This is a genomic window from Leptospira stimsonii, assembly GCF_003545885.1.
GTDB lineage: Bacteria > Spirochaetota > Leptospiria > Leptospirales > Leptospiraceae > Leptospira > Leptospira stimsonii.
The window spans coordinates 114826-230168 of the sequence record NZ_QHCT01000002.1 but is presented as its reverse complement, the minus strand read 5'-3'; the positions used below and the strand labels follow the sequence as shown (position 1 = coordinate 230168).

96 protein-coding genes (2 of these 96 only partly in view) are annotated in these 115343 nt (G+C 43.8%); 55 read left to right on the top strand and 41 right to left on the bottom strand.

Annotated features, from left to right (window positions below; all coding sequences use genetic code 11):
* Together DLM75_RS09150 and sppA are read right to left on the bottom strand one after the other, a co-directional pair.
* Window positions 1-128, bottom strand: the beginning of a protein-coding gene (locus DLM75_RS09150) for an MBOAT family O-acyltransferase (RefSeq protein ID WP_118968220.1). 1294 nt of this gene lie to the left of the window's left edge; 128 of the gene's 1422 nt are visible here — the first part of the coding sequence; the start codon lies at window positions 126-128; its stop codon lies beyond the left edge, outside the window.
* A gap of 38 nt (window positions 129-166) precedes the next feature.
* Window positions 167-1156 (bottom strand): signal peptide peptidase SppA, encoded by a 990-nt coding sequence (sppA, locus tag DLM75_RS09145; protein ID WP_118968219.1) that lies wholly within the window; start codon window positions 1154-1156, stop codon window positions 167-169.
* Window positions 1157-1289: 133 nt separating this feature from the next.
* On the opposite strand from sppA, the gene DLM75_RS09140 reads away from it, so the two are divergent.
* The 5 genes from DLM75_RS09140 (at window position 1290) to DLM75_RS09120 (ending at window position 7057) form a co-directional block, all read left to right on the top strand.
* On the top strand, window positions 1290-2195 hold the full coding sequence (locus DLM75_RS09140; RefSeq protein ID WP_118968571.1) for an aldose epimerase family protein: 906 nt from the start codon (window positions 1290-1292) through the stop codon (window positions 2193-2195).
* A 109-nt stretch (window positions 2196-2304) separates the two neighbouring features.
* Window positions 2305-4014, top strand: a complete 1710-nt coding sequence (locus tag DLM75_RS09135; RefSeq protein WP_118968218.1) for a DNA repair helicase XPB — start codon at window positions 2305-2307, stop codon at window positions 4012-4014.
* Between the two features lie 65 nt (window positions 4015-4079).
* On the top strand, window positions 4080-5297 hold the full coding sequence (locus tag DLM75_RS09130) for a pyridoxal phosphate-dependent aminotransferase (protein ID WP_118968217.1): 1218 nt from the start codon (window positions 4080-4082) through the stop codon (window positions 5295-5297).
* 3 nt (window positions 5298-5300) lie between these two features.
* Window positions 5301-6239 (top strand): hypothetical protein, encoded by a 939-nt coding sequence (locus DLM75_RS09125; RefSeq protein ID WP_118968216.1) that lies wholly within the window; start codon window positions 5301-5303, stop codon window positions 6237-6239.
* On the top strand, window positions 6227-7057 hold the full coding sequence (locus DLM75_RS09120; RefSeq protein WP_118968215.1) for an alpha/beta fold hydrolase: 831 nt from the start codon (window positions 6227-6229) through the stop codon (window positions 7055-7057). Before DLM75_RS09125 ends, DLM75_RS09120 begins: the two co-directional genes overlap by 13 nt.
* Here the strand turns inward: DLM75_RS09120 and DLM75_RS09115 are convergent.
* Window positions 7014-8489, bottom strand: a complete 1476-nt coding sequence (locus DLM75_RS09115) for a sodium:solute symporter family transporter (protein WP_118968214.1) — start codon at window positions 8487-8489, stop codon at window positions 7014-7016. The genes DLM75_RS09120 and DLM75_RS09115 overlap by 44 nt on opposite strands.
* A gap of 323 nt (window positions 8490-8812) precedes the next feature.
* On the opposite strand from DLM75_RS09115, the gene thrB reads away from it, so the two are divergent.
* Window positions 8813-9778 (top strand): homoserine kinase, encoded by a 966-nt coding sequence (gene thrB, locus DLM75_RS09110; RefSeq protein WP_118968570.1) that lies wholly within the window; start codon window positions 8813-8815, stop codon window positions 9776-9778.
* Between the two features lies 1 nt (window position 9779).
* Here the strand turns inward: thrB and DLM75_RS09105 are convergent, their stop codons facing one another.
* A complete protein-coding gene (locus DLM75_RS09105; RefSeq protein ID WP_118968213.1) occupies window positions 9780-10433 on the bottom strand; it encodes a hypothetical protein in 654 nt (217 codons plus the stop codon).
* Window positions 10434-10440: 7 nt separating this feature from the next.
* Window positions 10441-10752: a hypothetical protein gene (locus DLM75_RS09100; RefSeq protein WP_118968212.1), complete on the bottom strand. Its 312-nt coding sequence runs from the start codon at window positions 10750-10752 to the stop codon at window positions 10441-10443.
* 284 nt (window positions 10753-11036) lie between these two features.
* On the opposite strand from DLM75_RS09100, the gene DLM75_RS09095 reads away from it, so the two are divergent.
* The 9 genes from DLM75_RS09095 to serB all read left to right on the top strand — a co-directional run bounded on the left by DLM75_RS09095 (window position 11037) and on the right by serB (window position 19514).
* On the top strand, window positions 11037-12083 hold the full coding sequence (locus DLM75_RS09095; RefSeq protein WP_118968211.1) for a DsbA family protein: 1047 nt from the start codon (window positions 11037-11039) through the stop codon (window positions 12081-12083).
* Between the two features lie 27 nt (window positions 12084-12110).
* Window positions 12111-13091 carry a malate dehydrogenase gene (locus tag DLM75_RS09090; protein ID WP_118968210.1) on the top strand — a complete coding sequence of 327 codons (981 nt, stop codon included), beginning with the start codon at window positions 12111-12113 and terminating at the stop codon, window positions 13089-13091.
* 24 nt (window positions 13092-13115) lie between these two features.
* Window positions 13116-14240 carry an aminotransferase class I/II-fold pyridoxal phosphate-dependent enzyme gene (locus tag DLM75_RS09085; protein ID WP_241547890.1) on the top strand — a complete coding sequence of 375 codons (1125 nt, stop codon included), beginning with the start codon at window positions 13116-13118 and terminating at the stop codon, window positions 14238-14240.
* Window positions 14240-14905: a dethiobiotin synthase gene (gene bioD, locus DLM75_RS09080; protein WP_118968208.1), complete on the top strand. Its 666-nt coding sequence runs from the start codon at window positions 14240-14242 to the stop codon at window positions 14903-14905. Before DLM75_RS09085 ends, bioD begins: the two co-directional genes overlap by 1 nt.
* On the top strand, window positions 14902-16203 hold the full coding sequence (gene bioA, locus DLM75_RS09075; RefSeq protein WP_118968207.1) for an adenosylmethionine--8-amino-7-oxononanoate transaminase: 1302 nt from the start codon (window positions 14902-14904) through the stop codon (window positions 16201-16203). The genes bioD and bioA overlap by 4 nt, the downstream gene beginning before the upstream one ends.
* Window positions 16204-16243: 40 nt before the next feature.
* A complete protein-coding gene (gene bioB, locus DLM75_RS09070; protein ID WP_118968206.1) occupies window positions 16244-17317 on the top strand; it encodes a biotin synthase BioB in 1074 nt (357 codons plus the stop codon).
* Window positions 17318-17691: 374 nt separating this feature from the next.
* A complete protein-coding gene (locus DLM75_RS24415; RefSeq protein ID WP_000875511.1) occupies window positions 17692-17868 on the top strand; it encodes a hypothetical protein in 177 nt (58 codons plus the stop codon).
* Between the two features lie 7 nt (window positions 17869-17875).
* Window positions 17876-18622, top strand: a complete 747-nt coding sequence (locus tag DLM75_RS09065) for a GDSL-type esterase/lipase family protein (RefSeq protein ID WP_118968205.1) — start codon at window positions 17876-17878, stop codon at window positions 18620-18622.
* 10 nt (window positions 18623-18632) lie between these two features.
* Window positions 18633-19514: a phosphoserine phosphatase SerB gene (serB, locus tag DLM75_RS09060; RefSeq protein ID WP_118968204.1), complete on the top strand. Its 882-nt coding sequence runs from the start codon at window positions 18633-18635 to the stop codon at window positions 19512-19514.
* Here the strand turns inward: serB and mutS are convergent.
* Window positions 19497-22043: a DNA mismatch repair protein MutS gene (gene mutS / locus DLM75_RS09055; RefSeq protein WP_118968203.1), complete on the bottom strand. Its 2547-nt coding sequence runs from the start codon at window positions 22041-22043 to the stop codon at window positions 19497-19499. The two genes, serB and mutS, sit on opposite strands and share 18 nt — an antisense overlap.
* Window positions 22040-22690, bottom strand: coding sequence for a phosphoribosylanthranilate isomerase (locus DLM75_RS09050; RefSeq protein ID WP_118968202.1), 651 nt, complete (start codon window positions 22688-22690; stop codon window positions 22040-22042). Before DLM75_RS09050 ends, mutS begins: the two co-directional genes overlap by 4 nt.
* 92 nt (window positions 22691-22782) lie before the next feature.
* Between DLM75_RS09050 and DLM75_RS09045 the strand changes: the two genes are divergently transcribed.
* Window positions 22783-23484 carry a purine nucleoside phosphorylase YfiH/LACC1 family protein gene (locus tag DLM75_RS09045; RefSeq protein WP_118968201.1) on the top strand — a complete coding sequence of 234 codons (702 nt, stop codon included), beginning with the start codon at window positions 22783-22785 and terminating at the stop codon, window positions 23482-23484.
* On the opposite strand, the gene DLM75_RS09040 is transcribed toward DLM75_RS09045, so the two are convergent.
* The 4 genes from DLM75_RS09040 to DLM75_RS09025 are packed head-to-tail and all read right to left on the bottom strand — an operon-like array spanning window position 23481 to window position 27980.
* The gene (locus tag DLM75_RS09040) at window positions 23481-23888 is read right to left on the bottom strand and encodes a response regulator (protein ID WP_118968200.1); all 408 of its coding nucleotides are present in this window, start codon (window positions 23886-23888) and stop codon (window positions 23481-23483) included. The genes DLM75_RS09045 and DLM75_RS09040 overlap by 4 nt on opposite strands.
* 14 nt (window positions 23889-23902) lie before the next feature.
* The gene (leuB, locus tag DLM75_RS09035) at window positions 23903-24979 is read right to left on the bottom strand and encodes a 3-isopropylmalate dehydrogenase (RefSeq protein WP_118968199.1); all 1077 of its coding nucleotides are present in this window, start codon (window positions 24977-24979) and stop codon (window positions 23903-23905) included.
* A 17-nt stretch (window positions 24980-24996) separates the two neighbouring features.
* A complete protein-coding gene (locus DLM75_RS09030) occupies window positions 24997-26217 on the bottom strand; it encodes an aspartate aminotransferase family protein (protein ID WP_118968198.1) in 1221 nt (406 codons plus the stop codon).
* The gene (locus DLM75_RS09025) at window positions 26214-27980 is read right to left on the bottom strand and encodes a phospho-sugar mutase (RefSeq protein WP_118968197.1); all 1767 of its coding nucleotides are present in this window, start codon (window positions 27978-27980) and stop codon (window positions 26214-26216) included. The genes DLM75_RS09030 and DLM75_RS09025 overlap by 4 nt, the downstream gene beginning before the upstream one ends.
* Window positions 27981-28080: 100 nt before the next feature.
* Here DLM75_RS09025 and DLM75_RS09020 point away from each other — a divergent pair, with 100 nt between their 5' ends.
* Window positions 28081-28446 (top strand): hypothetical protein, encoded by a 366-nt coding sequence (locus tag DLM75_RS09020; protein ID WP_069607247.1) that lies wholly within the window; start codon window positions 28081-28083, stop codon window positions 28444-28446.
* Entirely contained in the window at window positions 28446-29561 is a 1116-nt protein-coding gene (locus DLM75_RS09015) for a pyridoxal phosphate-dependent aminotransferase (protein ID WP_118968196.1), read from the top strand. Before DLM75_RS09020 ends, DLM75_RS09015 begins: the two co-directional genes overlap by 1 nt.
* 113 nt (window positions 29562-29674) lie before the next feature.
* Here the strand turns inward: DLM75_RS09015 and DLM75_RS09010 are convergent, their stop codons facing one another.
* The 4 genes from DLM75_RS09010 to DLM75_RS08995 form a co-directional block, all read right to left on the bottom strand.
* The gene (locus DLM75_RS09010) at window positions 29675-30115 is read right to left on the bottom strand and encodes a hypothetical protein (protein WP_147456620.1); all 441 of its coding nucleotides are present in this window, start codon (window positions 30113-30115) and stop codon (window positions 29675-29677) included.
* 92 nt (window positions 30116-30207) lie between these two features.
* Entirely contained in the window at window positions 30208-30738 is a 531-nt protein-coding gene (locus DLM75_RS09005) for a hypothetical protein (protein ID WP_118968194.1), read from the bottom strand.
* A gap of 39 nt (window positions 30739-30777) precedes the next feature.
* The gene (locus DLM75_RS09000; RefSeq protein WP_118968193.1) at window positions 30778-31308 is read right to left on the bottom strand and encodes a hypothetical protein; all 531 of its coding nucleotides are present in this window, start codon (window positions 31306-31308) and stop codon (window positions 30778-30780) included.
* A 39-nt stretch (window positions 31309-31347) separates the two neighbouring features.
* On the bottom strand, window positions 31348-32391 hold the full coding sequence (locus DLM75_RS08995; RefSeq protein WP_118968569.1) for a hypothetical protein: 1044 nt from the start codon (window positions 32389-32391) through the stop codon (window positions 31348-31350).
* A 146-nt stretch (window positions 32392-32537) separates the two neighbouring features.
* Here DLM75_RS08995 and rpmB point away from each other — a divergent pair, with 146 nt between their 5' ends.
* The 8 genes from rpmB to DLM75_RS08955 all read left to right on the top strand — a co-directional run bounded on the left by rpmB (window position 32538) and on the right by DLM75_RS08955 (window position 42459).
* The gene (gene rpmB, locus DLM75_RS08990) at window positions 32538-32822 is read left to right on the top strand and encodes a 50S ribosomal protein L28 (protein WP_118968192.1); all 285 of its coding nucleotides are present in this window, start codon (window positions 32538-32540) and stop codon (window positions 32820-32822) included.
* Window positions 32770-33468 carry an endonuclease III domain-containing protein gene (locus DLM75_RS08985; RefSeq protein ID WP_118968191.1) on the top strand — a complete coding sequence of 233 codons (699 nt, stop codon included), beginning with the start codon at window positions 32770-32772 and terminating at the stop codon, window positions 33466-33468. Before rpmB ends, DLM75_RS08985 begins: the two co-directional genes overlap by 53 nt.
* A gap of 5 nt (window positions 33469-33473) precedes the next feature.
* Window positions 33474-33896 (top strand): acyl-CoA thioesterase, encoded by a 423-nt coding sequence (locus DLM75_RS08980; protein WP_118968190.1) that lies wholly within the window; start codon window positions 33474-33476, stop codon window positions 33894-33896.
* Between the two features lie 8 nt (window positions 33897-33904).
* Window positions 33905-34345: a peptide chain release factor family protein gene (locus DLM75_RS08975; RefSeq protein WP_118968189.1), complete on the top strand. Its 441-nt coding sequence runs from the start codon at window positions 33905-33907 to the stop codon at window positions 34343-34345.
* Window positions 34346-34372: 27 nt separating this feature from the next.
* Entirely contained in the window at window positions 34373-36202 is a 1830-nt protein-coding gene (gene uvrC, locus DLM75_RS08970; RefSeq protein ID WP_118968188.1) for an excinuclease ABC subunit UvrC, read from the top strand.
* Window positions 36203-36263: 61 nt separating this feature from the next.
* Window positions 36264-39275 carry an LIC11755 family lipoprotein gene (locus tag DLM75_RS08965; RefSeq protein ID WP_118968187.1) on the top strand — a complete coding sequence of 1004 codons (3012 nt, stop codon included), beginning with the start codon at window positions 36264-36266 and terminating at the stop codon, window positions 39273-39275.
* Window positions 39272-40684 carry an LA_2168 family protein gene (locus DLM75_RS08960; protein ID WP_118968186.1) on the top strand — a complete coding sequence of 471 codons (1413 nt, stop codon included), beginning with the start codon at window positions 39272-39274 and terminating at the stop codon, window positions 40682-40684. The genes DLM75_RS08965 and DLM75_RS08960 overlap by 4 nt, the downstream gene beginning before the upstream one ends.
* Window positions 40681-42459, top strand: coding sequence for a phospholipase D-like domain-containing protein (locus DLM75_RS08955; RefSeq protein ID WP_118968185.1), 1779 nt, complete (start codon window positions 40681-40683; stop codon window positions 42457-42459). The genes DLM75_RS08960 and DLM75_RS08955 overlap by 4 nt, the downstream gene beginning before the upstream one ends.
* Here the strand turns inward: DLM75_RS08955 and DLM75_RS08950 are convergent.
* Complete coding sequence (locus DLM75_RS08950; RefSeq protein WP_118968184.1) at window positions 42447-43775, bottom strand: O-antigen ligase family protein; 1329 nt, start codon at window positions 43773-43775, stop codon at window positions 42447-42449. The genes DLM75_RS08955 and DLM75_RS08950 overlap by 13 nt on opposite strands.
* A gap of 118 nt (window positions 43776-43893) precedes the next feature.
* Here DLM75_RS08950 and DLM75_RS08945 point away from each other — a divergent pair, with 118 nt between their 5' ends.
* On the top strand, window positions 43894-45204 hold the full coding sequence (locus tag DLM75_RS08945) for a glycosyltransferase (RefSeq protein ID WP_118968183.1): 1311 nt from the start codon (window positions 43894-43896) through the stop codon (window positions 45202-45204).
* Here the strand turns inward: DLM75_RS08945 and DLM75_RS08940 are convergent.
* On the bottom strand, window positions 45196-46257 hold the full coding sequence (locus DLM75_RS08940; RefSeq protein ID WP_118968182.1) for a glycosyltransferase family 9 protein: 1062 nt from the start codon (window positions 46255-46257) through the stop codon (window positions 45196-45198). The two genes, DLM75_RS08945 and DLM75_RS08940, sit on opposite strands and share 9 nt — an antisense overlap.
* The gene (locus DLM75_RS08935; protein WP_118968181.1) at window positions 46254-46856 is read right to left on the bottom strand and encodes a DUF4254 domain-containing protein; all 603 of its coding nucleotides are present in this window, start codon (window positions 46854-46856) and stop codon (window positions 46254-46256) included. Before DLM75_RS08935 ends, DLM75_RS08940 begins: the two co-directional genes overlap by 4 nt.
* 127 nt (window positions 46857-46983) lie before the next feature.
* On the opposite strand from DLM75_RS08935, the gene DLM75_RS08930 reads away from it, so the two are divergent.
* Entirely contained in the window at window positions 46984-48756 is a 1773-nt protein-coding gene (locus tag DLM75_RS08930; protein ID WP_118968180.1) for a patatin-like phospholipase family protein, read from the top strand.
* Here DLM75_RS08930 and DLM75_RS08925 read toward each other — a convergent pair.
* The 5 genes from DLM75_RS08925 to DLM75_RS08905 all read right to left on the bottom strand — a co-directional run bounded on the left by DLM75_RS08925 (window position 48739) and on the right by DLM75_RS08905 (window position 54659).
* Entirely contained in the window at window positions 48739-49377 is a 639-nt protein-coding gene (locus DLM75_RS08925; RefSeq protein ID WP_118968179.1) for a phosphorylase family protein, read from the bottom strand. The two genes, DLM75_RS08930 and DLM75_RS08925, sit on opposite strands and share 18 nt — an antisense overlap.
* On the bottom strand, window positions 49367-51304 hold the full coding sequence (locus tag DLM75_RS08920) for an AMP-binding protein (protein WP_118968178.1): 1938 nt from the start codon (window positions 51302-51304) through the stop codon (window positions 49367-49369). The genes DLM75_RS08925 and DLM75_RS08920 overlap by 11 nt, the downstream gene beginning before the upstream one ends.
* Window positions 51305-51310: 6 nt before the next feature.
* Window positions 51311-52327: an N-acetyl-gamma-glutamyl-phosphate reductase gene (gene argC / locus DLM75_RS08915; protein WP_118968177.1), complete on the bottom strand. Its 1017-nt coding sequence runs from the start codon at window positions 52325-52327 to the stop codon at window positions 51311-51313.
* A 186-nt stretch (window positions 52328-52513) separates the two neighbouring features.
* The gene (recA, locus tag DLM75_RS08910; RefSeq protein ID WP_118968176.1) at window positions 52514-53614 is read right to left on the bottom strand and encodes a recombinase RecA; all 1101 of its coding nucleotides are present in this window, start codon (window positions 53612-53614) and stop codon (window positions 52514-52516) included.
* A gap of 220 nt (window positions 53615-53834) precedes the next feature.
* Window positions 53835-54659: a hypothetical protein gene (locus tag DLM75_RS08905; RefSeq protein ID WP_118968175.1), complete on the bottom strand. Its 825-nt coding sequence runs from the start codon at window positions 54657-54659 to the stop codon at window positions 53835-53837.
* A 191-nt stretch (window positions 54660-54850) separates the two neighbouring features.
* On the opposite strand from DLM75_RS08905, the gene DLM75_RS08895 reads away from it, so the two are divergent.
* The 8 genes from DLM75_RS08895 (at window position 54851) to DLM75_RS08860 (ending at window position 68310) form a co-directional block, all read left to right on the top strand.
* Window positions 54851-55240 carry an HIT family protein gene (locus DLM75_RS08895; protein ID WP_118968173.1) on the top strand — a complete coding sequence of 130 codons (390 nt, stop codon included), beginning with the start codon at window positions 54851-54853 and terminating at the stop codon, window positions 55238-55240.
* 37 nt (window positions 55241-55277) lie between these two features.
* Window positions 55278-55655, top strand: coding sequence for an LIC11742 family lipoprotein (locus tag DLM75_RS08890; protein WP_118968172.1), 378 nt, complete (start codon window positions 55278-55280; stop codon window positions 55653-55655).
* 48 nt (window positions 55656-55703) lie between these two features.
* Entirely contained in the window at window positions 55704-57086 is a 1383-nt protein-coding gene (locus DLM75_RS08885; protein ID WP_118968171.1) for a TldD/PmbA family protein, read from the top strand.
* Complete coding sequence (locus tag DLM75_RS08880) at window positions 57086-58420, top strand: TldD/PmbA family protein (RefSeq protein WP_118968170.1); 1335 nt, start codon at window positions 57086-57088, stop codon at window positions 58418-58420. The genes DLM75_RS08885 and DLM75_RS08880 overlap by 1 nt, the downstream gene beginning before the upstream one ends.
* Before the next feature lie 89 nt (window positions 58421-58509).
* Entirely contained in the window at window positions 58510-64167 is a 5658-nt protein-coding gene (locus DLM75_RS08875) for an alpha-2-macroglobulin family protein (RefSeq protein WP_429945451.1), read from the top strand.
* 6 nt (window positions 64168-64173) lie between these two features.
* Complete coding sequence (pbpC, locus tag DLM75_RS08870) at window positions 64174-66255, top strand: penicillin-binding protein 1C (protein ID WP_118968168.1); 2082 nt, start codon at window positions 64174-64176, stop codon at window positions 66253-66255.
* Between the two features lie 58 nt (window positions 66256-66313).
* Window positions 66314-67111: an AAA family ATPase gene (locus DLM75_RS08865; RefSeq protein WP_118968167.1), complete on the top strand. Its 798-nt coding sequence runs from the start codon at window positions 66314-66316 to the stop codon at window positions 67109-67111.
* A 2-nt stretch (window positions 67112-67113) separates the two neighbouring features.
* Complete coding sequence (locus DLM75_RS08860) at window positions 67114-68310, top strand: VWA containing CoxE family protein (protein WP_118968166.1); 1197 nt, start codon at window positions 67114-67116, stop codon at window positions 68308-68310.
* On the opposite strand, the gene DLM75_RS08855 is transcribed toward DLM75_RS08860, so the two are convergent.
* The 8 genes from DLM75_RS08855 to DLM75_RS08820 form a co-directional block, all read right to left on the bottom strand.
* Window positions 68296-69219, bottom strand: coding sequence for a ketopantoate reductase family protein (locus DLM75_RS08855; RefSeq protein ID WP_118968165.1), 924 nt, complete (start codon window positions 69217-69219; stop codon window positions 68296-68298). The genes DLM75_RS08860 and DLM75_RS08855 overlap by 15 nt on opposite strands.
* A 1-nt stretch (window position 69220) precedes the next feature.
* Window positions 69221-69418: a hypothetical protein gene (locus DLM75_RS08850; protein WP_118968568.1), complete on the bottom strand. Its 198-nt coding sequence runs from the start codon at window positions 69416-69418 to the stop codon at window positions 69221-69223.
* Window positions 69419-69495: 77 nt separating this feature from the next.
* Window positions 69496-70236: a SprT-like domain-containing protein gene (locus DLM75_RS08845; RefSeq protein WP_118968164.1), complete on the bottom strand. Its 741-nt coding sequence runs from the start codon at window positions 70234-70236 to the stop codon at window positions 69496-69498.
* Between the two features lie 3 nt (window positions 70237-70239).
* Window positions 70240-72243 carry an ATP-dependent helicase gene (locus tag DLM75_RS08840; RefSeq protein WP_118968163.1) on the bottom strand — a complete coding sequence of 668 codons (2004 nt, stop codon included), beginning with the start codon at window positions 72241-72243 and terminating at the stop codon, window positions 70240-70242.
* Window positions 72244-72263: 20 nt separating this feature from the next.
* Complete coding sequence (locus DLM75_RS08835; RefSeq protein ID WP_118968162.1) at window positions 72264-72734, bottom strand: FKBP-type peptidyl-prolyl cis-trans isomerase; 471 nt, start codon at window positions 72732-72734, stop codon at window positions 72264-72266.
* Between the two features lie 119 nt (window positions 72735-72853).
* On the bottom strand, window positions 72854-73201 hold the full coding sequence (locus DLM75_RS08830) for an LIC14007 family protein (protein ID WP_118968161.1): 348 nt from the start codon (window positions 73199-73201) through the stop codon (window positions 72854-72856).
* Window positions 73202-73453: 252 nt separating this feature from the next.
* Window positions 73454-75835, bottom strand: a complete 2382-nt coding sequence (locus tag DLM75_RS08825) for a SpoIIE family protein phosphatase (protein WP_118968160.1) — start codon at window positions 75833-75835, stop codon at window positions 73454-73456.
* A gap of 76 nt (window positions 75836-75911) precedes the next feature.
* Entirely contained in the window at window positions 75912-77921 is a 2010-nt protein-coding gene (locus DLM75_RS08820; RefSeq protein WP_118968159.1) for an oxidoreductase, read from the bottom strand.
* 299 nt (window positions 77922-78220) lie between these two features.
* Here DLM75_RS08820 and DLM75_RS08815 point away from each other — a divergent pair, with 299 nt between their 5' ends.
* Window positions 78221-78757: a DUF1564 domain-containing protein gene (locus DLM75_RS08815; protein ID WP_118968158.1), complete on the top strand. Its 537-nt coding sequence runs from the start codon at window positions 78221-78223 to the stop codon at window positions 78755-78757.
* Window positions 78758-78787: 30 nt separating this feature from the next.
* Here the strand turns inward: DLM75_RS08815 and DLM75_RS08810 are convergent, their stop codons facing one another.
* Window positions 78788-80302, bottom strand: coding sequence for a 2-isopropylmalate synthase (locus tag DLM75_RS08810; RefSeq protein ID WP_118968157.1), 1515 nt, complete (start codon window positions 80300-80302; stop codon window positions 78788-78790).
* Between the two features lie 113 nt (window positions 80303-80415).
* On the opposite strand from DLM75_RS08810, the gene DLM75_RS08805 reads away from it, so the two are divergent.
* Entirely contained in the window at window positions 80416-80748 is a 333-nt protein-coding gene (locus DLM75_RS08805; RefSeq protein ID WP_118968156.1) for a hypothetical protein, read from the top strand.
* Here the strand turns inward: DLM75_RS08805 and DLM75_RS08800 are convergent.
* Both DLM75_RS08800 and DLM75_RS08790 read right to left on the bottom strand, forming a co-directional pair.
* Window positions 80736-82535 (bottom strand): VanW family protein, encoded by a 1800-nt coding sequence (locus tag DLM75_RS08800; RefSeq protein ID WP_118968155.1) that lies wholly within the window; start codon window positions 82533-82535, stop codon window positions 80736-80738. The two genes, DLM75_RS08805 and DLM75_RS08800, sit on opposite strands and share 13 nt — an antisense overlap.
* 394 nt (window positions 82536-82929) lie before the next feature.
* Entirely contained in the window at window positions 82930-83637 is a 708-nt protein-coding gene (locus tag DLM75_RS08790) for a queuosine precursor transporter (protein WP_118968153.1), read from the bottom strand.
* 162 nt (window positions 83638-83799) lie between these two features.
* Between DLM75_RS08790 and DLM75_RS08785 the strand changes: the two genes are divergently transcribed.
* Together DLM75_RS08785 and DLM75_RS08780 are read left to right on the top strand one after the other, a co-directional pair.
* Window positions 83800-85434 carry a glycosyl hydrolase family 18 protein gene (locus tag DLM75_RS08785; RefSeq protein ID WP_118968152.1) on the top strand — a complete coding sequence of 545 codons (1635 nt, stop codon included), beginning with the start codon at window positions 83800-83802 and terminating at the stop codon, window positions 85432-85434.
* Window positions 85415-86371, top strand: a complete 957-nt coding sequence (locus DLM75_RS08780) for an L-threonylcarbamoyladenylate synthase (RefSeq protein ID WP_118968151.1) — start codon at window positions 85415-85417, stop codon at window positions 86369-86371. Before DLM75_RS08785 ends, DLM75_RS08780 begins: the two co-directional genes overlap by 20 nt.
* Here the strand turns inward: DLM75_RS08780 and DLM75_RS08775 are convergent, their stop codons facing one another.
* Window positions 86372-88123 (bottom strand): S49 family peptidase, encoded by a 1752-nt coding sequence (locus tag DLM75_RS08775; protein WP_118968150.1) that lies wholly within the window; start codon window positions 88121-88123, stop codon window positions 86372-86374.
* 110 nt (window positions 88124-88233) lie between these two features.
* Between DLM75_RS08775 and uvrA the strand changes: the two genes are divergently transcribed.
* Window positions 88234-91071: an excinuclease ABC subunit UvrA gene (uvrA, locus tag DLM75_RS08770; RefSeq protein WP_118968149.1), complete on the top strand. Its 2838-nt coding sequence runs from the start codon at window positions 88234-88236 to the stop codon at window positions 91069-91071.
* A 6-nt stretch (window positions 91072-91077) separates the two neighbouring features.
* Complete coding sequence (locus DLM75_RS08765; RefSeq protein ID WP_118968148.1) at window positions 91078-92130, top strand: acyl-CoA dehydrogenase; 1053 nt, start codon at window positions 91078-91080, stop codon at window positions 92128-92130.
* 361 nt (window positions 92131-92491) lie between these two features.
* On the opposite strand, the gene DLM75_RS08760 is transcribed toward DLM75_RS08765, so the two are convergent.
* On the bottom strand, window positions 92492-93454 hold the full coding sequence (locus tag DLM75_RS08760; RefSeq protein ID WP_118968147.1) for a cation diffusion facilitator family transporter: 963 nt from the start codon (window positions 93452-93454) through the stop codon (window positions 92492-92494).
* Window positions 93454-94476, bottom strand: a complete 1023-nt coding sequence (locus DLM75_RS08755) for an OmpA/MotB family protein (protein ID WP_118968146.1) — start codon at window positions 94474-94476, stop codon at window positions 93454-93456. The genes DLM75_RS08760 and DLM75_RS08755 overlap by 1 nt, the downstream gene beginning before the upstream one ends.
* A gap of 148 nt (window positions 94477-94624) precedes the next feature.
* Between DLM75_RS08755 and mgtE the strand changes: the two genes are divergently transcribed.
* The 5 genes from mgtE (at window position 94625) to DLM75_RS08730 (ending at window position 102170) form a co-directional block, all read left to right on the top strand.
* Window positions 94625-96016: a magnesium transporter gene (mgtE, locus tag DLM75_RS08750; protein WP_118968567.1), complete on the top strand. Its 1392-nt coding sequence runs from the start codon at window positions 94625-94627 to the stop codon at window positions 96014-96016.
* A gap of 85 nt (window positions 96017-96101) precedes the next feature.
* Complete coding sequence (locus tag DLM75_RS08745) at window positions 96102-96758, top strand: LA_2219 family laminin/E-cadherin/plasminogen-binding protein (RefSeq protein WP_118968566.1); 657 nt, start codon at window positions 96102-96104, stop codon at window positions 96756-96758.
* 76 nt (window positions 96759-96834) lie between these two features.
* A complete protein-coding gene (gene tgt / locus DLM75_RS08740; protein ID WP_118968145.1) occupies window positions 96835-98874 on the top strand; it encodes a tRNA guanosine(34) transglycosylase Tgt in 2040 nt (679 codons plus the stop codon).
* A 173-nt stretch (window positions 98875-99047) separates the two neighbouring features.
* Window positions 99048-101591: a magnesium-translocating P-type ATPase gene (gene mgtA / locus DLM75_RS08735; RefSeq protein WP_118968144.1), complete on the top strand. Its 2544-nt coding sequence runs from the start codon at window positions 99048-99050 to the stop codon at window positions 101589-101591.
* 18 nt (window positions 101592-101609) lie between these two features.
* Window positions 101610-102170 carry an ion transporter gene (locus DLM75_RS08730; RefSeq protein WP_118968143.1) on the top strand — a complete coding sequence of 187 codons (561 nt, stop codon included), beginning with the start codon at window positions 101610-101612 and terminating at the stop codon, window positions 102168-102170.
* 3 nt (window positions 102171-102173) lie between these two features.
* Here DLM75_RS08730 and DLM75_RS08725 read toward each other — a convergent pair whose 3' ends face one another.
* Together DLM75_RS08725 and DLM75_RS08720 are read right to left on the bottom strand one after the other, a co-directional pair.
* Window positions 102174-102731 carry an HdeD family acid-resistance protein gene (locus DLM75_RS08725; protein WP_118968142.1) on the bottom strand — a complete coding sequence of 186 codons (558 nt, stop codon included), beginning with the start codon at window positions 102729-102731 and terminating at the stop codon, window positions 102174-102176.
* A gap of 11 nt (window positions 102732-102742) precedes the next feature.
* Window positions 102743-102943, bottom strand: coding sequence for a YgaP family membrane protein (locus tag DLM75_RS08720; protein ID WP_118968141.1), 201 nt, complete (start codon window positions 102941-102943; stop codon window positions 102743-102745).
* Between the two features lie 370 nt (window positions 102944-103313).
* On the opposite strand from DLM75_RS08720, the gene lvrA reads away from it, so the two are divergent.
* Window positions 103314-105803: a hybrid histidine kinase/response regulator LvrA gene (lvrA, locus tag DLM75_RS08710; RefSeq protein WP_118968139.1), complete on the top strand. Its 2490-nt coding sequence runs from the start codon at window positions 103314-103316 to the stop codon at window positions 105801-105803.
* 76 nt (window positions 105804-105879) lie between these two features.
* Window positions 105880-107025 carry a hybrid histidine kinase/response regulator LvrB gene (lvrB, locus tag DLM75_RS08705; protein WP_118968138.1) on the top strand — a complete coding sequence of 382 codons (1146 nt, stop codon included), beginning with the start codon at window positions 105880-105882 and terminating at the stop codon, window positions 107023-107025.
* 137 nt (window positions 107026-107162) lie between these two features.
* Here the strand turns inward: lvrB and fbp are convergent, their stop codons facing one another.
* The gene (gene fbp, locus DLM75_RS08700) at window positions 107163-108191 is read right to left on the bottom strand and encodes a class 1 fructose-bisphosphatase (protein WP_118968137.1); all 1029 of its coding nucleotides are present in this window, start codon (window positions 108189-108191) and stop codon (window positions 107163-107165) included.
* 530 nt (window positions 108192-108721) lie between these two features.
* Here fbp and DLM75_RS08690 point away from each other — a divergent pair.
* The 6 genes from DLM75_RS08690 to rpoD all read left to right on the top strand — a co-directional run bounded on the left by DLM75_RS08690 (window position 108722) and on the right by rpoD (window position 113996).
* A complete protein-coding gene (locus DLM75_RS08690; RefSeq protein WP_118968565.1) occupies window positions 108722-109165 on the top strand; it encodes a hypothetical protein in 444 nt (147 codons plus the stop codon).
* A gap of 121 nt (window positions 109166-109286) precedes the next feature.
* Window positions 109287-109499: a hypothetical protein gene (locus tag DLM75_RS08685; protein WP_100783721.1), complete on the top strand. Its 213-nt coding sequence runs from the start codon at window positions 109287-109289 to the stop codon at window positions 109497-109499.
* Window positions 109500-109692: 193 nt separating this feature from the next.
* The gene (rpsU, locus tag DLM75_RS08680) at window positions 109693-109902 is read left to right on the top strand and encodes a 30S ribosomal protein S21 (RefSeq protein WP_000232823.1); all 210 of its coding nucleotides are present in this window, start codon (window positions 109693-109695) and stop codon (window positions 109900-109902) included.
* Between the two features lie 60 nt (window positions 109903-109962).
* Window positions 109963-110409, top strand: a complete 447-nt coding sequence (locus DLM75_RS08675) for a GatB/YqeY domain-containing protein (RefSeq protein ID WP_118968135.1) — start codon at window positions 109963-109965, stop codon at window positions 110407-110409.
* Between the two features lie 11 nt (window positions 110410-110420).
* A complete protein-coding gene (gene dnaG, locus DLM75_RS08670; protein WP_118968134.1) occupies window positions 110421-112223 on the top strand; it encodes a DNA primase in 1803 nt (600 codons plus the stop codon).
* Window positions 112224-112238: 15 nt separating this feature from the next.
* Window positions 112239-113996, top strand: coding sequence for an RNA polymerase sigma factor RpoD (rpoD, locus tag DLM75_RS08665; RefSeq protein WP_069609227.1), 1758 nt, complete (start codon window positions 112239-112241; stop codon window positions 113994-113996).
* 274 nt (window positions 113997-114270) lie between these two features.
* Here rpoD and DLM75_RS08660 read toward each other — a convergent pair whose 3' ends face one another.
* Window positions 114271-115343 carry the 3' portion of a glycerol-3-phosphate dehydrogenase/oxidase gene (locus DLM75_RS08660; protein WP_118968133.1) on the bottom strand. 580 nt of this gene lie beyond the right edge of the window, so 1073 of the gene's 1653 nt are visible here — the last part of the coding sequence; its start codon lies beyond the right edge, outside the window — the gene reads right to left on this strand; its stop codon occupies window positions 114271-114273.

Here is a 115343-nt window from a genome sequence, read left to right as displayed (position 1 = left end):
TGAGAATATCCGTAGAAGATGATCGAGGAAACGAGAAGGACCCTTTTTTTCCAGGGCCCGTCGACGTTCCAATAGATCAAATACGTGATTAGAAATAGGAAAAGAAAGGGTAAAGAATTAAATAACATCAGATTTCCGAAAAGTAGATTCTAAAATTCTAATATTCTCAATAAGACCAGAGATAAAGAAAACGAACCTGTTTTCCGGTCCCGAGAATTTTCGAAATCGGAGAATCGATTTTTAACTCCGGTGATTGCACTTGATAGAAGTTGGCCCGTTTTTCCACGCTCTGTGAATAGTAAATGATTCTCGGACTCGTATTCCCCGGTGTTTTGCGGTAATTCGGAAGTGCCATCGTCTCCTGAATCGCGTTGTCGAAGTAGCCGACCTTATCGATCAAGCCGTGTTGTAACGCTTGAGACGCGGTGAAAATTCTTCCATCCGCGATCTTACGAAGTTCGGTAGGATTTTTTCCGGGACGACCGGCCTTCACAACTTCAAAAAACTTTTCATACAGATCGTCTACGATGGATTGCAATAGTTTCCTTTGCTCGGGAGTAAGATCTTCCAAGGGAGATCCGATTGTTTTGTTTCCGCCGGAACGAATCGACTGGTCCTTAATTCCCAGCTTATCGAGGCCTTCTTTGAAATTGATACCGGAAAGAATCACGCCGATGGAACCGGTGACCGTGGTCGGATGGGCTATGATCAGATCGGAAGCCATCGCGATGTAATACGCTCCACTCGCGGCCGTATCCATAAAAAGTGAAACCACTGGAATTTTCTTTTTGGTTTTAAACTGAAGAACTTCTCTATAAAGGATATCGCTGGAAGTGACGGAACCGCCTGGAGAATTGATTTTTAAAATGACTGCTTTGATTTCGGGATCTAATTCCGCGAGTTCGAGTTGTTTTTTGACTCCGGCAAGAATCGAATCTTCTTGTCCGCCGAAAAAGGTTCTTTCGCCTTCGTCACTGATGACTCCGTCGATCGGAATGATTAGAATTTTATCTTCGTTTTTTCCGGTCAGAAGTTTTTCCCTGAGTTCGGCGGATTTACCCGGACCTCCGAGATTCGCGTTCACGGGGATATAACAATTCGTTACGAAGAGTGTCAGGATAAGGGAATAGGTCCAAGTCAGAATCGGTGCTTTCAAAGAAATTCTCCTATGGAATCGTCAGTATCCGCTAACAAAGCAGGCTTTCAATTCCTTTCCTATGACCCTGGTTTTAAAAAAGAATTCAAATTTGATTGGAAATATTTTCGCTTTCGTGGAAGTCTTGTCCGCCGTGACTGAAATTGCAAGCGAACATTCCAGATTGAAACTCAACGAAGCCGGAAACCAGATTCTTTCCTGGATCTGGAAACATCCCGTCACCGAAAAAAATTTAGAGATCATCGCGGGATACGATTCAACGGAACGATTTTTTAGTTCTGGGTCGTATTTGATGTTTCCTTGGGTCAATCGTCACACCGCAGAAACCATTCAGCTCTGTGAAGAAACGATTTCTTTGCGTGACTTGGGAACAAAGGACGCAAAAGGTTACCCTTCGCATGGACTTGCGTATTCCTGGAGAAGGAGTGTCATCGATAGAACGGATCACTCCGTTTTATTCGAGTTGGTTCCCGACGAATCCGTTTCTCTTACACCCTTAGCTAAGATTCGAGTTCGGGAAGAATATTCTTTGCATACGATTTCCAGAGAAGAGGTTTTGACTCTTCGCACTTTTTTTCAAAATGAGAATTCGATACCGTTTCGATTTTGTTACGGTTATCATCCGTATTTTCGGATCCATTCTCAATCTTCCTCGGCGCAACTGCGGTCTAACTTGAAGAAACAGATTCCTTTACAAGAAGATTTGATTCCGGTTTATCCGATCTACGGAGTGGAAACCGACGTATTCGATTTAGAGAAGATACCAAAGCTCGATTCCTTATTTTATGGAGAGGAGCCGAACGTACTTTTACAAGTGAGAAACGAAGCCTATCAAGTTGCGATTCATTCTTACGCGGATGATTCGACAGAGATACCTCTTTCTTACATGCAAATCTACACGGACTTTGCCGGAAACAGGATTGCGATCGAACCGATGAGTGCACCGGGAAACGCGTATTTACACGGTTTTTCTTTGACGACCTTACTTCCGGAAGAGGAAAAAAGCGGTTGTTTTCAAATTTCTCTCTCCGTGTTGTAAAACTTTGGAAGAGTTCTTTTCGATACGAAAGGAAAAAACCTTATGTTCGCATTCTTCTTGACAGAAAGGGGTCGATTTTCAGTCTAAACAAACAGGAAACCAGACACAAATGAGCAAACCCTTAATCGTTCAGAGTGATAAAACCATGCTTTTGGAGGTCGATAACCCCGAGTTTGAGGCCTGTCAGACCATTGTTTCCAAATTTGCAGAACTAGAAAAAAGCCCGGAATACCTCCATACATATAGAATTTCACCACTTTCTCTCTGGAACGCCGCCTCGATCAAGATGTCTGCGGATGAAATCGTAGAATGTCTCGAAAAATTCTCACGCTACTCGGTTCCAAAAAATATAGTAAACGAAATCCGTGAACAGATCAGCCGTTACGGAAAAGTAAAACTCGTCAAAGAAGAATCCGGAGAACTTGCAATCATCTCCAATGAAAAAGGATTTCTCCAAGAGATCGGTAATCACAGAGCGGTGCAACCGTTCATCGAATCCACATTCCCGGATAAGATCTATATCAAAAAAGAATACCGTGGACATATCAAACAGGCACTTATCAAAATCGGTTTCCCTGTCGAAGATCTCGCCGGTTACGACGAAGGAAATAAATACGGTTTCAATCTAAGACCGGAAAGTATCAGCGGTAAGAAGTTCGGAATGCGCGACTACCAAAGAGCCTGTGTGGAAGTGTTTCACGCCGGTGGTGGGAATGAAGGTGGTTCCGGTGTGGTGGTTCTTCCTTGCGGTGCGGGGAAAACCATCGTCGGAATCGGAGTGATGCAAATCGTCGGAGCGGAAACTCTGATCCTGGTAACGAACACACTTTCGATTCGTCAGTGGAGAAATGAAATCCTCGACAAAACCGACATTCCTCCGGAAGACATCGGAGAATATTCCGGTGAAGTCAAAGAAATCCGTCCGATTACGATTGCGACGTACAACATTCTTACACACAGAAAGAAGAAGGGCGGGGATTTTACCCACTTTCACCTCTTCAGCGCCAACAACTGGGGACTGATCGTCTATGACGAGGTTCACTTACTTCCGGCACCGGTGTTCCGAATGACTTCCGAACTCCAAGCAAAAAGAAGACTCGGTTTAACGGCGACCTTGGTTCGAGAAGACGGTCTCGAAGAAGACGTGTTCTCGCTCATCGGTCCGAAAAAATACGACGTTCCTTGGAAGGAACTCGAAAGTAAGTCCTGGATCGCGGAAGCGAAGTGTAAGGAAATCCGAGTCAACATGGACGACGATCTTCGTTTGAAATATTCCATCGCGGACGACCGCGAGAAGTTCAGACTCGCTTCGGAAAATCCGGAGAAGATGAAGGCGATCGAACTCATCATGAAAAAACATTCCGAGTCACATTTGCTCGTGATCGGGCAATACATCAATCAGCTGGAAGAAATATCAAAGAAATTTAATATTCCTCTGATTACGGGAAAAACTCCCCTTCCGGAAAGACAAACTCTGTATGATGCATTTCGTTCGGGACAGATCAAGTCTCTCGTGGTCAGTAAGGTGGCGAACTTTTCCATCGACTTACCGGATGCAAACATTGCGATTCAGGTTTCAGGGACGTTCGGTTCCAGACAAGAAGAAGCGCAGAGATTGGGACGAATCCTGAGACCGAAAGGGCACGACAACACGGCCGTATTCTATTCTTTGATTTCGAGAGATACGAACGAAGAAAGATTCGGACAAAATCGTCAGTTGTTTCTCACGGAACAAGGATACGAGTATGAAATTTATACTCTGGATCAGTTCCGAGAAGCGCAGGAAGAATTGGCTCAGCTTCAATTGAACAACGCCTGATTCTTTTCGACAAAACCGATCGATCGAATTGTTATAAAATTAAGAAACACAAAAAGAGGAACAGCATGGATCTCAGCGCAAAAAGGCTGAACGTCATCGAGCCCTCTCCCACGCTCGCCATTACTGCGAAAGCGAACGAGCTTAAAAAAAAGGGAGAGGACATTGTAAGTTTCGGAGCGGGCGAGCCCGATTTCGAAACCCCGTCCCATATCAAAGACGCCGCGAAGAAGGCGATCGATAAGGGAATGACGCGTTATACGGCTGTATCCGGTACTGTGGAGCTCAAAGAGGCGATCGTAACCAAGTTCAAAAGAGACAACGGTCTCGATTATGAAAAGAACCAGATCCTTATTGGAACCGGAGGAAAACAGGTTATATACAATTACTTTCTTGCGACGTTAAACGCGGGGGACGAGGTCATCATTCCTGCTCCATATTGGGTGAGTTATGCGGATATCGTGCGCCTTGCGGAAGGTGTGCCTGTGATCGTTCAAACGACGCCGGAAAGTAATTTTCAGATCACTCCGGAACAATTGAAAAAAGCAATTACACCGAAGACAAAATGTCTGATCGTCAATTCTCCGTCCAACCCGACGGGCGCAGGTTATTCGAGAAAAGATCTGGAAGCGTTAGGCGAGGTCATCCTCTCTAGCGGAATTCACGTGATGAGCGACGATATCTACGAAAAGATCGTCTATGACGGATTTGTATTTTCCAATCTCGCCATGATTTCTCCCGAACTCAAAAAACGGACCTTTGTAATCAACGGAGTTTCGAAAACGTATTCGATGACTGGATGGAGAATCGGTTATGGAGCGGGTGATATCGGCATCGTTAAAAACATGGAAACGATCCAAAGCCAGTCTACTTCCAATCCTTCTTCCATTTCCCAAGCCGCGGCGGAAGCCGCGATTGGAGGGGATCAAGCCTGTGTCGAGGATATGAGAAAGGCTTTTGAACAAAGAAGAAATATCATCGTTTCCCTCTTAAATGCGATTGCTGGAGTACATTGCAAGAATCCGCAGGGGGCATTCTACGTTTTTCCGTATCTGAACGAAGTCTACAAAACTCCTGGTTTTGAAAGACTCAGGAAAGAATCTTCCGAAACGTCGTTGAGTAAACTTTTCTGTAATGTTCTATTAGAAAAGTATAAAGTTGCGGCCGTTCCAGGGATCGCTTTCGGAGAAGACAATGCGATGAGGCTATCTTATCCGATGAGCGAAACGGATATCAAACGCGGAGTGGATAGAATCGCGGAAATGATAAGGGATCTGAGCAAGTAAACGATGAGACGGATCGTACTGATCCTCGCTTTTTTTACCGTAACTCCGTATTTGTGGGGAGGAGATTGGCTGGTTTTGAAGCCGAACGCTCCTCTCTATTTATTTCCGGACAAACAATCAGAAATCCTCAGAAGACTCGGATTCGGTGAAATCGTCCAGAGCAAAAACGAAAAGGAAAAACAAAGCGAGAAGAATTTTCGCTTTGTCTCCGACGGAGCGGGACTCAGCGGCTGGGCTTCCACGCAGTCGCTTTTCAATATGCAGGAAAAGGGCGGTTATAGAATCGTCGTTCGCTCCATCGATCGAATGTTGTATTCCACAAATACGGGTCTTCCGGAGTTGGAATCCGTTTATCAATATTTAAGTTCTCTCGAAGAAAACGGAATCTATCACGGAGACGAATATCTCTATCTAAAAATCAGAAGAGCGGTCGTTCTTCAAAGAATATTAGAAATTTTGCAAGAAGGCGATAACAAACGGAAGGAATCCAAACTTGGAGACTATCTTTCCAAAAATCCGGGTGAGATCATCCCGGGAGAAAGAGGCAAACCTTCCAAAGTCAATCCGGAAGTATTTTGGAAAATCGGAGAGGAATTTAAGGACAAAGGGCCCGGAGATTTTGCGGCTTTTTTAGGCGTAAAATATACGGAAGAAACCCAATGTAAAAAAGATGTGTTCTGTTTTTTGAACGATGAGAGAAAACGAAAGATCCGCTACCTCCAACTTCAGCCAAACGGCAATTATGCGACCGTCTTTGCCGCGCAGATTTCCAAACGATTGGAAAATCTTACGAAAGATCCCGAAACGATAGCCTGTGGAAAGGATCCATCTAAAAAGGAGATTTTCGAATCTTTCCGAAAAGATCTTCAAAACTTACCGTATCGTTACGGAAAAAAATATCACCAATTTTTAAAAGTGATCCAGAAAGAATGTCTGCAGTAGATCTTTATTCTCGCAAAATCCCATTCCAAAATCAAAAATTTTCCGCACCGATTTGTGGCCCTATCTTAGTTCTTCACGGACTTTTCGGTTCCTCAAAAAACTGGCAGACCGTGGGGGACTTTTTGGCTCGGTATGCGGACGTCTACTTGCTCGATCTTCGAAATCACGGAGATTCACCGCATTCTTCCGAACATTCCCTCGCATCTATGGTCGAGGACCTGGAAGCCTGGACTCGCAAAAATCAAATCGTCAAACCCGTGTTACTCGGACATTCGATGGGCGGACTTGTGAGCATGGGATTCGCTCTTCGAAATCCGGAAATCCCGTCTCTTCTTTTGATCCAAGATATCGTTCCGAAAGATTACCCTTTGCGTTACGAACTTGAATTCGCCTGTCTTCGAACCGACGTTTCGAAATTCAAAACGAGACAGGAAATCGACGCGGTTCTTTCTCAGATTCTCCCGAATGCGTTCATTCGAAACTTTTTGGAAATGAATTTGGAAAGAATGGAATCCGGCGGTTATCGATGGAAGTTGAACGTGGAAGGAATCGAAAGATCTCCTCGATTACTTCAGGATTTTTTTCAAAAATATACGGAGAGTCCGTATTCGAAAAAAACTCACTTTCTGATCGGCGGAGCTTCGGAATATTTTTTAGAGGAAGATATCGTCGTAGCTCGTAAATTTTTTCCAAACTCGGAATTCTATAGAATCCCGGGTGGAGATCATTATATCCACTTTACAAAAGCGTCCGAATACAAAAGAATTCTTGAATCTATTTTTGAAGAGAAAAACGATTCTGAATTTTTAATAAAATGAAGCCGATCAGAAGACAGGTTCCGATTCCGAAAGGAACCAAATAAGTAAAACCAAAGCCGGTCCATTTACCGAAGAGCAGGGTAAGAATCGGAGTCAAAGCGATCGAAAGCGCCGCGGATCTATCTTTCAATTCTTGCATATAAGAAAAACTTGAAATTCTTCCCGTTAAAAAGATCGCGATGATCGGGCCCACCGTGTAAGACGCGATGGAAAGTCCCAATTCCACCAAACCTGTTTTTCCCGCGGTGAGGAAAAGTGGAAGAAGGGCGCTGAGTAATAGGATCAATCCCCAAAAAAAACTCAAGGTTGCGGATCCGAATTTTGAAATTCCCAAATCCACTTTCGTCGTGAGCGATAAGGAGTTGATGGAACTCGAAAGAGTGGACATCGCGGAAGCGAGGATGGCCGCGAGTAAAAAACCCGTGATCGGGGAAGGGACTTCTTCCAAAATGAATTTGGAAAAAACCTTATCCTTGGGAAGATTCTCTCCCGCGTAATAAAAAAATAACAACACTCCGATGCTCAAAAACAATACGAATTGAAAGAATACAAAAATTCCGGAGGAAACCATCGCCTTCTTTGCATCCGATTCGGATCGGCATGCCAGAACTCTTTGTACGAACATCTGGTCGACCCCGTGAGTTCCTAAGGTAAGAAGAATTCCGCCTAAAATCGCGGTGGGAAAAAAATACGCCGAAGAAAAATCATTCCATTCTAAAATTTTTAGTTTTCCCGCTACGGAAGCAGACTGAAACACATTCAAAAAATCGAATCCTCTTTGCGATAAAAGATAACCCAGATAAAAAAAAGCGAAAATTCCTCCGCCTACATAGATTACGAACTGGATCGAGTCGACCCATACGACCGAACGAAAACCGCCTTGAACGGTATAAAGAATCGTAATTCCGGAGATCAGAAGCAGACTGAGAATTTCGATCTGAAGAGTTCCTACTTCGAGTGAAACGTATTGTTTGAGAAACACTTCCAGTAAGATTGCGACCGGAATGGCGGACGCATACATTCTCACTCCGTCTCCTAAGATTCTTGTGAGTTTGAAAAGATAGGTCACCGTCTTTTGGGAAACTTTTCCGTATTTGATTCCGACCCATTCGTAAACGGAAATAAAACCGGATTGATAATACATCGGAATGAAAAGTTGTGCGACAAGGATTCTTCCGAGAACAAAACCCAAACCCAATCCGAGAAAAGTGAGATTTCCGGAATAACTGAGTCCGGGAATATTGAGAAACGTAAGTGTGGAAGTTTCCGTCGCGACAATGGAAAAGCTAAGCGGAATCCAAGAGAGTTCTCTACCTGCGAGAAAGTAAGAGGAAGAATCTTTGTCCTTCTTCCTGGATGTAAACCAACCGGAAAATAAAACGAGAATGACGTATAATAGAAGTACAAGTAAGTCCGCGATTCCGAAGTGCATAATCAGGCAGAATTCACTCTCGTTTTATCGGGAAAACTCTTTTTCCGGGAGATTTCCTTTCGTTGTTTTCATCTTCGGACAAAGTGATTCTACGAAAAACACGGTTGAAATCGGACTTCAAGTCCGTTCGACATAGAATTTGCACAATCCTGTCTTTCCGAAAATCCGAATTTCAAAAATCCGAATTTCTAAAATGGAAAAGCAAATGACGATTTGATTTGGAGAGAAATCGTGGTCGTAATTTTTACGATTCGGTTCCTTCCTGGCGTCGGTTTCTATCGTCCAAAGCGGGTTCAAAATCGGAATCAGATGGTTTTGAAAAGATGACATCGATCCGACAGTATTCCATCACCGTTCCCGGAACCTCAGCCAATCTTGGGCCGGGCTTTGATCTTTTCGGTCTTGCCTTTCGAATTTACAACCAATTTCAATTTCGTTTTTTTCCGGAAGGAGAATTCAATACTTCCGTAAAGGGAGCGGACGTTTTGCCTTTCGGCCCAGACGAAGATCTCGTCATTTCATCGTATCGTTCTTACTTCCAAAGATTTCTTCCGGGAGAAAAACCGATTCCGTATTCTCTTGTGATGGATCTACGTCTTCCGATGAAAGGGGGTTTGGGTTCGAGTGCGAGCGCCGCCGTCGCTGGAGTATGCGCTGGACGTTTCGCGCACAAACACTTTTATCCGAAACTTCCGATTCCGAAAGAAAACGAATTTCTGTTTCATCTCGCTCAGATCGAAGGTCACCCCGACAATACGATTCCCGCTTATTTAGGCGGGTTTGTGTTCGCTTATTTTAACGGAGCCAGGCTCGAATTTGTAAAAAAGAAATTTCCAAAGAGAGTCCGTTGTTTTTTGCTCGTTCCCGATTTGGAAACTTCCACCCATCTTTCGCGGAAAACTCTTCCGAGCACTTATTCCACTGAAGACGTGATTTTTAATATGAGTCGAGTCGCTACTTGGATGGAATTTTTGGATTCCGGAAATATGGAACTCTTGAAATTAGCTCTGGAAGATCGGGTTCACACACCGTATCGGATGCATTCCGAATTCGAGCTCAATCCTCTCTTGGAAAAAATTAAGAAGAATCTTATCGGCTACTCGCTTTCCGGAAGCGGACCATCCGTTCTACTTTTTTGCGAACGTAAAAAGGCGGGAAGAGTGGAGCAGATTTTGAAGGAAAAGGTTTCCGAGTTCTGCGACCAAACTCATTTCGGTTGCCAGATCCTTTCTTTAAAAGTGGAAGACGACGGAATTATAGAATCTGAGAAGAATATTAAAAATTCTTAATTTATTCTTCTTCCTCTTTGTCTTCCTTCTCTTCTTTTCCGAAGGCATACAATCCTTTTTTGATCGGAGTTCTTCTGTTTAGGCCAGGATGAATTCTCGATATCGTAAAGATAAATCTCATTCTTTCCTTACCGAAATTGTTGATAAAGAATTCGGAGGAGAGGCTGATTTCGAAATACTGAGTCATCCTTTCCTTATTTACCTTGTCTGAAATTCTAAAATCCGCTTTTTTTCCGATCACTTCGTAACTATCTAATTTTTCCGTGGATTCCATTCTGGAGAAGGTCGGCATGGCGGGAGGTTTGAAAAGAACGGGTGCATTTCGCATGATCTGGATCTCGTAGTCTTCCGATTCTTTCGCTTTCTTAAAATTGAATACGAGGTGGTCGTCCGAGATCGCATTACAATAGGTGTGTATATCGCCCGATTTTTGTCCTACGCTGAAACGAACATTCCTCTGGCTTTCGGAGACGACTAGGACAAAACGATCTCCTTCCTCCGGAGGAGTTCCCGCTCCGGAACTTTGTTTTTTTAAGGCAGGATAAATAATTTCTTGAAAGAATAGAAAGGCTAGGCCGGCAAAAGCGGCCAGACCGATGAGTATCAAAAGAATGTCTAAACCTACGGTGTAGATGAGTCCGAGAGTGAAAAACAATTTTCCTCTATCGTCTTACATCGATTTTGTGAACGGACGAATCGTCGCTCATTCTCGAACGAACCATCATCGAAAGCAGATTTTTCATTTGCTCCGGGCTGATCACTTGGTTCATTCTTTCTTCAAAGGAAACAGGTGAAGGTTTCATAACGAGTTCTTCCGGTTTGATTTCGTTCTTTTCCGCTTTTTGAAGTGGAACGTTTTCCGGTACTGATTCCTTTTCTTGGTTGTTCGTTTCTTTGTTTCCTTGGGTTGCTTCTTTTACAGGCTGGGGCCAGGAAAACGAAAACGTTGGGAGCGTTAATCCAGTTACATTCATAAACCCGTACCTCCTTTTGGATCTCTGTCCGCTTTCTTTGGAAAAGAGACAGTCTCTATGTTCAATATCGGTAATAGGGGATTCACTTTAGGGTTTTTTCCAAAAAATTTCCATTCCGTTCTAAATTTGGTCCCAACTACGGAATCCTGTGGGCCTTGATTGGATTTTGGGAAGCCTAAAAAGACTCCTCGAATTTATCGTTTGCCAGCGAACCCGAGGTTTCTAACCTGGCTAGTAGGGAAACCAAGTCTCGGTTCAACGAGGCCATCGGGGGAAATATTTCCATGCAAGACATAATTGCCAAACTCAAAGCAAAGGAATCGAGACCGCTTCTAATGATCACAGCACTCTTTCTACTTTATATCGCAGTCACTTCTCCTTTGGTCGTTTCCTACTTCTCTCCGGACGGCGTTGCCGAGATCAACGGAAGGACATACACCATCAAGGACGTGGAAAAGGAAAATCCGAAGATTGCTCGTAAATTTCATTCGGAGACCAACGATCGTTTGTATCGAGTGCTTTCCGAGTTTGCGAGTAAGAAGGTTGTTGCCTTAGCCGCAAAAGAGCGTAACGTTTCGGAGAAGGATCTCATGGAACCTACCGTTCCAGAACCGACTCTCGCCGAGATGCGCGAGATCTACGAGCAATATAAGAATTCTCCGGCGCTCAAAGGAAAGTCCTTTGACGCGGTAAAGGCGGAAATTCAGAATCATCTCCTTTCTCAAAAAAAAGAAGAGGCACGTAACTCCATCTTTGGAGAACTTCGCAATCAATATAAGATTTCCGTAAAGGTAAAAGAACTTCCTCCGATGAGGGATGATTCGATTCTCGCCGGAAACAATCCTTCCTTAGGTCCTGAAAAAGCAAAGGTCACCGTGATCGAATTTTCCGATTTCGAATGCCCTTATTGCAAACGGAGTCAAGACGTGAACTCTCAACTCAGAGCGAAGTATAAGGACCAAATTCGTTGGGTTTTTAGAGATTATCCTCTTTCCTTTCACCCAAACGCAATGTTTGCGCATATCGCCGCAAACTGCTCGGCTCCCCAAGGAAAGTATTGGGAATTTTTCAATGTTCTTTTTCAGAATTCGGGAAATCTTCCAAAAGATCGCGTATTGGATCTGGCAAGAACGTCCGGCTTGGATATGAAAGCATTTAGCCAGTGCGTGAACGACGCCGCGGTGAGAAAAGAAGTGGAAGCGGACATGGCGGAAGGTGAAAAATACGGTGTCAGCGGAACTCCCGCATTCTTTATCAACGGAATTATGGTGGAAGGCGCCCAACCATTGGAAGCGTTTACCAAAGTGATCGATCAAGAACTTAAAAATTAAAATCAAAAACTTAGGAGTCGGCCAAATATGAGTAAGACAGTGAAAGTCGCTGTTACAGGCGCTGCAGGACAAATCGGATATTCTCTACTTTTTAGAATCGCTTCCGGACAAATGTTCGGACCCGATACTGCGGTAGAAATTCAAATGCTTGAATTGGAAGCGGCGGTCCCTGCGGCAAAAGGTGTTATTATGGAATTGGAAGACTGCGCGTTTCCTCTTCTTCAAAAAGTGACAGTCTCTTCGGACTTGGACGTTGCTTTCAAAGATATCAACTGGGCCTTACTTGTTGGATCGGTTCCTAGAAAAGCCGGAATGGAAAGGGGAGATCTCCTCAAGATCAACGGTGGGATTTTTGTGAACCAAGGAAAGGCGATCGAAAAGAACGCGGCAAACGACGTAAGAATTCTCGTCGTCGGTAATCCTTGCAATACGAACTGTTTGATCGCGATGAACAACGCAAAAGGTGTTCCAGGAGATCGTTGGTTTGCGATGACTAAGCTCGATGAAAACAGAGCAAAATCTCAGTTAGCCGGTAAAGCGGGAGTTCCCGTAAAAGAAGTCACTCATCTTGGAATCTGGGGAAACCATTCTTCTACACAATATCCGGATTTTTACAACGCAAAGATTTCCGGAAAACCGGTGACCGATGTTATCTCCGATCACGAATGGTTGAAAGGTGATTTTATCAAGAACGTTCAACAAAGAGGCGCAGAAATCATCAAAGCAAGAGGCGCTTCCTCCGCGGCGAGTGCCGCAAACGGAGTCGTGGACACTGTTCGTGGGATCATCACTCCGACAGCTCCAGGCGATGCTTTCTCCGCCGCGATTGTTTCCGACGGATCGTATGGCGCGGAAAAAGGTCTGATCTTCGGTTTTCCTTTGAAGTCCGACGGAAAAACAGTGGAGATCATACAAGGTCTTCCTTTGAACGATTTCGCAAAAGAGAAATTCAAGATCACCCATGACGAGCTCGTTTCCGAAAGAAATGAAGTGAAGGAAATGCTCTAACTTTAGTCGAGAGGCTTTCAGAATCTGAATCCGTCAACATTCATTCAGAAGGCCTCTTCTGTTCTGAAATCCCTGAAAAGGGATTTCTTATATAGAACCCTGGAAGTTCCTTTCGGGGTTGATTTATCTTCCAACGATTACCTTTCTCTCACAAAACATCCTGAACTCATCGCAAGTCTCAAAGAAGGTTTGGACCTATATGGAGCCGGTTCCGGCGCGTCTCGATTGGTCAACGGTCATCGAGAAAGTTTCGATCGGGCGGAAGCCGCTTGTTCGGAGTGGACGGGAACGGAAACCGCTTTGTTTGTCGCAAACGGCTACGCCGCGAATCTCGGACTTCTTTCTTGTATCGCGAACGCAAAGACCGAAATTTTTACCGATCGTCTCAATCACGCTTCGATCTTGGACGGAGTTCGTCTTTCCGGCGCGGAGAAAACATATTATAAACATCTAAACTTGGATCACTTGGAGGAATCGCTCCGCAAATCAAAGAAGAAGGAAAAAATCATCGTATCTGAAACCGTCTTTAGCATGGACGGAGATTTGGCGCCGATCGAAGATCTTGTTTTTTTAAAAAATAAATACGAAGCGGTTCTTGTTTTGGACGACGCGCATTCGATCGGCGTTTTTGGAAAACAAGGTTGTGGAAGAGTCTCCCAGGTTCTCGGAAAGGATAAAATCAAAGAAGTGGATTTTATCACCTACACGAGCGGAAAGGCACTCGGATTGGAGGGCGCCTGGATTGGAACCTCCGAAATCGGAAGAGAATTCCTCATCAACAAAATGCGAACATTCATTTTTTCTACAGCGCCTATGCCGGCGATTGCACACGCCATTCCCACTTCGATCGCTCTGTTGAAAAGGATGGATCAAGAGAGGATAACTCTCTTTCAGAAATCGAATCGCCTCCGGGAATGGGTCGAGACTAAAAACTATCCGAAGACCAAGTCGGAATCGCAAATCATACCGATTCTTTTTCCTTCCGAAAAAGCAGTTTTGGACACTGCCGCGCTTTGTAGGGAAAACGGACTCTATGTAAAGGCGATTCGCCCACCGACGGTCCCTGTTCCTCGTTTACGAATTTGTGTTCATTCGGATACGACGGATTCTACATTAGAAAAGTTGATTTCTCTATTACCGGAATTTTGATGTCTGTTTTTATTTCAGCAACAGGAACGGATGTCGGAAAAAGTTTTCTGAGTTCTTTGATTCTCGCTAAATACGGGGAGGAGCTTGGTCTCAAATATTTCAAACCGATTCAGACCGGAGAAGAAAGCGATCGTGCCTCCGTGATGGATCTTTCGGGTTTGGATGAAAGTAGATTCTTAAAAAATTACTATTCTTTTGCCTTCGCGGGCTCTCCCCATTACGCGGCAGAATTAGAAGGAACCGAAATCGATACCGACGAATTGGCGCGACATCTTTTTAGCATTCGGGAAGAGAAGCTCATCGTGGAAGGAGCGGGTGGACTTTTGGTTCCATTGACTCGAAAGACCTTGACGATCGATGTCGTTCGACAATCCGAAATTCCTTTGATATTAGCCGCTCCGGTTTCTTTAGGTGCAATCAACCAGACCCTTCTCTCTCTGGAAGCGATTCAAAAAAGGAATCTCGCCTTCAAAGGAGTTTTTTTTATCGGAACCCCCGATAAAACCACGGAAGACAATATAAGAACCATCCTCGAATGGAGCGGAGTCCCTATGTTGGGATTTTTTTATTTTCATACGAAGGAAAGACTGAGTCGGGAAGAATTTCGAAAAGATTGTCTCCTTCGATTTGATCCGGATTCTATCTTGAAGGAAGCGATTCAATGATCTGGTATCCTTATACTCTTCAATATGAACCGGACCGCCCTTTGAAGATCGTTCGAGCAGAAAAAGAATTTCTCTACGACGATGACGGAAATTCTTATATCGATGCGATTTCCTCTTGGTGGGTCAGCATCCACGGTCACAATCATCCGAAGATCATTCAAGCGATGAAGGATCAACTCGATCGATTGGATCACGTTTTACTCGCCGGTTTTACGCACGACCCGGCAGAAGATCTCGCGAGAGAACTGCTCCACGTAACGGAAGGATTGTTTCACAGAGTGCTTTATTCCGATAACGGATCGACCGCGGTAGAGATTATGATCAAACTCGCGTATCAGTATTTTCAAAATTGTGGAGAATCAAACCGAAACATATTCCTAAAATGGAATGCGTCGTATCATGGAGATACGATCGGAACGATGAGCGTGGGAGGAGATTCCCTTTTTAATCGGGTTTTTTCCGGACTTCGTTTTCCAACTCAGGAATTTCCGAGTCCGAATTGTAGCTTTTGTCCGGTTGGGAAAAAATCGGATTCTTGCAAAACGGAATGTGCGGACGAAATCGAAACGTTCTTTGAAAAAAATCCGAAGCGAGTCGCCGGGATCGTAATCGAACCTTTGATTCTCGGATCGGGAGGAATGATCTTTTACAAAGAAGAAGTCCTACAACGGCTGGAAAGAATTTCCGAAAAATACGGAGCTCTTTTGCTGGTCGACGAAGTCTTTACCGGCTTTGGGCGAACAGGCTCCTTTTTTGCATACCAAAGGGCAAAGATAAAACCGGACCTAATCGCTATGGCAAAAGGACTCAGTGGAGGCGCGGCTCCGATTGCGGTCACCCTGGCCTCGAAAAAAATTCATTCCGCCTTCGAAAGCCCGGAACCAGAAAAGGCTTTTTATCACGGGCATACGATGACCGGAAATCCGATTGCATGTGCGGCGGCCCTCGTTTCCACAAAGCTGATGTTTGAAGAAAGTCGTTTGGAACAAGTAGCCAGCTTGGAAAAAAAACTCAAGGTTGGCCTAAAGAAGATTCAGGAAGAATTTCCGAAACGGATTCGAGATCTCCGAGTGATGGGAGCCGTTGGAGTTTTAGAATTGGAAGTGGGCCAGGAGAGCGGTTATACGTATCCTGGAAATAAAATTCTGAAGAAGAAATTTTTGGAGAAGGGGGTTCTTCTTCGACCGCTCGGAAATGTGATTTATCTCACTCCGCCGTATGTGATATCCGATTCTTCTTTGGAAAAGATTTTCAGAGCGATCCGCGAGACCTTGGTCGAAATTTATTCGGGGAATTAGACTTTTCAAGAAAACTCCTCCCCTCGAACCTGTCTGAAGAATGTCTGCAACACTCAAAACTGCCGAAAAAATATTCTCCGAAGTTCCAAGCGTAATCACCAAAGAAGAGGCTCTGGAAATTCTGGATGGGACCCTTCCCCTGACGAGCTGTCTTGATAGAGCGTTTCAAGAAAGAAATCGCTATTACGGAAACAAGGTTCGTATTCATATCTTAGATAATATCAAAAACGGTCATTGCCCGGAAGACTGCGGTTACTGCGCTCAAAGGAAGAATGCAAACTCCGGCGTACAGGAATATCCGATGAAATCCGAAACCGAAATCTACGAGGATGCGGTGAGGGCGAAGGAGAATGGGGCATACCGTTTTTGTATGGTGACTTCCGGTACCGGGCCGAACCGACCGACGACCGAAAAACTCGCTTCCACCATTCGAAAAATCACGGACGAGTTGGGTTTAAAAGTTTGTCTCTCTGCGGGGCTTTTGGACGAAGACAAGGCGCAACTCTTAAAAGCGGCCGGTCTCGATCGTTACAATCATAATCTCAATACCTCACAAAATCACTATCCTGAAATTTGTGACACGCATACATACGCGCAAAGAGCGGAAACGCTTGGTTCCGTTTCCAAAGCGGGAATCGGGATGTGTAGTGGTGTGATCGTAGGAATGGGAGAAACACTGCGCGACCTCGTCGACGTTGCGTTTGAACTCAAATCATTCCGTGTGATTTCGATCCCTGTGAATTTTTTCATTCCTGTAAAAGGTCACGCGATCAAAAACCCGAGCGTTCTCACACCGGAACTTTGTGTAAGAATTCTTTGTCTCTTCCGTTTGGTAAATCCGGATTCCGAAATCCGAATCGCGGCGGGAAGAGAAGGGCACCTCAGAAGTCTATCGGCAACCGCACTTTTTGCCGCGAATTCTTTGTTTTCCTCCGGTTATTTAAACGTAAAAGGATCGGATATGGTGGAAACGATCGGGATGATTCGGGACGCAGGATTTGTCCCAGAGCTTGCCGACGGCGGAGTTCTCCCCGAAGATTCCGAAATGGAAGCTCTCTATTCGGAAAAAAATTTCCCGGAATTGTATAAATTTAAGAAATCTCTAAAGTCATAAAAGCCCGAAAAAAAGGTATTTTAGACATTTTTTAAGCTTTCCCGGCAACTTTTTTTTATTAAATTGAGTCAGAAGACAGAGTGGACTGTTAATGGCCTTTCGGATTTCGACGATCCTTCGTGTAACAGCGGAATGCCGGAGATAGTTTGGCTCTTGTACAAAGTGAAACGGAATTTTCTTTTTTATCGAACAAGAATACGTTATGCGCCTTGTTGTTCAAAAAAACTGAAGTAAAAAATTTGAAAAATAATTTGGAAATGTCGGAACCCTGGGTTATTCTTTTTTAAAATTTTAGAAAGAGTAAGTTTATTTTTTTTAGAATCGGTTTGAAAGCCTGAAACCATCTAAAAATCTGACATTACTGGAGTGAATGGATGAAATATAAAATAGAAATCAATAAGCTGAAGAACGGTTACATAGAAGCTAAGCTCATTGATACTGCTTCTAACAATCCGATTGAGTTTAGAATTTGCGATTCAGAAGATTATCTCCAAGCTCAAATCGCAGATTGGCACAAACGTTTCCACATGAAAGAACCTCAGGAGCAGTGATAGATCTTTGGTAAGGTATCTCTTTACTTTTTCCTTGCTCTTTCTTTTCACTTCCTGCTCCGTCCTGATTAAAAAATCATATACAGATTACTCCAGCTCCAACTTTGAATGTTGGTCTGGAGCCGGGTATCGTTCCTCCGAGAAATTCGAACAATACTACTCTCTTTGGAAAACGATGCGAGGATTGTATCGTGAAGAAAATCAGAGAATCAAAACAGCGAATGTAGTATTCGTCGGGAATTCTTTGATCCAATTGTTTCCGAGCGAGTTGATGGGAAAAGAATTTCCGGGAGCGGTAAATCGTGGAATCGGAGGAGATCTCACCGAACTCCTCTTGCAAAGAATCGAGGAAGACGTTCTTTTTCTGAATCCAAAAGCGATCGTGTTGGAAATCGGCGGAAACGACCTCATTCAAGGGAAGTGTTTGAACGTCATTGAAACGAATCTCGGAAAAATTCTGGAGAAAATCAATCAAGTCAATCCGAATACAAAGGTCGTCATTCTCGGGATTCCACCGGTGCGAACGCAGAGTATCAACAACGTTTCTCCTGTTCTCAATCTAACTTGGATTTCGATCGCACAAACCTATAAAAACGTAGTATTTTTAGATAATTGGCAATGGCTTCGCGAAAAAGAGAGGCCGGCTCTGAGACAAGAATTCTGGCTCGAAAAGGATAAGATTCATCTCAATGAAAACGCCTACAAAATTTGGGTTCAAAAGCTGAAACCGATCCTGACTCCCTATCTGCAGTAGTGAAATCGTTTTGCTCTTAATTCTCACTCAAAATCCGGAAGAAATTCGTAGAGAACTCCTGTTGGGGTTGGGAAGTTTTGTTTCCATTCGACCGGAAGATTCATTCCTGCTAACTTCCGCTCGCACCCGAACGAACGGACATTGGAGTTGTATCGAATGGAACATTTCTAAAAAGTTGGAGGTTCAGGAACTTTTTGCACTTCGGGCGAAATTTGCAAAACAGGACTCGGACGTTTTGCAAGTGGATCGACTCTTGGATTCCAAAAAGAAGAGTCTATTTGCTTTCGACATGGATTCCACACTGATTCAACAGGAAGTGATCGATGAACTCGCACGGCTCGCGGGAGTTTACGATCAAGTCGCCTCCGTTACCAAGGAAGCGATGGAAGGGAATCTGGACTTTCACGAGGCCCTTAAAAAAAGATGTCTTCACCTCAAAGGACTTCCTACTACGATCTTTGAAGAGTTGTATCCAAAACTCTCTCTGAATATCGGAGTTGAAAAATTACTCTTTGGTCTAAGAGAAAGGGAAAGTAGAACGGCGGTTTTTTCCGGAGGTTTTACGGATATCTTGGAAATGTTTCAAAAGGAACATCGAATCGGAGAAGTTCGCGCAAACGTATTAGAAAGAGAGAATGGAATTCTGACCGGCTTTGTCACCGGAGAAATCGTGGACAAGGTCAAGAAGTTTGAATTCTTAAAAGAAATTCGGGATCGAGAAAACATTGAATCTTCACAAGTGGTTGCGGTGGGCGACGGTGCCAACGACGCTCTGATGTTAAACGAAGCCGGGATTGGAATCGGTTTTCACGCAAAAGACGGTTTGAAAAAGTTGATCACCAATTGGGTGGACTTTGCGCCTATGGACGTTTTGTTATTTTTGTTTTCTTAATTTTTTCTGAAAGTCTTCGAGGGTTTTTAAGGCTTCGATCGGGGTCATCTCTTCCAATTTCAGTTTCAAAATCGATTCTTCCGTCTCGGAACGAGTTTCTTTCTTTTCCGCTTCGACAAACAACATAGGTTGCGCTTCTTGGATCCGAATCTCCTTCTTTTTGGATTCGAGTTCGATGAGAAGTTCAGCCGCTCGTTTTACGATCGGTTCCGGAACTCCGGCGATCTTTGCCACGTAAATCCCGAAAGACTTTTTGGCTTTTCCCGCGCGAACCTTTCGTAAGAAAAGAACCTTGTCGTCCTTTTCCAGAGTTTCCAGATAAAGATTGAAAATTCCGCTCAAACGAGACAGCTCGGTGAGTTCGTGGTAGTGAGTTGCAAAGATCGTCTTTGGTTTGATCGAAAGAGAAGACAGATATTCTAAGATCGCCCAGGCGATGCTCATCCCGTCATAAGTCGAAGTTCCTCGACCAACCTCGTCAAAAAGAATCAGAGAATCTTCAGTGCAGTGATTTAAGATATTGGCGGTTTCCTTCATCTCGACATAAAATGTGGATTCTCCCGCGGTGAGATTATCACCTGCGCCGATGCGCGTAAAAAGTTTATCCACGATCGGAAGTCGCGCAGATTTCGCCGGAACAAACGCTCCCATCTGAAAGAGAATCTGATTTAAGGCGATCTGCCTCATAAAAGTCGATTTACCCGCCATGTTCGGTCCCGTGAGAACCGCGATCGCTTTGTCCTGCGTATCCAAATAGAGAGAATTGGGAGTAAACTCCTGACCGGGTGGGAGGGTCGCTTCCACGACCGGATGTTTGGAATCGACGAGGTCCAGAGAACGATCCTCGGAAAGTTGAGGACGAATCCAACCGAACTTGTCCTTTGCGGTCAAAGTCGAGATCTGAAAATCCAAGTCTCCGATCTCTTCCGAAAGTTCCAAAAGAAAGGAAGCGTTTTTGAGGACTTCTTCGACCATTAGATTGAATTCCGCTCTTTCGATCTCTTGGATGATTTCGTCGGCTTCGAGTATCGTCCTTTCGATTTCTTCGAGCTTTGGTGTCGTAAATCGTTCGCTTCCAACTAACGTTTGTTTTTTGAGATAGTCTTTCGGAGCCTGTTCCGCTTGTACCCTTGAAATCTCTATAAAATATCCTACGATCTTATTATAACGAATCTTTAATGTATTTAGACCGGTGCGTTTTTTTTCCTCGGTTTCCAATTCTAAGATCCAATCCTTTCCTTTTACGCCGGCTTCTCTTGCCTTGTCCAGCTTTGCGGAGAATCCGGAACGAAGAAAAGGACCGTTTCCTAATATGACGGGTAGGTCGTCGTTTGGATTCAGTTTGGAAGCGATCCATTCGGAAAGAGATTTTAGTTTTTCGGTCGGAATCAAAAAAGGATAGGAAAGAACTTCCAATTCTTCTTTTAACTTGATTCCGGTTGCGATGGAATTCGCGATGGTGCGAAAGTCTCTCGGATACGCGTGATTGCCTCGAAAACGTGTGAGAATCCGTTCGAGATCTCCGATATCCTTGAGCGCCGAAACGAACGGTGCAAGAATCGTTTTTAAGAGGATGTCTTGTTTTTCCCAACGAGAATAGAGAATCAGAGGATCACATTCCGGGAACAAAATTCTCTGTTTGAGAAGTCTTTTTCCCTTTGCAGTATTGCAAAAATTGAATATAGAATAGAGGGTATGATTTTTTTCCTTTTCATTCTCCACGAGTTCCAGATTGAGAATTGTTTCCCGATCCATTTCCAAAAATTTTCCGGAACTTAAGATTCGAGGTTCTCGAAGGATGAGTTTGTTGTCCCGATAGGTTTCTCGGATGTATTCGTCTAAATACAAAGAAAGTATGTGGAAGGGGTCCTTTTCCGTAACTTCGGGCTGATCCGGCAATAAAGTAAATTCACGATTCTTAAAGTATTCGAGGTCTTTGAAAAAAGAAACTTCGGATTTCGGAACACAGATTTCGGAAGGACGAAACTTTTCGAGTTCGGCGATCAGTCGTTCCAAACCGGTGATCGACGCGGAAGAATAAAATAATTCTCCCGTGGAAAAGTCCGCCATCGCAAAATAAATCAGACTTTTTTTAAGATGGAGAACCGCGAGATAGTTGTTCTGATATCCGGAAAGAAGGTTCTCTTCGATGACCGTTCCCGGTGTGATGATCCGTACCACATCCCGCGTCATGAGTTTGGAACCGGGATCGTCCGATTTGGATTGTTCGCAGATTGCGATTTTTTTTCCCGCACTGAGGAGCCTGGAAATATAATTGTCTTTGGAATGATAAGGAATCCCGCACATAGGCACCGCGTTTTGTCTTTTGGTAAGTGCGATGTCTAAGATCGAAGAGGCAACCTTTGCGTCTTCTAAGAACATTTCATAAAAGTCACCCATCCGAAAAAAGAGAATCGTATCCGGAAAGTCTTTCTTGATCGCAAGAAACTGTTTCATCATTGGAGTGTTGAGCGCGTCTGCGAGATCACTCCAGTATTCAGCGGAGGTTCCTGTGGTTTCTAAACTCATAAGACTGATTTTGCGTTCCTGATAAAATCGATTATTTTTTGCGGATCTTTTTGACCGGGAGAGGATTCGACTCCGCTCGCAACGTCGACTCCAAAGGGTTTTACTTTTGCGATCGCCGAAGCTACGTTCTCCGGATTCAAGCCCCCCGCGAGCAAAAACTTTCTCGTGACTTTCGAGACGAAGTCCCAGTTAAAACTTTCTCCGGTGCCGCCGCCCGCGCCCTTGGAATAACTGTCCAAGATCAGAAATTCTCCCGGGACGGAATTCAAATCCCCATCTAAGATCTGTTTGTCGACGCGATACGAACAAATCTGGTTTTCTCCGAGAAGTTCGATTCGATAGATGGACGCAAGCTCCGGATCGTCCCAGACCCATTGCACATAATCATGAGAAAGGGCGCTACGAATCGTTCGAATTTCTTCTGGAGAATTTTTATAAAAGAGCAAAACAACCTGGGGAGAATCCATTTGAGACTTATAGAATTGAATGATCTTCCGTGCGGTCGCGATATCGATCTTTCTCGGACTGGAAGGGGCAAAATTGAGTCCTACGAAATCGGCGCCTTCTTCCTTGCAAAGTTTAGCGATTTCAAGATCTCGGATTCCGCAGATCTTGACCTTTGGTTTTTGAGCGAAATTCGGTTTCATGAATCTGGTTTTTCCAGTCTCGGAGAAGGGTTTCTTTAGATCACGTACTTTAACACTCGTCAGTTTCTAAGGCGGATTTACTTTCGGTTTCGATGGCCTTGTCTCATTCCTTCCCGATCGCAAACGGAAAAAAAATCCGCATTTTGATCCTCGGGAAAAAAGAACTTCCGAATCTTTCTCTGGAACCGAATTCTCAGAGAAAGGAAATTTCAAAATATACCGGACAAAAAGAATCTTCGATTTTTCTTTTGAATCAGGTGCACGGAGATACGATTCTCCCTGCATCCGAAATCCCAGAATTTGCCTTTCCAATGGCGGACGCTTTGATCGGAGAAGAATCCCAAAAAATACTTTGTGTAAAGACGGCGGATTGTATGCCGATCTTTTTTTGGTCATCCCGTAGCGAGAAATTCGCAGTGGTGCATTCGGGATGGAAAGGAACGTTAGCCGGAATCGCGGAGAAAACGATCTTAGAATGTTTTTCTAAAAACGAAATCGTTGACGGTTCTTTGTTCGGTTTTCTCGGACCCTGTGCTTCCGGAATCCGCTACGAAGTGGGGGAAGACGTTGCGTCCCTGTTTCGTTCCGAATATTCTGCTTGTTTGAAGTCTTCGCTCGAAGGGAAAAGTCTTTTGGATTTGGAATCCTTTCTGAGATTTCGATTGGAAAAGAATCGGATTCGAGTGAATCTCGATTCTTCCGGAATTTGTACGATGGAGAAAAATTCAGATTTCTTCAGTCATCGCCAAAAGGACCTCGGAAGAAATCTGAATTTGATTTGGAATGAAGATTAGACTTTTGGAATTTTCTTGATCGCCGCGTTGACTTTTTCCAAAACCTTCTCCCGTTTTACCGGTTTCGGAATGTAGTCCATCGCTCCCTCGTCCACGAGATATTTGAGGACCGCTGGTGTGTTCTCTTCGGACACCAGAACGATTCTGGGAAGAACGCCCTTTTCTTTGATCTCAAAAAAAGTAGCGAATCCATCCATGACTGGAAGATTCAGATCCAATGTGATCAAATCGACTAATCGATGTTCATCGTAGAGTTTAACGAGTTCCTTTCCGTTTTCCGCAAATCCGATGACCTGATATCCTTCCGATTCTAAAATTTGAGCGAGTTGTTTGGCCTGAAATCTTGAGTTCTCGGCAATCAATACCTGATAAGGTCTTCCGTTCGGAGCTACACCTGCTTTCATACTTTAACCTCTTTTTAGAGAAAGGATTCGATTATCTGACCGATTTCTTTTGTTCCAACGACCGTAGATCCGGACTCCGCGATGTCTCTGGTTCTTTTTCCGGTAGCGATCGTTTTACGAACCGCTGTTTCTATTTTGCCAGCTTCTTCTTCCATGGAAAAAGAATAACGCAACATCAGAGCCGCGCTCAAAACCTGAGCAATCGGATTCGCGACACCTTTTCCTGCGATGTCGGGAGCGGAACCACCCGATGGTTCATACAATCCGAAGCCTGATTCCGATAAGGAAGCAGAAGGTAACATTCCGATCGAGCCGGTGATGATGGAGGCCTCGTCCGAAAGAATATCGCCGAACATGTTCTCACACAGTATCACGTCGAATTGTTTCGGGTTTACGATCAACTGCATCGCCGCGTTGTCCACGTAGAGATGATTCAATTGGACGTCAGAAAATTCTTTCTGATGCAGATCGATGACAACTTCTTTCCAAAAAACGGAAGTCGTCAAGACGTTTGCCTTGTCGATGCTTGTCACTTTATTATTTCTTTTACGAGCGGCTTGGAATGCTACTCTGGTAATCCTTTCGATTTCTCTTCTGGAATATTTCATCGTATCGTAGGCGAATTCTTCCTGCCCGGATCCTTCTCTCCCTTTCGGTTGTCCGAAGTAGATTCCTCCCGTCAATTCTCTTAGGATGAGAATATCCAGTCCGTCACCGATGATATCGGCGCGAACGGGCGAAGCATTCTTCAATTCGGGATAGATGATCGCGGGTCTGAGATTTGCAAACAAATCGAAGTGTTTGCGAAGTGGGAGGAGAGCTCCTCGTTCCGGTTGTTTTTCCGGCGGTAGGGTTTCCCATTTTGGGCCGCCCACACTTCCAAAAAGAATCGCCTGGGATTCTTCACAGAGTTTGAGAGTTTCGGGTGGAAGGGGATGCCCGGTCTTGTCGATTGCGATTCCACCCACATATCCTTCTTTAAAGTTAAACTCGGAAGCCTTGGCGCCGAGAGCTTTTTTCAAAACGGAGAGTGCTACCTCCATTACTTCCGGACCGATTCCGTCTCCGGAAAGTACAGCTACGTTCTTCATTCTTTTTTGGATCCTTGTTAATTTTGTTTGATTACGGATTCGAAAATATCCAGACCTTGATTTAAAAAGTCCGTGGAAATCGTGAGAGGAGGCATGATCCGAATTACGTTCTCCGCCGTTGCATTGACTACGAGTCCCGCTTTCAGCAAGGCTTCCGCAACCGGTCTGGAAGGAATCGCCAATTCGACACCGATATGAAGTCCTTTTCCTCTTACGTCTTGGATGACGGGATACTTTCCTTTCATTTCATTCAATCTGGAAAACGCAACATCCGAACAGACGTTTACGTTGTTAAGAATTTCTCTCGTATGGATGATCCGAATGGTTTCGTACGCGATCGCCGCGGCTAAATGGTTTCCCCCGAAGGTGGAGCCGTGAGAGCCTAACGTAAAAAGATCCTGGTATCTCTCTCCTACGATCAACGCGCCGATCGGAAAACCCGAACCAAGTCCTTTCGCGAGTGTCATCGCATCCGGAGTAAAGCCCAATGTTTCGAAGGCGAATAACGTTCCCGTTCTTCCCATCCCGGTTTGGATTTCGTCAAAGATGAGTAACGCGTCGTTTTCTGCGGTCAATTCTCTGGAAAGAGTGAGAAAGTTTTTTGTCAGAGGAATGATTCCACTTTCACCTAAAATCGGTTCCACGAGAAGAGCTACGATTCTTCCCTGATATCTTTCAAACGCGGATACGAGCATCTCGTCGTTGTTCGGTTCTATGAATTCGATTCCTTTGAGAAGTTCTCCGTAACCTTTTCTGATCTTATCCTGACCGGTTAAGCTCATCCCGGAAACGGATCTTCCGTGAAAACTTTTTTCCAAAGAAAGAATGATCGGGTCTTCTATGTTTTTGGAATACGCGTATTTCCGAGCGAGTTTGAACGCGCCTTCGATCGCTTCCGTTCCGGAGTTTGTCAGAAAGACTTTTCCGGGAAAGGAATTGAGAATCAGAAGTTCCGCGAGTTTGGCCGCTTCTTCTGAATAGAAGAGATTGGATGTATGAAAGAGTTTATCGGCTTGGTTTCGAACCACCTCGATGATATCCGGATCCGCGTGTCCTAAATTGGTAACGGCCACCCCGGAATGAAAATCGATGTATTGTTTGTTGTCGTAGTCGAAAAGGAGTTCGTTGACCCCGTAACGGAACGCGACGTCGTATCTCGCATAGGTATTGATTAGATAGAGTTCGGCCAATTCCTTGGTGTGTTGAAAAAGTTCCTTTTGGATTTCTGTATCGTTCATGTAAGCCCTGCCAATTTTAAAAATATTTCTTCGGAGGCCTTGATTTCGGAAAGAAGGCCTGCCGTTAACGTTTGAATCTCTTCCTTGGATTTTGGAGCCACGAGACTCTGAAAGGAAGAATAAATCTTAATCTTAGGTTCCGTGCCGGAAGGTCGAATGGTGAGTTTCGCGTTGCCTTCGAGAATCACTTGGATCACGTCCGAAGAGGGACAACCGGAAAACGCGGTTTTGGATGCGCTTCCTTTTGCAGTTTGTGTTTTGTAATCCAGAATACCAACGATTTTTCTTTGGTGAATTTGTTTTCCCAAAAGATCGCTCGTTCTCAGAGATTCTAAGGATTTCTGGATCTTTTCCTTTCCGGCGCTTCCCTCTAAAGTCAAGGATTTGAGGCTTTCCTGGAAGAGTCCGTAACGAAGGTAGATCTCGTCCATATAAGAAAGAAGATCTTTTTTTTCGGTGAGAATTTCGAGAAGAAGAAGCGCCGAAGAAAGAGAATCCTTGTCTCTCACAAAGGAAACCGGTAGATAACCGAAGGATTCTTCACCGCCGAAAAGAAAGAAGTCGGTTTTGCTTTTATCGAGTTTCGCCATGACCTGCGCGATGAATTTAAAACCGGTGAGAACGTTTTTGTATTTCACCTTGTTTTTTTTCGCGATGATTTCTTGTAGGTCTGTGGTCACGATGGTTTTTACAAGAACCGCCTTCTTTTTCTTCTTCTTAGATGCCGCATAACGTTCACAAAGATAAGCCGCCATGATCGAGCCGATCTGATTTCCGTTGAGGAGGGTATAATTTCCCTTTCCGTTTTGAACTCCGATTCCAAGACGATCCGCGTCCGGATCGGTTGCGATAAAAGCGTGAGCGTCTTTGGAAATCGCAAATTTCCGAGAGAGTTCCATCGCCTCCGGTTCTTCGGGGTTGGGAAACTTTACGGTAGGAAATTCTCCGTCCGGATCTTTTTGTTCGGGGACAAGGAATACGTTTTTATAACCAAAACCGTTGAGAAGTTCCTTCATCGATTTTCCGCCGGTTCCGTGTAACGGAGAATAGACGACCTTCAAAGAAGAACGATCTTTTGGTTTTAAAATGGAGGAAAGAATTCCCGCCTTTGCGAGTTCCTTTTTGTAAGAAGCAAAACAATCCTTGCCCGCGGGTGTTACAAACTTTTTGTAGGTCGCGTCTTTGGGAGAAAGAATCGAGATGGCATTCCAATCGCTGATGGATTCGATCGCGGAAATGATCTTCTTGTCGTCGGGAGGAACGAGTTGTCCGCCGTCGGCGAGATAAGCCTTGAATCCGTTGTAATCCGGAGGATTGTGAGATGCGGTGATGACAACTCCTCCGCTCGCTTTGTAATAACGAATCGCATAGGAGAGAAGAGGAGTCGGAGTCACTTCTTTAAAGAGAACTACCTTCACGCCCAAAGAAGCCGCGATTCCCGCGGTGACTTCGGCAAATTCCTGAGATCTTCTTCTGGAGTCGTAGGCGATGACGATAGAAGCCTTTTTATTTTTTTTTGCGAGATAAGAAACGAAGCCGAGCGCCGCGCGTCCGACCGTGTATTCGTTCATCCTTCCGATTCCGTTTCCGAGGCGACCGCGCATTCCACCGGTGCCGAATTCAAGAGGAACGGAGAAGGCCTCCACTTCGAGTCCGGATTCTCCCTTTTTGAATTTTTCAAGAGCGAACGAAGCTTCTTTTCGAGCGATGGCGGAGAAAGGAACTTTAGTCCAGGAAAGGATCAAGGATTCAGGATGATTCATAGTTTTCAAAAGATTCCGAGTGATTTTTTTTCAGAGGATTAAATTCATAAAAATCGGGTTTCCCTGAGGTTCAACCCTAATTTTAGCCGATTCTAAAAGTATGGAATCGTACGAATTCAACCAAGATGAAAACAGAGAATTCTTAAGTTTGAGCAAGGCGCTCAAGCTCGCATCTCTCTCTTTTTTTAGTCTTTCCGGAGTCTCTTTCTTTTCCGCCTTTGTTTCAAACGATACGGGCAAACTCATGTTGTATCTGATCCCCGGAATTTTATTTCTTCTGATCGGAATCTGGAGTTACAGCGCTGGGATTTCCTTCAAAAGGATAACAGAGACCAAGGGAGAGGATTTGGATTATCTAAGAATCGGTCTTCGTAGTCTGAAGGTTCATTTTTGGATTCAGATTTCTTTTGGATTCTTTGCAATTCTATTTCTCTTGGGAGGGGCCATTCTTACCCTTGTCTCTTGATGGAACCGAGAGAATTCTGGATCGAAGAGAGGCTCGAAAAATTTCGAAAGAGCGCGGGATGTAATTTAGGCGAAAGCGGGATTCGCAATCTCAGTTTTGGAGAATTGCTTCGGCGTTTGGGAATCGGTTTGGAAGAACTCGAATCGATCTCTTTGGAAGACGCACCGAACCGAGGCGATCTCGAACTTCGAGAAGAAGTCGCGAAACTTTATCCCGGAATTCAAGCCGATCAAGTTTTGATCACGACCGGAACCGGAGAAGCGCTCTACATTCTCTTTCATCTTCTTTGTAAAAAAGATTCTTCGGTTTCGTATTTTGAACCGGCGTTCCAAGCGTTGTATGAAATCCCAAGAATGATCGGAGCCGATCTCAGGCCGGTTTCTCTCTTAGATTCCTTACGAAAGAATCCAAATTCTTTTTTATCCTCCGATTCTATCTTAGAATTGTTTTCGAAGAATGCGGATCTTATCGTCTTCAATCATCCTCAAAATCCGAGCGGTCTTTCTTTGGATCCAAACGGGATCAAAACGATCCAAGAGGCCGCATTGAACTTTCCCGGTTGGATTCTTTTTGACGAACACTATCGATTCTTAGATTTCAAAAACTCCTTGAGCTGGAGCGGTGCGGGTTTGAACAAACGAACGGTTTCCACTGGATCCATCACAAAGTGTTTCGGAGTGATGGGACTTCGTATCGGTTGGATGATCGGACCGAGAGAACTGATCGAAAAGGCTCGCTCTTTTAAAGATTATCTTACACATACCGTTTCTCCAATCTCCGAATATTTAACGCTCCAAATTCTAAAAAATAGAATTCGACTTGTAGAACCGATCAAAAAATCCATCATACAGAATATTCAGTATTTTGAAAGTAATTGGCAAAAGATTCCGGGACTTGCTGGTTTTCAACCTCCTGGAGGAGGAGTGGTATCCTTTTTACCTCTAAAGAATGGAATATTATCTACTTCCTATGCGGATGCTTTGATGGAACAATGCGACGTCTTCGTTCTTCCCGGTAAGGATTTTGAAACGGAGGGTTGGATTCGTATCGGCTTCGGAGAAAGTAACGACCGCTTTCAAAACGGTGTTGATCGCTGGAAAAAGTTGAAGTTGTAGGAGCTCTTACGAGTTTTCCTCTTTTTTCCAATCCGACCTCGATCGAATTTTAGAAAGAGCAAACGTTTTGATTCGTCAGTTGTGAAATCATCCTCTCAAAAAAGGAGTTTTAATTACGGCAAAATTTCAAGCTGAATCGACTGGCAAGGTTGCAAGGGAAAAGAAGGCGTCTTCGTTGTAATAGAAAGTAGTATCTCTTGGTTTCCGAAATTTGGAATCGCACAAGTTTGGGTCCCACCTGCAAAATAAGCCGAGTAGGAACCTACGTTGCAGAAGACAGAAGAATTCGTTGCATAAAGATTCGGTCGCTTACAATTGTAAACGAGAAGCTCAGCCCCACAGTTCGGATAATCGGAAGAGAGTGTAAGTTTGTATTTGAGTCCGTTGGAATCCGTCTGAAATTTAAATTTACGAATTGTTCCATCGCCCGTTTGAACCGAATTCACAAGAATATTCATTGGAAGCGTATCGCAGTCCGAATCGTAATACGGTGTAGTTTGTTTCGGTGCCGTAAGGAGGAACCAATAAAAAAGATTCTGAAATGGATCGTTCACAGGATTTATTTCCGATTCTATTCGAGAACAAAGTGGAAACGAGAGAAATAGGATGAAATGCGCAAACAATGGAACCCGGCAACGAAGATTTTTCAAGGCAAGACCTCGAAAGAAATCGCATTGCACTGAAACGGCTTATCGATCGAGTTAGGACTAAATGATATAATTACGAGTTGATTGGAAAACGAGGAAATGGTGCAAGTTTGGGTTCCTCCGGATATCGGATTCTGAAACTGGCCCTGGTCACAAACAACGTTATAGTTCGTAGCGAACAGATTTGAAAACGAATCCCTACAATTGTAGATGCTGAGTCCGATTCCACAATTCGGATAATCCGAGGAAACCGTAAGTGAATATTTGAATCCGTTCGGACCTGTGATAAACCGATAGTTCTCGAGCTTTCCACTTGCATTCAATGGAACGTTGAGTGCGATCGGCTGGGAATACTCCGAATTTTTACAAGGATTTCGATAAACACTTTGACCCCAAGGTGCGAGTGTGATCGTAACAAAGAGTAAAAGGTCTCTCCTTTCTTCCGGGGTTCGTTTGTATTCCGTTTGTTCTTCGCAAAGTAAAAACGAAGTCGCAAACATTAGGATCGAAAAAAAACGGGCAAATCGCATTCTACACTTACTTTGAAAGGAAGGGAACAATTTACAACTTTATTCTATTGTAAGGCTTTTCTTGGAAACTTCTTTTTGTATGAGATCAAAATTCGTTTCCGGATATCGAAGAAGGATAAGCGGTGATTTGCCGTTCCAGGTGAGATCATACCGATTTCCGGTTGCGGATTCTCGAATATTCGATTTATATAAATGAAGAGGAATGCAGTCCCAGTCGTCGTTCGGTTCCGTCGTCGAGGGAAGAATTTGATCGGTATAGTAAAGGCAAAGAAGTCGGTTTTTGATCACCTTCCAATAACCGTGCATCACTGTTGTTTGACCCGGATACCAAAGAAACGTCCGGCCATCTAACGAAAAGAAGACGATTTGATTCCCGTGCGAAATGTCAAAGAGTCGAATCGTTCGATCGCCTACGATGGAATCGACTTCCGAATCGGAAAGGAACGGGAATAGTTCCACGTTTTCCCTGGCCCAGCGAGATTCGTCCGCATTCTGTCTTTGAACCAAACAGGAAATGGAAATGATTACACTGATCCAAACGAATAAGAGTCTGTTCTTATTTTTATTCATACTTCTCAGGAGAATATTCGTTCTTTTGAATATACGAAATCAAAAATTACGAAAGACCCGATTTAGGAGTTGAATCGGATGATACGTAAAGATCGCTCTTTGGTAGAATCGCGCGCGAAGGTGTGAACCCGTCAAAGAAAATTGTTTTCCGCCAGTTTGAATAAAATCCGAAACGAACGGCTCGAACTCTTCCATTTGAATTCGAAAACGGATTTCTTTCTGAAAGATTTTGAAGGTCTGTTCTTTGGAGGAACTTTTCCATTGAAACGGATCGGGAAGCAACGTACGTTCCTTCAACCATAGGGGCAAATTTTTCCGTTCCAATTTGGAGGGAAGGAAGGTGCCGAGATAATACGATTCCGGTTGTTCTAAGTCCACATTTTTATCGGAAGTTTCCCGAAGATAACCCAAGGCGTAGACGTCGCAAAAACCGAGTTCGGGAGAATAGGATTCTTCATAGAATTCTTGTTTCGAAAAAGATTCGGCTCTTGCCGCAACGAACCGAAGTTTGATTTTTTTTCTACTTCCGAAAGGAATCCAAGACACGGGAAGTTTCTCTTTCCATTCTTCCCAAGGGAAGAGTTCTTCCCATTGGATCAGAGAATGCAAATAAAGACGATATGGTTTTGGGGATGCGGTACTGAGTAGATCCGGGTTCGTGGCGCCTAACGTGGAATCGGTTTCTTCCGTTGTGAAACGTTTATTCCAAGGTTTTCCGTTTAAAAAATGAAGTCCGTTTCGCAACCATTTCCAGAATAAGAATTTGGTTTGGTTGGAAAAGCCGCTCCGTAACGTTTCGCTCACTTCGATTTTTTGTTTTCCGCCGGCAAAGGACGCGCTCTTTACTTCCAAGTTCGTTTGAAATTGAGGAGGAATTCCGTTCTCTTGGAAGAGATGAGTTTGATATAAAAGATTTTGTAAATCCTTCCCGTTTACAATTTGTTCCCTTTTGTATTCTTCAGTCAGGATCGGTTGAAGTCTGTGCTCGGCGAGGATACCCTTACTCTGAAAAAACGGGAGGATCGTTACATTCCAGATTCGATCGATCCAGAGTTGAAATTTTGTAAAAGCGAGGCGGAACATGAGTTCGAAGGTTGCTTTGGAAAGCTTTTTAAAAGCTCCAAGATTCTCCACTCAAAAAGAAAAAAGTCATCCAAAATCCTCCTTAAACGCCAGAAAATCGGCGGAAAGGTTGACAGAGAAAGGCTCCAATCGATTATGTCCTTACTATGGCCAGAAGATGTGAAGTAACCGGGAAGGGCACTGCCTCCGGAAACAATGTTTCCCATTCCCACATTAAGACAAGAAGAACCTGGAAGGTGAATCTTATCAAAAAAAGAATCTTTTTGGAAGACGAGAACCGTTGGGTTACAGTGCGTCTTTCCACCAGAGCGCTTCGCACTCTGAGAAAAAAAGGAATTAAGGCCGCCATCAAAGATAACGGCGGATCCTTGGGCGTTCTTGCTCCGAAAAAATACGCGGGAATCCAGAAGTCAGCTCCGAAAACAGTCTGACTCTTCGTTCCTCAAGTGGTTTTCCCGAGTCTTTTCTCTTTTAAGAAAGGAATTCGGGGAAGTCGCAACACCTCTCCATTTTCAAAAAGACTACGAACTGGCAATTGCCGTCATTCTCAGCGCTCAGTGCACGGATGAACGCGTAAACCAAGTCACACCGGCTCTTTTCAAAGCATTTCCCACATTAGAATCCTTTGCCAACGGGGATATTCTCGACATCGAAAAACTGATCTTCTCCACGGGCTTTTATCACAATAAGGCCAAGTCGATTCAGGGTTTTGCCCGTACATTGTTAAACGACTTCCAGGGAAAGATTCCGAACACGATCGCAGAGTTGATCTCACTTCCGGGTTTTGGAAGAAAGACCGCAAACGTGGTCTTATCCGAGGTGCACGGACTTGTGGAAGGAATCGTAGTCGATACACACGTCAATCGAATCGCAAAGGTTTTGGGACTTACGACAAAGAGCGATCCCGTACAGGTCGAAAAAGATCTTATGAATCTTCTTCCCAAAAAATATTGGAAAGATATATCCTTGTATTTGATCTTCCTCGGAAGAAAGAGTTGTAAGGCGCATCGCAGATTTTGCGAAGAATGTATTCTGAAAAAGGAATGTCCCTCGTCTACGTTTGTCAACGGAGCTTAAAATATATGGAAGTATTTATCGATCAAAAGTTAGAAGGAATGGAACTCGCGACGCAACATATCGTGATGTCCCGGGATCTCAACCAACACGGATTTCTTTTTGGCGGACAGATGCTCGCTTGGATCGACGAAGGTTGTGCGATGTTCGTCATGGAGAAGATCCGTTATTCGAATATCGTCACCGTGAGTATGGCGGACGTCGTTTTCAAAAGTCCCGGACTTCTGGGGGATATCATTCAAATTTTCTCCAAGATCGATAAGGTTGGAAACAGTTCGATCACGATCCGAAATACTTCGATCGGTAAAAGCCAGAGTCGGAAAGAATTGAAAGAGATCATCGACTGTAAGATCACCTACGTCTGCTTAGATGAAAACGGAAGACCGTTTCCTTATTTCCGAGATCATTTTGAACTTCAGGATTTAAAGTAATCATTTTTATGGCTCCCCGATTTCCCGTTTCCGTAGAAAAAGAACACAAACTCTCCGAACTCATGGAGACTCTTCAGATCAAAGAATCGGATCTGGAAGAAAGTTTTACAAGAAGCGGTGGAAAGGGTGGTCAGAACGTAAACAAGGTTTCCACGGCCGTTCATCTCAAACACAAGCCGAGTGGAATCGAAATCAAATGTTCTCTTTATAGAACCCAAGGACTCAATCGTTATAAGGCCCGAGCCATTCTTTGCGAGAAAATTTTAGAACAAAGACAAAAGTCGAGTTCTACGATTTCCGACGTTCAAAAAAAAGCGATACGAAACAAACAAAAGGATGCAAAACGAAAGAAAGAGAAGTATTCCAGAAAAGGACAAAATTCTTCTTCCATTCTTCCGATTGTCGAAGGAACTTTTGAAGAAGAAGTCCCCGAAGAAACCCAAGACTAAATTCTAAAAGTCTAATGAATACGCAACATGGCTGAAATTCTAAACCACACTCTGATTTTGGAAAAGATCAAAAACTTGGGAGCTTCTCCGGGTTGTTATCTTTGGAAGTCCAGAAGAGGCGAGGTTTTGTATGTAGGAAAGGCTAAAAATTTAGACAAAAGGGTTCGCAATTATCTCAAAGAATTCCATCCGGACGTAAAGACACGCGCGCTCCAGAGAGAGATTTTTGATCTGGATTGGATCGCTACTCGAACGGAAAAAGAAGCGCTGATACTTGAAGCGACTCTGATCAAAAAACACAATCCTCGTTTTAACGTTCGTCTCAAGGACGATAAAAAATATCCTTATATTTGTGTTTCTCTTTCCGAACCGTTCCCGATGGTTTACGTGACTCGTAAACTCAGAGACAACGGGGATCGGTATTTCGGTCCGTATTCGGACGTTCGTTCCACAAGAGAAACGTTAGACATCATTCTTAGAATTTTTCCGATCCGTAAAACGAGACAGGTTCTTCCTCTTCCCAAACCCAGAAGACCTTGTTTGAACTTTGATATGGGACGTTGTCTCGGTCCTTGTCGCGGAACGGTTCCCGTGGAAGAATACAAGATCGTCGTGGACCAAGTGATTCAATTCTTAGAAGGAAAAAAAGATTCTCTCGTGGGAGATTTGAGCACGAAGATGAATTCTTCTTCCGAACGCCTCGAATTTGAAAAGGCGGCTCGGTATCGGGATATGTTGCAGAGAATTCAGAACTTCCGAGAAAAACAAACCGTCGTCAGCACGGAGGGTGGCGACGAGGACGTGATCGGTTTCGCGAGAAAGGAAGACGAAGGTCAAGTGATTCTTTTGGAAGTTCGAGGCGGAAGACTCGAAACCAAAAAATCCTTTCCGATCAAAGGAGTTTTGGACGCGGAGGATTCCGAGATCATCGGTGCCTTCTTTCGGGATTATTATCTGAACGCGGCGCTCGTTCCTCCGGTGATTTTTATTCCGACCGATATCCAAGAAGAAGTTGCAACGGTCGTGGACGTCCTACAGGAGAAAACGGGATTTCGACCGAAACTCAAGTCTCCACGTACGGGAGACAAACGTTCCCTTTTGAAAATCGCGGAGAAAAACGCGGAACTCAGCCTTACGGAACGACTTCTCGCGACTCATTACCGAGATCAAACCGCTTCTTTAAAAGAAATCCAAGAGATGTTTTCCCTCGAACGACCTCCGCATATCATAGAATGTTATGATATCAGTCATTTTCAAGGTTCGCAACCCGTGGCGAGCGGTGTCATGTTCGTCGAGGGAAAGCCGTTCAAACAAGGATATCGAAAATACAATATGCGTGGTTACGACGGAATCAACGATCCAGGAATGATGCATGAAGTGATTTCAAGACGTCTGCAAAGAATCGTGAACGAAGAGGGAGTTTTTCCGGATTTGATCGTGATCGACGGAGGACCGACTCAGTTGACCAAAGCCTGCGAAGCGGCGGTAGAAGCGGGGGCCGAAGGAATTCCGATGGTCGGTCTTGCAAAAAAAAGAGAAGAGATTTATTTCCCCGGAGACAACGAACCCTTTATCTTCGATATGAATTCTCCGGGAATGAAGTTGCTCCGACACCTTCGGGACGAAGCGCATCGTTTTGGAGTGACCCATCATAGAACTCGAAGAAATAAGGAAACGATGCGCGCACTGATACAGGATGTTCCGGACATCGGACTCAAAAGAAGTAAATTGCTCCTACAACATTTTTCCGGTGAAAAGAAAATCGAAGAAGCCACAAAAGAAGAATTACTCAATGTTCCGGGAATCGGCGAAAATCTCGCCGAAAAAATTTTAAAACAACTTCATAAAAAAGAATAAAAAAAATCTAAAATTCCCTCCGCTCCAACGTTTCCCGGAACCGTTTCCAACGGAGGGAAATATGAAATTCAAATTCATCTTCACGACTTTATTGTCTCTGATTCATTTTGCATCCTGTCCTGGAAAGGGGAGTTCGAGCTTTCTTTTGCCGATCACTCGACCGGGGGAATTTAGACTCGTCTACGAACCGGGTATTTTGGCGGAATCGGAAATCCCGGAATCGGTTCGGAAGGAATGGCAGAATCCGACCGTGAAACTTCGATCCAACGACGCAAGCGCTTGTCTTTTCGCGGGAGCGGAATTGGCATTCGGTCTTTCGGTTTGTTTTCCGGATCCAAAAGGAGAAATCGATTTAGAAATTCAGAATATTCTTACATTCTGGAATGAGAATCCGGAAGGTCGTACGGAATCGGAAGAATGGTCTTTTTCCGAACTCGGGACGGGCAAGCTGAAAGTGGAGCTGATTCGCGATCTTCTTTCCGACTGCGACGAGGATTGGCTGATCCTTTCCGGGGATCCGAGTCTGGATAAAACGTTAAAGAAGGTATCGTTTCCAAACACGAATCTCGTCTCCGTTTTCTCGGAAGATTCTTCGATTCGTCCACACTCTCCGAATGCGTTCGTAGGGTTTAGCATCTTTGCGAGTTCTCAGAGGATGAAAATCGTCTTTCATCCAAAAAACAGAATTCGGGCACTCAATAGTCTGGTTCTTGAGATTCCGGGTAACGTATCTATCCTTTCCGATTTTATTTCGGAGATACGAAGAAAAAATTCAGAAGTCGTTTCGCGTTGTAAGGATGGAATTCCGGAGTTATCCGAAGTCTTCGGCGGCGTGGGTTCTTCAACGGGAAGATTTTTGGAATTTCGAAATTCTACTTTGGAAACGATTTGTTTTCAGGATTTGAATCTGGAACTCAACGCGAAACCGTATTCGATACAAAAAGGAAAGGAATTCTTACTTCCCGGAGAAACGATACTCCGGATCGAATCCGGAAGTCTTCTTCCTGGAAACGAGATTTCGGGTTTTCCCTGGGTTGAACTTAAGAAAAAAGGAGAATGGTTTTTAAAAACACGCACCAAACAAGTTTCTGTTTTCAATCGCGAAAGTGACTTTCAAGTAGGAGAGCGATTTTATTCCTCTTTCGGGAATCAGTATTCCCTTTGCAAAAAGGAAGGATTGTTCGAGATATCCGATCGACTTTGTATGAGTCCCGGATTCGACGTGAAAGGGAACGATTTGGAGGATTCCTCCTTTTGTAGAATCGAAGAGTTTCAATTGGAAGAAGTGAACTTTACGGGACTTTTTCTAAAGGATAAAATAGATCAAAATCACAAGTTTATCGATTTAGAATATTCAGGAAAAGGAAACTGTAATCCGAACGCTCTTTCCGTGTTTTTAGGTGAAACGGAATACCCAATTTGGTTGGATTCCGGTCTTCTGAAACCGAATGAAATTTTGACTCTGGGAACGCGGGACTGGATGGGAAAACCGATCCGGCTTTCTCTTGCGGATCTTTCCGATTCCAAATTCGGAGGAAACATTTTATTGAAAGATCGGTTTGTTCCTCGGGAAATTCTTCTTTCGCGGGAGACAAAGGAGATTCCTATCCTTAAAAAAGAAAACGGTCAGCTTCTTTCCCTCTTGTTTCGGAATGGACGTTGGATTCCGCATCCGATAGAAAGTTCGGAAACTCTCATCTCATCGATTCGTGACTTGCACGCGATGAATCCGGGTTCTAAATCGAATTGGGATTCTTCGGTTGAGAATCGGAAAGGGGAACTTTCCGAAATCTCTTGGATGGGTTCGTATGATGGTTCCACTCCAATCAGTGGGGATCGATTTGTGGAACTCGATTCTATCCTACCGACTTCCGGAATTCTGGAGATTCATTCGGGAACAAAGGAGTATCGATTTCTCATCCCATTGGAAGCGGGGAAGACCGTTTTTTCTTCCTCTCGACTTGTTTGTTTTCCAAATATGAAACCTTGGATTTTACCGGAGCTTTCTCTCGGTTCCTCCGGAGAAATGCGAATTCTGTCTTTGGACGGAAACTCGGTATTAGACACTTTTGTTTGGACTTCGCAGGGACCGGGTCTGAATTCTACATCTCAAAAGGCCCGAAGATCCGCGTCCAAGTTTCGAACCCTCGGAGGTTCCGTGGTTTGGAAAAACAGTGCGTTTTCCGATTCCGAGGAACGAAAGGAGAACTGCTCTCAGACCGAGGCGAGCCCGAGTCTTGCGAACCGAACTCTTCCGTTTCTTTGGAAAGAGTCGTCCTCTTCGGATGATTTTTTCAATCCGCTTTTGAGTTGGAATCTGCCCAATTCTGCGGGCATCAGGACGAGTGAAATCCAGGTTCTCACGTTCCAGCCAAACTTCTCTCAGAGTCGATTTACGACTGAATTTTATAATCTTTGGATAGAATTGAGATATAGTATATTCGAATCCTGGAATATTCCAAAAGGTTCCTTGGTCTATTTGATTCCGTCGGGCGGGGACGGACTGATTCAAATTCCGGGCGACCCTTCGATTCTGATTTCCGCAATTTATCCGAGTCCGGTTCTTTCCACAAACGAATGGGTTTTGATCTGCAATCGTGGAAAGGATTCCGTCGATGTACGAAGTCTTGAAATTCGGGACAGCTCCGCTTCGGATCGCCTTGTGGAATACTCGTTTCGTTTTGGTACTTCCCATCCGATCGGTTGGGAAACAGGGAATCCCGATCCAAACGGTTGGATTTTTAACGATCGATTTTTGAATCCGGGAGAATGCGGTTATATTCTTTCTCCCAATTTTAAAAACGAATCCGTTCCGTTTCTCGGCGAATCGTATCGAAAGATTTTTACCATCGAAAAAACGACGACCATCGGAAACGGAATCGGGAAAAACGAAGGTTTGGATCTATTTCAATATGTTCAACAAGCACCGGTTCATCTCCATAGTTACGGGAATCAGTATTCTCCGTTTCCGTTCGCATTGGATACGGAGCTCGGGGATCTTATCTTGCTTCGAACCAATCGTTCCGGGGATTCTCTTTCGGATTATGAAATCAAAAAGAAGGATCTTCCATGAGACGAATCTTTTTATATTCTTTTTTTATTATAGGTTTTCCGATCCTCGCGGACGGGAAACCTTCCGGTTGGAAAAAGATTTCCTGGTTCGGTTGGGGACTCGGATCCGGACAAGAAGTCCAAACTTCCTCGGAACGGCCGAACGAAAAATTCTATAAGGAATTGAGAATCAACGAATCCATGTTTCACGGAAGTCTGGATCAAAATTATTCTTCGAAGCTTTTTCTTTTGAGAATCCAAGCGGACGGATTTCTCTCTTCCGATTCGAAATTTCACTTTTACGCAGGAAGGGATTTTTTCCTGGAATGGAAGAATTCTAAACTTTCCCTCGCCTTAGGAAGAATTTCCGAGGACGGAAAACAATCTTCCTTTCGAGATTGGGCCGATGGCACGGACGGAATCGTTGTGAGAGCCGATTTTAGACAAAAGGGAAAACTTCGTGTGGATCTCTTTGACTATTACTCCGGATACAAACTTTTTGAAAAGGTCGGCTTTCGAGATACGATTCTTTTAACAAAACGATCCCAGTCTTTTGGCAATCAGGATTTGCCGGCGACTCTCGTGGTACCGGATGAATTTAGAAATCGCTATCGAGGGGGTTTGAGTTACCGCTACGAAATTTCCTTTTTAGAATTCGGATTTCGTTTTCAGTACTTGAACTTTGAGAACTGGGGAAGATACGGAAACGACCTTTCCACGAACTACCAATCTTCGGGAGATCGGGATTATCTTACACATTCTACCTTGGATATACATTGGAAATGGAAAGGTTTTTCTTCGTCCTTAACAGGGATTCTAGCAAGGGGTCAGGATAAAACGGGTTGGAACCGAATTCGAAATGCGGCGACCCTTCCGATCACGGGGGAAGCGATTCTTCTTTCTTTTGGTTTTGACAATGTACTCTGGAAAGCGGAGTTATTCGGATTTCTTCCCGATCGAGATCGAAGAAAGGAAAACGGGGAAATTTTAGAATTGGGTTTTGTTGGAATTGGATCCAATCCATCTCCAGTGTTCTCGACCAATCAGAGTTTGGATTTTTATCCGTCTGCTTGGGTCACCGACCGCGGTTTAGAAAAACAATTCACGCTACAAAGCGGAAAAAGGCAATCCGCTTGGTCCGGGATCAATATCGAATATAAGGAATCTCGAATTCGTTTTCGACTTTATCTCGCTTCCTATTTTTATCTTCGAGAAGATTCCGGTACGTCCGGAAACTTAACTTGTTCGCGGGATTCTTTTCAAAACGGATATTTTCGAGAAGCCCTTTTGCAATCGACTCTTTATATCCCCACGGAGGACGAGAACGTGCCTCTTTCTTTTTTTAAATGGAGCGTAGGTGGTTGGAAGAGCGATCCAGAGACCGCTCAAAGAGAAGTCTTTTTTCAAATTCAATCCGGAGTGATCTTATGAAAAAGATTCTACGTTTCCTATGGACGGTTCTTTTTCTCGGTCATTGTTCGCATGAGGAAGAAAGAAATTTGTTTTGGATTGAGCAGGCTCTTACCCGAAACATAGATGCTTATTTTTCGTTTCCTGGTCGTTACACTCCGGATTCGAAACGGCGGAACGTTCGAGATCAAATTCTTGCTCTGATCGAAGAGTCGAAACATTCCATTGATCTTTGGATCTATTCGTTCGATGATAGCGAGATTTTAGACGCCTTACAACGCGCTCGAAAACGAGGAGTGAAAATACAAATTGTCGCCGATCCGGAAAAAGAATATGCGAGCGAATTGGTAGGTCTCGGTCTTTTTCGAAGATGGGAACGTTCCGGGCTACAACATTCAAAAATCCTAATCGTGGATCGTAAGAAGGTTTTTCTCGGATCCGGTAATTTCACTTGGTACGGTTTGGAAAACGATCTCAACGGTTACGTTCGGTTCGATCTTTTTGAATCGGAGGTGGAAAATTTTTATTCTTTTTTGGAAGAAGATCCGGGAATCAACGCTCTTGAAATTCCTCCATTCCTTTTTTACATCGCTCCGGAAAAGGGACGATTGATCCAGAATCTTTTGTTAAGAGAAATCGATCGAGCAAACACTTCGATTCATTATTTGATCTTCGACCATTTTGATTCGGTCTTGAGTTCTCGATTGGCGCTCGCGGATCGAAACGGTGTGATCGTACAGGGTGTTTACGACGCGCCCGTAGATGAAGAAGGAAACTATCTCGCCGATGTTTGGGTTTCTCCCGGTTCGAGGATTCTCGGAGATGGAAATGATGAAACTATTTCCGTGGATTCCTTTGGAAAAGGAGGTTTGCTCCATCATAAAACCATGATATTGGATGATTCTACGCTTTTGAGCGGTTCGTATAATTTTTCGGTGAGCGCAAGGGATAACAATCGGGAAATCCTATTTAGAACAAAAGATTCCTATTTGCTTCAAGAATACAAAAAGGAATGGCTTCGTGTGTTCCAATCCGGAATTTCCATCCCGGTTTCGTTTCCGAAAAAGGAGGAAGTTGTGTATGGGATTCACTTTGGTATTTCGGAAGATTTACTTCCCAACGGAATCGAACAAACTCTTTGTAGAGAACGTCTTGAAACGGAAGAATCTTTTTATCTCGATTCCGGTCTTTCGTTTTTTCGGTTTATTTTAGAATATGATTTCGATCCGGGAGAACGTTGTAAAGTTGTGAGCGATTTTTCCTCCGTTAGTAGCGGTTATACCGGAAGGAGGACAAACCATCCCGTAAAAACCAAAGATTTCCGGTTACAAGCGAGGCTTTGGAACAAGAAGGGAAATCTTCTCCAAGATCGCAAAATCATTCGCAACGATCAGCCTGATTTTTCCGTAAAGCCGGTATTTCTTTTTCTCCCGGATTTCTTTTCTACAAATTCCGGAACTCTCATGTTACCGCACTCACTTTCCGAGATCGGAATTCCGCTTCGGGTTCTTTTGTATCAAAAAGGTTCCGGTCCGAATCCGATTATATGGAATCGAAACGGAGATTTTTTCAACATTCCTTCTTTGCCGAGCGAAGGGATGATCTTTTTGGAATTTGAATCCGAAATCCAATCGTTTTGTTTTCATGAAAGAACAAAACGAGGGACGGAATATATGGAATTGATAAACGAAATGATTTCCTTTCGGAAGAGTGAATTGACGATTCAAAAACGTAGAGAAGAAGAGGTTGCGGTAGAAAAAAGAAGGCAGTTTGATTCTTATTGTTATACGTATTGAACTTCGGATGGCGCCGATTCTTTTTCCCGATTTGTACGAAGAAAGAATCCGCTCAAAATCCAAAATAGAATCACAACCTCGTCGTCTTGGAAGTAACACTGAAAGAGACCGGAAAGAAAAAATCCGGAGAGGCCAAAAAAATACAGGGATTGCTCGTATGACAACGTGTTCGATAAAAGCCTATAATACAAACTGGTTCCAAACGCGATAAAGAGAAAGATCGCCGGAAATCCGAAAACCGCAAAGAGGTGGAAGGTGTCGTTGTGCGCGTGACCTCTCTGTGTGGTTTCGTAAAAGTAATAGAGTTCTCTGTATTTTTCGGAGTGTGCAATTCTGGATTTTTCAATCTCTCGATTGTAATTTCCGGGTCCAACTCCGATCACAGGATTTTTTTCAATCAATGGAAAAGTAGAATCCCAAATAAACGTTCTTCCCGCATCCGTATGTTTCTCTTTTCCGAAAATCGGATCCGTGATTTTTTGTCCTGCTTCCGTGAAGGAAAGTCCGATTCCAAGTAGAACCAGAAGAAACACCGCGCCGGCCGAAGCGAATAGAATTTTCGCTGTAGGCAATTCTTTTCGGATCGGACCTAACACGAGAAAGGCGGAAAAAGAGGAAAAGAGAGCCCCGATGATCGAAGAACGTGCGTTGTTGAGAAAAACGACATAGAGAAACAAAACGAGGATTATTCCTTGGAGCAGGGCTTCTTTCCAATTCCTTTTTAAGAGAGGTTTTAAAAAAAGAAACAATGGAAGAGGAAAGAAGAATTGAAGTAAGCCTCCGAACGTTAGATGCGTATTCATCAGACCGATCGGAAGGTAGAGCGGGATTTTTCCGATCTGGCCCATTGGATGTGTGAATTTCCAATTGGGAGATTCTCTGTAAAGATCGCTGATCAACCGAGAAAGACGCACGGAAGAAAAGCTCGAGACAAGTCCCGTGATCAAAAGGACCCAGAATAGAATGAGTAACGCGCGAAAGACCGCAGGAAATTCTTCTTTTTTAAGATTCCAGGCTACGATCAATCCGGAAAAGAGAAAGATATCTTTGAGTTCCGCGTTGAATGCGGTCTTCGCATAACGGGAAAAATTTTCTTCGTTGGTAGCGTGAATCCAAAAGTCGATCAGATACCAAGCAAAGAATGCAACTGCAATCGCGATTGCTGGTTCTTTCCAAAAGCCTTTCGTTTTTGAGGTGAATACCGAAAATAAGAAGGCCAGGACGAGAAATCCCTGACTGAGAGAGACGGAAACTCCGATTGTTACAATGCTTGCGCAGAATAAAAAAAGAGTGATTTTTCTAAGACGTTCGGGCATCTTCTCTAATCGATTGAACCCAGGTTTTCTGTAAGCTGGGAATTGTAAATTCGATAATTTCTTTCGATCGATTGATACAGAGGATTCCGGTAAAGCCCGTGATTTTAGGAGATCTTTGATGAGAATTCTTTATTTTTCCGATACCTTTCTTCCCAAAGTGGACGGTGTCGCCATTTCCATGAAAAATTTTGCGGAGCTTCTGGCAAAACGGGGACATACCTTTATGATCTGTTGTCCTCGGTACGGGGAAGGGGACTTTGATCATATCGGCGATTCGATTCGAATCGAGAGATTTCGAAGCGGTTATCTTCCGAGTTATCCGGATATCAAGGTGGTCCTACCTTCTCCGAGTAAGATCAAAAGAATCATCAAAGAATTCGAACCGGATCTCGTTCACATTCATACTCCAGGATTGCTAGGTCTATACGGAATCAACGCAACTGAAAAATACGGAATTCCTACGATCGGAACCTATCATACTCTCATGTCCGAACAAGACATGTATCTTTCCTTTTACAGACTTTTGAAATTGGATAAACTTTTTTTAAGAGCGAGTAAGTCCGAGAAAAAGTTGAAGATCAAGGATTTGAGTAAGATCGAAAAATTCGACAAGTTTAACATCCGTAAAAAGATCATTTTGAAAATTTCGAACAATATCTATGAACGTTGTGATCTGATCATTTCTCCTTCTCACCTGATCGAAAAACAACTGAGAGAATTCGGACTCAAGACAAAAATCGCCGTGATATCGAACGGACTGGATCTGACTAGTTTCAAAGGGACGATCAAAAAACTTCCCACTTCTCCGAAACTCCTTCACGTAGGAAGAATCTCGTATGAAAAAAATTGCGACGTGATTCTCAACGCGTTCAAATTGATTCACGACGAAATTCCGAATTCTACTCTTACGATCATAGGAGATGGCCCGGCTCTTCCTTCTCTGAAAGTGCAAGCGCAGAATTTAGGACTCGAAAACGCGATCACCTTTACGGGCTTCATCAAACGGGAAGAACTTCCCGAAGAATATCCGAAATACGATTTATTTTTAACGGCTTCCACGATGGAAACCCAAGGTCTTGTAATCTTAGAATCTGTCGCCTGCGGACTTCCGGCGGTCGGTGTGGATTCCTTTGCGATTCCGGAGCTCATCCACGACGGAAAGAATGGCTACATCGCGAAGCCCTTCGACGTAAAGGGAATCGCCGAAAAAGCGGTTGCGATACTCAAGGACGCGGCGTTATACGAATGTTTTTCGGAAGAATCCATCAAGATCTCCAAAGGACACGAGATGATGGCTTGTGTGGATAAGATGGAAGAGGTCTATAAAACCGTAGCGAGCGTAAAAAACAAAAAGAAAAGAAACACGTTGATCAACATGCTGTTTTCTCTTCCCGATCCTTTGGATCAGTTCTTGCGGTTTTTAGAATAGGGTATTGATGTTATAAACGACTCGAATTCGTTTGATTACGTCTTCGGGTTGAATCCATTCCATACAGGCAAAGTCTTTACGAAAACAGGTCGTGTTTCCATAAATACTACAAGGTCTGCATGGTAGATTATCGATTTGTAATACTCCCGAATCTTCCTGTCCGAACGGCGCGAAACCGGAAAAGGGATGTGTGGTTCCGTAGATACCAACGACGGGACGTTTTAAGAGCGCGGCGATATGAACGTTCGAAGAATCCATTCCGATCATGATATCCATCTTTTCCATGATCCCAAGTTCCCCGCGAATTCCTAACTTCCCGCCGGAGACAATCTTTAGAGATTCTTTGCTTCCTTTGGACCAATGTTCCAAAATTTTAGATTCTTCCCTGGAACCGAAAAGAAAAATTTTTACACCTGGAAATTCTTCGAGAAGAAGTTTGAGAAGCGCCTGACTTTTTTCCCGAGGCCATTCTTTGAGTTCATGACCTGCAAACGGAGCAAAGCCGATCCAGAGTCCTTCTTTCTTTTTTACGTTCTGCGATTCGAAAAATTCTTTGGCGAAAATTTTGGACTCGGGATCCACATTGATCCAAGGTCCTTTCCTTACTGTGGCAGGATAACCGGCGTTTTCAAAAACTTTGAGATATCGTTCGACAGTATGAGGAAGCGGGGTAAGAACTTTTTTTTTCTGACGAATTTGTCTTAACTTTTCCCTTCTTCCCTTAACGATCCGATACACACCGATTCCACGAATTAAAAAAAGTAAACTGATCAGACGAGATCGAACGGAAGAATGAAGATCGATGACTTTTTCGTAAGGTCCTAATTTGTTGATCTCTTTAAAAAGACGATACAATCCCTGAAGTCCGCGGTATCTTTTGAGATTGAATCCGACTACGTTTACGTTCGGTATGTTGTAAAAAAACGGAGCATAGTTTCCGCGGGTAACGATCGTAAGTTGGATGTTCGTATATTTCGCCGCGATTGCGATGATCGCCGGGGCCATAAGGGCGACGTCGCCCATGGCCGAAAAACGCATGACTAATAAGTTCATGATTTTTTGGAATACAGGGACGGGTTCAGATTCTGATCGTTGTACATCTTCATCTGGCGATAGACTTTGTAAAACTTGTCTCCGTTTTTTAGGTCTTCGAGAAGTTCGTCGAGACAAGTGGAAAGATCGACTCTTTGTTCGAGGAGGACTTCGAGCTTACGTTTACAATTTTGGATATGCGTCTCGTCCACGTCTTTCCGTTGGGTCTGTTCTTCCATGTGATAAATTTTGAGTTCGAGGATGCTCATCCGGTCGATGAGCCAGGCGGGGGTTTCCGAGTTCATTCTTGCTCCCGGTTTTTTGGGAACCGATTTGAATTCGGATGAAATTCGATCATCTAAAATTTCAACAAGATCGGTACGTTCTTGATTCAATTTGTCGATCTGTCTTTTATAACCCACCAATTCTCTGTCGGGAAGGTCCGGTCTACGGATTTCGTCTTCCACGTGCCATTGGATCGTGTCGATTTGATTTTTACTATAAAGAATGGATTCTACGCTGTCAGACGGGAAGGGATTTGGGGACGTGGCTTCTTTTTTATGCCAGTCTACAACGGATTGACGAAAAACGGATACGACTGAGTTCGCTTTCAAGGTCATTGTGTATAACTTTGTGCGGTAACCCAGAAAATCAAGAGAAAAGCACGGGAAGAAAGCGGATTCAAGAAATGCAATCGGAGAAATCCTTTACATTCTCGTCCAAATCCGATAGAGTCGCCTGCGTCCTATGGCACGAAAAATACATCCAGAAATTCTGAAATTTCTTTCCGGTATCTCGATCTTTCAAAAGTTATCGCCGGCGGTTCTCACTCGGATCTATCAAAATATAGAAGAGAGAAACATTTATAACCACGACGTCATCTACTATCGAGGAGATATCTCGGATAAACTTTTTATAGTTCGACACGGCGAGGTGATGCTCACGTTCGGAGAGTCGGGTAAGGCCGTGAAATATTTGGGCGAGGGAGAATTTTTCGCGGAGAATAGTCTGATGACTCGAACACAACACGGCGGTTCGGCGGTAGCCGTTATGGATTCGCTTTTGTATGTGTTAGACGGACATTTTTTTCTGAAACTTGCGGAAAAGGAACCGATCCTTTCGGCAAACTTGATTCGATTGATGAGCAATCGTTTTCGGGAACATTTGGAGCCGAGCGACAAACTCACGTCCGTGCCAAGAAGGATGATCTGTCACGTTCCATTGGAAGAAGTGCAAGGATATAAGGAAAAGTTGGATTCGATCGTAAAGATCAGCGCTTATTCCCACGAGGGCAAGATGACCTTGGTTTCGATGGAATCATTCGAGAAGCTGAGCTTACAGGAAGCGATACGGAAATTATCGATCCTAAGAAATCAATATCCCGTGATTCATCTCTATTTTCAGAGTGCGGGATTAAAACCGGAGTTGGACAAACTTCTTTTACAATCCGATCAGATCGTTTTTTGGGAAGATAATCCCGAAAGAAATCAAAAGAAGAAAACGGAAATTTTAACGTACTTCCGATCTCGAATCCGTAATTTCGCGGGGAGAACGATTCGATATATCGATTCTTCCAATTCGATGCACCCCGAAGACAGCGTAAAACATCAGAAGATCTTTCATAAAGAAGAAACGTTCGGGAGATACTTGGTTTCTCGAACCAGAGGTCTTGCGTTAGGTGGAGGTGGGGCCAGAGCTCTTGCGCATATAGGGCTTTTGAGAGTATTAGAAAGAGAGAATATAAAGATCGACTTCGTATCCGGAGCCTCTTTCGGCGCGGTGATCGCGGCTTTGTATGCGAGGGGAGAGAATACGGATTCGATCCACAAAATGATCTACAAGTTTTTCGGAGGTTTGGATAAACCGTTCGATCCGACGATTCCACTCGTTTCTTTTTTCAAGGGAAAAAAGATGAATCGAATGCTAAAGGATGCGTTCGGTTCCACTCTCATCGAAGATTTAAAGATTCCGTTTGTAACATCCGCCGTGGATCTTCACAGCGGAGAAGAATACGTGATGGATCGTGGTCCGGTTTGGGAAGCCTTGGCGGCGGCCATGAGTCTACCCGGAATGTTTCCTCCCGTCTTTCACGGAGATCATCTTCTTGTGGACGGAGGTGTGATCAACAACGTACCGGAAAATTTAATCCGACAAAAAGGAGCCGATATCATCCTTTCCGCAAACGTATCACCATTGCGGGATGAGGCGATCGTACGTCTTCTCGAAGACCGAAAGATCACTGGAAAATCCTTTTTTAAGAATCTTTGGGAAGATCTCAAATACCCTCCCATCTTAAAGATCATGGGACGCGCGATCACGTTAGAAGGAAGGGAGATCACAAGATTACGAAAGGATAAGATGGATCTTTTTATCAATCTTCATATCGAAGAATATTCCTTTTTTGATTTTGGAAGATTCCGTGAAATCATACGGAAAGGGGAAGAAGAAGCGGATCAACATTTAGAAGAAATCCACGGACTTTTCAATCCCGGCAAAAAGTTTTCAAACAAAAAACGATAGAAGAAAATCCTGAAGGCGAGTCGATTCTCTTCTGTAATTTTGTTTCCATTCCTCGCTACCGCTCGGGCCAACCGTATTCGTAAGCGCGAAGAACGCGCAGAATGGAATTTGAAATTCGGAACAAACACGAGCGAGTCCGAAACATTCCATATTCTCAAAACCGAGATCCTCCGTTCTTAGAAATTCCAAACTTCTTCCGGAGACGGTGTCGATCGTAACGGAGCCGGTTCCGTTCGTTTTGGATGGAAGAATTTCCTCAACCGCCTGGAATTGAAAAGGGCTTCTGAACTCGAAAGAATCCGCAACGAATTCCGGGACTCGAATTCTCTTTTCTATTTTTGCAATTTCTTGATTTTGAAACTCATGAGAATAACCGAAACGACCTTTCCAAAAACTCGGATGCAACCAAGGATAAACCCCGGCTGAACCCAAGAATAGGATCTGAGATGGAAGGGGTTCATTTTGATTTCGTTTTTCGAGAAGAAATTTTTGAAGATTTAAGGCCGCTTCTAAATTACCGACTCCGCAGAGAAAGGTGTTCCAGCGACCGGAATCTGCAAACTGATCCAATTCTTCGGAGATCGCGGAGCAGAAAAGAGTGGTTGCCGGCTCAATCTTCATCGTTTGCGTAGAGAGAATGAATTACATTTTCGTAAAGTTCGAAAACGACGTTTCGTTTGAGTTTCATCGTTTCGGTCATTTCTTTTCCCTTTTCAAATTCTTTCGGTAGAATGTGGACGTGCGCGATTTTTTCGAAGGACTTAAATCCGGCACGAGTGGAAATTTTCTCTTTTACGATATTCTTAAAAAAATGAAGGAGATCCTTGTTTGCGTTCCAATCGTCTAAGTTTTTAGGAACGGATTTCCCTTTGGAATGAAATTCCTCGATGACCCGATCGTAAAAAGGAACGATCAGGACCCCGAGATTTTTACGATCCTGTCCTACCACGATCACTTGATTGATGAATTCGGATTCCGCTAGTTTGGCTTCGATCGGAGCTGGCTCTAAGTTTTCACCGCCGGAGAGTACGATCGTGTCCTTGGCTCTTCCCGCGAATTTCAATTCTCCCGTTTGAGTCCAAGTCAAAATGTCTCCTGAATCCAACCAACCGTCTTGCAACGCTTTGGCGGTTTTTTCAGGTTCTTTGTAATAACCGGCGGTAACGTGGGGGCCCTTATGCCATGCGACTCCCTTTTCTCCCGGTTGGGTCACGATCTTACCGTCCTCACCGACGAGTTTAATCGCTGTTCCGGGTAATGGAGCTCCTATGGCGCCGTTTTTCGGAAGAGGGAATTCTCCGATCGCTCCGATTCCCGTCGTTTCCGTCATTCCGTAGGTTTCGATGATCGGAATCCCCGCACTCCGAAAGAAAAATTGAATGTGATAGGGCATCGCTCCTGCTCCGCAAAGAGCGAACCTCATTTGTCCTCCGAAAAGATCCCGAACCTTTTGTAGAATTCGATAAGAAATGAATTTCAGAGGATACATCGATAAAAGGAGAATACTTGCAACAAATCGGTCCAGTATCTTCTGATTCGGATTTTCTACTTCCGTAGTCGTATAAGAATCCCGGATGGTGTCCTGCAGACTTGTGGTGATCGCCGCGATTTTAACCGCAAAATGAAAGAGGTTTTGTCTGAGAGGCGGACTTTTGCGGACCGTATCGTGAATTCGTTTGTAAAGACCTTCCCACAGTCGGGGAACGGAAACAAGGACCGTAGGTTTCACTTTTTGCATATCAGCCGGGATCGTCGGAACGGAGGAACACGCCATAGAAGCTCCCCAAGCGATGAGAGTAGTTTCTAAGAGTCTTTCCGCGATATGCCAAGGAGGAAGAAAGAGAATCGTTCTGTCTTGATACGATCCGGGAACAAATTCCTGGAGTTGATGAATTCCCCAAGTAAAACTTCTGTGGTTGAGCATCACGCCTTTGGGCGCGCCCGTCGTTCCGGAAGTATAGATGATCGTAGCCAGATCTTTTCCAACGAGGGCTTCTCCTCTTTGGTGATAGGCTTTGTCTCCCTTTTTGATTCGAATCTTTTCGCCTTCCAAGAGCGCTTCTTCTAAGAAGATAAATTTTACTCCGCCGAGTTGATTGCGCGCGCTTTCCAAATCCTTCCACTTATTAGGAGGATCGATGAGAAGGATGGTCTTTACGTTTGCAAGACTAGATTTTTCTTCTAAGAGTTTTTTGAGTACCTTTTCATTTTCTAAAAAAAGAACTTTTGCTTCACTGTGACCGAGAATGTATTTCAAATCGTCAAGGGTGGCGTCGCATCCTCTCGGAACGTCGATACAACCGATCGTGACCAAAGAAAGGGAACAAAGAGACCATTCATATCGATTGTCGCAGATGAGACCTGCCGTGTTTCCTTTTTCTAAACCGAGTTCAATCAAAAATGAGGAAAGATGGAGCAGGTTTTCATACCAATCTTTGTAAGAAATGCCCCGGAAGTCACCGGCTTCTTCTCGAATCCAATACATAGGTCGATCTGCGTAAACCGAGGCGACGTCCCTTACTAAATGGTAAAGACTCGTTTTTTCCATAAGAGATTAGGGGAGAAGTCCCGTGGTTTCTTTGGCGCCCGTCATCAAGTTGATGTTTTGAAGAGCCTGTCCGGCGGCGCCTTTGACGAGATTGTCTAAGGCAGAAACGACGACTAACGTGTTTCCTCTTTTTCTCAAGGAGATATCTAAGAAATTCGTGTTTTGGACTTTCTTAAGTTCGATTTCTTCAGGTGATTTTAAGATTCGGATAAACGGTTCGCCTTTGGAAGAATCCAATAAAACTTGCATCGGATCAACGGCCGGCTCGGTTTCGAATTCCAAAAAGATGGTCGAAAGAATTCCTCGAAAGACCGGCAAAAGATGAGGGACAAACAAAACCTCCGGTTCTTTGAGACCGGAATGAGAGAAGATATATTCTTGGATTTCCGGTTCGTGTTGGTGCGTGAGAATTTTATAAGCCCGAAAGTTTTCGTAGACTCCTGTATAAGAAAAGCCAGCGTCTTCGGTTCTTCCACCCGCGCCTGAAACTCCGGATTTGGAATCGGCGACAATTCTCGGTTTTAGATTTTTTCTGAGTTCGTTTAACAAAAATACGGGAAGAATCACCGATGTGGAAAAACAACCCGGATTGGATACGAAGTCCGCACCCTTGATCTTGTCCCGAAAGATTTCTGGGATTCCAAAGATCGCTTTTTCAACGTAGGAAAATTTTGTATGTTTGAGTTTATAAGCCTTTTCTAATGTTTCTTGGTTGTGAAGTCGAAAAACCCCGGAAAGGTCGATCACCTTATGGCCTGCGTCTAAAAATTTCGGTGCTGACTCGATTGAAACCTCGTTGGGTACGGCTAAGACGACTAAGGATTTTTTCGGAACTACGTCCTCGTGTTTGTGGAAGATCAGATTTTTTGGAAACGGAATTTCCGGAAAAACTTCGGAAAGTGTTTTTCCAGCGAGTTTATCGCTCGTGATGTGGACGACTTCGTGTGTGGATTGATGCGAAAGAAGAGAAAGAAGTTCCTTACCGGTAAAACCTCCCGCTCCTAAAATACTGATTTCTGCCATATTCCCCTTGTCTTGTTTCTTCTTTGGAAAGAAGAGAAACCACTTTGCGAAAACGAATTTGATTCTTCGTCGTTTTCCGGGTAACTATTGGGAAAGAATTTAATGGGAGGACTCTGTTGTAACTAAAAAAAACGCCGGATGATTTCTCATCCGGCGGTCAAGGGTTCCTAAAAAGAAAGCCAGTGTTTATCCCGTAGCTTCTTCCAATTTTTCCTCTTTTTCTTTGCGAGGCTTTTTGTCCTGCGCTAAGAGGGGAAGGCTATTCAGATCTCGAACCATATTCTCGATCGTGAATGCGGTTTCAGGATTGGATTTCAGATACTCTTTCGCCGCATCTTTTCCCTGCCCGATTTTTTCCGTGTTATAGGAATACCAGGCTCCTGCCTTATTGATAATATCATGTTTCACACCGAGGTCAACCAGAGAACCCTCTCTGCTGATTCCCGCGTTGAAAATTATGTCAAATTCTGCCTGCTTAAAGGGCGGTGCACACTTATTTTTGACAACTTTGACACGAACTCTGTTTCCGATCGATTCTTCTTTTTCTTTGATCGTTTCGATTTTGCGGATATCCAATCGAACCGAACAATAGAATTTGAGCGCGTTTCCGCCCGTTGTAGTCTCCGGTGACCCGAACATGACTCCGATTTTCATCCGAATCTGGTTGATGAAAATCACTACGGTTTTTGATTTTGAAATGGTTCCTGTGAGTTTTCGGAGGGCTTGGGACATCAGACGGGCTTGTAAACCCATGTGAGAATCTCCCATATCTCCTTCGATCTCTGCTTTCGGAACAAGAGCCGCCACCGAGTCGATCACGATCAAATCAATCGCGTTGCTTCGAACGAGGGATTCGCAGATTTCCAATGCCTCTTCCCCGTTGTCCGGTTGGGAAACCAGAAGTTCGTCGATATTGACGCCTAACTTCTTCGCATAAGAAGGATCCAGAGCGTGCTCCGCATCGATGAAGGCCGCCACGCCCCCTCGCTTTTGCGCTTCGGCAATTGCAGAAAGTGTCAGAGTGGTTTTCCCGGAGGATTCCGGACCGTAGATTTCTACGATTCTTCCGATCGGATACCCTCCGATTCCAAGAGCGATGTCCAGATCCAGAGATCCGGTAGGTATCACTTGCACCGTTTGTCTCGCGGCATCCGACCCTAATTTCATGATCGCGCCTTTTCCAAATTGTTTTTCAATCTGGCTCATAGCCTGTTCGATGGCTAACTTCTTGGAATCGTCTACGCTCTGTGGTTCTTCTTTTGACTTCTTCATAATACCTTCTCCCATTTATTCTGCCTCCGTTGTAACGGTTCCTGGCAGTTGCTCTGCGGTGCAGAAGCGGTTCACTTTTTTGAGTATAAATCTTATACCGGACAAAAAAGAATCATCCGGAGTAAAAAAATGCCGGTTCTGATTAGATTTTTCGAAAACTTGGGTTTATGTCACCCGGTTTTCTCTGTGCAAATCTAAAATATACGTAAGTATTTGTATAGCAAATTTTTGAAGGCTATTTCGAAAGAATCGATTTTTTTTCTTGGTCCAAGGTCTTCTGCGCCTGCATCGCTTTTCGAAGTGTTTCTCTGTTACGAACGAGAAAATTTCTAAAAAAGAAAATCGTAATGAAGAGCCCGCAGAGCACCAGAAAGGCTCCCAAACCGAAACGTGCCCAGAACGAAAACGTATTTTGACTCGGAAAGAAGAATAACGTGCCATCCAGGAGACGAAGACGATCACAACCTTGACAGTGGGAACTTTTTGACTTAAAGTAAGAATTCAATTCTCCAATGGACTGAGAATCCGCTATTCTCCATTCGTTTGTTTCTTGCGAGTAGAGAAGCGTTTCGTCTTCGGAGAAATAGTAAAAGGCCGAACTCAGTCCTGCTTTTGGAAATTCCACGGAAGGGATTCCACCCTGTCTTCCGAGATAAAAATCAACGTAATACGCTCCGACGGAAAAGGTCTGAATCTGTGAAAAATTCGGAAACTCGTTTCCGAACGTAACGAGATGAAAAAGCTCCGTTTTCTGATTTCGAATTCTCAATCCTCCTAAATTCGGAATTTGTTTTAATTCTAGTTTTAAGGGATCCTTTGTGGGAAAATTCTTTCCATCGAGTTTGGGAGTGAGAACTTTTTTTAAATAGAGTTGCAACCTCGATTCTTCTTCTTTTTTCCACGTTGGAATGGTTTCGATCAGCCACGATTTTTCTACGATCGCAGGTTCTCCCAAAAATCGTTTGAGTGATTCCATCCTTTGAGAAATGCTCTGACTTTGCGCGAACGATGTCTGACTCCAGAAAAGAAGAAGTATAAAAAGAATAGAAAAACGTTTCATAGGGAATCCTTTTTAGTGAACGGAACTTGGATCCAATTTCGAGGATTCTCATCCTTTCCGAGTTTTCCGATCTGGAAAGAAGAATTCCGAACGGAGGAATCATTTTTTCGAATTCTTCAAAAACCGTTTTCTCCTATACAAGATGAGATTCTTTGGGAGACTCATAAAATTCGAAATAAGGTCTTTGTATCATGATTGATTGTCCGATTTGCCAAGTCTATCAGTCCGGTGAAAAACCGGAAATCCTTGCTCGTTTCGGAGAATTCTCCATACGCCATTCGGAAGAGGAAAAACGATTGCAAGGGTATCTCTACATCGAACCCGCCTCTCACTGGACTTCCTATCAAGAATGGAATAGCGGAGCCTTTGCCGATTTCGGAAAGGCGCTAGAGTTTGCGACAAAGTGGATCTATCAAAATCATTCTCCCGTTAAAATTTATACGGTCACCGTTTCGGAAATGGTGCCGCATATGCACTTTCATCTGATTCCGCGTTATACGGACGATCTAAAAGGTGTGGATTATATCCGTCTGGCTCTTCAAGGGAAACTTCCCGGAGCGGAATCGATTCAGAATCTTTGATGTATTTAGATTAGAATTTGAATTTGGAGAAAAGGATATGAGAATTTTGAAACTAAAAAACATTCTGCTTTTAGGAATGATTTCATTCTTACTGAGCGGTTGTATTTACCGTGACATCCGCGTTCCGGGGCTGGGAACAAACTATACGCAGTATCTGATCAATTCGGAAGATTTTCAGATCCTCGGTACGGTGGAAACCGAAGGAGTTTATACTTCTTGGTTGATGCTCTGGGTCACGGGGGAAACGGGTTATAAAGAATTGTTGGACAAGTCCAAGGCGATGGGTGGAGATGAAATCATCAACTATCGTTTTGAAGTGCAGGAAACCAGCATCCTTCTCGTCGTCTGGAATCGAATCAAATGGAAGGCGACCGCACACGCCATCAAATACAGAGAAAAAATCAAGAAGCCATAAGTAGAATTTGAAAAGACTCCGGAACAATCCGGAGTCTAACAGGATAGAATGCAGACAAACAAAGCCCACCTGATCCTGGAAGCAGGCCTTTCCAGAAAAGCAGATTTCGTCGAAATATTTGAAGAAGAAACCAGATCCTCCTCGGTAAGTTTGAGAGATCGTAAGATAGAACAGAGTTTCGCGGGGATCGACTACGGAATCGGAATCCGTTTGATCTATGGAACCGACGTCCTCTACGCACATACGAACAACGAAGATCCGGAACATCTCATTTCTCTCATAGACCTTCTCGCCGATTCCAGAGGAGCCGCAAAAGGAAAAGGACAAGCCCTTGTGTTTCGAGGAGATCTTAAAACCCCATCTTTTCCAGTGCAGATCACCGATCCTAGAAAAGTTTCTCCGGATCAAAAATTAGAAATTCTTTATAGAGCGGATCAAACCGCAAGAGCTACGTCTTCGCATATCGTTCAGGTCAGTGCGTCCGCGTCGGATTCCGTTTCCAAGATCGGAATCTACAATTCGGAAGGTTTGGCCTTAGAAGACCTAAGGGTGAGAAGCAGATTTAGCATCAACGTCGCGGCCGAGAAAGAAGGAGAACGTTTTGTGGCATCGGAAAATCCGGGAGCCAGAAAGGGTTTTGAGTTTTTTGCAAGTCTTCCCATCGAGCAACTTTCCAAAACGGCCGCGGAAAGGGCTTTGATGATGTTATCCGCCGGTTATATCGAAGGAAAAAAAATGCCGGTCGTGATGGGCAACGGATTCGGAGGAGTGATCTTTCATGAAGCCTGCGGACATCCTCTGGAAACGGAAGCCATTCGTAAAAAGTCTTCTCCCTTTGTGGACAAGTTGGGACAATCCATCGCCCAAGCATGTCTGACCGCCATCGACGACGGAACCATTCCCGATTCTTGGGGAAGTATTTCCGTGGACGACGAAGGAATGGCTCCTCAGAAGACAGTTCTCATCGAGAATGGAATTCTTAAAAATTATCTTTCCGATCGAATCGGAGCCGAGGAAGTCGGAGTCGCAAGAACCGGAAGCGGACGTAGAGAAAGTTATATGTATGCTCCGGTTTCGAGAATGAGAAATACATACATCGCCGCAGGAAAGGATTCCTTCGAGGATATGCTCACGGGAGTAGAATACGGACTTTTCGCCAAAAAGATGGGCGGAGGTTCGGTAAATCCTTCCACCGGAGAATTTAATTTTTCGGTCGAAGAAGGATACGTTATCCGAAACGGCAAGATCGCGGAACCGGTGAGAGGCGCGACTCTGATCGGAAAAGGCGACGAAATTCTTCCTAAGATCAGTATGGTAGGAAACGATTTGGAACTCGCGGCAGGGATGTGCGGAGCCGCTTCCGGTTCGGTTCCCGTAACGGTCGGTCAACCGACTCTCAAAGTGGACGAAATTCTCGTGGGAGGACGCTGATGGACTTGGATCAATCCGTTGAATACGTGTTAGGCGTTTGTAAACAAAAAGGTCTCGATCAATACGATCTCGTCGGTTCGGAATCCAAGGACGTTGGAATCGAACTTTTTAAAAAGAGAGTGAGTAACACCGAACTTTCCAATTCGAGAGGAATCGGAATTCGTCTGATCCAAGACGGAAAACCCGGCTATTCCTACAGCGAAAAACTTTCCGAAGAAGCCTTGTCCCAGATGGTCGAAGACGCAATCGCTCAGGCAAAGATATCGGATCCTTTGGACATCGATCTTCCCGGACAAACGGAACTTCCGAAAATTCCGATTCGTTCTTACGAAGAATCTTTGGAATCCCTGGGTTTTGAGTGGTTGAAATCCACCGGAGAAAAACTGGACGAACTCGCTTGGACGGCCGACGAACGAATCGAGAACGTTCCGTATTCTTATGCGGGAAAAACCTGGAACCGATTTATATTAGCAAATTCGAAAGGACTGTTTCACAGCGAAAAATCGAATCTGATCTCCGCGGGAGTTGCGTTAGTCGCAACCGACGGTAAATCGAAAAAGATGGGTGGTTATACGAAGTCCGGATTGGACATCGATCAAATCCGACCCGAAAAGATCGTATCCACTGCGACCGAACGTTCTCTTTCTCTTTTGGGAGCGGAACCGGTAAAGAGTGGAAATTATCCGATCGTTCTTTCCAATCGGGTCAGTCCTCAGATTTTCGGAATGTTCTCTTCCCCGTTTTCTGCGGACAGCGTTCAAAAAGGTCTTTCCCGTCTGGAAGGAAAACTCGGTTCTCCGGTCGCTTCTCCGATTTGGAACGTATTCTGCGATCCTCATATCGTGGACTATCCCGGTTCGAGACTTTTAGACGCCGAAGGAGTTTTGACTCGCAAAAAAGCGATCATCGAAAACGGAATTCTTCAGACGTATCTTTATAACTTAGAATCCGCAAAAAAAGCGGGTGTGAGTTCGACGGGCAACGCGGTTCGTTCTTACGGAGGACGTGTGGGAACTTCATTCACCAATTACGTCGTTCCGAAAGGGAAAGAATCCCTTGAAGACTTACTTTCCCGTTATCCGGAATGTATCTATGTTCTAAAACTGGAAGGTGGTTCGGGTTGTAGCGCGGTTTCGGGAGAAATTTCGATCGGAGTGCAAGGATTCTATTATAAAAATGGAAAGCCCGTTCATCCCGTGGATCGTATAACAATGAATTTAAACTTTTTTGATCTTCTTTTTGCAATCGAAGGAATTTCAAACGAGTACAACGATTCCTATTCTTCCATAAAGATTCCCGATATATTAATTCGGGAAGCGAGCATCGCCGGGTAATCCGAGTTTTCGCTTGCAGATCTTTTTACTCCGAGGTTTTCTTTCCGAAACAAACATCGATTCGGGAGAAAACCTTGAGTTCTTTTGCAATTCCCAAATTTTTATCTAAAACTTATTTCTTACTTTTTTTTCTATTGGCTACGGGCTTGAGCGCGCAGGTTCGAATCGAGTTCACGCCGACCGGTGAAGTCAAAAAACCTTCTCAAATCCGCGCTCGTTTTTCGGAATCGATGATTCCTCTTGGAAATCCAAAATTCTCTTTGAATCCTTTTGAAATTCGTTGTCCCGTAAAGGGAAGCGAACGTTGGGTGGATGATAAGAATTGGGTTTTGGAATTTCCATCTCCGCTTCCCGGCGGCGTGGAATGCAGTTTTGAAACCAAAAAAGTAAAATCGATCTCAGGCAATTCTCTCTCAGAAGGTGAAAAATTCTCCTTTCATACGGGCGGTCCTGAAATCGATTCCTCCTCTCCGTACGAGGGTGGGATCGTAGACGAGGATCAGATTTTTATTTTAGATCTGGATTCGGAAGTCGATCTTTCTTCGGCGAGTGATCACCTCTATTTTGTCACGGAAGGAATTCGAGACAAGATCGGATTTAGTCGAATCACGGGTTCCTTGGAGAAAGAACTTCTCAAAGCGAACTATAGGGAAGGCAAAGAAGAAAGAACGATTCTTATCAAGGCAGATCAAAAGTTTCCGAGCGGAAAAAATATCCAGTTGGTTTTAGAACAAGGACTCAAATCTAAATCCGGTGTCGCGAGAACTTCCACGAGAAAAGTGGGCTTCACGGTTCGTAAAGCATTCCTTGCGGAGTTCAACTGCGATCGTGTCAACGCAAAGGCCGCTTGTATTCCTTCCTTACCTCTGACCGTAAATTTTAGCGCACCCGTTTCCGTGGAACTCTTGCGAAAGATTCAACTGCAAACATCGGAGGGAAAGTTGATACCCGCAAAGGTTTCTTCCGAGGAAGGGAACTACGACTATGGCGTGAGTTTTCCGACTCCACTTTCTCCCAAAGCGAAGTTTCAGATTCTTCTTCCATCCGGAATCAAAGACGACGCGGGAAGAAGTCTCGCCAATCAATCCTCTTTTCCTCTTACGGTTTCCACGGATGATTATCCGCCTCTTTTGAAATTTGCGGCGCGATTCGGAATTTTGGAACGTTATCCGGAAGCGGTTCTTCCCGTTACGATTCGAAATCTGGAAGCGGAGAATCCGGTTCGGCTCTATCAAGTAAAGACAAGTCCGGAAACAAAAGAAATCGTTCAACAGCAGTTTGATAAGCTGAAAGAAAAGGGAAAAGAAATTCTCAACTGGGCAACGGGAAAGGATGAAAAAAATCAAACTCCACCGAAACAGTTTACGGGTAAGGAAGTGATTCTCGGGGTTGGACAAATTTCAGAAATCGTTCAATATTTAAAGATTTTAGAATCACTGGATCATAAGGATTCCATTTTCGATCCGAGTCGAAATCAACTCCCTCCGGGAACAAACGAAATCAAACTTCAATCCAAACAGGGAGTCCGACGTTTTGAAGTGGTTGGAATTCCTCTCAAATCTCCCGGCTTTCACGTCGTGGAAATGAAATCGGACGTATTAGGAAATTCTTTATTAGGAAAGAATCAACCGTTTTACGTGCGCACGGGTGCGCTCGTCACCAATCTTTCGATCCATTTTAAATGGGGGAGAGAGTCTTCTCTCGTTTGGGTGACAAGACTGAGCGACGCGAAACCGGTCCCGAACGCCGATGTACAAATTTTCAATTGTAAGAATGAGAAAATTTTCTACGGAAAGACAGGCTCCTCCGGTACGCTGATCGTAAAAGGAATCCCTACGAGAAGTTCCGTTCCGTATTGTTCTTGGAAACCGTATGAAAACGGTCTTTTTTTGACGGCCGCATACGAAGACGATTTTACGTTCAGTCATTCTCGTTGGCAAAACGGAATCGAGAATTGGAGATTCAACCTTCCCGGAGATTACGGTGCGAGTAACGTTCTCTTTCATCCGGTGATGGACAGAACTCTGTTCCGGGCCGGTGAAACGGTTTCGATGAAGATCGTGTCCAGAGCGAAAAAAACGAGCGGTTTTGAAATTCCGGGCGTGAGCGAATATCCGAGTTCCGCTAAGATCATCCATTCCGGCACCGAAAAAGAATATTCTGTTTCTCTAAAATGGAATCCGGAAGGTGCGAGCGCGATTCAGTTTAAAATTCCGAAGGAAGCGAATCTCGGGGTCTATCGAGTTTTGTTAAACGAATTTAGCGGCAAAAATCACGAAGGTCAAGTTTTCATCGGAGAATTTCGTGTGGAGGAGTTCAGAGTTCCGCTGATGAAGGCGGAGTTTCAGACGAACGGGTCGAATATCGCTCCATCCAAGATCGGAATTACCGGAAACGTACGATATCTTTCCGGAGGAGGAGCGGGTAAAATCCCTGTCCTTCTAAGAACCCGCGTACTTCCCGGAGGAGGCATTTCTTTTTCGGATTATTCCGAATTTTTGTTTAGCAACGGTAAGGTGGCCCAAAGTTCCGAGGAGCAAGGTGAAATTCAAAACGCTGGGTTTACAAAAACTCAGCTCACCTTGGATGGGAAAGGTTTTTTTGATGCGACCGTGAAGTCGATTCCGGAATCGGATTCTCCCCAAAGGCTCGAAGCCGAGTTGGAATACAGGGATCCCAACGGTGAAATCCAAAGTGCGTTTCGATCCTTTCCGATCTATCCTTCCGAATTTCATATAGGAATCGCTCCGGAAAGTTGGGCGGCAGTTCAAGATTCGGTAAAGTTCAAGGTGGTCGTTCTCGATCTCAAGGGGACGGCGGTGGAAGGAAAGAAAGTAACCGTAAAGTCCTTTACGAAGAAATACTATTCCAATCGAAAACGTCTCGTAGGAGGATTTTATAGTTACGATCACAAATACGAGATCAAGGAAATCGGCGAGTTTTGTTCCGGGAAAACCAATACAAAAGGGATTTTGTTTTGCAACGGATCCGTAAAAGAAACGGGAGAAATTTACTTTGAAGCATCCTTATCCGGTGAAGAGGTAAAGGCAAATTCTTCCGTTTGGATTACGGGCAAGGAAGATCTTTGGTTTGCCGCGAGCGACCACGATCGAATGGATCTTCTTCCGGAGAAAAAAGAATACCAAGCCGGAGAGAAGGCGAGGTTTCAGGTTCGAATGCCATTTCGAGAAGCGACCGCGCTCATTACCGTGGAACGAGAAGGGATTCTCACTTCGTTTACGAAGGTTTTGACGGGGAAAGAACCGATGATCGAAATCCCGGTAGAGAATTCGTATGCTCCGAACGTCTTTGTTTCGGTTCTTGCGATTCGAGGAAGAGTCGATAGTCCGAAAGAAACGGCTCTTGTCGATTTAGCGAGGCCGTCCTTCCGTTTAGGGCTCGCGCAGATTCGTGTCGGTTGGAAACCGTTCGAGGTTCCCGTTCGTGTGGAAACCGACAAGACCGTCTACGCTACGAGACAAAAAGCAAAAGTCAAAATTCAAATCGAACATCCTTCGTCCCAGATAAAAAAAGACTCGAGGGTCACGTTAGTCGCTGTCGACCAAGGGCTTTTGGAACTAAAGCCCAATGATACCTGGGATTTGTTGCGCGCGATGATGAAAGAAAGAGGAAATTCCGTGGAAACGTCCACGGCGCAACTTCAAGTGATCGGAAGAAGGCACTTCGGTTTAAAAAGTCTGCCACCAGGTGGGGGCGGAGGTGGAGCGACCACACGCGAACTCTTTGATACGCTTCTTTATTGGAAAGCGGATCTCAAGCCGGACGAAAACGGAAAACTGGAAGTCGAAGTTCCTCTGAATGATTCTTTGACATCGTTTAAGATCGTGGCCATTGTTCATTCCGGAAAAGATAAGTTCGGTTCCGCTTCGACTCAGATTCAAACCACAAGAGATCTTCTCGTTTATCCTTCCATTGCTCCTTTTGCTAGAGAAAAGGATCTTGTTCGAAGCGGACTTACGATCAAGAATACTACGGACCGTACGATGGATCTGTCCATCACTCCGAAAACATCTCCGGATCTAGGGTTAGAGACGAAGAATGTGAAAATCGTAGCCGGAGAATCCACAGTCGTACAGTGGGAGTTTGGGATCCCGAACAAAAAAAATGAAATCGTCTATGAGTTTCTCACAAAAGAAAATGGAGGAAGTTTTACCGACACGGTTCGTTTTCGTCAGAAAATCGGCGAGTCCGTTCCAGTAAGAGTTTTACAATCCACTTTTGTTCAAGTGGAGGACGGTAGGCTTAACGTTCCCATCCAAGAAAATCAGGAAGCGATTGCGGGAAGTGGAGAATTGGAAATCAGCCTGAAGTCTTCTCTGACCGGAGGCGCCATTCTTTCTGCAAAGGATTCGATGAATCGATATCCGTATTCTTGCCTCGAACAAAAACTTTCAAAATCCATTTCAGCCGGCTCTCAAAAAGATTGGGATCAGATCATGGATCAACTGACTTCCTATATGGATGGGGACGGTCTTTTGAAATTCTTTCCTTCTTCCTGGTATGGAAGCGAGATTCTCACCGCTTATCTTTTGATTCTATCTTCCGAATCCGGGTATAAAATTCCGGACGCGACAAGAGATACATTGATCGAAGCGCTCAATCGTTATAGTAAGGATTTGATTTTTAGAAGCAGTTATATTTCGAACACGGATACGAGGCTCAGAAAGATCATCGTCCTCGATGCGATTTCTCGATTCACCGCTCTGAATGACGATAGTATCCGTGCCATTCAGACCGATCCGAAAATTCTTCCCTCCGATATTTTGATCAGTCTGAGAAATATCTATTCTCGTTCCAATACGTTTAAGAATCAGATTCCTGCCATCGACATCCTTTTAAAATCCAGATTTCGGATCCAAGGAACTTCTTATAACTTCGTGGATGAGTCCGGTCTTTGGTGGCTTCTTTCTTCGAACGATTCTACCGTGATGAGAACCATTCTTTCGGTCGTAAAAGATCCGGCTTGGAAGGAGGATCTTCCTCGCATGATTCGAGGCGCGATCACAAGACAAAAGAAAGGAAGCTGGGATATCACGACGGCAAATGCGCTCGGAATTCTCGCCTTTCAAAATTATTCCAAACAGTTCGAAAGAGATTCGGTGGAAGGAACGACTATGATCTCTTTGGAGAATCAATCAAACACGTTGGAGTGGAAGAATAAAAAGGATCCTTCTACACTTTCTCTTCCGATGCCGAAGACGACTCAGAATCTTGAGTTCGTACAGAACGGAAACGGAAAACCGTACGCGGTAATTCATACGAAAGCCGCGCTTCCTCTCAAGGAAAAATTGGAAAGTGGAATGAGATTGGAAAAAGAAATTCTGGATGAGTCCGGAAGCAAAAAATCCTCTTTCAAAGATGGAGATCTTGTTCGAGTTCGACTGAAAATTTACACGGAATCGACTTTGTCTTGGGTTGCGATCAAGGATCCGATCCCGGCGGGAGCGAGTATCTTAGGTTCCGGATTGGGAAATGATTCGAGATCGGGAAGTGAAGTCGTGACCGAAGGGGATTGGTGGTCTTCTCCTACGTTTGTGGAAAGAAAGTGGGAAGGCTATACCGCTTATTTCGAATATCTTCCGGCAGGAAGCGTGACTCTCGAATACGTATATCGGATCAATCAGTCCGGAAAGTTTGTGCTTCCTTCAACCCGGGTAGAAGCGATGTATCTTCCGGATCAGTTCGCGGAAGTTCCGAACGCCGATCAAACGGTTCAAAAGGATTGAGGAAAAATGAGTCGAAAGAATATATGGGTGATTTGGTTCATCAGTATATTCTTCTATTCCAATATACTATTTTCTGAGAGCGTTCCGGCTTACGCGGCCGTTCGGGATTCTTATCAATCGTCCGATGGAACACTCTTAGACATTCACGGAAGATTTCTACAAACGATTCGTTTTGATACGAAAGAAAGAAGACTTGCCTGGGTCGAAGAAGGGGAAATTCCCGAAACGTTATTTCTTGCCCTTTTGCTCCAAGAAGACAAACGTTTTTTTGAGCATTCGGGAGTGGATTCGATCGCGATTTTCGGCGCGGTTCGCGATCGACTGTTGGGAACTTCCAAACGCGGAGCGAGCACACTTTCGATGCAACTCGCCGGAATGTTTCTACGAACAAAACCGGGAAGACGAAGTTTTTTAGACAAATGGAATCAAATTCAATTTGCAAGAGAAATGGAAGAATCTTGGAAAAAGTCCGAGATTCTTACCGCGTATCTGAATCTTACTTCGTTTCGAGGAGAACTCAAGGGACTTCGTTCCGCAAGTCGAGGAATTTTTCACAAAGAACCGTCCGCGTTAAGCGACACAGAAGCGATTCTTCTTGTATCGATGCTTCCGTTTCCGGGTGCGGGCGCCGAAGTTTTGTCCAGAAGAAGTTGTATTCTTGCGAAAAAACTTCGAAAGGAGGATCTTTGTTCTTCTTTTGAGAAAACGGCAAAGATCGCGGTTTCAAAACCGACCGGACTTCCCTCTACGGGAGGAATCGCGTATCACGCCGCGCAAAAATTCTTTCGCGAGAATTTTGGATCTTCCGTAAAAAGCGGAAAAGAAAGAACGACCATCGATTTCGATCTTCAATGGAAGATCACGGAACTCGCGAAGAATATTTTAGACGGATTAAAAAGTCAGAACGTTGCCGAAACGGGAGTTGTGGTTTTGGATAACGTATCCGGTGCGATCCTTACCTATGTTGGAAATCTTCCGGAAAGCAGATCTTTTTATGTAGATGCGATTCAATCTCGAAGACAAGCCGGGTCCACTCTGAAGCCGTTTCTTTACGCCCTTGCTTTTGATCAATCGCTTTTGAAGCCCACTTCGATCTTAGACGATAGTCCTTTTGAGTGGAACGCAGTTTCCGGAATCTATCGACCATCCAATTACAGCGATACGTATCACGGTAAAGTGGAAGCGAGGTTTGCTCTGGCTTCGTCTCTCAATATACCGGCGATTCATGTATTGGATCTTGTAGGAGTTTCGACTTTCGTTCAGAAACTTCAAGACCTCGGAATTGAAAACTTAGAACGTTCGGATTTTTATGGAGCCTCTCTCGCGCTTGGAACGGCGGACGTGACTCTTTTGGAGTTGACCAATGCGTATCGAACTCTCGCCAACGGTGGAATGTTCTCCCAGACAACTCTGCTTCCTTCCGTAGCGAGACAAACGTTTCAAGAGAATCGGGAGGAGGGACATTTTTGGAATCGTGTGTATTCAAAAGAAGCCTCCGATACGTTAGGAGAAATTCTTTCCAATCGGGAATATCGTTCTCTTTCTTTCGGATTAAACAATCATCTGAGTACGCGATTTTTTACGGCAGTAAAAACGGGAACCTCTCAAGATATGAGAGACAATTGGTGCATCGGTTATTCCAAAAAATTCACCGTGGGTGTTTGGGTCGGAAATATGGACGGAAGTCCGATGAGGGACGTAAGCGGTGTTACGGGAGCGGCTCCGATTTGGAATTCGGTTATGAATCTTTTGCAAGAAAGAGATTCAGAGATTTGGAAACCCCGGGTAACAGTGCGAAACGAAACTCCCACGAAAAGAATCGAGGAGACCACTTCGATTCCTAAAATTGTAGTTCCCGGAAACGAAACGATTTTCGCGATCGATCCGGACATTCCCGAAGGCAGACAAAAACTTCGCTTTAGCGCGACGGTTTTTGAAAACGGATTTCAGTGGATTTTGGATGGAAAGAATCTGAACGATGCTCGCGAAAAGGAAACGTTTTGGAAACCCGTAAAAGGCTTTCATATTCTTTCTCTTCAAGATCGTACCGGAAAAATCGTCGACAGCGTAGTTTTCGAAGTTCGGTAGAAAGGGGTTTTTCTCTTGCAGAGAGCGGCCTTGAAGATAGAATCAATCCAAGACATTTATGAATCCATTGATAGACACTTACTTGCTTTCTCCTTCTCTGGAAGAAGCGATCCTAATGGCGGAAATCACTTCTCGTCCTTTGCTCCTAAAGGGAGAACCGGGAACCGGGAAATCACTTCTCGCAGAGTATTTAGCAAAACAGAGAAAATTACCGATCCATACCTGGCATATCAAATCGATCACACAAGCAAAAGAAGGTTTGTATTTTTATGACGCCGTTTCCCGTCTGAACGATTCCCGTTTTGCGGAAGATTCGGAGAAGGTAAAAAAAATCGAAAACTACATTCGATTGGGTTCTTTAGGAGAAGCCTTTGACTCGGATCAAAAGTCGATCGTTTTGATCGACGAAATCGACAAAGCAGACATCGAATTTCCGAACGATCTTCTTTTGGAATTAGATCGAATGGAATTTTTTATTCCCGAGATTCAAAAACGAATCCAGGCAAAGCACAGACCGCTTACGATCATCACCTCGAATAACGAAAAAGAATTGCCTGCCGCATTTCTAAGAAGATGCATCTTTCATTATATAGAATTTCCCGATCCGGAATTTATGAAAAAAATCATCCTTTCGCATTACCCGGGAGTGGGACATACGTTATTGATCAAAGCCCTCGAGATGTTTTATTTGATTAGAAGGATGGATGACCTTAAAAAGAAACCTGGGACGAGTGAGTTGCTGGATTGGATTCAAATTTTGGTTCATCAAGGTGCGGCCTTGAAGGATGAGGTACGAATTCCATTCTTAGGCGCGCTGATTAAAAACGAAGAGGATCTGAAGTTATTTAGGAATTAAGAATGTTCATTCCTTTCTTTTACAGACTAAAAAGCCAAGGAATTCCCGTCACCACGGGAGAATTTTTGGATTTTTTGAAGGTGGTAGATCACTATACCACGAATCAAAAAGCGTGGATCAATTTGGATGAACTTTACCGTTTTTCCCGAACCTGTATGGTAAAGGATATCAAATACTTCGACGCCTTTGATCTTGTATTCTCGGAGATTTTCGGAGAGAAGGGCGCTTTGCGACCTGAGTTGAAACAGGAACTGATGGACTGGCTCAACCGAATTTTTGAGAATCCGAACGGCCCACCCCCGCCTTCTTTGATTTCGCCCGATCAGCTGTTGGAAGAATTGAAAAAAAGACTCGAAGAACAAAAAGGGGAACACCACGGAGGAAACAAATGGGTCGGAACGGGTGGCTCTTCACCTTTCGGCCATAGCGGTTCCAATCCGGAGGGCGTGAGAGTAGGAGGGGAAGGAGGAAACCGTTCTGCAGTCTTTCAAGCATTAGAAAGACGTTATAAAGAATATAGAACGGACGAACAACTGGATGTACGTCAGATCAAAACGGCACTCAAAAAGCTTAGGAATTTTCGTAAAGAAGGAGTTTCCGAATTTCATCTTCCAAAGACGATCGATTCGACTTGTAGAAACGCCGGAGACATTCATCTCGAGTTTGAACGTTCTCGAAAGAACGGTCTCAAAGTTTTACTTCTAATGGATACGGGAGGAAGTATGACAAGTCACGCTGAGAGGGTGAATAAACTTTTTTCTGCGAGTCATCAGATCAATCATTTCAAAGAATTTCATTATTACTATTTTCATAATATCATTTACGACGCAGTGTATCCGAAAGCGAATATGCGAACACCTCTATCGCTCCAAAGAATCTTTAAAAAACACAGCGACGATACGAAATTGATTCTGATCGGAGACGCGTATATGGCTCCGTATGAACTTTTGGATTCTACGTATGGTTACTATCACAGTCGTTTTCGTGTCGACTTTCGACTTCCTGAAAATCCAGAGTCGGGACTTGATTCCTTAAAAAGAATTCGAAGACATTTTAAAGATTCGATTTGGTTGAATCCGGAACCGAAAAAATACTGGGACGCTCCGACAATCCAGGAAATTGGAAAACAGATTCCTATGTTTTTTCTTTCTTTGGACGGATTGGAAAACGGGATTAAGAAACTCTTAAACGCCCTTTGAATGACCTTTTAACTTTAAGAGGGCATAGAGTGTTTCGATATGCGGGGTCTTAAAACCATACCTTTCCCCGATTTTGAGCGCATTCCCGAGGATCGCGTCGATTTCCATCGGTCTTCCGCTTTCAAAGTCCAAAAGCATACTCGTCTTATACGGTTTCATCGACTCGGTCATTTCGATGAATAGATCGATTTGTTCAACAGGAACCGGCGCACCGTCCCATTCGGAAAGTTTCTGGACTTCCTTCATAATTTCGATCACCAGAGAACGACTGGAAGGTTCGTTCAAAATCTGAGAAGTATTTTTACCGCCGGAGAGGACGCTGATCGGATTGAAAGGCGCATTCCACATGAGTTTCTTCCAGCGTGCCTGACGAATTGAATCCGTGCTCTGCGTGGGAACTCCCGCAGTTTCAAAAAATCGAACTATTTTTTTAAGAAACGAAGAGGACGTACGATTCCAAGAACCGATGGTCAATTCTCCGTAATCGAGATGATGAATTTTTCCCTTGTCCAACCGATTCGCACAGACAAAGGCCAACCCGCTTAGAATTTCGTTGGAGGGATAGAGCGAGGTGATCGGATCTTCAATCCCGATTCCATTTTGTAAAAGAAGGATGGGAATGTGCTCGGGGATTTGGATCCCGAGAATCGTTTCCAAGCGGATTTCCGGTAAACATTTGAGACAATTTAGAATGAGGTCATATTCTTCTAAATTTTTGGGAACCTCTTCGAAAACGAGGTTGGGAAAGTATTCGAAATCACCCCAATGACTTTGGATTTGAAATCCGTTTTCTTCCAGCTCGAATGCGTTTTGCCGGACCCAAAAATCGACCTGACAACCCGCCTGCTTTAGCTTTCCGGCATAAAGACCGGCGATCGCTCCGGATCCTAAAACTAAAATTCGAAACAAATCAGCCCGCCTGCAAAAATTTCTTTTCTATTTTTTTAAGAATCTCCGTGATCGCTTGCACGTAGCCGTCGTAGACGCCTCTGTCGTATTCGTTTAGGGATCGATAGTTTAAACCCTGCATCTCTTTCAAATGGCTTCGAAGCTCTTCGTCGATGTAATTTTTGCGGACATAAAGCGTTTCAAATACTTTCGGATGCATTCGGTTCTCCCTCTTTCTTTCAGTTGGACCAAATTTTACAACGGATTCCAAGTCTGTAAACATTCAATTTTCGAAAATTAGAGATTTATGGATTGGTGGTACTTCGATTTGAGCCAGTGATTAGCCCTTAGGTAGTCGGGATATTTTCGTTCCAGAGTGCGAAATTCTTTTCCATGGATCACATTTTTTCCATTCTTTCTCGTCGCAGGAATGTAGACGTGCAAAAGCTCGTGAAAAACGATATATTCCAGAACAAAGTCGGGAACAACCTGTCTTCCCAGAATCGGATTGATTACGATCATTCTGTGCGATGGATCAAAATGTCCAAGCCTTGTCCTCGAACTTCTTTTTCCCCAGTAGATTTCGATATCAGAAAGGTCGATCCCAAGATAGGTTTCGTTGATCCGATGGAGCATTTCCTTTAAAATCGCATTCTTCGAATCGGAGGATTCTATTTTTTTTCTTCGTTTTTTTCTTTCCGATTTCTCTTTGGAGTGAAGTTCGTAAAAGTGCTGAATTTTTTCTTCGATCGTTCCCGGAATGGGAAGTTTAAGAAGCTTATAAAGTAGAAGTTCCACAACCGCTTCCAAAGAATCCGATTTTGCATAAGAAGAATGAATTTTGAATTCCAAGATTCCGGGTGAAATGCGGATGGCACTTCCTAAGTTCGCGTAAGGATAGAATTTATAGCGAACTTTTTTCCCTTGTAAAATTTTCCCACCGCGAACATGCAGAAATTCAGAGACCTTTCGTTCCAGAATTTTCTCCACTTCGTCAGCAGAGGTTTTTAATTTTTGTTTTTCAAAAGCCAAAATCATAGGTCAACTTCCGAAATAATTCTGAATTTTAGAAAAAGATTCTGAAACACGTTTGCCTGATTCGGAAATGGATTCCGAACCAGGATCCGTTTTTGAAGCCGACTTTGCGGAAATCAATTTGAGCTCGTAGACTTTTTCGGGAGATTGAATTTCGCTGAGGAAACGGGATAACTTCGTATAATATGGACCGGATCTGGACTGAGCCAAGGATGGTCTTGTGAGATAGAGTTCTTTTCGAGCCCGAGTGATCGCGACGTAAAAGAGTCTCCTTTCTTCTTCCGTGTCCGTGTTTCTACTCGAAGGGAACGAACCTTCGGTGGCATTCAATACGAAAACCACGTCGAACTCCAATCCTTTTGCGGAATGGACCGTCGAAAGATTTAGCTGATCGTTTTCCGCGTTGTCCGGATGAATCTTATCCAAACTGAGTGAAGCGTGATCCATTGTTAGATCCGAAAGGAAGTCGGATAACGAAAAGTATTTAAGGGAAAATCCAAGGACCGAATCCAAATCTTCCGATCTTCGTTTCCAGTCGTCGTAGTTTTTTTCCAACAAAACTCGATAGTAATCTATGAAATCCGATGTGATCGTTTTCACTTCCGCTCTGGATTCCGAATGTTTTTGATAGAGATGGAAGAGAGGGGAAAGAAATTTTTGTAAACTCGGATTTTTTTCCTCTTGAAGTGCGTCCATTTTTCCGGAGGAACTGCGAACCTTCACCAAAATTTCGTTCGATTTTGTGTTTCCAATTCCGGGAATCAGTTTTAAAACCCGAATCCAAGATACGGAGTCCAGAGGGTTGATCAAAAGTTTTAAAAACGCAAGGAGGTCCTTGATATGAGCGGTTTCTATGAATTTTCGACCGCCGAATTTTACGAAAGGAATATTCCGTTTTGCTAATACAAGTTCCAGTTGGTTCGAATTCCAACCCGCTCGAAAAAGCACACTCATCCTATGAAACGGAATTCCCTCCTCTTTTTTTTGAAGGAGAATTTCCGCGATTCCTTCCGCTTCCTCGAGTTCGTCCGTAAATTGGAGAACAGACGGCAGAGGGCCATTTTCATTTTCGGTAAACAGGAATTTTTCGTATTTTTCCGAAAAGTTTTGGAGCACCGAGTTCGCTAGGTTTAGAATCGCCGGAGTACTTCGGTAATTTTTTTCCAAAAAAATGGTCTTCGTATTGTCGAAAATTTTAGGAAAATCTAATATTCCTCGAACAGTAGCACCCCGAAACGTATAGATACATTGAGCGTCGTCTCCGACTACCATCAGATTTCGGTGTTCTGCCGCGAGAAGGCAGGCGATATGTGCCTGTATTTTATTCGTATCCTGGAATTCGTCGACCATGACAAATCGATATCGTTCCGAAAGCGCGGAGCGAACTCCAGAATGATTTGCGAGAAGATCCCGTGTGAAAAAGAGAAGATCGTCATAGTCAAGGAGGGACCTTTCCTTTTTGTAGACCTTGTAATCTTCGAAGATTTGGATGATATCTTTGGATCTTTGGATAAAAGAAGGATAATCCTTCTCTAATATATCCGTTAATATTCTTCCCGTATTTTGGATTTCACTGTGGATTCCGACTAAGGTTTCGTTGGAAGGAAAACGAGTCTTTGTTTTCGCAAAGTCTCTTTCGCTTCTTAAAAATTGAAAGACGTCTAACGTATCCGCCTCATCCAAGATTGTAAAATCGGAGGAAAGACCGAGGGCAGGCGCGAATCTCCTAAGAACGGAACTACAAAAAGAATGAAAGGTTCCACCCTGAACATCGGAGCAACGAGCATCACCCAAAGAAGAAGCTCTAAGGATCATTTCTCTTGCCGCTTTTCGCGTGAATGTAAGAAGTAGAATGGAAGAGGCGGGAATTCCGGAAGAGACCAGCTGGGCGAGTCTGCTGATAATGGTCTTGGTTTTACCTGTTCCGGCACCCGCTAGGACGAGCACCGGACCGTCCTGGGTAAGGACAGCTTCCAATTGAGCTGAGTTTAATTCTTCCTTCCAGGACATGAATGGTGGGAAAGGATCTCCTAATGGTGGTGATGTCCACCTTCTCCATGAACGTGTCCGTGAGAAACTTCCTCGTCGGTTGCTTCTCTGATTTCAGTGAGCTCCACATCGAACACAAGATTGATTCCGGCAAGAGGATGATTCCCGTCCACAATGACGGATTCATCTTGGAGCTCCGTGATCGTAAAAACTTTGTCCGGTTCATCGGTTTGAAACATCATTCCAACTTGCAAGTCTTCATTCGGAGGGAACTGAGATCTTGGAACGTCAAAAATTAAATCCGGGTCTTTCAAGCCGTACGCATTTTCCGCTTCTACGTTGATTCTTTTTTTCTCCCCTGCAGACATCTTTTTCATTTCGTCTTCCAGTCCCGAAATGATATGACCAACTCCCTCCAAATAAGAAAGGGGTGCCTTTCCCTCGGAAGAATCGATCAGATTGCCTTCTGTGTCATGAAGGGTGTAATGGAAAGTAATCACTCTAGTTTTCATGGATAGCTCCAAAAAGGATAAATTCAAAATTCTGGCAGGAATCGGGCTTCAGAAAAATACCGGAATCTAAGTACTTTTCAGGCTAAATTGTGTGCGGTTTAACTCAATCAGAATTTTATTTAGAATTCCGATTCATACTGAAAATCCAATTTGGATTGTTCGTTTTCTTTCAGGAAGGTTTCGATTCGATTGGAAAGAAAAAACCAGGAATCTTGGGTGAATGTTTCTCTAAATCTTTCGGAGAAACGTAAGTAGGTACTCTCCGCGATTCTTGTGTCGCCGGTATGATCTAAGAGAAGTGTGTACGAAATCAGAAGAACGTTTTTTTCAAGACTATAAGCCAGGGATTTTTCTACGACCTTTTGCGGTTCTTGGACGGAGATTTTTCTCTTGAGTCCGTTCTTGGTGACGAACAAAGGAGGTTGTTCCACCTTTGGAGAAGTAAATGCGCCCGAATAAATTTTCATATTCATAAGTTGACCCGAGAGGTAAAATTCCGGGGAGGAATCCAAATTCCCATTTTATAAAAATAAGAATTGGATTCTACCCCAGCAAGCGAGCTGGCTTTAGACGGCAATCAGTGAACAGGAGATTAGGAGACTGATTCACTTACTTCTTCCTTCGAGAAAAGTGCTCGAATCTTTTCTAAAGAATGAATTAATTATGACTTATAATATAGAAATGAAACAAATTCAACAATTAATTTGATTTTTATTCGTTTAAGATGCCTTTTTTATTCCCTGAATTTCATATTCGGCACCTTTTCTCCCTGATGATTCAGTAATAAGCGACGGATTGACACGGTTTGGGTTTTTCAAGAATATTCCTTCCTCTCGAAGTAAGAGCTTTTCCGAAAAGAGTCGGATTAGTTTGAAATTCTGAGTCTTTTTTGCCAACAGAAGGGCCCTTTTTGCCAGGGAAAGATCAGCGGGGTTTCGAGTGGAGGCCTTGGAGAAGAAAGAAGTCGCTTTCAACAATTCTCCGTTTTGAATTGCTTCTTTTCCTTTTCTCTCGATCAGGTTGCTTTCCTGAAAAGGGTCTTTTTCCGCTTCTTCGGTCGGTCTTTGAATTCTGAGAAAACTCAGGTCGTCGGAAAGTTCGCCAATGGTTCGAATTCTTTCTTCCAGAACTTCTAAGGTTGAAAACGGTTTTTGAACGGCAGTCAAAAAAAGTTCAGGAGAAGAAGTTTTTTGCTTTTGTGTCGGATCGGAATCGACGGAAAGAAACAAATCCTCCCGCCCGTCCGAACCATAGAGAATTGTGTCCTCGGGAAGAACTCTGAAATGTCGAACTCGGACCGGAAGATCCGAATCCGGAAAACCAATCTTTCGAAGGATGAATTCTTCAGAAAGATAACTTGCGCTCTGATTTCGAAGGAGGACGATCGGCGGATGTTCGCAGTTCAGAAAAAATAGATCTCCGGTTTCCTGTCTATAGAGGGAAAGAATGGAAGAGACGAACATACTCCCGTCGAAAGATTCGAATACCGCCTGAAGGTTTTTGTAGAGAAGAAAGAGCCAATTCTCCGGACTTCGAAATTCGTAATCGGGAGTTTGCAGAAAACTCTTTACGATGGAACAAAAGACCAGAGCACCACTGGCTCCTTGAAGTGATTTTCCCATCGCATCCGCGTTGATCAAAACCTGATATTCCAAACCGGAGATAAAAACGGGTTCGTTCAAAACGACGTCCCCGCCGATTTCGTAACGACGATTCTTAAACTGAAATTGTTTGTATTGTTTCCGATGGACTTCGATTTCTGAAAATTCGTTTCGAAGATTTCGGGAAAGAAACGGTTGAAACAGAAGAGTGATCAGAAAGTAATCTCCGTCTTGTTGTTCTTTGAGAGTTCGGATTTCCTGAAGGCTCAGAGTAAGTTCTTTTGTACGTTTACGAATCGCTTCTTCCAATGCTCGATTCCAAGAGCGGAGTTTTTCCTTCATTCCTACAAACTTATCAGCAAGAATCAAAGTAAGAAAGAAAAGAAATCCGCAGACGCCGAACCCGGAAAGCCGTATCACGGAAAAGTTTCCTCTTTCGGAAAGGATATCGATGAAAACACAAACGAGAAGAAAAAGAACTCCAAAAAGAATTCTTCTGGATTCCTTTTGTTTTTTTAAGTTGGGAAAAAGTAACCTGATCGAAATTCCCACGTAGCCGAGCCAGAGCGATTGATGAAGAATTCGGTTGCACCAATCTAACACCGAGACGTTTTGCAAAAACCAAAAGGAAATACAAAGTGCAAAAGAAGCGATCTCAAAAAAGAATTGGATACGACCGACGGATTTCCTAAGAAAGGCAGAAAGAAATCGACAAAAAAGAGGAAATAGGAACGCCAAAAAAGTATATTCAAATTTCTTAAAATAGAGGATTTCCAGCCCGAGAAAATACTTGAATTGGCTAAGCGAAATTTGATAAACCGAAAATAAAAGAAGAAAGAGTCCGAAATAGAAGTTTTCATTCTTTCGCTTTTCCCGAAGAGAAAGAAAAAGAAAAAAACCTCCGATCAGAAGAAAGGATGAGAACAAAAGAAGCCCGCCGATCTCCGAAAGAAAATATTCCCTCCAAATTGTGACGGAGGTTCCGATTGAGATCGGACCGGAAAGAATACCAAATTCGTAATCGAAGTATGGTCTAATCAAGACCTCGATCGTATTCTCCTCAACTACGATTTCTTGCGGAATCGAATAGATTCGAATTCTATCGTAACCTTGCGGAGACGAATTTTGATAAGAGGAAAATAGCTCCTCTTTCAACTCGATTCCATTCCAAAAAACACTGGCTTCGTCCGAAATTTTTCCAAGACAAAGACTTTGAAAGAATGGATCCTCTTTCTTTTTGGTGATAACCTTTCGAAGCAGAATGCTTCCTTTCGGCGATTGGGACCATTCTATGAGATTGGAAGGAACGGAAACCGTATGGCGAACCTTCGATTTTTCTAAAGAAGATTTGAATGAAACGCCTTCCGCTAAAGGTTCGATCTCCCAAGGTCCCGAAAGATCGAGTAGGGAATTTTGTTTGGTTTCAGGAACCGGTTTAAGTTCCGATTCGCAAGAAAATACGAAAAGAATGATGAGAATGTGGATGAATTTTGGATACAATAGATTCTCCTCCTAACACAAACGGTTCTTCGATGTGTTCGGAGGAGAATGGTAGGAAGTGGAAATTCTATTTTTTTTAGTTAACTCCGATGGTGAGAGCCGCTTCAAATCCTTCCAACATGGCGCGTTTTGCATCGATCCCGGATGCGTCTTTTGCTCCTCCGATCAGAAAGGTCGGAACGTTCGGAACTTTTCTTTTGAACTCTTCGTAAAGGGAAACCTCGCTCAACTGTCCCGCACAGAGAATGATAGAGTCGCACTCGATCGTTAGAGGGCCGTCTTTTTTTGTTTCTATCACGAGACCTTGGTCCGTGACTTCCTTATAACTAAGTGAAGTGTAGAATCCGACTTCCTTTGTTTCCAATTCCTGAAGAAGCGCCCAAGCCGTGGTCGCTCCGAGACCGGAACCGATCTTTCCCGATCTGCGAAAAATGGAAACCTTTCGGTCCGACTTCTCCGGTTGAATCTGTGCTTTCGTATAGGAAAGAACATTGTATCTGTGAAAGTAGGAATCGATTGTAGGAGCTTCTTCTTCCGTGAGTTTGTGCGCGACGTCGACTCCGATTCCACCGCCTCCGATGACCGCGACTTTTTTACCCGGTGTGAATTTCCCGGAAAGATAATCCGCATAAGACGCGGTTTTCTTTTTTTCTATCCCTGGTAAGGAGAATTCTCTCGGTTTGACGCCCGTCGCAAAGATGACCGCGTCGGGTTTGAGTGCGAGAATGCTGTCTAACGTTGCTTTGTGTCCATATTGAATTTCCACACCGAGGTTTTTGAGCTCGTTCTTAAAATAACGGATCGTTTCGAAGAATTCCGATTTTCCAGGAATTTGTGCGGCAAGATTGAGTTGTCCGCCGATCTTGTCGGAAGCTTCCAAAACGGTAACCTTATGTCCACGGATCGCGCTGATTCTTGCAGATTCGAGACCGCCCGGACCGGAACCGATAACGACTACGTGTTTTTTATCCGCATTTTTTAATTTGCTGATTTCTAATTCGCGATTTGCGGAAGGATTTACGAGACAAGAAACCATTTGTTCCTTGAAGGTATGGTCCAAACAGGCTTGGTTGCACGCGATACAAGTATTGACTCTTTCTTCTTGATCGGCTTTGATCTTGTTGAGAATTTCCGGATCCGCTAGAAAGGGACGTGCCATACTCAGGATATCCGCTTCGTGATTTTTGAGAATTCGAGACATCGTTTCCGGCATATTGACTCGGTTGGAAGCGATGATCGGAATATCTTTGACTCTTTCTTTGATCTTTCCGGATATTTTGGCCCAAGCGCCCCTCGGAACGAGCATTGAAATCGTCGGAATTCTGGATTCGTGCCAACCGATTCCGATGTTCAATGCGTCGGCGCCGTGTTCTTTGAGTTTTTCGGCGAGTGTGACCACTTCTTCAAACGTTGGATTGCCTGGAATCAGATCGATCCCGGACATTCGATAGACGACTGGATAATCCTTTCCCACTTTCTTACGAACATTCTTCATCACTTCGATCGCAAAGTTCATTCTCTTCTCAGGAGTTCCGCCGAAAAAATCTTCTCTCTGATTGGTGACGGGTGAGAAGAATTGGTTTACGAGGTAGCCTTCGCTCCCCATGATTTCGATGGCGCCGAATCCGACTTCTCTGGCTTTGAGTGCTGAATCTCCAAAATCTTCGATGGTTCTCCACGCTTCTTCTTCTGTGAGAGCTTTCGGTATGAATCGGTTGATCGGAGCGCGAAGTGCGGATGGTGCGACGAGTTCCCTGTGATAGGCGTATCTTCCTGCGTGAAAGAGTTGTGCGCAAAAAACACCTTTCGGTTTGAGTGCGTTCGCGACGATTGAAAGCTCTTTGCAATCTTCTTCCTTTTGAAAATTGAAAAAAATATTCGATCCTTTTCCTTCCTGGTTGACGGAGATTCCTCCGGTAGTAATAAAACATGCGCCGCTGTCGAACCTTCTTCCGTAGAATGCGATCATTCTCTCTGCGGTCATTGGCATTCCTTCCAGTCCTAAGTGCATGGATCCCATGATAACGCGATGCGGAAGGGTGATCGAACCGACTTGAATCGGTTGAAAAATTTCTGAATATTTCATAACGAACCTTTATAGATAAAAAAAATGATAAATCTTCGGATTCTATCTTGAAAATGGCCTGAAAACGGGCAAGAGAATTCTTTGGTTTAAAAATTGCTTAGTTTGTTTTCAAACTAAATTTTGAACCGTGGTTGGCTTTTTCTCTTTGAAGAAGGAATCAGACCTAGATTCTTTTTTTTGGATTTGTAAGAATCGAGTTTTTTAGAAAGTAGTCTTTTCTAAAAAAAAAGAGCCTTTTGAAAATTTTTTGCGGTTTGAGAACGTACGTTGGCTTCGAGGGAAAGAACCGTTTCCGGTATATGGAACTTCTTTCTTTTCATTCTCAGAGAAAAATTGAATCTGCGCTTATCGAAGGAGCCATGGGGACGGATTCGATTCTGATTCCTCTTTCCCTTTGGAATGAGTTGGACATAGAAGAAAGGAGGATTCTTTCCAGGAAACTTCCTCATCTCTTAAGGAGATATACGAAATTTGTGGCTTCTATGAAGAGACTTCATTGGAGGGCAGGAAAGATTAAATACAATCGGGGAAAAGGTAAGATGAAGAAGATGAGTATTCGTGTGAATACGGGAGCTTGGGCCATGTTGGGGGCTTTGGCGGACGCGCATGGAGTTTCGCGCTGTTATTTGTTTAATTATTTGCTCTGGTTAGAAGAGGTTGGAGTCGGGGACTCTATCGTTGAAACTGTAAACCAAGGAGTTCCTAGGTTTCATGGATCTTACAGGATGATATGGACCTTAAATTTAGAGAAAAATCTCATTTCCAGAGAACTCGACTTCGAACCAAATCCTCTCATCGGTTTTTCTCCTGTCTTACTGCCTCAAAGTTCTTCCTAAAAACGCTTCGAAGGCACAGATTCAAAAAAACTAAAGACGATTGAGGGCCGAAATATAGGCTCTCGAACAAGCCTCAATGATATCCGTAGAACTTCCTTTTCCAACAACTCTCTCACCCTTGTACTCCAGAGTAACGGACGCTTCTGCCATCGCATCCTGACCTTCTGTAACCGGAGAAATCACGAGTCTCGAAACTTCCGGATCCATTCCCGTGGTTTTTTGTATCGCTTTGTAGATCGCGTCCACAGGGCCGTCTCCGGTAGCCGATTCTTCTCGAATATGACCGTCGATCGAGATTCTCACGCCTGCGGTCGGTGTACTCTTTGTTCCTGTAGAAACCGTAAATCCTTCCAGTTGATAACGATCCCCCGTGGACTTCCTCGTTTCATCCGAAAACAGGGCGCGAATGTCTTCGTCATAGATTTCTTTTTTTCGATCCGCAATTTCTAAGAATCTCTGATAAGCGGCTTCCAATTCTTCCGTTTGTGGAGAAAAACCGAGTTTCACAATTCTATCTTTGAAACCGGCTCTTCCGCTGTGTCTTCCTAAGACCATTCGATTCGAAGAAAGTCCGACCGTTTCGGGTTTCATGATCTCATAGGTTTCTCTGTGTTTGATCACGCCGTCTTGGTGAATCCCCGATTCGTGCGCGAAAGCATTTGCTCCGACGATTGCTTTGTTCGGTTGAACGAGCATTCCCGTGATCGTCTTTACGAGGTAAGAGGCCCTTGCGATTTCTTCCGTCTTGATTCTCGTCTGAATTCCTAAAGTGTCTTTCCGAGTTCTCATCGCCATCACGACTTCTTCCATCGCGGTGTTTCCGGCTCTTTCCCCGATTCCGTTGATCGTACATTCGATCTGACGAGCTCCGTTTTGTACTGCGGCTAAGGAATTCGCCGTTGCGAGTCCAAGATCGTTGTGACAGTGAGCGGAGAAGATTACTTTCTCCGCACCTCGAACATTCGTAATTAGGAATTTGAAAAGATTTCCGTATTCTTCCGGGGTCGTATAACCGACCGTATCCGGAATGTTAATGGTCGTTGCACCGGCTTCGATCACAGCTTCACAGAGTTCTCTTAAGAATTCCGGTTCACTCCTGGTCGCGTCTTCCGGGGAAAATTCTACGTCTTCTACGAATTCTTTGCAAAGAGTTACGGCTTCCATCGCCATCTTCAAAACTTCTTTGGGTTCTTTTCCCAGTTTGAATTTCATATGAATCGGAGACGATGCGATGAACGTATGAATTCTTCTTTTTTTTGCGGGTTGAAGAGCTTTGTATGCGGATTCGATATCGGCTCTCATGGCTCTTGCGAGTGCGGCGATGATCGGTCCTTGCGTTTCTCTTGCGATTCTTTCCACCGCTTGGAATTGAACGGGGGAGGAAACGGGAAAACCCGCTTCAATGATATCGACTTTCATAGTCGCGAGTTGTGCGGCGATCTCGAGTTTTTCATTTTCGGTCATCGCGGCTCCAGGACATTGTTCTCCGTCCCGAAGAGTTGTATCAAAAATTCGAACGTAATCTTTCTGATCTTCTGTTGCCATCTTTTACTCGCAAAAAGTTCTTCTTCCAGTTTTTTCGGTTTTACTCTTTAGACAACCAATTAAACAGGAAGAATCTGCATTCTTCCTTTCTTGGAAATGTGATACGAAATACCATGATTCAATTCTATGCGTCGAACTTTCAGTCTTCCGATAGCTCCGTTTCCGCAAATCTCTATTCCGAACTTTTCGGGTTGAAGATTCACAAAAGTTCCCGGGTTCATTCCGAACTTTCTTGGGAGAATGGTCCAACGCTCATTTTCAGCAAGGAATCCAAAAACTGCCCTGTCAGTCCCGGAACCTTAACCTTTCGGATTCAAAAAGAAGAATGGGAGAATTTTAAGATTCTTCTTTTGAGCAGAGGCTTTTCGCTGGAGACACAGGATTTAAAATATTCTTCCGTCTTGGATCCTTGGAAGAATCGACTCTGGTTTTATTACTTTGAATAAGAGAACGCTTCAGGATGTTTTCGATTGAATCGAAGTGCGACAGCTTCTTTTAGGCTTTCATAATCCCCGACCGGAAGGATTACGACATCGTCTCCTTCAAAGTCTTCCAAGCCGGAGGCGGTCGTTGTAACAATCGGAATGTTTTTGGAGATCGCTTTTAGGAGTTCTCTCGGTTTGTTTTCCACATATGTCGGATACACAACGAGTCCGATCTCATCCCAAGAATTTTGAAACTTTCGTACGGAAATACTTTCCCAAAAACCTTCTTTCTCCACCGCGTTTCCCAAAACATACAAGGAAAGATCCAATTCTTTTGCGAGTCGTTTCATTTCATACGCACCCTTTCTTCCCAAGGCCGACCCGGGAAATAGAATTCCTTTCCGATCGGAAACGGGTTTTTCTTCAAACGCAGGGATACACCATCGCAAAGGAGAGGCTTGGTTCGGAAACAATTTCAAAATTTCAGAATGGGGTGAGATGATCTTTTGCGCCGATTGGAGAGCCCTTGTTTCGGACTCGACCCAAAAATCGGGAGCCCGAAAGTCTTTTAACGTTTCACTTTGTGGATATTCTAAATACGCTTGATCCAACCGTTCGTGGAGTATCGATAGAGGAAGTCTTGTCATCAATACGTCAAAGGTTCTTCCCGCAAAAACGCCCGCTTCCCAAAGAGCGGGGAGTAAGGTTTGAGAAACCACAATATGAGAAGCTTCGTATGGAATTTCTTTTGCGATTGTATTCGCAAGTTTTTGATCTAACTCGAGATTCAATTGGAACGGGTTCGTATTCTTTCCCGCCCCATAGCGTAGTTTGAAACTTCTCCAAAGAGATCTTAGGAATACTTCTTTCACGTTCTTATTCTTTCGGATCGTCCAATCGAAACGATTGATTCCCCAACGACTTCCGTTTTTCAAAGGGAGAATCACGGAATCTTTTGGTACGCAGTGCGCCGATACATACGCGTCGTATTCAGGCCAAACCTCATCCAACACCCAGACCGTAAATTCGGAGGTCGGACGGTTGTTCCAACTGTGTTGGCTACAAGAAACTCTTCCACAAGAGTAACAATCGTTTAGAGATTTGGCTTCCTTTCTCGGTGGAAACGTTTCCGTTGGATTCTCTTCTGCGAAGTCGAAAGAAGAATCCTCCGTCTGAAATCGAGCAAGAGATCGAAAACGAACGATCATACTTTCGGAATTGAATTCGATTTCGATTTGATAATCCACGGGGGATCGAAATCGCAGATCGACGTAATTCCATTTGATCGTCGCGTCTCTGTCTTTTTCCGCCAAAGATCCTGGAAATACATACGAATGTTTATGACGTTCCAAAATTTCGAAACCGGATCGAACCGCGACGTCGTAGAGGGCGTTCGAAATTTGACAAAGTCCTCCGGCGATACTGGGAACGATACAGCCTTCTCGAATTTCTCTTCCTAAAACATATCCTTTTCCGAAATTGGGATTTCCGATCTGTTTCCAAAAGCTAAAAACTTGCCCGGCGGAAACACGAACCCCATTTAATTTTCTGGCCGCGATTCTTAGATTTTCAATTTTACCAAAGGTTAGAATATTATTTTCAAGCGTATCGTTCGGATTCCAGAGAGGTGTTTCCGAAATTGCCAGAACGGAGGAGATCCCCGGATGCCGATCTTTGCTCTTTCTCCACAAAGGAATCGGAAAAAGGAGATTCTTACATCCTCTGTAGCCTTGAAAGCAAAGAACCTTCAATGCAAACAAGAGTTCATCCGCACGCGTTTTGTTTGGGGTCGTTTCGGTCAACTGCATCGGAGACTACCTTTTTACTAACAATCGAATAGGGAAAAATTTTTCCTTTGATTCTAATTCTTTACGCTTATTAGACAAAGACCTGAAATTAATTTCGAGTAAAATCGGAAGAAACGTTTCCGACAATCTCTTGAGGAATAGATCCTTGTTAGGCGGAGAATAGAGAAGGCCGCGCTTTTGTTGAAACGGCTGAAAGATTTTTTCCCTGAACCAAGATCGAGTAACGTAGAGAAAAAAACCATTCTCAAATTGTTAGAATGGATTTTCGACATACGCGTTTGCTTCGTAATTCCCGGTTCCGGGAAATAGGAAGAGTTTTGAAAAATCGAAATGCAATTCTGGTCTTAAAATCAAATCCAAAGGGAATCGGAATCGGATCTAAGGAATTCTTTTTTCAACCAGGAGAAATCGGTTCCACGTCGGATCGACCCTCGTGCATAGCCGCCAAAATCATCTTTTCCGCGTCCGCGCCCAAATACCAATCCAACAATTTATGCGCGCCATAGATGATCGGAGTGATTGCGACCGCGACCCCACATTTATAGAGAAAGTTATTGGTAGAAATCTGGTTCAGTTCTTCAAAGCTCAGCTTTCCACCACTCAAGGCGATATAAATCACGACGAAGGAATCGACGAGCTGAGATACGATCGTAGAACCCGTAGCTCGAAGCCAGATAAACTTATTCTTGGTTTTAACCCGTATAAAATGGAAGATCTGTATGTCGATAAGTTGTCCCACGAGATAGGCTACGATCGAACCGATGATGATCTTTCCCGAATTCCCAAAGACGATGTTGAAAGAATGATCGTCGACGGGAGAATTCGGCGCCGCCGGAATCCACATGTCCAACATCAAAAGAAAGTAAGCCACAAAGATCATCACCATTCCTACAAGAGTGGTAAAACGAACTCCTTTACGCCCATAGTATTCGTTTAAAAGGTCGGTAACGATAAAGGTAACCGGAAACGGGATCACACCCATTGTGAGAGTGAATCCAAAGGAGACAAAAAGTTTTGAACCGGTCACTTCGGCAAGAATCAGAAACGTGAGAAAGAATCCGTTTAAGGCGATAAATAATTTCAGAGGTTTCGTAAGAGGCATAAGCGGTTTTTTCCCCTGCTATTGGATTTCGTCAACTTGTAAAAAGAACCATTTGACAGTCCTCTCACCTCGAAATCTCTGGAAGAGGATCCTCAAATCAAAGACTGAAGGAAACTTCTTTATTTTCTGCTTCTTTGATTCGATAATAAGACAGTTAACACAATGGCAAACGAACAAGAAGACAAACACAAAATCCCGGACGGACTCAGTCAACCGGTTCCATTCCCGAGAAATTCAGAACCCAAAAAGAAGATCTTATTCTATTCTTTTACCTGGTTTTTATTATCCGTTCTCTCATTCTCTTTAGGAATCAATCTTCTCAAAAAAGACAACGCGGCAGTAGCAAACCAATCCGAAACGGTTCAAGCAAGCTCCGTTGGAATCATGGATGGTATCCGAGATCTCTTCTTTATCAATAAGCCGGTAAACCAGACCGAAACAATGAACTCTACACCGGAATCCGATTCTTCGAAATCCGGCTTCTTCTCTTTTGGAAAGGACGACGGAGATATGCCGGAGGCGACCTTGCTTCCTATGGCAGACGAAAACACTACGTTCCGCGCATCCACCTGGTTTTCAGATTACGAAGCGATGAAGAAGACCGTTCATCTCTACAATGAAATCCATCCGTTTATCTATGGAATGAAGGGTCGCGAAACCAACAACGGCGATCTGTATTCCAGCTGGGGAAGCACTCAAAAACACGAACGTGTCGCCGAACTTCGAAAACTCAATCCGAATGTAAAAATCATTCCTACCATTTTCCGCTGGGAGAATAAATACGAAAAGATTTCCGAGAACATCGGGATGAACGGACGTAACGATATCAGAGACAAACACCTTGCGAACATTCTTCATGAACTCGATACGTACGGTTATGACGGAATCGATATCGACTACGAAGGAATGAGTTGTGAGAAAAAGGAAAAGTTCGAAGAATTCATCGTGATCCTTTCCAAGGAAGTGCATAAACGTGGAAAAATTCTTTCCGTCGCAGTACACCCGAAAACTCCTGCTAAAAAAGAAACCTTCAAAGCTTGCAAGGGCCTAAAAGAAAAAATCAAAATGGATTACGCGGAGAATTGGAGAGGGCCGATGACACACGACTACGCCTTTCTTGCAAAGTATGCGGATCGTATTAAGATTATGGCATATGAATTGCATCCTCGGAAATATAGAAATCCGGGACCGGGACCTCAGGCGCCGAACACTTGGATCAAAAGTATCATAGAATACGCTAAGGCAAGAGTTCCTTCCCGTCAGTTGTATATGGCGATCCCGACGTATGGTTACGATTGGGCGCTCAACTGTAATTCCAAAATCAAATCGGTTTATTATCAAGATGCGGTTCGTAAAAAGGATTTGGGAATTCACAGACAACCGACGAACATCGATCAGATTATGGCGAATACAAAAAACTCAAACACTTGGACCAATCTTTCCAAGTTTTCCTGGGTTCATACCGGAAAGACATACGAAGATCCGAGCATCTGGTATAAGTCCGAAGGTTGTGATCGAGTTGCGTTCTATATGAACCGAAAAGCCTTTGAAGACAAGATGAGTCTTTTGAGACAATACGATCTGGGTGGATTTTCCTTCTGGCAGTTGATCAGCGACAACGATCCTGGAATCAACGACTACCTCGAATTATTGGTTTCTAATAAACTTCCTCCAGTTGAAAAAATCAAAGAGCCGGTAAAAGACCCGAACGCTCCTTCGAAGGACGCTCAACAAACTCCGGAAGAAGCAAACGTAAACCGCCAGCACGCGGAGAAAGTTGCCAGAAAACAAGGTTAACACTCTCATCACAGACTCTCCCTCGGAAGCGGCAAAAGTTTTGCTTCGGGGAGGGCTCGTCGTCTTTCCCACCGAAACCGTTTATGGAATCGGGGCATCCGCCTTCGATCACAAAGCCTGCAGAAGAATCTACGAAGTTAAAAAACGCCCTTCGGACAATCCTCTCATCCTTCATGTAGAGAATCTGGCCGCGCTGAACGTATGCGCTTCTGTAAACCTGGCGGGCAAACTCATCTTCCAAAAATTTTCTCCGGGTGCCATTACTGGAATCTTCCTGAAAAAAGATCCGAACCTTTTTACCGCGGATCTGAAGACGGTTGCAGTACGAATTCCATCCAATCCAACGGCGCGTTCTTTTTTAGAATTTTGTAATGTTCCCGTCGCGGCCCCTTCGGCCAATCTTTCCGGGAAACCTTCCTTAACTAAAATGGAATATATCTTAGAGGAATTTTCCGGGAAGGTGGATTGTATTCTGAAAGGGGAAGAACCGAAGATAGGAATCGAATCCACTGTGATCGATTTTACGTCCGATCCTCCGATTCTGCTTCGTCCCGGATTTGTCGACTTTCAAGATCTAAAAGAAATTCTTCCGGAAATCCAAGTTTTAAAATCGGAGGATAAAACGCGGAATACTTCGACGGATGCGCCGATCAGTCCCGGACTCAAATACAGACACTATGCGCCGATTTGTAAGGTAATTCTAACGGAAAATCTGGAGAACATACCTTCGGACGCGGCACAAATCGGATTTCGGTTTTACGACGATGTCGCTTATCAAATCAGAGTAGATACCAACGAAGCATACATGAAATCTCTGTATTCTTTTTTTGTGGAATGTGATCGAAGAAAAATCAAAGAGGCCTACTGTGAAATTCCGAAAGAGGGAAGAGGAAAGGAAGCCCTTCTGAATCGAATCACTAAAGCCGCCTCGAAATGATTACCCTTGATTCCAAAAAGAAGATCGAAAGAGAATTTCACCTTCCGAAAAAAGAAATTTCTTCTTTAAAGAATCTTCCACGTTCGTAAGATTTCCATCCATCCAAGACGAAAGAATTCCATTCTTACCAAAGCTCATCACGTTTAAAAAACTCGGTCTCAAAGATTTTATAAAACTTTGGAACGTGAACAAGGTCGGGAGGTATTGGAGTTGCACACGCTCCGTTTTCAGCTCTTGTTTGATATCGTCTACGATTCCTAAAAAGTCCGTGATGGAATCGATCATCTTATCCTTTAAGAATTGACTCGCGGTAAAAACTCTTCCCTGTCCGAATCTCTGATCGAGCGTTGAAACGTGGATCTTACGCGCCTCGGCCACCCGTTTGTAGAATAGTCCTTCCGATTCACGGATTTCCTGTTCCATGAGTTTTTTTGAATCCGAGTGGATCGGTCCGTATTCCGAAAGTAAATCTCTGTATTTATAGAATCCGACTCGATCCTTTGTTACGCCTAACTTAGAATACAGGTTTTTGAGATCCATTCGAAGAGAAATACTTCCGATACTTCCCACGATGCTATACGGAGAAGAATAGATTTTTGAAGCCGCGCAGGAAAGGTAATAACCTCCGCTCGCGGATACGTTCTGAACATAAGCGTAAACTATTTTTTTCTTGGATAACTTTAGAATTTCCTGATAGAGCAATTCCGAAACAAAGGCGGAACCGCCGGGAGAATCCACTTCCAGGATCACAGCCTTCACGGCGTTTTCCTCTCTGAGTTCTTTGAGGGCGTTTTTGACGGAATGATACGAAATTCCCTCCGTCTTTCCTTCCCCTTTTCCCAAAGTATCATGGTGGATATTTCCTTTTAATGGAAGAACCGCCACGATCGGTTCTCGGCGAGAAAATACTTTAAAATTTCTTAATTTTGCAAATCGATATAAGGAAGAAAGAGTCAGTTCCTTGGTGATGGGTTTTTGTTTTTCAACTTCGTTTGTATAAGCCTCGTAGAGAAAATTCTCCCGAAAGTCCTCTTCGTTTAAGAATCCGGTAACGAACTTTCTGTCCTTCAAAACCTTTGGGGACAAAAACGGTTCGGCGAACGTGTTTAAGGAGAATTTCGTATAACGTTGAAATAGATTCTCCAGATCCGCCGTCATCTGTTTGAGAAGAACGTTTAGATTCTCCTTTGCCTTGGGAGAAAACTTGTCCCTTTGAAAGGATTCTCCGAAGGATTTATAAGGACCACTTTGAAAGGTTTCCACCTTGACTCCCCATTTTTTTCCTGCGTTCCCGAAAAAGAAGGATTCGGCAGATGGAAGAACCGGAAAAAATTCGGACGCCTCCGAACAGAATCGTTCATTACAAATTCCTAATATAAAGAGAGATTTGAGTCCTCCGGTTAATGCGAAACCTTCGAGTTCGATTCCGGATTCTTTCAAAATTTGAAGTCTTTCTCCGATGCTCAGCGTTTCTCCAAAGCCGTATTCGGGTTGTTGTATCAGGATGGAAATCTTTTTCAAACCGGGGATTTGTGAGAGGAGTTTTAATTCCAATAAGAATTCGGTGAAAAAAAGATCCTCATCCTTGGAAGAAAGAAGTCTCATAAAGAAAGATTTACGATAACTCGAGAATTCGGAAGGGATCTCCAAAAAGTAGTGATTGCCTCGAAAGAATCGAAATCGGAGCCAACGAACGAGTTGGGAAATCAGACGAATCGGTAAAAAGACGAATTTGAGAAAATTTCGAAACATGAAAGCCAGTATCAGGACCGGTTTCTTCTTGAAAAAGAAGAATTTGTTTTAGGAAAGGAGTTTTCAGATTTTCGGAAGCTATAAATTCTAAAAAGTGAGAGGGTAATTCATTGCAGGAAATTCGGATTCGCGGAGCGAGAGAGCATAACCTTAAAAATATCAACGTGGACATTCCCAGAGACAAACTCGTAGTCATCACGGGTTTATCCGGTTCGGGAAAATCCTCTCTTGCATTTGATACGATCTACGCGGAAGGCCAGAGAAGATACGTGGAGAGTTTATCCGCGTATGCGAGACAGTTTTTGGGTCAGATGGAAAAGCCGGACCTGGACCTCATCGAAGGTCTTTCTCCCGCGATCTCGATCGAACAAAAGACAACGCATAGAAACCCAAGGTCCACTGTAGGAACTGTAACAGAAATTTACGATTATCTCCGATTGCTCTACGCTCGAGTCGGGAAACCTCATTGTCCGGAATGTGGAACACCGATCCAATCGATGTCGATCGATCAGATCACGGCGCGGGTGCTTGCGTTTCCTCAAGGAAGTAAACTCCAGATCCTGGCGCCACTCGTTTCCGGGAAAAAGGGAGAACACAAGGACGTTTTGGAAAAGGTTCGTAAGGACGGATTCAATCGGGTGAGAATCAACGGAGAAATCCGAACCTTGGACGAAGAGATCGTCCTAAAGAAGAATTTCAAAACTTCCATCGAGATCGTCGTGGATCGGATCGTGATGAAGGACGGGATCCGAAGCAGACTCGCCGATTCCGTAGAAACCGCTCTCAAACAATCCGAAGGAATCGTGATCCTGGACGACGGAACCAAAGACCACGTTCTTTCGCAGAAGATGGCCTGTCCAAACGGACACGATATCGGTTTCACGGAACTCACTCCTAGAATGTTTTCCTTCAATTCTCCTTACGGCGCCTGCGAGACCTGCGACGGTCTGGGAAGTTTATTGGAATTTGATGAAGATCTTCTCATCAACGATCCGGAACTTTCCCTCGTCGACGGTTGTATCGAAGCCTGGGCCGGCTCGAAGAGCAACGGCTTTTGGTTTATGGCCACTCTCAAGTCCTTATCCGATTCTTTAAAATTTAAGATGAACACTCCATGGAAGGATCTTCCCGAAAAAACGAGACAGACAATTCTTTATGGAGATAAAAGAATAAAAATCGAATATGATTTTCGAGGCGCGAACTCGCACTACGAATTTACAAAAGAATACGAGGGTGTGATTCCGAATCTTCAGAGGAGATACAAGGAAACAAAATCGGATTCGATGCGTCAGTGGTTCGAATCCTATATGACCAATCATCCTTGTCCCACCTGCAAGGGAAAACGTCTCAAAAGAGAAAGTCTTTCCGTAAAGGTACATAACGTTCCCGTGGACGAGTTTACTTCCTTTTCTATCGAGAGGGCTCTTCATTTTGTGGAGAATCTAAAGATTGTCGGTTCCGAAGAAATCATCGCCAAACCTATCTTAAAGGAAATTCATCAGAGGTTGACTTTTTTGAACGACGTCGGTGTAGGATATCTTACACTCGAAAGAAGCGCCGGTTCCTTGTCCGGAGGAGAAGCGCAGAGGATTCGTCTCGCGACTCAGATTGGATCGAGGCTCATGGGAGTTCTTTATATCCTCGACGAACCTTCGATCGGATTACACCAAAGAGACAATACAAAACTCATCGCTACTCTCAAAAATCTCAGAGATTTGGGAAACACGGTTCTCGTCGTGGAACACGACCACGAAACGATGGAAGAATCCGATTGGCTCATCGATATGGGGCCCGGCGCCGGAGTTCACGGTGGAATGATCGTTTGCGCAGGAACTCCGGAACATGTCGCTAAGGATAAAAACTCTCTCACAGGAAAGTATCTTTCGGGAAGAATGACGATTCCAATTCCTGAAAAACTCAGAGACGGGAACGGCTTTCAACTTCAGATCATCGGAGCAAAAGAAAACAATCTAAAGAATATCGACGTAACGATTCCTCTCGGAAAGTTAGTCGTCATTACCGGCGTTTCCGGATCCGGAAAATCCACTTTGATAAACGACATTCTCTATAACGCCGCGGCTCACAAGGTGATGAAGATGAAGACCCTGGCGGGAAAACACAAGACGATCAAAGGTTTTGAACAGATCGACAAGATCATCAATATCGATCAATCTCCGATCGGAAGAACTCCTCGTTCCAACCCCGCGACTTATACGGGTCTTTTTACTCCGATCCGAGAAATGTTTTCCAATTTGGAAGACGCAAAACTAAGAGGTTACGGACCCGGAAGATTCAGCTTCAACGTAAGCGGAGGAAGATGTGAAACCTGCGAAGGGGACGGAATTCTTAAGATCGAAATGCACTTCCTTCCCGATGTTTACGTGACATGCGAAGTCTGTAAAGGGAAACGATACAACCAAGAAACATTAGAAGTTCGTTATAAAGGGAAGAATATTTTCGACGTTCTGGAGATGACCATCGAAGACGCAAACCAATTCTTTGAAAATATTCCGATCGTAAAAAGAAAGCTGGAAACTCTTATGGAAGTCGGGCTTGGTTATATCCGCCTCGGACAACCCGCGACCACATTCTCCGGAGGAGAAGCGCAGAGAATCAAACTCGCCACCGAACTTTCCAAACGACCCACCGGAAAAACCTTATATATTTTGGACGAACCTACGACCGGTCTTCATTTCGAAGACGTTAGACACCTTTCCGTAGTACTTCATACACTCGTGGATCGTGGAAATTCCATGATCGTGATCGAACACAATCTGGACGTAATCAAACAAGCCGATTGGTTGATCGATATGGGACCCGAAGGCGGAGACGGAGGCGGTCTTGTGATCGCTGAGGGAACTCCGAAAGACGTCGCGAAGGTAAAAAATTCCTATACCGGACAGTATCTTAAGAAAATCTTTGCAGGCGACAAAAAGAAAACTGGCTGAGGTCTTATGAATCTGAAAGAATTCTTGTCTTCCGTTCCATCCGAAGAGTATCGTAGCGTATTTCGAGATGCCCTTCCTTACTTGGTGGAAGAAGGATACTTTGAAGCGATTTTAGGCGGATCCTTTGAAACCTTTCACAAAAAGATATTCGCTCTCGGTTCTTATCCAAGGGGAATCGGGATCGGAATCGCGCTTATGGCGCAAACCAACGTCGCCGGAAGAATTCTTAAATTTGTTTCCGAAGGTTTTGCCAATGAAACGGAAACAACTCCGCTTCCCAATCGTGATCGAACGATTTCAATCGTAAAAGAACTCCTACAAGGGGTCGGTACCGGGAAGAACATCGTTTCCATGGGCGTGAGTGAAAGCGGATGGAAGGGAAGAATTTCGAATATCACAAGTTCTTACAAGATCGAAGAAGAAAGAATTTATTTAAATCTATCAAAATCCTTTTTGACGAATGGTGCAAACTGTAACGGTTTTCTCGTTGTCGCTAAGTCACCGTCGGAAAGTTACGATGTGATCTACGTTCCGTTGAATACTCCCGGATTGGAAACGGAACTTTTCGACTTGGAATACGCTAAGGAGGCGACTCACTGTCGTCTCAAAGGGGAAAATCTTTCCTTTCCATCGGAGAATCTAATTTTTCTAAACTACCAAGGATACGCGCCCGAAATTCATCTTTCAGAAATGCTTTCCGCCTCTGCATTGTTTTGCGGATATGTCGATCTGATTCTAAAAACCCTTCTTCGGGAAAAGAGGGACAGCGTAGATCCGAGGATCGCCGGAAAGATATTAGATATTCAAGAATTATTATATTCTAAAATATTAGAGATTTCCCAAAAAAAGGACAACGACCCGAATTTTAGAATGGAAGACGTTCATCCCTACGGTTACGAAACTTCTCTCGATCTGATCTATTCTTGGTTTACGGATTGTGTCAGTAGTGTGGAACTTACGAAGTGGTTTCCGGATATCGGTCTATTTTATTCGATTCATCCGGGTAAAACTCCGATCTATCAAAAAAATATTTTGAAAAAGATCCGTGCGCTTCGTTAAAGTTCGACTTGATTTTCTCTAAAACCTTCTTCTGCCGTTAGGATTCGACGAGAAAGATTTCGAATTCCGTTTTTAGAAGTTAAAATTTCAGACTAAGCCTTCCCTGGGACATTGATTCTCAAACGAATCAAGCGCTTTTTCAAAAATAGAAATGTTGGAACTCTTACGAAATCGAAAAGATCGACTGTGATTTGAAATTCATAAATTCAGGACAGTGGTATCTTGAATGTAGGAACTCACACAATGGATTCTGGTTTTCCAAAGAACGGGCTTTTTTTTAGTTCTAGGACTATCTGCGAAGTTTCACAATTCCGGCTCGAATTTTGAAAAAACTTCGAGATTCTTTCGCAAATTTAAAAGCTCAATGATGGTGATGATGTCCGTGATGACCCTTCTGGGGTCCGTGAGAATCATGAATCTCTAATGCACCGATTCTTTTGGTTAGTTCCGATTCTTCACACTGAACCGTCACAAAATCGATTCCAAATTCCGATCTTAAAATCCGCTGGGTTTGAAATACGATTTCATCCGAAGATTTTAGGTCCGTAACGGAAAGACGAAGTGTACAGGCGTGGACTCCTCTTGTGATCGCCCAGAAATGATAATCCAAAATTCTTCGAATCCCGACGATATTGCGAAGGTGTTCGAGAATATGAGGAATATCGAATGTAGGGGGAGAGGATTCCAAAAGAACCGAAAGGCTTTCTCGAAAGATTCCCCAAGCGGAACGCAGAATCAAAACGGAAATCAAAATGCTAATCAGGGGATCGATCCAATTCCAACGAGTGAAGTAAATCAAAATCGCACCGATCAACACTCCCGCGGTCGCTAGGAGATCGCTTAAAACGTGAATATAAGCCGATTTGATATTGATGTTCTCGTTGCTAAACCGAAATAAAATCCAGGCGCTGATCAAGTTCAAAACGATTCCGCTCGAACTAAAGATCAACATTTCAAAGCTCAGGATTTCCTTTTGATTCTGAAATCGTTCGATGGCTTCGTAAAAAATGTAAAACGATATTCCAAAAATGAGAACTGCATTCACGAGTGAGGTTAGAATCTCGATTCTATAATAACCGAAAGAATACTTCGGATTCGGTTTGCGGGAAGCGAGCAAGACTGCAATCAAGGAAAGGGAAAGTGCGATCGCGTCCGTGATGATATGTCCTGCATCCGCAAGAAGCGCGATACTTCCGCTCTGAATTCCTCCTACGACTTCAACGACGAAGATCGTAAGTGAAACAAGAATCGCCAAAAGAATGGAACGTTTAAGGCCCTTCTCCTGGCTTCTTTCTACGTGATGGAGTTGAAAAAAATCATCCATCAACGAGGAACAACTACGATATCAACTCTTCGGTTGAGAGCACGGTTTTCAGGAGTATCGTTCGACACGATCGGTTGGAATTCTCCATACCCTGCAAGAGACATGTTCCTTGCGTCTATGTTTTTGTTCTCTAAAAAGTAATGGAGAACGGAAAGGGCTCTTTCTCCGGACAACTGCCAGTTGTCCGCGAACTTCTTGGTTCGGATCGGAATATTGTCCGTATGCCCTTCGATGATGATGAGGTTTCCAGGATAATTCACAAGAATGTCTTTGATTTTATCCAAAGCCGGAAGAATCGCTTTTTTGAGATCAGCCGAACCTGAGTCAAAGGAGATTTTATCGTCGATATTGATTACGAGTCGATTGTGGAATCGTTTGAGACGGATTTGACCCTTTTTAATTTCATCGGTCAGTTTGGTTTCCAGTTCGTTGGCTTGTTCGGAAAGTCGATCCAATTCTTTCTTTTGATTTTCGGAAAGATTTTTGAGTTTCGAGATTTCATCGTTTAAGGAAAGGATTCTGGCTTCAAGATCTCCGATCTTTTTCTCGTATTCCTTTTGTAAGGCTTCGGTCTTTTTCTGACAAGCGGCTCTTTCTTTTTCGAGTTCTTCCTTTAGATTTTCCAAGAGCTCTCGAAATTTTTTCGCCTGTCTTTCGTTTTCTTCGATGAGCTCTTTTTCTTTATTCGTACTTTTCGCCTTTAAAACCGCGATCTGATTTTCAAGCGCTTTGATTTTCTCTTCGCTGAGATCGTTGTCCTTAGATCTGAATTCTTTCTCTCTCGCCAAAAGATCTTCTAAGGATCGAAGTTTGGATTCTATCTCCAATCTTTCCTTTTTAAAATTTTCGGTTTCGTTTCTGTATCTGGTTCTTAGGGAATCCAATTCGATTTCCAGAGCGATCTTCTCGTTGTAAACCTTGTTGTATTCCCAGGGATAATAAAAGGCGTCGGCAAAAAGCGGGTTGATTGCGAGTAGAAGAGCGAAGAATAGAAGGAAAGAATCAGTTAAAAACGATTTCATCGGTAATAGCACCCTGTGTTTCTACGATGGAACACTTTGCGAACGGGTCAAATGAAAAACTCCTTTTTTGGCGTTTGCTTGTAAATTCATTGATCGGTCTGGAAAGTTTTCAATTCTGTTCTCTGAAACCATTTCTTGGGGAGAATTTATGGAAGAAAAAGGAGCCGGTCAGAGTCTATTCTCGGAAAAAGCGAATCCTTCTTCTTTGGAGTGGATCGAATTTTTTCAAGAAAGAATCAAAGCCGCAGACATCGCTTTTTTAGATCGTTTTCTCGCTCACAATCACCCTGCGGATATCGCGGAAGTTTTGGAGAAACTCGAGGAAGACGAAGCCTTCTACGTTTTCAAACGTTGTGATTCCGAACTCCAGAGTTCGATCCTCGTTGAATTCGACGAAGAATTTCAAGCGGATCTCATCTCCCGTTTTCAGATGAAAGAGATCTCTCCGATTCTCGAAAATTTGGAAACCGATGAACTCTCCAGTTTGATCTCCGAGTTCCCCAAGGACAAAGCCGAAGAAATTCTCAACTCCATCGATCAGGAAGATTCTTCCCAGGTTCGAAAACAACTTACGTTTCGGGAATATACTGCCGGACGTCTGATGAACACCGTCTTCGCTTCCGCGGTGGAAACGGATACGGTTCGAAAGGCGATCATCAAACTCAGAAAGATCGCAAGGGACACCGACGATATCTATCATCTCTATCTCACCGATGAGAATAACGTTCTCAAAGGTTACGTCAAATTAAAGAATCTTTTTTTAGCGCCTTTGAACACGAAGGTGAGCCGTTTGATGAAAACGGGTTTTACTTCCATACACTACGATACGGATCAGGAAGAAGTCGCAAAAATATTTAGAAAATACGATTTGGTTTCCGCCGCGGTCGTCGACGATCTCGGAAGAATTTTGGGAAGAATTACTGTGGACGATATCTTGGACATCGTCCACGAAGAGGCTTCCGAAGACATTCTTCGTTTGGGAGGGGTTTCGGAAGAGGAAAAACTGACTTCTTCCGTTATGACTTCCGTTAGGCGAAGAATGGTCTGGCTTATGATCAATCTCGGAACCGCCTCCTTGGCCGCATCCGTCGTTTCCTTCTTTGGAGATACGATCGAAAAATACGTATTACTCGCTTCTCTTATGCCGATCGTAGCCGGAATGGGCGGAAATGCGGGAACCCAGTCGATCACTCTGATCGTTCGAAATCTAGCGACGGGAGATCTGACTACGGAAAACTGGAAGTCGGCGATTCGAAAAGAAGGTCTGGTCGGACTTTTTAACGGCTGTATGGTGGGAATCACAGCTGGTGTGATCGTCTATCTTTTCACCGGAAACTTTGCTTTGTCCGCGGTGATGTTTATGGCGTTGCAGGCAAATCTGTTGATCGCGGCGGTCATCGGCACTTCCATTCCGTTGCTCCTTCGAGTTGTGGGAATCGACCCGGCGATCGCGTCTTCGATTTTTGTGACGACGTTTACGGACGTGTTCGGCTTTTTTTGTTTTTTGGGACTTGCTACGATCTTTATTCATTTATTATAATATAACAGATTAGAAAGAACAACGGAAGAGAGAAATGGAAATCAAGGATTTACGAAAAGTAATTAGTTTCGGAGAATGGATATCGATGTCAGGTATGAAGTCAAAGTTAAGATTCACAAAAATTCTATTGATCGTCGGGATCATTTGCGGCGGAATTGGAATCCTTTCATGTTCCACAGGAAACACGAAAACACCCGAGGGTGAAACGGTAAAAACCGAACCGGTTCCGAATCCCGCGGGAGAAAACGAAGTCGTTCTCGACGAAGAAGGGAAGGAAGTCAGTCTCAACACTGGAGATCATCCCTCATTCTTAAAACCGTCCAAAGATCCTTTGGAATACTTTCGAGTTCATATTTCGAGCGACGGATATCAACTCCGACAACTTCGGGGTTCGAAATTCATCAAAAGAAAAGTGGACAAGGGCGGAGACGCGCTCATCAGCGAAGAATTGGTTCGTTACAATAAGATCAACTTCATCGACGACGGAATCATCATCGTCGTATTAAACGGAAACACCGGGGCGTTTGAAACGATTCGTTTTAATACGAGGGTTCCTAGAATCAACGACCTTGCGAAAATCGTTCAAAACGACGTAACTCGTTGGTCGATGGAACATTCAGAAGAAAAACCGGTCGTTACTAAATTCCAAATTCATTATACACTGGAACTCAAAAACAAAGTCGGAAGCAATCGAGACGCAGTGAAAGAAGAATTAAAAAAAGAAGTGATTCGCAGGAAATAAAGCGGCGACCTTTCGACCGATGATTCTTTTTACAAGAAGGTCGTTCGAGTGCTGATTCCAATTTTATGAAGTCAAAATGTCCCGTCTGAATTTTGTCCTCGAAGCAGAGGCTCCTCAAACAAGCGCCCGTGCGACGACCTTTACTACGTTACACGGGCAGGTTCAAACTCCGATTTTTATGCCGGTGGGAACGCAAGCGACTGTCAGAGCGCAGACCGTAGATTCGCTCAAAGCGATGGGATCTCGAGTTCTCTTGGCGAATACGTATCATCTCTTGTTAAGACCCGGCGCGGAAGTCTTTCGCAAGATCGGAGGAATTCATAAGTTTATGAACTGGGATTTCCCCGTTCTCACCGATTCCGGTGGATTTCAAATCTTCAGTCTGCCAAATTCTCGAAAGATGACCGAGGAAGGCGCTCTTTTTCGGAGTTACGTGGATGGAAAGATGATTCTTCTTTCGCCCGAACTGAGCATCGACATGCAGAAAGCGATCGGCTCGGATATCATGATGGTCTTGGATCAGTGCATTCCGTCTACGGCCGATTATGCGAAAGCAAAGGATGCGATGGAGATTACACATCGTTGGGCCAAAAGGAGTCTGGACGCAAGAGGGGATTCTCCTCAATCGTTATTCGGGATCGTTCAAGGCGCGTGCTTTTCGGATCTTCGGAAAGAAAGCGCGAAGGTCCTTACCCAAATGCCCTTTGACGGATTTGCGATCGGCGGCTTGGCGGTAGGAGAAACAAAGGAAGAAAGAAACGACTTTTGTGAACTGTCCGCATCTTTACTTCCGAAAAATCTGCCGCGTTATCTGATGGGAGTAGGAACTCCTATCGATCTTTTGGAGGCGGTTCATCGCGGAGTGGATATGTTCGATTGTACGATTCCGACGGAGCTCGCACAACACGGCGTCGCGTACACGAGCGCGGGAAAACTTCAGATTCACAGAACGATCTATAAGTTTGCGGATTCAAAGTTGGATGAGAATTGTGATTGTCCCTGTTGTCAAAATTATTCCCGTTCTTATCTTCATCATCTGATCAAAACGAGCGAAATTTTGGGTTGGCATCTGATCGCTCAGCACAATCTGAATTTTTACCACCGCCTAATGGCGGAAATGCGAGCTCGCATCTTCGAAGGAAGTTTTGCATCCTATTACGCTCGCAAAAAAGAGGAACTGACTCGAAGCGATAACGTGGACCCTTCGCTGAACAAAAAGAGGACGCCGAAAGCGCAGAGAAAACGGATTCTCGGCGATTACGAGATTCGGGAAAATAAGGAAGGAAAGTATTGGAGCGTTCGCCTGAGAAGTTCCGGTGAAACCATGCATTCGGTCAACAATCCTTCCGAAGAAGCGAAGTCCCTCTATGTCGTTCAGACAAAACTTTCGGAAAAACTTTCCGGTCGTACCGACTCCGTGAAACAGGAATCTACAAACCCGTTTGTGATTTGGGATGTCGGTTTGGGTGCGGCTACGAATTCTATGGCGGCGATCCGTTGTTACGAGGAGATCGATTCTCCCGTTCCGATGAATATGATCAGTTTTGAATGTGATTTGGATCCATTCCGTCTCGCGATGCGAAACATCGGTTGTTTTCCACATCTCTTTCATACCGCACCTCGTTCGATTCTTGAAAAAGGAAATTGGACTTCTCCTTCCGGGACGTTGGGTTGGGATTTGGTAATCGGAAATTTTGAAAATACGTTTTTGAGTCAAAAAATTCCCGACCTTGTCTTTTACGATCCTTTCTCTTTCAAAACGGATTCTAAGTTGTGGCAACCGGAATTTCTAAAACGACTCTTCCTATTTTTCCAAGATCATTCTAAAAATACGATGTTTGTCACCTATTCCGCTTCGACCGCCGTTCGCTCTTCGTTGCTCTTTGCGGGTTTTTGGGTGGGGAAGGGAAAAGGGAGCGGACCCAAATCGGAAACAACCATCGCTTTTACAAAGAGACCAGAGAACGTGGAAGAATCCACACAGCTTCTCGGAGCGGACTGGCTTGGCAGAAGAGAAAGGAGTCACGCTCGTTTTCGAGAAGAATGGGATGAAACGAAAAATCGAATCTGGGAGGAGACGATTCTTTCCCATCCGCAATTTCTTTTTTCCCCTTGAATCATTTTACCATCCTTTCTGCAAGCGAACTCTTTCGCGGAAGTAAATCGTTCGAAACGTTCGATTCTTATTTAAGAAATCGATTTTTAGCTTTTCAATCGTAATCCTTTCAAAAAGTCTTAGATCGATTCTTTTGGAAATACGATCGCGCTTAGAATTCGAGAAAAATAAAAATGCAACAAAACAAAGAAGATACGCAGAACCCTTTCTTCAATTTTTGGAATTTATCACCTAAAGACTGTTTGGATCATTTGGAAACGAATGCTCTTGGTTTGTCCGAATCGGAAGCGAAGGAGAGAATTTTCAAGTTCGGCGCCAATCGACTGACCAAAAAAAAAGAATCCGGTTCGATCGGTTTTTTTTTCTCCCAATTCAAAAGTCCGATCATCCTTCTCTTATTCTTTGCGGCTGGGCTTTCTATCATCGTGCGGGATTCTACGGATGCGATGATCATCCTGGGAATCGTTTTGATCAGCGGTGTTCTCGGTTTTTGGCAGGAACTCGGCGCAAAAAACGCTGTCGCAAAATTGATCGCAATGGTTCAGGTGAAGGTTTCCGTTTACAGGGACCATTCCTTGAAGGATGTTTCTTTAGAGGACGTCGTTCCGGGAGACATTTTGCGACTCACTGCGGGTGACGTAATTCCTGCCGATTGTCTTCTTCTTGAGTCTAAAGACCTCTTTGTAAACGAAGCAACGCTTACCGGAGAAACGTATCCCGCCGAAAAAAATATCGATACTGTTCCGAAAGATTCCGGTCTTTCTAAAAGAACCAATTCGCTTTGGATGGGAACGCACGTTATCAGCGGGGAAGCGAAGGCGATCGTCGTAAGGACGGGAAAGGATACGGAGTTCGGAAAAATCTCGGAACGATTGAAACTTCGTCCTCCTGAGAACGAATTCGAAACAGGAGTCCGTAAGTTCGGTTTTTTTCTTCTTCACATTACTCTCCTTTTGGTGATCGCCATTTTTGTGATCAACGTATTGCTTGGTCGTTCCGTTTTGGATTCCTTTCTTTTCTCCCTTGCCTTGGCGGTGGGTCTTACTCCCCAACTTCTTCCGGCTATCATCAGCATCAATCTTTCTCACGGTGCGAAAAGAATGGCGGAGAAAAAGGTCATTGTAAAACGACTGACCGCGATCGAAAATTTCGGAAATATGAATATCATCTGTTCGGATAAAACGGGAACACTTACGGAAGGGACCGTAAAGATGGAATCCGCGATGGACATTTTCGGAAACAAAAATGAAACCGTTGCGTTATACGCCTTTATAAACGCTTCCTTTGAAACCGGTTTTGTCAACGCAATCGACGAGTCGATTCGAAACGATCTTCAGTTTGAAATTTCAGAATATAAAAAGGAAGACGAAATCCCGTATGATTTTGTTCGAAAATGTCTGAGCATCGTGGTCTCTCATAAAGATGAACACAAAATGATCACAAAGGGTGCTCTGACGAACATACTTTCTCTTTGCGGTTTTGTACAAACCGATTCCAATACAAAAGCTCCTATCGATTCCGTTCGGGAACAAATCCTCGCAAAATACGAAGAGTTGAGTGCCAAAGGGTACCGTATTCTCGGATTGGCTGTGAAGGATTTGGGCGAAACCTCGAGGATCAATAAATTAGAAGAAATGAATATGACTTTCTTAGGGCTTCTTTCTTTCTACGATCCGCCTAAGCCGAATGTAAGTCAGACGATCGCAGAATTGAACAGACTCGGTGTTTCACTTAAGGTGATTACCGGAGACAATCGTTTTGTCGCGGCGAGTCTTTGTTCTCAAATCGGTTTAAAAAATCATCGAACTCTTTGTGGACCGGAGTTGAGCGCGATTAGCGATGAAGCTTTGACGCAACTCGTGGGAAATATTGACGTGTTCGCAGAGATTGAACCGAACAGTAAGGAAAGAATCATCATCGCTCTCAAAAAAGCGGGAAACGTTGTCGGATATATCGGGGACGGGATCAACGACGTTTCTGCTCTTCATTCGGCCGACGTCGGGATTTCGGTCGAAACTGCGGTCGATGTCGCAAAGAATGCCGCCGATATCGTTCTTCTTGAAAAAGATTTGGAAGTTTTGGTGGATGGAGTACAAGAGGGAAGGGTTACGTTTGCCAATACGTTAAAATACGTTTTTATGGCGACGAGCGCAAACTTTGGAAATATGTTTAGTATGGCCGGGGTTTCTCTTTTTCTTCCTTTTTTACCGCTCTTGCCCAAACAAATCTTACTAACTAATTTTTTGACGGATTTTCCGGAGATGACGATCGCGACTGACAGAGTTGATCTAGAGATGGTATCCAGTCCGAAGCGTTGGGACATCGTCGCGATTCGAAAGTTTATGATCGTTTTTGGCCTCGTGAGTTCGTTTTTCGATTACATGACGTTCGGAATTTTGCAGTGGGTTTTGCAGGTAAGTCACGAGCAATTTCGAACCGGATGGTTTATCGAATCCGTCGTTTCGGCGTCTCTGATCGTACTCGTGATTCGAACCAGAAATCCATTCTATAAAAGTAGACCGAGCAAACCTCTTTTGTTCGCAACCCTAAGCGTAATTGGGATCACTTTAGCGATTCCTTATACTCCGATCGCCGAGGTTTTCGGACTGGTTCCCTTACCTCTAGAATTCATGGGACTTTTGTTCGGAATCATTCTTCTTTATATCAGTGTCGCAGAAATGGCAAAACGTCGCTTTTACAAAAAGGTAAATATCTAAAAATTCAAACAGTATCCCATGCAAGTCGATAAGTTTATTCTCAGAAATATTTTAAAAACACTTATTGAATACGCAGTAATCATTGTTTTCGGACTTTGGATCGTGTATCTGGATGAAATCGAATTCTCCGGGGTGGACATCAAGTATTTGATCGTATTCTTGGCGGGAAGCAAATCCGTTTACTTTTTTGTAAAAGGTTTCCGTAAGATTTCTGAATTCTCAGCCCTGGATTTAAGATATTATGAATTTCTAATATATATTGCGGTGAATATCAGTATCATAATCGTATCCTTCGGTCTGGATTATTTTTGTATTTATCGAGTGGATCCGACATCGTTTTCAGGTCTTCCGAATGGAGCCACGGTATTCGTGCTTGCGTTTAAATTTTTTTACTTCAGTCTGATGATCTTTACGAATATCGGAATCATCAAAATGATCCCGGAAAGTGCGGAAACGGAGATGATCGTGATTTTCGAGGCGATTTTATCTTTTATCACGATCATTTTTGTTCTTTCCGATTTTTTAAGTCTAAAGGAATCCTTAGGACGAAGGAAAATCGATTCTAAGAATTCCGATTGAAAGTTACGATTCCTTGTTCTGCCTTTCTTCTTCCCATTCCTTCCATCCGAGATAAACGTTCCCGATTCCGGAAATGAGAAAACCCGTTCCCGTCCAGATTAGAATCGTAAAAATTCCTATAACAGGAAAGAAAAGAATTCCAATTGCGAAGAGCAATGTGGCGATTCCAAGAGCCAAGGTCCAAACCCAAGGATAGGATTTGTACACTCGGATCTCCATGGAAAAGGAAATCAGTGAAGAAGCGCGAAAGATTAATAAAAAACCGAAGATAAAAGGAAGAGTGACTACCGTAATCTCCGGATGTAAAACCAAGATCGTTCCAACAACTAAATCAACGATTCCTAATACAAGATTCCAACCCAGAATACCGGGACTCTTTCGGTTGTAGAACGCGAAAACAATCTGAGCGACGCCGGTCACCGCGAGAATCACGGAGAATAAAAGGGCGAGTCCCAGATAACTTTGCCTTGGGAAAAAAACGGTAAAAGCGCCGGTGGCAATCCAAATCAAACCAACGAGAATGTGGAGCCACCAGTGTTTTGTGTCTTTGAAGATGCTCATCTATCTCCCTTTTATTTTTTTACCCCGCAGGTATTGATACCCAAAAGAGTATAGAGAGGGCACCAACCGATCGCTCCGGTGACAACCGGAATCAATCCGAAAACGGAAATACCGATTCCCAGTCCACCCTGTATCATGAATCCAAAAACGATGAGTGCAAGACCTGCGACAACTCTTGCGATTCGATCTAGATTTCCTTCATTTGTATTCATATAAATATCTTCCTTTTAGAGATTTGATCCTTCCATCTTGAACCGAATTTTAAAGAAAGAAATCGTATTTTTGGTAAGAATCGGAAAGGAAGCCATGATTTTTGTCATGATTCAAACCGAACGGAAAGTCCTGATACAGGATCGTTTTTTCGTGAGCAGGCTATTTTCTAGGAAATTGAAAAGTTAGAATGCGTCATAAGTGTGGTAAAGTTGATAAAAATCCATCCAATTGAACATGCTGTACGAAAAAGTATTGAAAGTCAGTTTATAATTTGATAGTTTCAATTTCTTGCAACGCAAGCTCGCTTGAGAAACAGCGAAACAGAGAAATTTTTCCTGATTCTTCTCCAATGAAATTTGAAGATTTAGAATGAATGAGATCGACTTAGACAACAACGACTTTCGTCTATTATTTGAGTCCTTACCAGGACTTTACCTCATTTTACTCCCCGATTTTCGGATCACTGCGGTCAGCGATATGTATTTGCAGGCAACGAATACCAAAAGGGAAGAAATCCTTGGAAAAAATCTCTTCGAAGTTTTTCCGGACAATCCCTCTGATCCTCATGCAACGGGCGCTAGAAATCTAAGAGAATCGATTCTTTCCGTCCTTCAAGACAAAGAAAGTAATACGATGGCGGTTCAAAAATACGACGTCAAACGTCCCCAATCCAAAGGTGGCGGCTTTGAAGAAAAATATTGGAGCCCTGCCAATTTTCCGGTTTTTAATTCCGATGGGGAAATCATCTACATCGTCCATAAGGCGGAAGACGTTACGGAATTTGTTCGGTTGAAGAATCTGGGGAGCGAACAAGACAAGATCACCGAGGAATTGAGAAGTCTAACTGCTTCGATGGAAACAGAAATCTACCAAAGGGCACAAGAAATTCAAAATTCCAATAAAAAGCTAACCTTGGTAAACGAGGATCTAACTCGAAGGGAAGAAGAATTAAAAGAAGTCTATCAAAAGCTCCTGGAATTTGACGAACTCAAGACCCATTTTTTTGCCAATGTTAGCCACGAACTCAGGACACCTCTCACATTGATTCTTGGACCGACTCGCTCTTTGCTCAAACAAGAGAACATTTCTCCTCCTCAAAGAAATTTATTGGAAACGATCGAGAGAAATGCTTATACATTACTCAAACAAGTAAATGACCTATTAGATATTTCTAAATTAGAAGCTGGAAGAATGGCACTCCATTATTCTAAGGTAGATCTTTCGAAAACGATTTCGAACATCACCGCACATTTCGATTCGGTCGCGAAGGAAAGGAGCCTAAAATTCTTAACGATTCTTCCGGATCACTGTGTCATTGCGGTCGACGTATCCAAAGTAGAACGAATCGTTCTGAATTTAATTTCGAACGCCTTTAAATTTGTGCCCGATTCCGGTACGATCCGTTGTGAGTTGGAAAAGGAAAATTCGTATGTTTCCATTCGTGTGGAGGATAGCGGTCCCGGAATTCCCGAATCGATGCGTGAAGTGATTTTTGAAAAATTTAGACAGGGTGAAGAAGGGGATTCGCGAACCTTTGGGGGAACCGGATTAGGTCTCGCGATCGTAAAGGAATTTGTTCATCTTCATTCTGGGACGGTCGTCGTGTCTGTTTCCTCATTGGGTGGAGCCTTGTTTGAGGTTCGACTTCCAATCTTGGAGAAACCGGACTCTGAAATCAAAAAGAGTGCGGAAAACGAGGATCTCACACCCGCATTGTTGAGTGCGTTATCCGATTTCAAAAAATTGAACGGCGAGAATAAGGAAGAGCGCAGCCTTATTGCAAACAAACGAAGAGTTTTGGTCGTAGAAGACAATCCCGAGATGAGGCGTTATATTTCCGAATCCCTCACGCCGGAATTTCAAATCCTCCTCGCGACGAACGGTAAGGAAGGTTTGGAAAAAGCGCTTCAAGAGAAACCGGATGTCATCGTAACCGATATCATGATGCCTATCATGAGCGGAGACAAGATGGTAAGAGCGATTCGAGAATATGAAGAATTGAATTCGATTTCCATTATATTCTTAAGCGCCAAAGCGGACATGGACGCGAGGATCCAACTTCTGGGAGAAGGAGCGCAGGATTACCTGATCAAACCCTTTGCACCCGAAGAACTTCTGATTCGTGTCCGAAATTTTATTCGATTAAAGAAAACGATCGAAACTCTCGAAACCACGAATGCGGATATGCAGGCGTTTAGCTATTCCGTTTCCCATGATCTTCGTGCACCGATTCGAAATATTGAAGGTTTTTTAAATATACTCCTCGAAGATTTCGAAAAAAAATTGGAACCGGAAGCACTTCGAGTTCTTGATATCATTCGAAAAAGTGTGGTCCTTATGAACAGTCTGATTCAAGACCTTCTTGATTTCCACAAAGTTAGTCACACCGAACTCAATACAAGGGCTGTCGATATGAACTCACTTGTCAGAGAGGTTATATCGAATCTTACACAGGAAAGACCGGAACAAAATCATTGTTCTATTCATGTCGATTCTCTTATGGACGCTTGGGGTGACGGAGCGGCACTAAAACAGGTTTGGGTAAATTTGATCTCAAACGCGATCAAATACTCTTCTAAGAGCAAAAATCCGGAGGTTTATATAGGATGCAGGGAAGAGGGAGAATGGAACACTTTTTTTGTAAAAGACAACGGGGTCGGTTTCGACAAAAAATATGCCAACCGACTTTTTAAAGTATTTCAAAGATTGCATTTGCAGGAAGAGTTCGAGGGAACGGGCGTTGGTCTTGCGATTGTGGCCCGGATAATACAACGTCACGGAGGAATGGTCTTCGCAGAAGGAACCCTTGGGAACGGTTCTATATTTTCTTTTACACTTCCTAAAATCGTAGCAAACTAGTTTCAAATAAAATGATATTAAAATATAGTAGACCAGGTAGCAAATTTCAAATCTCGAGTACGAGGACGTCATAGATATGAAATGGAGATTTCTCTTTTTAGAAGATTCTCTTTTGGATTTGGAGTTGATTCAGAGACAACTTAGGAAGGCAAAAATCGATTTTGAATCGATTCACGTCAGCGATTCCGAGGGATTTTCGCACGCGATTCTAAAGGACAAACCCGATCTGATTCTATCGGATTTTAGTCTACCGAAATACGACGGCTTCTCCGCGCTCATGGCCGCAAAGAATATGTGTCCGGAAACTCCGTTTATTTTCGTTTCCGGCACTTACGGTGAGGAGGCCGCGATTCAAACCTTAACAATGGGAGCGACGGATTATGTTCTAAAAGACAAAATCGAAAAATTATTGCCTGCCGTACAAAGAGCGCTTCATGAATTGGAAGATCATGAACTTCGAAGAAAAGCGGAAAAAGAGAAATACAAATTGGAAGAACAACTCAGGCAAAGTCAAAAATTGGAAGCGATGGGACTTATGGCTGGCACACTTGCACATGAAATCAACAATCCACTCCTTGCGATATCCGAATATGCCGCGTTGATCGCCAAAGAGGAGCTAGATGAAAAAAAAATAAAAGCGCTCGCGGCAAAAATCCGGGATGAGAGCGCCCGGATTTCCACTATCATGAAGGATCTCCTTCGATTTTCCCGAGAAGAAAAAGGGAATTTTTACCCCGTGGACGTATCCGAGGTGATCGCGAAGATTCAATCCATTTCACAGCAAATATTCAAGATGAATAAGATAGAAGTTCGCTGGGAGAATATCGAACCGGGAAACATTATTTATTGTAGGTTGGGCCAGATTCTTCAAATCCTTCTCAACCTCATCAACAATTCCGTGGACAGCCTGAACGAAAGATTTCCGGACTATGACGATAGAAAAAGAATCCGGATTTCTGTGTTCTTACAAGAATTACAGGGAAGAATGTTCGCTCAGTTTGAAGTTGAAGATTTTGGAATGGGAGTTCCGATAGAAATTCAAAATTATATCTTTAAGACTTTTTTTACTACGAAGTCTACGGACAAGGGAACCGGGCTCGGCTTATCCGTAAGTTTGGGAATCGCCGAGGAACACGGAGGAACACTTTCATTCAAAAGTATTCCCGGAGAAAATACTTGCTTTTATTTGAATATTCCTCTTGCAAAAACAATCCAAGAATAAAGTTAATTTTTTCGCGAGAAAGAGTGGAACACAGATCGGTTTACGTAAGGCGACATTGTATCCCGGACTCAAAACGTAAAATAAGAAGGGTGGGAACGTCCTCGGTTCGAAAGGAAAAACCGAAGACGTTCGGTTTTTTACGGTTTCTTCGGTGCAAATTTCAAGAAGTGTTCCACTTCCTTTTTGCTTCCCACTACCAAGGTTGTTCGTTGGTGTAATTCTTCCGGAGTGAGATCCAGAATTCTTTCTCCATAAACGGTAACTGCAACTCCGCCCGCTTGTTCAGCGATGAACGCCATCGGTGCCGCTTCGTAGAGAAGTCTCAATTTTCCGTTCGGATATTTAGTGGATTTCGTATCGTTTGGATAAAGAAAGATTCCACCTTTCAAAAGGTTTCTGTGAAAGTCGGCGACTAAGGAACCGATATAGCGTCCCGATTGAGGTTTTTTTCCGCCTTCGATCGATTTGATATCTCGGATATAATTCTTAACTTCATCGGACCAGTAGTTATAGTTCCCTTCATTGATAGAATAGATTCCCCCGGTCTCGGGCATTTGCATATCCGGATGAGAAAGAATGAATTCTCCACAGGAAGGATCCAAAGTAAAACCGGAAACTCCTTTTCCTGTACAGAGAACGAGCATCGTTGAGGAGCCGTAGAGAACGTAGCCGGCCGCTCTCTGTTTGGAACCTTGCTGAAGAAGATCGCCTAACGTACCTGGAGTACCGCCCGGACTTTTTCTTAAATGAACGGAGAAGATCGTTCCGATAGAAACGTTCGCGTCGATATTGGAAGATCCGTCGAGAGGATCGATCGCGATCGTGTATTTTCCGATCTTGTAGCCGTTGGGAACGGGAACGGTCTCTTCGTGTTCTTCGCTTCCAAGAATACAAAGATGGCCGCAACGCGTTAGCGTATGATTAAACACCTTATCCGCGTATTCGTCGAGTTTCATTTGGGTTTCACCCTGAACGTTTACCACATCCGTAGAACCGAGAATATTTTCTAAAAGTCCGGCTTTACGAACCTCTCTGGATACGATCTTCGCCGCATAAACTAAATGGCTCATCAGAGCCGTGAAATCCCCGGTGGCTTGGGGTAACTTGAGTTGTTCCTCGATTAGATACTGGGAAAGACTCAATGTTTGTGTAGGATGAACAGACATAAATTCCTCTAGGAAAATGATTCCAACAGAGTTTTACGAGTGCCTGCGAATTCAAGCGAAAAGCTCCTCTGAAAATGAGTTGAGAATTTCGTTCCAAAGCCTGAATCTGTGGGAACTCCTCGTTTTAGAACTCCTCTTCCCGACCGCCCATAAACTACAGCCAAAGGAATGGGCATCGTAGGAGTTCCTCCAAAGAGATTTTTGATTTACAAAATAAGAATTTTGTGATACAGGAACGTTTCTGAAAGTTTCCCGCCACCTCACCCCTCCACCCAAAATCAGGGTGGGGCCCGCGACTTTTACGGAAGAATTGTCGTAGGTCCGACCGATTTTTCGTAAAAATCTGGAGGCGTTGTTCAAAAGTTTATCTCCAAAGAGGATAGAAGAGGGTGAAAGGAAAGGTTTAGTAGGAGCTTCTACAATTTTTTCCCAGTTTTGAAATGGGCACTGAATTCTTCTTTGAAAAATTAGGGAAGAATCATGCAATTTCGGAAGAATCCAATCCGATATTGAAAGAAGAGGAAAGTCTCGTGGAATCTACACTCAAACCGATCAGTCCAAAGTATAAAATTTCGGAAGACCTATTCGAAGAATTTTCGGATCAGATTCTGAGGGACATTCGAAATTCCCTAAGTAACGAGATTGTGATCACTCATTTCCGCTTTCAGGATCTCTATTCTTATTTCAAGCTCTTAGGAGAGCAGAGATCGGGTGAAATCATGAAAGAACTCAAATCGATCATCCAAGCCCATCTCCGACCTTATGACAAATTGTATGTCCTCAATCCACGATCCATTCTTACCCTTTCTCCGGATTGTAAAATCGAGATCGTCCAGGCCCGCTTTGACGAGGTCGTCTTTCAGGTGAATCATTTGATCATCGACTACGAGATTCATTTTATGGAACTCAATTCTCCGATCGAAACGTTGGAACCAATCTGGAAGAATCTTTTAGTTTCCTCAAAAAGTACATGACGCCTGTTAAGCGTATGTTTCTGATTCCGATGTACAAAGTTTGTCTTTTTTAAAAAGTTCTTCAGGGAATAACGTATTGTACCGTAACTTTTCACGAGGCTTCAAAGCTTCGGAGGAACGTATGGATCAAGCAGAAAAGTTCAAGAATACATTGGCGCGATACATTGACTACAGAGGAATCGATATCATCCTCCATCTAAAAAACGGAACCGTGATAGAATTAGACAAAAACAGAAGATTGAACGGCGACGTCGTCATTAAAAACGGGAAAACGGGAATTGTGGCTCAGATCGAAATCTCCGAAATTCAAAGAGCCGAATTTTTTGCCGCTTAAGAATTCCAGAAAAAAGAAAAGTGCTTTCTGAGATTTTGTCGGAAAACCCTTGACATAATACCCCCTTTTTCCGGTAATGTAAATCTGGTCTATCCATTTCCTTCGGAAATTGGTGGTCCTTTTTGCATGCAATTTTGTCACCGAATGTTTCGTTTTCGGGACATCTATTAAAACGAAGGAATCAAAAAATCGAATGGTAGGAATCATTGTTAAAGACGGAGAGTCGATCGAATCGGCTTTGAAACGTTTCAAACGCGACTGCGCGAACGCTGGAATCATGAGCGAAATCAAACGCAGAGAATACTTCGAAAAACCGAGTATCAAAAAGAAAAAAGCGATCGAATCCGCAAAAAGAAAAGCCGAGAAGAAAAAACGCCTTTTCTCTAAAAAAGACAAAGCCTAAGAAAGGCTTTGTTAAAACCGGAATCCACAAGATTCCTCTCTTTAAAGAATCATAAAACCTATGTCCCTGCAGATAAAAATCAATGACGATCTGAAAGAGGCGATGAAAGCGAAGAAGGAACCTCATCTTTCTACGCTCCGTCTTTTGAAATCCGATATACAGTATGAACTTACGAAGACCGGAGCGAAAGAGCTTTCCGACGAACAAGTGATTACCGTCATCAAGAAGGCTTACGCCAAACGTTTGGATGCGATCGGTATGTATGAAAAGGCAGGGAGAAAGGATCTTTTGGCACAGGAAGAAGGCGAAGCCACCGTATTGAAGGAATACCTTCCTCTCGAACTGCCTGAATCAGAAATCATAGCAACAATCGACCAAATCTTTGCAGAACTACAACCGACCGCAAAGGATATGGGAAAGGTAATGGGTCGTGTCATGGCCGCATTCAAAGGAAAGAGCATAGACGGTACCAAAGTTTCGGCAATTGTTAAATCCAGGCTTTCCTGAGTGGGCTCCCTTTGTCTAACAAAAAGGATTTCATCGATCGAATTCACCGGGAAGTCCCCATCGAATCCTATATATCTCGCTTTGTTCCTCTTAAAAAAAGAGGGAAGAATTTCATAGGACTTTGTCCGTTCCATCAAGAAAAATCACCGTCGTTTAACGTCTCCGCTGAAAAGCAGTTCTATTATTGTTTTGGCTGTAAGGCTTCCGGCGATCTCATTCGTTTTGTCATGGATTACGAGAGGGTTGATTTTTCGAGAGGTCTCGAAATTCTTTCCGAGTATTCCGGAATTCCTCTGGAAGAGAAAAATTCTAAACTCTCGGAAGTCTCCGATTTTCTCTATAAAATCAATCAAAAGGTCTCCGAATATTATCAACATCTTTTGCATACTCCCGTAGGTAAGAACGCTCTGGATTATCTGAAGTCCAGAGAAATTGAAGAATCAGAAATCCGCCTCTTCGGATTGGGTTTCGCTCCGGAAGGGTTTGATACCCTGGCGAGAGAAGTTCTGAAAACGAAAGACGAGATTGCAGGTGCGATTCAGTTAGGACTTCTTCGAGAAAAAGAAGCAGGAAACGGTCGTCCTTACGATTTCTTTCGGGATCGGATTATGTTTCCGGTTTTAGATCTTTCTGGAAGGGTGATCGGATTTTCTGGAAGAATTCTGGGTCCTGGAAAAGAAGCCAAATACATCAACAGTCAGGCGTCGGTCGTTTTTGATAAGAGTAGAACCTTTTACAATTTCTTTCGTGCGAGAGAAGGGGTAAGAAAGACCGGAGAGGCGATGCTCGTGGAAGGGTATCTTGACGTGATCGGTCTTACAAGAAGAGACTTTGAAAACGTGATCGCTTCAATGGGAACCGCGATTACGGAAAATCATATTCGCACTTTGAAGAAGTTCGCCGAAAGAGTCGTTTTGGTTTTAGACGGTGATCTTGCGGGGAGAAAGGGCGCACTTCATGCCGCGGAAATCTGTCTAAAAGAAGGAATGGAATGTTCCATCGTCTTGCTTCCGGAAGGAAAAGATCCGTTCGATTTGGCCAAATCCTTAAACAGACAGGAACTGAACGAATTACTTTCCCAGAGAATTCAAGGTTCCGAGTTTGTTGTCGAAGAATTACTCGATCGCGCCGATTCTCGGGCTCTTCCTGAGAAAAAGAGAAGGGCGCTTCAAAATCTGTATTCTTTTATCCAGACTCTAAATCGAGAAACCGACAAGCAGTTCTTTCTCGGGCTTGGAGCGAATAAGCTCGGAATCAGCATGGATGCGGTACTTCGAGATTTTAAAGGCGGACCGAATGCTAAGAATGGACCCTCGAATGCCGATACTAGTTCTAACGTAAAGGAAGCGCAGATCCTCACGGGTCCGGCTCTGGATTGCGAAAGAAAAATTATCTCCATGCTTGTAAAACACACGGGGTTGTTCTCTTATTCGGAAGAGATTTCCTCGATGGAATTTATGGATACGGCGAGTTCCTTTCTTTGGGATTACCTTTATACGATTTATACCGGAGAAGGCGAAATTTCTCCTGTTGAGATCTTAGCATCGGATATTCCCGAGGATTTAAAACAAGCCTTGGCTCCTTATCTTTTAGAAGAAGATTCTGAAAAGATTGAACCGGGAGAATTACAAAAAGTATTTAGAATTCTGCTCTTACAGCAGAAGAAGTTTCGGATCGAGGAACGAATTCGGGAACTCGATCAAAAGAGAGAACGTTTTTTTACGCCCGAGATCTTTACGGAACTCAGTTTTTATCGTAAAGAAAAAGAAAAGATTCTGGAGCATATCCGGAGTCAATCAGCTACCACAAATTAGAGGGAATTTGAAATGATGGAAAATCTGCAAAGCATGCCTGAGGTTCAGAAGATTATATCTCTTGGAAAGGCAAACGGAGAAGTTTCGTATGACGATATCAACGAGATTCTTCCCGACAAAATTCTGAACTCAGAAAAGATCGACGATTTCTTTACCCTCTTACATGAGATGGGAATTGAAATCGTGGAAGAATATACCAGAAACACTCTGGAACCAGCTTCCACACTCGTTCCCAAGGACGATTCCAAGCCCGCACGAAAGAAAAAAGAATCTTCGGCTTCAGCGAGCGGGTCCGAAGATCCGATCAAACTCTATTTGAGAGAAATCGGAAAGGTGAGTTTGATTTCCGGTGAAACCGAAGTTTTCCTCGCAAAAAGAATTGAGAAAGGGGAAAAGATTATCGAAGAGACGATCTTGAGTTCCTCCATTCTCAGAGCGAACTATATCAAACTCCTTCCTAAAATTCGAAGTAAAAAAATCAAAGTCTACGATCTCATCCGCGTGGATAAGATGTATGCTCTCAATGCGGAAGAAGCCCACAAGTTAGAAGAATTATTTTTTAAGAACATTCTCGTGATCCAAGAACAAGAGAAAGTTTTACAAGAAGCCGTTTCTAAGATCCGAAAATACTCTGAGACTTCCAAAAAGTTCAAAGAATTCAAAGAGAAGATCGATGCTTCTACGGACGTCATTCACAACGCGATCCGGGAACTCGGAGTTTCTCAAAAGGAAATTCAGAAAATCTCCCAGAAGATCAAATCCATGGTTTTTAGAATCAAGGAGATCGATCGTCATTTCTTAAAAATCAAAGCACAGTATGGACAAGACGTTCGGGACATCAAAGCTTTCAACCGTTTTATCGAGAAGAACGAGAAGTTAGACGACATCGAAGTCAAGATGGGAGTGAATATCGACGAAGTCCGAGAGGTCATCAAAGACATTCGGAACAACGAAAGAAAACTCCGTCGTATGGAACAGGAAGCTGGTTCTACCGTTCAAGAAATCAAAGACTGGGGCGAGAAGATCATCAAAGGTGAGAGAGAAATTTCTCAAGCCAAAAAAGAACTCGTTAAAGCGAACTTGAGACTCGTCGTTTCCATCGCGAAACGTTATGCGAATCGCGGGATGCACTTCTTTGATTTAATCCAAGAAGGAAACATCGGTCTCATCAAAGCGGTCGATAAGTTCGAATACAAGAAAGGTTATAAATTCTCCACATACGCCACTTGGTGGATACGTCAAGCGATCACGAGAGCGATCTCGGATCAAGCAAGAACGATCCGTGTGCCAGTTCATATGATCGAACAAGTCAATAAAGTGATCCGCGAAACAAGATTGTTCGTTCAAGAGTTCGGAAGGGATCCGAGCAACGAGGAGATTGCGGAAAGGCTAGGCTGGCCCGTTCAGAAAGTGAAGATGGTTAAGAACGTAGCAAGAGAGCCGATTTCTCTGGAAATTCCGGTCGGTTCGGAAGAAGATTCGGAACTCGGGGATTTTATTCCGGACACGGAAGTGGAAACGCCGGTGAACGCGGCGGCATCCAGCATTCTCGCGGAACAGATTCGTCAGGTTTTGCATACACTTCCTGCAAGGGAACAAAAGGTCATTCGGATGCGCTTCGGTTTGGACGACGGTTATCCACAAACCTTGGAAGAGGTTGGTTATCAATTCAAGGTAACGAGAGAAAGAATTCGTCAGATCGAAGCGAAGGCGCTTCGAAGACTCCGGCACCCATCCCGCTCGAAAAAACTCAAGGATTATATCGACGGCTGATTCTGTAGGAGCTCCTACAAGCCGAAGAAAAAGAATTTTGTTGCATAAGACGGATTTTTCTGATAGATGGAAATCTCCAGAATTTTTCCCGCCACCTCACCCCTCCACCCAAGATCAGGGTGGGGCGCGCCAATTTCACGGAGGACCTGTTTTCCCGACAAAGTAATCAGCGATTTTTTCGGAAATCTATCGAAGAAAACTAAAATTCAAACAAAAGAATCGCAATTTCTTATATCGTTTTTTCAAACGTAAATTTCCGAAGGGTAGATGGGGTTTACTTATAGGACTTCTTCAAATTCCCTATCAATTCCAATGCTTCTTCTTCCTCCCTTTTCTTTGTCTTTTCCTTCCATTTGAGTTGTTTTGAAAGAATCGTCGCGACGGGTCCGATCATCTTTTGAGCCAGATCCAGATCTAAGAAAAGAATTCTAAATCTTCTCGCAAGTATATCGGTTACGCCTAACGCAAATTCTTCTTTCACCGCGAAGACGACTTCTTCTTCGAAGAAAGGAATCCCTTTTCCGATCAGTTTCGGTTTTTTTCCTAAAACCTCGAAGACCTCGGTTCCATAATAATTCTGAAGACGTTTTGCGAATTTCCTATCGACTTTGTACGTTTTCTCCAATTCCTCGTGAAGAGTTTCGGAATAACCCTTGGATCCAGGAAAAGGGTATGTCTTTGTGGAACATTCTTCTTTCGTTTCTATGTTTCCAACTTGAATGAGTCTATCGACTAATTCTTCAGCCATCTTTCTATAGGTGGACCATTTTCCTCCGCCCATCGTCACGAGACCGGAATTGGAAACGAGAATCACTTCTTCTCTGGAAATATTCTTCGTATCCTGGTTTCCTTCGGGCGAGATCAGCGGACGAATACCGACAAAGACGGAAAGAATATCTTTTTGAGTCACCTTCGTTTCCAAATAATCGTTTCCGGTATCCAATAAGAATTGAACCTCGTTTCCGATTGGAAGCGGTTCGTCTCCCGGGTTTTCGATCGGCGTATCTGTGGTTCCAAGAATCACGTGATCTTCCCAAGGGATGATAAATACAACCCTTCCATCTTTCGTTTTTGGAATGATCATCGCGGACTCGCACGGAATTTTCTCCTTCGAAAAAACGAGGTGAATTCCTTGGCTGGGTGACAAAACGTTAAACGTTCTTGGATCATCGAGTTTTCGAACGTGATCGACCCAAACACCGGTTGTGTTTGCAATTACCTTTGCGAAGACTGGAAATATTTTTCCGGTCTCGAGGTCTTTTAGATTTGCACCTCTGAGTTTTCCATTCTCCTTGATAAACGAAACGAGCTCTACTCGGTTGGCTACGGTAGCTCCTTCTTTTTCTG

Coding starts and splice junctions, on each gene's coding strand:
- DLM75_RS09135 (WP_118968218.1), top strand. CDS start 2,305: ATGAGCAAACCCTTAATCGTTCAGAGTGATAAAACCATGCTTTTGGAG.
- DLM75_RS09130 (WP_118968217.1), top strand. CDS start 4,080: ATGGATCTCAGCGCAAAAAGGCTGAACGTCATCGAGCCCTCTCCCACG.
- DLM75_RS09125 (WP_118968216.1), top strand. CDS start 5,301: ATGAGACGGATCGTACTGATCCTCGCTTTTTTTACCGTAACTCCGTAT.
- DLM75_RS09120 (WP_118968215.1), top strand. CDS start 6,227: ATGTCTGCAGTAGATCTTTATTCTCGCAAAATCCCATTCCAAAATCAA.
- DLM75_RS09115 (WP_118968214.1), bottom strand. CDS start 8,489: ATGCACTTCGGAATCGCGGACTTACTTGTACTTCTATTATACGTCATT.
- thrB (WP_118968570.1), top strand. CDS start 8,813: ATGACATCGATCCGACAGTATTCCATCACCGTTCCCGGAACCTCAGCC.
- DLM75_RS09100 (WP_118968212.1), bottom strand. CDS start 10,752: ATGAATGTAACTGGATTAACGCTCCCAACGTTTTCGTTTTCCTGGCCC.
- DLM75_RS09095 (WP_118968211.1), top strand. CDS start 11,037: ATGCAAGACATAATTGCCAAACTCAAAGCAAAGGAATCGAGACCGCTT.
- DLM75_RS09090 (WP_118968210.1), top strand. CDS start 12,111: ATGAGTAAGACAGTGAAAGTCGCTGTTACAGGCGCTGCAGGACAAATC.
- bioD (WP_118968208.1), top strand. CDS start 14,240: ATGTCTGTTTTTATTTCAGCAACAGGAACGGATGTCGGAAAAAGTTTT.
- bioA (WP_118968207.1), top strand. CDS start 14,902: ATGATCTGGTATCCTTATACTCTTCAATATGAACCGGACCGCCCTTTG.
- bioB (WP_118968206.1), top strand. CDS start 16,244: ATGTCTGCAACACTCAAAACTGCCGAAAAAATATTCTCCGAAGTTCCA.
- DLM75_RS24415 (WP_000875511.1), top strand. CDS start 17,692: ATGAAATATAAAATAGAAATCAATAAGCTGAAGAACGGTTACATAGAA.
- mutS (WP_118968203.1), bottom strand. CDS start 22,043: ATGAGTTTAGAAACCACAGGAACCTCCGCTGAATACTGGAGTGATCTC.
- DLM75_RS09050 (WP_118968202.1), bottom strand. CDS start 22,690: ATGAAACCGAATTTCGCTCAAAAACCAAAGGTCAAGATCTGCGGAATC.
- DLM75_RS09045 (WP_118968201.1), top strand. CDS start 22,783: ATGGCCTTGTCTCATTCCTTCCCGATCGCAAACGGAAAAAAAATCCGC.
- DLM75_RS09040 (WP_118968200.1), bottom strand. CDS start 23,888: ATGAAAGCAGGTGTAGCTCCGAACGGAAGACCTTATCAGGTATTGATT.
- leuB (WP_118968199.1), bottom strand. CDS start 24,979: ATGAAGAACGTAGCTGTACTTTCCGGAGACGGAATCGGTCCGGAAGTA.
- DLM75_RS09030 (WP_118968198.1), bottom strand. CDS start 26,217: ATGAACGATACAGAAATCCAAAAGGAACTTTTTCAACACACCAAGGAA.
- DLM75_RS09025 (WP_118968197.1), bottom strand. CDS start 27,980: ATGAATCATCCTGAATCCTTGATCCTTTCCTGGACTAAAGTTCCTTTC.
- DLM75_RS09020 (WP_069607247.1), top strand. CDS start 28,081: ATGGAATCGTACGAATTCAACCAAGATGAAAACAGAGAATTCTTAAGT.
- DLM75_RS09015 (WP_118968196.1), top strand. CDS start 28,446: ATGGAACCGAGAGAATTCTGGATCGAAGAGAGGCTCGAAAAATTTCGA.
- DLM75_RS09005 (WP_118968194.1), bottom strand. CDS start 30,738: ATGCGATTTGCCCGTTTTTTTTCGATCCTAATGTTTGCGACTTCGTTT.
- DLM75_RS09000 (WP_118968193.1), bottom strand. CDS start 31,308: ATGAATAAAAATAAGAACAGACTCTTATTCGTTTGGATCAGTGTAATC.
- DLM75_RS08995 (WP_118968569.1), bottom strand. CDS start 32,391: ATGTTCCGCCTCGCTTTTACAAAATTTCAACTCTGGATCGATCGAATC.
- rpmB (WP_118968192.1), top strand. CDS start 32,538: ATGGCCAGAAGATGTGAAGTAACCGGGAAGGGCACTGCCTCCGGAAAC.
- DLM75_RS08980 (WP_118968190.1), top strand. CDS start 33,474: ATGGAAGTATTTATCGATCAAAAGTTAGAAGGAATGGAACTCGCGACG.
- DLM75_RS08975 (WP_118968189.1), top strand. CDS start 33,905: ATGGCTCCCCGATTTCCCGTTTCCGTAGAAAAAGAACACAAACTCTCC.
- uvrC (WP_118968188.1), top strand. CDS start 34,373: ATGGCTGAAATTCTAAACCACACTCTGATTTTGGAAAAGATCAAAAAC.
- DLM75_RS08965 (WP_118968187.1), top strand. CDS start 36,264: ATGAAATTCAAATTCATCTTCACGACTTTATTGTCTCTGATTCATTTT.
- DLM75_RS08960 (WP_118968186.1), top strand. CDS start 39,272: ATGAGACGAATCTTTTTATATTCTTTTTTTATTATAGGTTTTCCGATC.
- DLM75_RS08955 (WP_118968185.1), top strand. CDS start 40,681: ATGAAAAAGATTCTACGTTTCCTATGGACGGTTCTTTTTCTCGGTCAT.
- DLM75_RS08950 (WP_118968184.1), bottom strand. CDS start 43,775: ATGCCCGAACGTCTTAGAAAAATCACTCTTTTTTTATTCTGCGCAAGC.
- DLM75_RS08945 (WP_118968183.1), top strand. CDS start 43,894: ATGAGAATTCTTTATTTTTCCGATACCTTTCTTCCCAAAGTGGACGGT.
- DLM75_RS08940 (WP_118968182.1), bottom strand. CDS start 46,257: ATGAACTTATTAGTCATGCGTTTTTCGGCCATGGGCGACGTCGCCCTT.
- DLM75_RS08935 (WP_118968181.1), bottom strand. CDS start 46,856: ATGACCTTGAAAGCGAACTCAGTCGTATCCGTTTTTCGTCAATCCGTT.
- DLM75_RS08930 (WP_118968180.1), top strand. CDS start 46,984: ATGGCACGAAAAATACATCCAGAAATTCTGAAATTTCTTTCCGGTATC.
- DLM75_RS08925 (WP_118968179.1), bottom strand. CDS start 49,377: ATGAAGATTGAGCCGGCAACCACTCTTTTCTGCTCCGCGATCTCCGAA.
- DLM75_RS08920 (WP_118968178.1), bottom strand. CDS start 51,304: ATGGAAAAAACGAGTCTTTACCATTTAGTAAGGGACGTCGCCTCGGTT.
- argC (WP_118968177.1), bottom strand. CDS start 52,327: ATGGCAGAAATCAGTATTTTAGGAGCGGGAGGTTTTACCGGTAAGGAA.
- recA (WP_118968176.1), bottom strand. CDS start 53,614: ATGGGAGAAGGTATTATGAAGAAGTCAAAAGAAGAACCACAGAGCGTA.
- DLM75_RS08905 (WP_118968175.1), bottom strand. CDS start 54,659: ATGAAACGTTTTTCTATTCTTTTTATACTTCTTCTTTTCTGGAGTCAG.
- DLM75_RS08895 (WP_118968173.1), top strand. CDS start 54,851: ATGATTGATTGTCCGATTTGCCAAGTCTATCAGTCCGGTGAAAAACCG.
- DLM75_RS08890 (WP_118968172.1), top strand. CDS start 55,278: ATGAGAATTTTGAAACTAAAAAACATTCTGCTTTTAGGAATGATTTCA.
- DLM75_RS08885 (WP_118968171.1), top strand. CDS start 55,704: ATGCAGACAAACAAAGCCCACCTGATCCTGGAAGCAGGCCTTTCCAGA.
- DLM75_RS08880 (WP_118968170.1), top strand. CDS start 57,086: ATGGACTTGGATCAATCCGTTGAATACGTGTTAGGCGTTTGTAAACAA.
- pbpC (WP_118968168.1), top strand. CDS start 64,174: ATGAGTCGAAAGAATATATGGGTGATTTGGTTCATCAGTATATTCTTC.
- DLM75_RS08865 (WP_118968167.1), top strand. CDS start 66,314: ATGAATCCATTGATAGACACTTACTTGCTTTCTCCTTCTCTGGAAGAA.
- DLM75_RS08860 (WP_118968166.1), top strand. CDS start 67,114: ATGTTCATTCCTTTCTTTTACAGACTAAAAAGCCAAGGAATTCCCGTC.
- DLM75_RS08850 (WP_118968568.1), bottom strand. CDS start 69,418: ATGCATCCGAAAGTATTTGAAACGCTTTATGTCCGCAAAAATTACATC.
- DLM75_RS08845 (WP_118968164.1), bottom strand. CDS start 70,236: ATGATTTTGGCTTTTGAAAAACAAAAATTAAAAACCTCTGCTGACGAA.
- DLM75_RS08840 (WP_118968163.1), bottom strand. CDS start 72,243: ATGTCCTGGAAGGAAGAATTAAACTCAGCTCAATTGGAAGCTGTCCTT.
- DLM75_RS08835 (WP_118968162.1), bottom strand. CDS start 72,734: ATGAAAACTAGAGTGATTACTTTCCATTACACCCTTCATGACACAGAA.
- DLM75_RS08830 (WP_118968161.1), bottom strand. CDS start 73,201: ATGAAAATTTATTCGGGCGCATTTACTTCTCCAAAGGTGGAACAACCT.
- DLM75_RS08820 (WP_118968159.1), bottom strand. CDS start 77,921: ATGAAATATTCAGAAATTTTTCAACCGATTCAAGTCGGTTCGATCACC.
- DLM75_RS08815 (WP_118968158.1), top strand. CDS start 78,221: ATGGAACTTCTTTCTTTTCATTCTCAGAGAAAAATTGAATCTGCGCTT.
- DLM75_RS08810 (WP_118968157.1), bottom strand. CDS start 80,302: ATGGCAACAGAAGATCAGAAAGATTACGTTCGAATTTTTGATACAACT.
- DLM75_RS08805 (WP_118968156.1), top strand. CDS start 80,416: ATGATTCAATTCTATGCGTCGAACTTTCAGTCTTCCGATAGCTCCGTT.
- DLM75_RS08800 (WP_118968155.1), bottom strand. CDS start 82,535: ATGCAGTTGACCGAAACGACCCCAAACAAAACGCGTGCGGATGAACTC.
- DLM75_RS08790 (WP_118968153.1), bottom strand. CDS start 83,637: ATGCCTCTTACGAAACCTCTGAAATTATTTATCGCCTTAAACGGATTC.
- DLM75_RS08785 (WP_118968152.1), top strand. CDS start 83,800: ATGGCAAACGAACAAGAAGACAAACACAAAATCCCGGACGGACTCAGT.
- DLM75_RS08775 (WP_118968150.1), bottom strand. CDS start 88,123: ATGTTTCGAAATTTTCTCAAATTCGTCTTTTTACCGATTCGTCTGATT.
- DLM75_RS08765 (WP_118968148.1), top strand. CDS start 91,078: ATGAATCTGAAAGAATTCTTGTCTTCCGTTCCATCCGAAGAGTATCGT.
- DLM75_RS08760 (WP_118968147.1), bottom strand. CDS start 93,454: ATGGATGATTTTTTTCAACTCCATCACGTAGAAAGAAGCCAGGAGAAG.
- DLM75_RS08755 (WP_118968146.1), bottom strand. CDS start 94,476: ATGAAATCGTTTTTAACTGATTCTTTCCTTCTATTCTTCGCTCTTCTA.
- mgtE (WP_118968567.1), top strand. CDS start 94,625: ATGGAAGAAAAAGGAGCCGGTCAGAGTCTATTCTCGGAAAAAGCGAAT.
- DLM75_RS08745 (WP_118968566.1), top strand. CDS start 96,102: ATGTCAGGTATGAAGTCAAAGTTAAGATTCACAAAAATTCTATTGATC.
- tgt (WP_118968145.1), top strand. CDS start 96,835: ATGTCCCGTCTGAATTTTGTCCTCGAAGCAGAGGCTCCTCAAACAAGC.
- mgtA (WP_118968144.1), top strand. CDS start 99,048: ATGCAACAAAACAAAGAAGATACGCAGAACCCTTTCTTCAATTTTTGG.
- DLM75_RS08730 (WP_118968143.1), top strand. CDS start 101,610: ATGCAAGTCGATAAGTTTATTCTCAGAAATATTTTAAAAACACTTATT.
- DLM75_RS08725 (WP_118968142.1), bottom strand. CDS start 102,731: ATGAGCATCTTCAAAGACACAAAACACTGGTGGCTCCACATTCTCGTT.
- DLM75_RS08720 (WP_118968141.1), bottom strand. CDS start 102,943: ATGAATACAAATGAAGGAAATCTAGATCGAATCGCAAGAGTTGTCGCA.
- lvrA (WP_118968139.1), top strand. CDS start 103,314: ATGAATGAGATCGACTTAGACAACAACGACTTTCGTCTATTATTTGAG.
- lvrB (WP_118968138.1), top strand. CDS start 105,880: ATGAAATGGAGATTTCTCTTTTTAGAAGATTCTCTTTTGGATTTGGAG.
- fbp (WP_118968137.1), bottom strand. CDS start 108,191: ATGTCTGTTCATCCTACACAAACATTGAGTCTTTCCCAGTATCTAATC.
- DLM75_RS08685 (WP_100783721.1), top strand. CDS start 109,287: ATGGATCAAGCAGAAAAGTTCAAGAATACATTGGCGCGATACATTGAC.
- rpsU (WP_000232823.1), top strand. CDS start 109,693: ATGGTAGGAATCATTGTTAAAGACGGAGAGTCGATCGAATCGGCTTTG.
- DLM75_RS08675 (WP_118968135.1), top strand. CDS start 109,963: ATGTCCCTGCAGATAAAAATCAATGACGATCTGAAAGAGGCGATGAAA.
- rpoD (WP_069609227.1), top strand. CDS start 112,239: ATGGAAAATCTGCAAAGCATGCCTGAGGTTCAGAAGATTATATCTCTT.